General features: G+C 71.9%; 71 protein-coding genes, 1 tRNA gene and 1 rRNA gene. 24 read left to right on the top strand and 49 right to left on the bottom strand.

The window, feature by feature from the left end; genetic code table 11:
* Window positions 1–102 precede the first annotated feature (102 nt).
* From ACF07N_RS20205 to ACF07N_RS20215, 3 genes are all read right to left on the bottom strand, one after another.
* The gene (locus ACF07N_RS20205; RefSeq protein ID WP_184589838.1) at window positions 103–861 is read right to left on the bottom strand and encodes an NUDIX domain-containing protein; all 759 of its coding nucleotides are present in this window, start codon (window positions 859–861) and stop codon (window positions 103–105) included.
* A 129-nt stretch (window positions 862–990) separates the two neighbouring features.
* Window positions 991–2949, bottom strand: coding sequence for a glycogen debranching N-terminal domain-containing protein (locus ACF07N_RS20210; protein ID WP_392114674.1), 1959 nt, complete (start codon window positions 2947–2949; stop codon window positions 991–993).
* A gap of 626 nt (window positions 2950–3575) precedes the next feature.
* Entirely contained in the window at window positions 3576–5270 is a 1695-nt protein-coding gene (locus tag ACF07N_RS20215; RefSeq protein WP_392114677.1) for a DUF4192 family protein, read from the bottom strand.
* A gap of 529 nt (window positions 5271–5799) precedes the next feature.
* Here ACF07N_RS20215 and ACF07N_RS20220 point away from each other — a divergent pair.
* Window positions 5800–7965 carry a RecQ family ATP-dependent DNA helicase gene (locus ACF07N_RS20220; RefSeq protein WP_392114680.1) on the top strand — a complete coding sequence of 722 codons (2166 nt, stop codon included), beginning with the start codon at window positions 5800–5802 and terminating at the stop codon, window positions 7963–7965.
* A 348-nt stretch (window positions 7966–8313) separates the two neighbouring features.
* Complete coding sequence (locus ACF07N_RS20225; protein ID WP_311688392.1) at window positions 8314–8928, top strand: hypothetical protein; 615 nt, start codon at window positions 8314–8316, stop codon at window positions 8926–8928.
* Window positions 8929–9417: 489 nt separating this feature from the next.
* Here the strand turns inward: ACF07N_RS20225 and ACF07N_RS20230 are convergent, their stop codons facing one another.
* The 3 genes from ACF07N_RS20230 to ACF07N_RS20240 form a co-directional block, all read right to left on the bottom strand.
* On the bottom strand, window positions 9418–10047 hold the full coding sequence (locus ACF07N_RS20230; RefSeq protein WP_392114683.1) for a hypothetical protein: 630 nt from the start codon (window positions 10045–10047) through the stop codon (window positions 9418–9420).
* A gap of 68 nt (window positions 10048–10115) precedes the next feature.
* On the bottom strand, window positions 10116–10817 hold the full coding sequence (locus ACF07N_RS20235) for a ribonuclease HII (RefSeq protein WP_392114686.1): 702 nt from the start codon (window positions 10815–10817) through the stop codon (window positions 10116–10118).
* 81 nt (window positions 10818–10898) lie between these two features.
* The gene (locus ACF07N_RS20240; protein ID WP_392114689.1) at window positions 10899–11516 is read right to left on the bottom strand and encodes a TetR/AcrR family transcriptional regulator; all 618 of its coding nucleotides are present in this window, start codon (window positions 11514–11516) and stop codon (window positions 10899–10901) included.
* A gap of 190 nt (window positions 11517–11706) precedes the next feature.
* On the opposite strand from ACF07N_RS20240, the gene ACF07N_RS20245 reads away from it, so the two are divergent.
* Window positions 11707–13257: an MFS transporter gene (locus ACF07N_RS20245; protein ID WP_392114692.1), complete on the top strand. Its 1551-nt coding sequence runs from the start codon at window positions 11707–11709 to the stop codon at window positions 13255–13257.
* A gap of 362 nt (window positions 13258–13619) precedes the next feature.
* Here the strand turns inward: ACF07N_RS20245 and ACF07N_RS20250 are convergent, their stop codons facing one another.
* The 3 genes from ACF07N_RS20250 to ACF07N_RS20260 form a co-directional block, all read right to left on the bottom strand.
* Window positions 13620–14525 (bottom strand): ADP-ribosylglycohydrolase family protein, encoded by a 906-nt coding sequence (locus ACF07N_RS20250; protein ID WP_392114695.1) that lies wholly within the window; start codon window positions 14523–14525, stop codon window positions 13620–13622.
* A gap of 12 nt (window positions 14526–14537) precedes the next feature.
* Window positions 14538–15197, bottom strand: coding sequence for a histidine phosphatase family protein (locus tag ACF07N_RS20255; RefSeq protein ID WP_392114698.1), 660 nt, complete (start codon window positions 15195–15197; stop codon window positions 14538–14540).
* Window positions 15198–15369: 172 nt separating this feature from the next.
* Window positions 15370–15975, bottom strand: a complete 606-nt coding sequence (locus ACF07N_RS20260; protein ID WP_383330774.1) for a YdbC family protein — start codon at window positions 15973–15975, stop codon at window positions 15370–15372.
* Between the two features lie 154 nt (window positions 15976–16129).
* Here ACF07N_RS20260 and ACF07N_RS20265 point away from each other — a divergent pair, with 154 nt between their 5' ends.
* On the top strand, window positions 16130–16663 hold the full coding sequence (locus ACF07N_RS20265; RefSeq protein WP_392114701.1) for a TerD family protein: 534 nt from the start codon (window positions 16130–16132) through the stop codon (window positions 16661–16663).
* Window positions 16664–16795: 132 nt separating this feature from the next.
* On the opposite strand, the gene ACF07N_RS20270 is transcribed toward ACF07N_RS20265, so the two are convergent.
* Window positions 16796–19687, bottom strand: a complete 2892-nt coding sequence (locus tag ACF07N_RS20270; protein WP_383330780.1) for a vitamin B12-dependent ribonucleotide reductase — start codon at window positions 19685–19687, stop codon at window positions 16796–16798.
* Window positions 19688–19851: 164 nt separating this feature from the next.
* The gene (nrdR, locus tag ACF07N_RS20275) at window positions 19852–20412 is read right to left on the bottom strand and encodes a transcriptional regulator NrdR (protein ID WP_383330783.1); all 561 of its coding nucleotides are present in this window, start codon (window positions 20410–20412) and stop codon (window positions 19852–19854) included.
* 633 nt (window positions 20413–21045) lie between these two features.
* Between nrdR and lexA the strand changes: the two genes are divergently transcribed.
* A complete protein-coding gene (lexA, locus tag ACF07N_RS20280; protein ID WP_383330786.1) occupies window positions 21046–21825 on the top strand; it encodes a transcriptional repressor LexA in 780 nt (259 codons plus the stop codon).
* A 318-nt stretch (window positions 21826–22143) separates the two neighbouring features.
* Here the strand turns inward: lexA and ACF07N_RS20285 are convergent, their stop codons facing one another.
* From ACF07N_RS20285 to ACF07N_RS20300, 4 genes are all read right to left on the bottom strand, one after another.
* Window positions 22144–24126 carry an ATP-dependent DNA helicase gene (locus tag ACF07N_RS20285; RefSeq protein ID WP_392114706.1) on the bottom strand — a complete coding sequence of 661 codons (1983 nt, stop codon included), beginning with the start codon at window positions 24124–24126 and terminating at the stop codon, window positions 22144–22146.
* A gap of 253 nt (window positions 24127–24379) precedes the next feature.
* Window positions 24380–25336 carry a GNAT family N-acetyltransferase gene (locus ACF07N_RS20290; protein WP_392114709.1) on the bottom strand — a complete coding sequence of 319 codons (957 nt, stop codon included), beginning with the start codon at window positions 25334–25336 and terminating at the stop codon, window positions 24380–24382.
* 233 nt (window positions 25337–25569) lie between these two features.
* On the bottom strand, window positions 25570–27591 hold the full coding sequence (locus ACF07N_RS20295; protein WP_392114712.1) for an IucA/IucC family protein: 2022 nt from the start codon (window positions 27589–27591) through the stop codon (window positions 25570–25572).
* Window positions 27592–27662: 71 nt separating this feature from the next.
* Entirely contained in the window at window positions 27663–29072 is a 1410-nt protein-coding gene (locus tag ACF07N_RS20300; protein ID WP_392114843.1) for an aminotransferase class III-fold pyridoxal phosphate-dependent enzyme, read from the bottom strand.
* Between the two features lie 528 nt (window positions 29073–29600).
* On the opposite strand from ACF07N_RS20300, the gene ACF07N_RS20305 reads away from it, so the two are divergent.
* Together ACF07N_RS20305 and ACF07N_RS20310 are read left to right on the top strand one after the other, a co-directional pair.
* A complete protein-coding gene (locus tag ACF07N_RS20305) occupies window positions 29601–30824 on the top strand; it encodes a trypsin-like serine peptidase (protein WP_392114715.1) in 1224 nt (407 codons plus the stop codon).
* Between the two features lie 205 nt (window positions 30825–31029).
* Window positions 31030–32229: a trypsin-like serine peptidase gene (locus tag ACF07N_RS20310; protein ID WP_392114718.1), complete on the top strand. Its 1200-nt coding sequence runs from the start codon at window positions 31030–31032 to the stop codon at window positions 32227–32229.
* Between the two features lie 120 nt (window positions 32230–32349).
* Here the strand turns inward: ACF07N_RS20310 and hflX are convergent, their stop codons facing one another.
* From hflX to miaA, 6 genes are all read right to left on the bottom strand, one after another.
* On the bottom strand, window positions 32350–33843 hold the full coding sequence (gene hflX / locus ACF07N_RS20315; RefSeq protein ID WP_383330803.1) for a GTPase HflX: 1494 nt from the start codon (window positions 33841–33843) through the stop codon (window positions 32350–32352).
* A 161-nt stretch (window positions 33844–34004) separates the two neighbouring features.
* Window positions 34005–35558, bottom strand: coding sequence for a M1 family metallopeptidase (locus ACF07N_RS20320; RefSeq protein ID WP_392114721.1), 1554 nt, complete (start codon window positions 35556–35558; stop codon window positions 34005–34007).
* A gap of 131 nt (window positions 35559–35689) precedes the next feature.
* Window positions 35690–38050, bottom strand: coding sequence for a RelA/SpoT family protein (locus ACF07N_RS20325; protein WP_392114724.1), 2361 nt, complete (start codon window positions 38048–38050; stop codon window positions 35690–35692).
* Window positions 38051–38335: 285 nt separating this feature from the next.
* On the bottom strand, window positions 38336–39208 hold the full coding sequence (gene dapF, locus ACF07N_RS20330; protein WP_392114727.1) for a diaminopimelate epimerase: 873 nt from the start codon (window positions 39206–39208) through the stop codon (window positions 38336–38338).
* Window positions 39209–39583: 375 nt separating this feature from the next.
* Window positions 39584–40114: a hypothetical protein gene (locus ACF07N_RS20335; RefSeq protein ID WP_392114846.1), complete on the bottom strand. Its 531-nt coding sequence runs from the start codon at window positions 40112–40114 to the stop codon at window positions 39584–39586.
* A gap of 108 nt (window positions 40115–40222) precedes the next feature.
* The gene (miaA, locus tag ACF07N_RS20340) at window positions 40223–41161 is read right to left on the bottom strand and encodes a tRNA (adenosine(37)-N6)-dimethylallyltransferase MiaA (protein ID WP_383330815.1); all 939 of its coding nucleotides are present in this window, start codon (window positions 41159–41161) and stop codon (window positions 40223–40225) included.
* 182 nt (window positions 41162–41343) lie between these two features.
* Between miaA and ACF07N_RS20345 the strand changes: the two genes are divergently transcribed.
* Entirely contained in the window at window positions 41344–41613 is a 270-nt protein-coding gene (locus tag ACF07N_RS20345; RefSeq protein ID WP_383588103.1) for a hypothetical protein, read from the top strand.
* Window positions 41614–41639: 26 nt separating this feature from the next.
* The gene (locus ACF07N_RS20350) at window positions 41640–42128 is read left to right on the top strand and encodes an antitoxin (RefSeq protein ID WP_392114731.1); all 489 of its coding nucleotides are present in this window, start codon (window positions 41640–41642) and stop codon (window positions 42126–42128) included.
* Window positions 42129–42243: 115 nt separating this feature from the next.
* Here ACF07N_RS20350 and ACF07N_RS20355 read toward each other — a convergent pair whose 3' ends face one another.
* The 4 genes from ACF07N_RS20355 to ACF07N_RS20370 all read right to left on the bottom strand — a co-directional run bounded on the left by ACF07N_RS20355 (window position 42244) and on the right by ACF07N_RS20370 (window position 46422).
* Entirely contained in the window at window positions 42244–42969 is a 726-nt protein-coding gene (locus ACF07N_RS20355) for a class III extradiol dioxygenase subunit B-like domain-containing protein (RefSeq protein ID WP_392114734.1), read from the bottom strand.
* A 142-nt stretch (window positions 42970–43111) separates the two neighbouring features.
* Window positions 43112–44638: a tRNA (N6-isopentenyl adenosine(37)-C2)-methylthiotransferase MiaB gene (gene miaB / locus ACF07N_RS20360; protein WP_392114737.1), complete on the bottom strand. Its 1527-nt coding sequence runs from the start codon at window positions 44636–44638 to the stop codon at window positions 43112–43114.
* A gap of 75 nt (window positions 44639–44713) precedes the next feature.
* Entirely contained in the window at window positions 44714–45367 is a 654-nt protein-coding gene (locus ACF07N_RS20365) for a response regulator (RefSeq protein ID WP_392114740.1), read from the bottom strand.
* On the bottom strand, window positions 45364–46422 hold the full coding sequence (locus ACF07N_RS20370) for a sensor histidine kinase (protein WP_392114743.1): 1059 nt from the start codon (window positions 46420–46422) through the stop codon (window positions 45364–45366). Before ACF07N_RS20370 ends, ACF07N_RS20365 begins: the two co-directional genes overlap by 4 nt.
* A gap of 123 nt (window positions 46423–46545) precedes the next feature.
* Here ACF07N_RS20370 and ACF07N_RS20375 point away from each other — a divergent pair, with 123 nt between their 5' ends.
* Entirely contained in the window at window positions 46546–47031 is a 486-nt protein-coding gene (locus ACF07N_RS20375; protein ID WP_383330836.1) for a cation:proton antiporter regulatory subunit, read from the top strand.
* A 4-nt stretch (window positions 47032–47035) separates the two neighbouring features.
* Window positions 47036–48277 (top strand): cation:proton antiporter, encoded by a 1242-nt coding sequence (locus tag ACF07N_RS20380; RefSeq protein ID WP_392114746.1) that lies wholly within the window; start codon window positions 47036–47038, stop codon window positions 48275–48277.
* Between the two features lie 174 nt (window positions 48278–48451).
* Here ACF07N_RS20380 and ACF07N_RS20385 read toward each other — a convergent pair whose 3' ends face one another.
* Window positions 48452–48859: a MazG nucleotide pyrophosphohydrolase domain-containing protein gene (locus ACF07N_RS20385; protein ID WP_392114749.1), complete on the bottom strand. Its 408-nt coding sequence runs from the start codon at window positions 48857–48859 to the stop codon at window positions 48452–48454.
* A gap of 96 nt (window positions 48860–48955) precedes the next feature.
* Here ACF07N_RS20385 and ACF07N_RS20390 point away from each other — a divergent pair, with 96 nt between their 5' ends.
* Complete coding sequence (locus ACF07N_RS20390) at window positions 48956–49957, top strand: TAXI family TRAP transporter solute-binding subunit (RefSeq protein WP_392114752.1); 1002 nt, start codon at window positions 48956–48958, stop codon at window positions 49955–49957.
* Here ACF07N_RS20390 and ACF07N_RS20395 read toward each other — a convergent pair.
* Window positions 49947–51353, bottom strand: coding sequence for an ATP-binding protein (locus tag ACF07N_RS20395; protein WP_383330848.1), 1407 nt, complete (start codon window positions 51351–51353; stop codon window positions 49947–49949). The two genes, ACF07N_RS20390 and ACF07N_RS20395, sit on opposite strands and share 11 nt — an antisense overlap.
* Window positions 51354–51362: 9 nt before the next feature.
* Window positions 51363–52049 carry a response regulator transcription factor gene (locus ACF07N_RS20400; RefSeq protein ID WP_094053833.1) on the bottom strand — a complete coding sequence of 229 codons (687 nt, stop codon included), beginning with the start codon at window positions 52047–52049 and terminating at the stop codon, window positions 51363–51365.
* Window positions 52050–52339: 290 nt separating this feature from the next.
* On the opposite strand from ACF07N_RS20400, the gene ACF07N_RS20405 reads away from it, so the two are divergent.
* From ACF07N_RS20405 to ACF07N_RS20440, 8 genes are all read left to right on the top strand, one after another.
* Window positions 52340–53116, top strand: a complete 777-nt coding sequence (locus tag ACF07N_RS20405) for an amino acid ABC transporter ATP-binding protein (RefSeq protein WP_094053832.1) — start codon at window positions 52340–52342, stop codon at window positions 53114–53116.
* An 82-nt stretch (window positions 53117–53198) separates the two neighbouring features.
* Window positions 53199–54035, top strand: coding sequence for a glutamate ABC transporter substrate-binding protein (locus ACF07N_RS20410; protein ID WP_392114757.1), 837 nt, complete (start codon window positions 53199–53201; stop codon window positions 54033–54035).
* Between the two features lie 87 nt (window positions 54036–54122).
* A complete protein-coding gene (locus ACF07N_RS20415; RefSeq protein WP_392114760.1) occupies window positions 54123–54788 on the top strand; it encodes an amino acid ABC transporter permease in 666 nt (221 codons plus the stop codon).
* A complete protein-coding gene (locus tag ACF07N_RS20420) occupies window positions 54785–55678 on the top strand; it encodes an amino acid ABC transporter permease (RefSeq protein WP_392114763.1) in 894 nt (297 codons plus the stop codon). The genes ACF07N_RS20415 and ACF07N_RS20420 overlap by 4 nt, the downstream gene beginning before the upstream one ends.
* Before the next feature lie 176 nt (window positions 55679–55854).
* A complete protein-coding gene (locus ACF07N_RS20425; protein WP_392114849.1) occupies window positions 55855–57498 on the top strand; it encodes an FAD-dependent monooxygenase in 1644 nt (547 codons plus the stop codon).
* 108 nt (window positions 57499–57606) lie between these two features.
* Window positions 57607–57678, top strand: coding sequence for a putative leader peptide (locus ACF07N_RS20430; protein ID WP_310851512.1), 72 nt, complete (start codon window positions 57607–57609; stop codon window positions 57676–57678).
* A gap of 94 nt (window positions 57679–57772) precedes the next feature.
* On the top strand, window positions 57773–58312 hold the full coding sequence (locus ACF07N_RS20435) for a cysteine dioxygenase (RefSeq protein ID WP_392114766.1): 540 nt from the start codon (window positions 57773–57775) through the stop codon (window positions 58310–58312).
* Between the two features lie 68 nt (window positions 58313–58380).
* Window positions 58381–58767 (top strand): rhodanese-like domain-containing protein, encoded by a 387-nt coding sequence (locus ACF07N_RS20440; RefSeq protein WP_383339215.1) that lies wholly within the window; start codon window positions 58381–58383, stop codon window positions 58765–58767.
* Between the two features lie 73 nt (window positions 58768–58840).
* On the opposite strand, the gene recX is transcribed toward ACF07N_RS20440, so the two are convergent.
* The 4 genes from recX to ACF07N_RS20460 all read right to left on the bottom strand — a co-directional run bounded on the left by recX (window position 58841) and on the right by ACF07N_RS20460 (window position 63213).
* A complete protein-coding gene (recX, locus tag ACF07N_RS20445) occupies window positions 58841–59704 on the bottom strand; it encodes a recombination regulator RecX (RefSeq protein ID WP_392114769.1) in 864 nt (287 codons plus the stop codon).
* A 3-nt stretch (window positions 59705–59707) separates the two neighbouring features.
* The gene (recA, locus tag ACF07N_RS20450; protein WP_383330868.1) at window positions 59708–60832 is read right to left on the bottom strand and encodes a recombinase RecA; all 1125 of its coding nucleotides are present in this window, start codon (window positions 60830–60832) and stop codon (window positions 59708–59710) included.
* A gap of 812 nt (window positions 60833–61644) precedes the next feature.
* Window positions 61645–62928, bottom strand: coding sequence for an AI-2E family transporter (locus tag ACF07N_RS20455; protein WP_392114772.1), 1284 nt, complete (start codon window positions 62926–62928; stop codon window positions 61645–61647).
* A gap of 90 nt (window positions 62929–63018) precedes the next feature.
* On the bottom strand, window positions 63019–63213 hold the full coding sequence (locus ACF07N_RS20460) for a DUF3046 domain-containing protein (RefSeq protein ID WP_383330877.1): 195 nt from the start codon (window positions 63211–63213) through the stop codon (window positions 63019–63021).
* Window positions 63214–63293: 80 nt separating this feature from the next.
* Between ACF07N_RS20460 and ACF07N_RS20465 the strand changes: the two genes are divergently transcribed.
* Window positions 63294–64244 (top strand): hypothetical protein, encoded by a 951-nt coding sequence (locus tag ACF07N_RS20465; protein ID WP_392114776.1) that lies wholly within the window; start codon window positions 63294–63296, stop codon window positions 64242–64244.
* Here ACF07N_RS20465 and ACF07N_RS20470 read toward each other — a convergent pair whose 3' ends face one another.
* From ACF07N_RS20470 to ACF07N_RS20485, 4 genes are read right to left on the bottom strand one after another with little or no spacing between them, the layout of a single operon-like run.
* A complete protein-coding gene (locus ACF07N_RS20470) occupies window positions 64245–64403 on the bottom strand; it encodes a hypothetical protein (protein ID WP_392114779.1) in 159 nt (52 codons plus the stop codon).
* A complete protein-coding gene (locus tag ACF07N_RS20475) occupies window positions 64400–64708 on the bottom strand; it encodes an AzlD domain-containing protein (RefSeq protein ID WP_383330882.1) in 309 nt (102 codons plus the stop codon). The genes ACF07N_RS20470 and ACF07N_RS20475 overlap by 4 nt, the downstream gene beginning before the upstream one ends.
* Window positions 64705–65427: an AzlC family ABC transporter permease gene (locus tag ACF07N_RS20480; RefSeq protein ID WP_392114782.1), complete on the bottom strand. Its 723-nt coding sequence runs from the start codon at window positions 65425–65427 to the stop codon at window positions 64705–64707. Before ACF07N_RS20480 ends, ACF07N_RS20475 begins: the two co-directional genes overlap by 4 nt.
* Window positions 65428–65437: 10 nt before the next feature.
* Window positions 65438–66289: an AraC family transcriptional regulator gene (locus ACF07N_RS20485; RefSeq protein WP_392114785.1), complete on the bottom strand. Its 852-nt coding sequence runs from the start codon at window positions 66287–66289 to the stop codon at window positions 65438–65440.
* Between the two features lie 85 nt (window positions 66290–66374).
* Between ACF07N_RS20485 and ACF07N_RS20490 the strand changes: the two genes are divergently transcribed.
* Both ACF07N_RS20490 and ACF07N_RS20495 read left to right on the top strand, forming a co-directional pair.
* Complete coding sequence (locus tag ACF07N_RS20490; protein ID WP_392114788.1) at window positions 66375–71414, top strand: ATP-dependent helicase; 5040 nt, start codon at window positions 66375–66377, stop codon at window positions 71412–71414.
* A 154-nt stretch (window positions 71415–71568) separates the two neighbouring features.
* Entirely contained in the window at window positions 71569–72399 is an 831-nt protein-coding gene (locus tag ACF07N_RS20495) for a DNA-formamidopyrimidine glycosylase family protein (protein WP_392114791.1), read from the top strand.
* Between the two features lie 154 nt (window positions 72400–72553).
* On the opposite strand, the gene ACF07N_RS20500 is transcribed toward ACF07N_RS20495, so the two are convergent.
* The 10 genes from ACF07N_RS20500 to ACF07N_RS20545 form a co-directional block, all read right to left on the bottom strand.
* The gene (locus ACF07N_RS20500; protein ID WP_392114794.1) at window positions 72554–72832 is read right to left on the bottom strand and encodes a hypothetical protein; all 279 of its coding nucleotides are present in this window, start codon (window positions 72830–72832) and stop codon (window positions 72554–72556) included.
* Window positions 72833–73088: 256 nt separating this feature from the next.
* On the bottom strand, window positions 73089–73559 hold the full coding sequence (locus ACF07N_RS20505; protein WP_383330956.1) for a Dps family protein: 471 nt from the start codon (window positions 73557–73559) through the stop codon (window positions 73089–73091).
* Window positions 73560–73782: 223 nt separating this feature from the next.
* Window positions 73783–74163, bottom strand: a complete 381-nt coding sequence (locus ACF07N_RS20510) for a helix-turn-helix domain-containing protein (RefSeq protein WP_003993396.1) — start codon at window positions 74161–74163, stop codon at window positions 73783–73785.
* Window positions 74164–74272: 109 nt separating this feature from the next.
* Window positions 74273–74818: a CinA family protein gene (locus ACF07N_RS20515; RefSeq protein WP_383330901.1), complete on the bottom strand. Its 546-nt coding sequence runs from the start codon at window positions 74816–74818 to the stop codon at window positions 74273–74275.
* Window positions 74815–75657 carry a CDP-diacylglycerol--glycerol-3-phosphate 3-phosphatidyltransferase gene (gene pgsA, locus ACF07N_RS20520; protein ID WP_392114798.1) on the bottom strand — a complete coding sequence of 281 codons (843 nt, stop codon included), beginning with the start codon at window positions 75655–75657 and terminating at the stop codon, window positions 74815–74817. The genes ACF07N_RS20515 and pgsA overlap by 4 nt, the downstream gene beginning before the upstream one ends.
* Window positions 75654–77135, bottom strand: coding sequence for a 30S ribosomal protein S12 methylthiotransferase RimO (rimO, locus tag ACF07N_RS20525; RefSeq protein WP_383337936.1), 1482 nt, complete (start codon window positions 77133–77135; stop codon window positions 75654–75656). The genes pgsA and rimO overlap by 4 nt, the downstream gene beginning before the upstream one ends.
* 93 nt (window positions 77136–77228) lie before the next feature.
* Window positions 77229–78077, bottom strand: coding sequence for a helix-turn-helix domain-containing protein (locus ACF07N_RS20530; protein ID WP_392114803.1), 849 nt, complete (start codon window positions 78075–78077; stop codon window positions 77229–77231).
* Between the two features lie 264 nt (window positions 78078–78341).
* Window positions 78342–81107, bottom strand: a complete 2766-nt coding sequence (locus ACF07N_RS20535) for a DNA translocase FtsK (RefSeq protein WP_392114806.1) — start codon at window positions 81105–81107, stop codon at window positions 78342–78344.
* Window positions 81108–81234: 127 nt separating this feature from the next.
* Window positions 81235–81915: a two-component system response regulator gene (locus tag ACF07N_RS20540; protein WP_383330917.1), complete on the bottom strand. Its 681-nt coding sequence runs from the start codon at window positions 81913–81915 to the stop codon at window positions 81235–81237.
* A 307-nt stretch (window positions 81916–82222) separates the two neighbouring features.
* The gene (locus ACF07N_RS20545; RefSeq protein ID WP_392114809.1) at window positions 82223–87694 is read right to left on the bottom strand and encodes a HAMP domain-containing protein; all 5472 of its coding nucleotides are present in this window, start codon (window positions 87692–87694) and stop codon (window positions 82223–82225) included.
* Window positions 87695–88087: 393 nt separating this feature from the next.
* On the opposite strand from ACF07N_RS20545, the gene ACF07N_RS20550 reads away from it, so the two are divergent.
* Window positions 88088–90844, top strand: a complete 2757-nt coding sequence (locus ACF07N_RS20550) for a SpoIIE family protein phosphatase (protein ID WP_392114812.1) — start codon at window positions 88088–88090, stop codon at window positions 90842–90844.
* A 44-nt stretch (window positions 90845–90888) separates the two neighbouring features.
* Here the strand turns inward: ACF07N_RS20550 and ACF07N_RS20555 are convergent.
* The 3 genes from ACF07N_RS20555 to rrf all read right to left on the bottom strand — a co-directional run.
* Window positions 90889–90964: transfer RNA gene (locus tag ACF07N_RS20555), tRNA-Thr, on the bottom strand.
* A 75-nt stretch (window positions 90965–91039) separates the two neighbouring features.
* Complete coding sequence (locus ACF07N_RS20560) at window positions 91040–91702, bottom strand: DegT/DnrJ/EryC1/StrS family aminotransferase (protein ID WP_392114854.1); 663 nt, start codon at window positions 91700–91702, stop codon at window positions 91040–91042.
* Window positions 91703–91816: 114 nt separating this feature from the next.
* Window positions 91817–91903 (bottom strand): 5S ribosomal RNA (gene rrf / locus ACF07N_RS20565); the annotation flags it as partial.

The raw sequence follows: 91903 nt of genomic DNA on the forward strand, positions 1-91903 counted from the left end.
GCACCTGGCGACCTTCGCACGGCCTGCACCGATCAGGAAGGGCAACTCGTACGGGCCATGGGCTGATGCTGTTCGGGTGCGCGGCACCGGCCGCGCCGCCGCTCACACCTCGGGGCGCAGCATCGGGGGGTTGAGCAGCGTGGCACCGCCCGCACGGAACAACTGCGCCGGACGGCCGCCCTGGCGGGTGGTCGTCCCGCCGGTGGGGACGAGGAAGCCCGGCGTGCCCGTCACCTTGCGGTGGAAGTTGCGCGGGTCCAGCGCCACGCCCCACACCGCCTCGTAGACGCGGCGCAGCTCTCCCACGGTGAACTCGGGCGGGCAGAACGCCGTGGCCAGGGACGAGTACTCGATCTTGGAGCGCGCGCGCTCGACCCCGTCCGCCAGGATCTGGGCATGGTCGAAGGCGAGCGGGGCGACCGGCTCGGCGTCCCGTCCGTATCCGCCCTGCTGCAGCAACTCCTCGACCGGAGCCCAGCGCGCGTTGCTGGCGTCGCCACCGGCCCTGGGTGCGGGCAGATCGGGTGCGAGGGCGAGGTGCGCGACACTGACGACCCGCATCCGGGGGTCCCTCTTGGGGTCGCCGTAGGTGGCGAGCTGCTCCAGGTGGGCACCGTTGTCCTGAGCGGGAACGGCCGGGTCGTGGACACGCAACCCTGTCTCCTCGGCCAGCTCACGCGCCGCCGCCTGCGCCAGGTCCTCGTCGGCCCGCACGAATCCGCCGGGGAGCGCCCACCGCCCCTGGAACGGCGGTTCGCCCCTGCGTACCGCCAGCGCGCACAGGGCATGGCGGCGCACGGTCAGCACGACCAGGTCCACGGTGACGGCGAAGGGCGGAAACGCTGACGGGTCGTAGGGCATGCCGCGATCATAGTCGTCTGCCTGACGATAAACACTCCCTTCGCCGGTCGCTTCGGCTACTGATCCACTTGGTCCGGAATGCGTTCCACTGTCTGTCGGCGATGTCCGAAGATGACAGGCAGGGGCAGGTCACACCCCCAGCTGCAGCCCGTCGGCCGCCTCCTCCACCATGGCGAGACCCAGCCTGCCGACCCGCACGGAGAACGGGGCCCCTGCCACCCGCAACCCGGTGAAGCCGATCTCTCCGAGAGGCGCGCAGCGCACGGGCCGCAGGGTGACCGTCCCGGCCGGGGCGTCGGGGCGGATGCCGGCGAGTGTGGTCAGCAGCAGGACGCCGGCGGCCGCCGGGATGGCCGCCGGGCGGCAGGCCGCCGGGTGCGGGAGCGGAGAGCGGCCCTCCGTGCGCTGCTCCCCCGCGTACATCTCGGGCAGCCGGTGGTCGAAGGCCTCGGCGGCCGTGAGGGCACCCCGCAGCAGCGACGACGCCTCCTTCTCGTACCCGGCCGCTGCCAGCCCCGCCACGGCGAGTGCCGTCTCCTGGACGCGTACGGCCCCGGCGCGGTGCCCGAACGGATTGAAGCCCGGTTCCTTCGCCCCCAGTCCGCGCAGACCCCAGCCCGAGTCCATGGCCGGGCCGCCGAGCAGCCGCGCGAGGTGCTCGGTCTGCGTCTTGTCGAGCAGCCCCGGTGCTATCGCTCCTCCGCCCAGGAGGCCGGTGTCGAGGAGGTGGACCGCGGCGGAGCTCAGATACGGCACGGGCCTGCCGTCCGGTGCACGGGCCACCGCGGGCCGGCCGCCCCTCAGGTCGTCGACCCAGAAGTCCTTCCGGAACGCGGTCCGTAAGGCCTGGGCCCACTGCCTGAGGTCATCCCCGCCTGTGCGTCCGCAGGCGTCCAGCAGATCGGCACCGAGCAGGGCGGCCCGGTGCGCGTGTGCCTGGGTCTCACAACGGCTGAGACCGCCGTGATGCGGGTCGCGCAGGTACGGGCCGTCGCCCGCGGTGGTCCGCAGCCAGGTCAGGCACCGCTCGGCGGCGGGCAGCAGAGCCTCGGTGTCCTGCTCGGACAGGCCCCAGCGGCGGGCCTCGGCGAGCAGCACGGGGAAGAGCAGCGTGGCCTCCGTCCCGGTGCACTGCGGTGGGAGGTGCGGGCCCGCGTCCCTTCTCTGACCGGGGATCATCCCGGACTGCGCTCCCGGACCGGTGAGTTGACTTCGAGCGAGGATCCGCAGCGTCCCCGCGGCCAGGCCGGTACCGAGGGGCAGGGCCATGCGGGCGGCGACGAGCGCGTCGGCCGGGGCCAGACCGCAGCGCCAGGGCGCCCCCGCGGCGAGGTACGTGTCCGTGGGGTGGTCGGAATCCCGCAGCAGCAGGGCCTGCAGGTCCTCGATGCTCGTCCGCAGCAGGGCGGGCGCGGTGGGATCGTCGCCTTCCGCACGTGCCGCCGCGAGCGGGCTGGTCGCCGCGCGGCCCACGGCTCGGAGGGGGCCGGCACCGTCCGGCCGCACCCGCAGTTCCACGCTTCTGCTGCCGCCCGGTGGCAGGTCGAACTCCCAGCGCAGCAGTCCTGCCGAGGCGAGGGCGTCCGCGGGGGGCGGTTCGGCTGTGACGGAGGCGTTGCCGGTGGCGCACGACCAGCGCAGGCCGGAGTCGTGGACGCTCGCGGGGAGCTCGGGCCCCGCCGTGCCGGAGGCGATGGCCCCCAGGTCGGCGAGGTCCGTGCCCAGGGCGATCTCGACCGGCACGCGCAGGGGGCGGGAAGCCGCGCTGTGCAGGGTGATCCGCTCGGTGCCGTCCGCGTAGCGGTTGCGTTCCACGACCACGTCCGGGTCCGGGCCTGCCTGCGGGGAGGTGCGGAGCGTGCCGACGAAGCGGGCGCGGTCGGCGGCGGTCATCCGGGCCTGCACCGCGAGAGGCTCCCGTCCGGCCACGCGGATCTCGCACCGCGAGAGCACGCGCCGGCCGGCTCGGTAGAAGCCCTCCAGTCCTCGTCCGGTGAGCTGCCCGTCCTCCGCCGAGATGGCCAGACCGGGAAGGGCGACACAGATCAGCACCGAGTGGGTCGGGGGCAGGTCCGCGGACCAGCGCATGCCGGGGACCGTGGCCCCGCGGGCAGGCGGCGGGGGTGCCTGTCCCGTGGGTCGGGCAGGTGGCGGTGCCTGCCCCGTCGGTGACGGGGCCCGGACCGGAGCCGAGGGTGGCGGGGGTGCGCCGAATGCCGCAGTGGAAGCAGGCCGGCGGTTCTGTCCCGCCCAAGGGGCAGACGAGCGGTCCGGACCCGAGGGTGAGGGCAACGGGGCCTCGGGCCCTTCTCCCGGGGGACGGAAAGCCTGGGAGGCGGCTTCGGGGAAGCGGGGTCCGGAATCGTCGGCCGGGGCCGCCGCGCGTGGAGAAGGGCCGACGTCACCAGGTGGTGTGCCCCCGAGCCTGGGCCCGGGCTCGGTTCCCGGCCCGGCTCCGGACTCGGAGGAGGGCGCGGGCGCTGCCGGGGAGTGAGGTTCGTCGGCGGCGGAGGGCGGAGTCGGCTGCTGCATGGGAAGGCTTCCTCTGCGCGCTGTGCGCCTCGATGGTGTTCGGCGCCGGGAGGATCCGACGAGGCAGGGGCGGTGCGGCGTCACGCCCCGTCCGGGCGTTCCGCCACTCAGGTGAACGGTGGGGACGTCGTAGGAGTCACGCCCGCTCCCCGGCCCCTCGCACACCGTGGCCACCCGGGCGCTCACTCCTCACCTACCGCGGCCGGACCGGAACGCGTGTCCTCACGTCCCCTGTCCTGACTGTCCTGACTGTCCTGACTGGGCACGACGGCCTTGTGCGACACACACGCCCCGCCCGTGCTGCCCGCGGGCGCGCCCTCGAACCGCGCGGTCCTGGGTGGTGCCGCCCGACCGGGGCGCGTGCCGGCTTCGGGGGCACCAGCGGGGTGCGTAGGCCCTGTCGGCGTACGCCGGTGGGACGGGCGCGGGTTGGGGGCACGGCCAGCCGCGCGGGTTCGGCCAGGCACCGCGTTGGAAGCCGCGCCGGATGCCGCGCCGGAGGAACGGGGGCGGCGACGACGGCGGGTGGTCGTCGTGGCGGTCGAGGGTTCGGGGTCGGTCCGTCCGGCTCCGCCGCCGATCGGTTGGGTTCGCGCACCGTCTTCCGGCGTTTCCGGCCGGGTTCGGGTGCTCTTCTGCGGCGCTTCCGCTTCTTCAGTTCGGACACCGGGCTCGGCACCTGTGGCACGCCCACGCCCCCTCCCCTCACGCTCGGATCGCAGGCAGCGGCGGATCGACTCGGGTTCGAGCCCCTCGTTGCAGGCCTGGTGCAGCAGCCGGGCGAAGAGGTAGTCGGGGTCGGCGCCCAGCGCCATCGCGAGGGCCTCCCGTGCCTCCAGCTCGTCGCCGGTGGACCATGCGACCCAGCCCGCGAGAGTGAGGGGCGCGGCGGCGTGTTCGCCGTAGGGCCCGACGCAGCGGCGGGCCAGAGATCGCCAGAGGCGCAGGGCGTGCGCGGCCTCGTCGCCTTCCATCCATTCGGCCGCGCGGTCACGCGTCGAGCGGTCCTGGAGACCGAGGATCAGCCGGGCCGCCTCGTCCTGCCCGATCAATTCGTCATCGCGCAGGTCTGCCAGGAGCACGCCGGAGACGGGCTGGGCCTGTGCCAGTCGGTCCAGCATCCGCTCGGCGAGGGCGAGCGTCTCGTCGGCCACCTCGGTTCGGCCGGCCTCGTCCAGAATGCGCGGGACGAGCGCCATGCTCGCGGTGTCCAAGGCGGCCTCCTGCTCGAGGGCGGCCGCGCTCTCCCAGGGCTGCAAGCGGGCCCGCAGCTCCCGCAGCGTGCCGCGGACCTGGATACCGGCGTAGGCGGCCGCCGCAGCGAGCACAGAGGTGCCGGGCAGGCCCATGGGCGCTCCCTCGGGCGAGCAGCAGACCGAGTTGTCGCAGCAGTACGACCAGTAGCGCCCTTCCGAGATGCACAGGGCCTCGACCACCACGACGTCGAGTGAGCCGCACTCCACACGCAACCTCTGCGCCAGTGGCCTCAGCCGCTCCATGACCTGGCGGCCGGTCTGGCCCGGCTCGGGCTCCTGGCACAGGAAGGCCACCATCGACTCGGGGCGGACTCCCCTGCGCTCGCTGCCCTTCACCAGACCGTGTGCCAGTTGCCGGGCGGCGGACGGCCAGTCGTCCTCGTGGGCGGGGATACCGAGCCGGGCCCGGCCCCCGAACCGGCCCCGGCCGTCCTTGTCGTGCAGGGCGACCAGGACGATGCTGTCCTCCGGGCGGTAACCGAGCAGGTACGGCAGGGCGTCGGCCAGCTCGGCCGGCGTGCGCAGGGTGACTTGATGCTCGCCGCCGTGGCTGCCGTATGCCGGGCTGGGAACGGGCGGTCCTGCCGCGTCACCCGCCCGCTTGTCCGGTCCGCTTTCCACTCCCCGTTCCTGCCCGCTGTCAGTTCCCTGTTCCTCCCCGCTATCCGTTCCCTGCCCCAGCCCGGTTCCCGTTGCCCGCTCCGTCCGGCTGCTCACGGCCCGTTCCTGTCCGCTTCCCTGTCCGCCCTGCTGCCCGCTCTCCGGCCCCCTTCCCTGTGCGCCGCCCGGCCTGCTCACCAGTCCGCCGCTCAGCCCGCTCTGAGGTCCGCTCTCTTGCTCGCTCTGAGGTCCGCTCCTCGGTCCGCTCTGCCGGCGGTTCTGCCGTCCGTACTGCCGTCCGCTCTGCGGATGCGCGCCCGCCGTAGGCGCGCCGTGTGCACCGGACCCACCGATGTCGCCGTTTTCAGGGGATCCAGTCGTTTCGCCGTGGTTCGTCATGCGAAGACGATCTCGCGGAAGCCAGAACTCCGCTTGCCCCTGTGGATAACCTCGATCAGGGACACGTCACACGGGGGACAGAGGAAATAGCGGGCGTCCGCTGTCCACAGGCGTCGTGCCGCTGTCACTGCCGTCCTGTTGTATGGGACGCATGGAGCACACGAGCAACGCGGATCTCCGGGCGGCGGCCGACTCGGTCCTTGCCCGTCTCGTCGGAGACGACTCGGGAGCGGCCCGGCTGCGCGAGGACCAGTGGCGGGCGATCGAGGCGCTGGTCGCCGACAGACGCCGTGCCCTGGTCGTCCAGCGCACGGGCTGGGGCAAGTCCGCGGTGTACTTCGTGGCGACCTCGCTGCTGCGGGCGCAGGGCAGCGGTCCCACGGTGATCGTGTCCCCGCTGCTCGCGCTCATGCGGAACCAGGTCGACGCGGCGGCCCGGGCCGGCATCCACGCCCGGACCATCAACTCCGCCAACACGGAGGAGTGGGAAGGCATCCAGAAGGAGATCGCGGCGGGCGAGGTCGACGTCCTGCTGGTCAGCCCGGAGCGGCTCAACAACCCCGACTTCCGCGACCAGGTCCTGCCCCGGCTCGCGGCTGCCACCGGACTGCTGGTCGTGGACGAGGCGCACTGCATCTCCGACTGGGGCCACGATTTCCGGCCGGACTACCGCCGACTGCGCACGATGCTCGCCGACCTCCCCCCGGGTGTGCCGGTGCTCGCGACCACCGCCACGGCGAACGCACGCGTGACAGCGGATGTCGCCGAGCAGCTCGGCACGGGCGGCGGCTCGGACGCCCTCGTGCTGCGGGGGCCGCTGGACCGGGACAGCCTCAGTCTGAGCGTGCTGCGGCTCCCCGACGCGGCGCACCGGATGGCCTGGCTCGCCGAGCATCTCGACGACCTTCCGGGCTCGGGGATCATCTACACGCTCACGGTGGCCGCCGCCGAGGAGGTCACCGCCTTCCTGCGGCAGCGCGGACACACGGTCGCCTCGTACACGGGCAAGACGGAGAACGCCGATCGCCAGCAGGCCGAGGAGGACCTGCTCGCCAACAAGGTGAAGGCCCTGGTCGCCACCTCCGCGCTCGGCATGGGCTTCGACAAGCCCGACCTCGGTTTCGTGGTGCACCTCGGCTCGCCCTCCTCCCCCATCGCGTACTACCAGCAGGTGGGGCGCGCGGGGCGTGGTGTCGAACACGCGGAGGTGCTCCTGCTTCCGGGCAAGGAGGACGAGGCGATCTGGAAGTACTTCGCTTCGCTCGCCTTCCCCTCCGAGGAACTGGTGCGCCGCACGCTCGACGTCCTCGCGAGCTCGGACAGGCCCCTGTCGCTGCCCGCCCTGGAGCCTTTGGTGGAGCTGCGCCGCTCCCGCCTGGAGACCATGCTCAAGGTCCTCGACGTGGACGGCGCGGTGAAGCGGGTCAAGGGGGGCTGGATCGCGACCGGGCAGCCTTGGACGTACGACGCCGAGCGGTATGCGTGGGTGGCGCGTCAGCGCGAGGCCGAGCAGCAGGCCATGCGCGATTACGCTTCGACGGCGGACTGCCGCATGGAGTTCCTCCAGCGTCAGCTCGACGACGAGGCCGCGAAGCCGTGCGGCCGCTGCGACAACTGCGCCGGACCGCGGTTCACCGCCGACACGTCCGTGGAAGCGCTCGACGCCGCGCGCGTGGACCTGGGACGGGCGGGTGTGGAGGTGGAGCCCCGCCGGATGTGGCCGACCGGGCTGCCGGCGATCGGAGTGGACCTCAAGGGACGCATCCCGGCCGGCGAACAGGCAGCGCCGGGACGGGCCTTGGGCCGTCTGTCGGACATCGGCTGGGGCAACCGGCTGCGCCCCCTGCTCACACCCCAGGCACCTGACGAGCCGGTACCGGACGACGTGGCGAAAGCCGTCGTGGACGTCCTGGCCGACTGGGCCAGGGGCCCCGGCGGCTGGGCCTCGGGAGCCTCGGACGCCCCGCCCCGCCCGATCGGCGTGGTGACCGTGGCGTCGCGCACCCGGCCCCGGCTGATCCACTCCCTGGGCACGCGCATCTCGGAGGTCGGCAGGCTGCCGCTGCTGGGCACTGTCGAGTACACCGGTGACACGCGTCCGGGCCCTCGCAGCAACAGCGCCCAGCGACTGAAGACGCTCGACGGCGCTCTGACCGTGCCGCCCGGTCTGGCTGCCGCCCTCGCCGAGGCCAGGGGCCCGGTCCTCCTGGTCGACGACTACACGGAGACCGGGTGGACCCTCGCGGTCGCGGCCCGCCTGCTCCGGCGGTCCGGCGCACAGGGGGTGTTGCCGCTGGTGCTGGCGGTGCAGGGTTGACGGCCGATGCCCCGGCCGAGTCGAAGGCGCCAGCCGTGTCGTAAGGCGCCGACCGCACACCTCCTCGGGCACGCCTCTGGACGCCGCACGCCCGCGTGGCGTACGAACGTGTCGTGCTCGAACGCCCCATGGGTGGCTGGTCGGCACACGGGGTGGGGATATTAGCCGCGCATCATCTGATAACGGTCGGCTGCCTCAATTGCTCGTTGCCGCATTCAAGTTCGACAGGAAGAATTGAGGTCCGCTCCCCGCACGGTTCGTCCGCCGCCCGGTAGGGCTTCCCTGCGGTGCGCGCTCCCAGGAATCCGACCCCGCCCGCAGTGTGGGCGCGTAGCCGAAGGGAGGACCGTGACCTTCGGATTCGCTCCGGCCTCGGCAGCGGCGTCGACATCCGCCGCTTCCGCCAACCGCCTGCTCGAACCCGCGGAATGGGCCGCCGCCGGGATCCCTCTGCTGCGCAGCCCCCGCGAGGTGGTCAGCGGACTGCACGCCCGGCATCATCCGCAGCCGGCGACCGCCGTCATCGCCGTGCTCGATCCGGACGAGCGGCTGCGGGCGAGCGCCTCGTTCGTCCGCCGCCCGGCCCCGGCCGACGGCTGGATGTTCCGCAACGTGCTGCTGGCGCAGTTGCGCCGGATCATCCCCCACGACCTGCGGCGCCGCACACCGGTGCGCACCGCCGTGTTGCTGTACTGCCGTGAGGGCGACGCGCGTTGGACGGAGGAGGACGGCGCCTGGATGTGGGGGCTGCGCGACGCCTGCACCCTGCACGGGCTGCGGTGCGGGGCGTACATCACGCTGACCCGTGACGGCTGGCAGGTCCTGGGCGAGGACCGCGGCGGCCGCCGCCCGCACTCCGCCTCGGCACCGGAGCCGTTCGCCACGTCGGAGGCACCGCCGCCACAGCCGCGCACCGGCGGTGCCGCATCCGAGATACTGCGCCGCGCGGCTGCGGCACGCTGACACAGCGGCCGGGCGGCCGCGATCCGCTGAGACCACAGCCGAGCGACTGCGCCCCACACCCGCAGCGGCGCTACACAGCCGTAGCCGTAGCCGCGACCACGCTCGGGCCGCAGCCGGAGCCGCGCTCGGCTGCCGCGGCAGCCCTCGCGAGCGCGGCAACCCACGAGAGCCGCAGCAGCGCTCAGGAGCCGCAGCACCGCTCGGCCCCGCGGCCACACCACTTCGGCGCGGAGCCCCACAGCTCACCGGAGCCCCACGACCCCCGCGTCCGTCAGCAAGGAGAGCACGCCGACCCTCACACCGACGACATCACCCGGGCGCAAGGAGCCTCCGGAACGGCCTCCCCGAAACCCCCTTCACCACACAGCTTCCGCGCCTCGGCGCCACGGCGTTCCGCCCTCGGGCAGGCCGAGCCGCCCACCGTGCTGGACCGCCAGAGCGCCGTGCGACGTCAGCTGCCGACACCTCGGCGGAGCCTGCGGCGCAGGCTCAGACGCCCGCGCCGAGCACCGCGTTGATCCGCTGCGGGTCTCCGCAGACGATCAACAGGGCGTCGGCCCGGGAGTGGGCCAGGGCCAGCGCGCTCGCTGCCGCGGCCTCGGAACCGCCGTTGACGGCGACGACGACCACCGGGCGGGACGCGGCGCGGGACGCGACGGTGGCGTCCGTGTAGAAGACGTCGTCGCGGGCGTCGTGCTGGGCCCAGTAGGAGGCTTCACCGAAGGACAGCTCGTGGGTGGCCCACGGATGCTGCTCCCCGGTCGTGATCACCAGGACGTCACCGGGGGCACGACCGGAGTCCAGAAGCAGGTCGACGGCCTCCTCGGCGGCGTCGAGCGCCCCTTCCACGGAAGCCGGGATCAGCTGGATCTGAGGGGTGGCCGGTGCGGCGGCACCGGCATTCGGGCCCGGCGAAGCGGGCTTGGCGGCCACCTCACGCGGGGTTCGCTGCACCGGCGGTGCGGGCCGGAGAGGCCCGGGACGACCGGGACGCGACGGAGCCGCGGGACGGGGGCCGGGTACGGGACGAGGGGTCGGCGCGGTGCGGCCGCTGGCCGGAGTGGCGCGGGGACCCTGGGCGCTCTCGTGAATCTGAGGCTCCTCGGGAATGAGAGGCATGAGTTGATATTTATCAAACGTTGGTACGACCCGCGTCGGCGGGTGGCGCATGTGTACGAACGAAACCGTCAGAAATCGAAGCCCAGCTGACCCTCGATCTCCGGAACACTTCCGTCCGTCCAGTTGCGGACCTTCTTGAGGTGCCGCCACTGGGGCAGCGCATCAAGATACGCCCACGACAACCGGTGGTAGGGGGTGGGGCCCCGCTCCGCCAGTGCGGCCTTGTGCACGGGTGATGGATACCCGGCGTTGTCCGCAAAACCGAAGTCTGCATGGTCGATACCCAGTTCGGCCATCATTTTGTCGCGCTGCACCTTGGCGATCACCGAGGCCGCGGCGACCGCCACGCACGACTGGTCGCCCTTGATCACCGTGCGGACACGCCAGGGCGCGCCGAGGTAGTCGTGCTTGCCGTCGAGGATGACGGCGTCGGGCCGGACCGGCAAGGCGTTGAGCGCACGCTCCGCCGCGAGCCGGAGAGCGGCGGTCATCCCGAGGTCGTCTATCTCCTCGGGGGAAGCGTGCCCCAGGGCGTACGAGGTCACCCACGTCCGCAGTGTCTCGGCGAGCTCCGTGCGCCGCTTGATGGTGAGCAGCTTCGAGTCGGTGAGGCCCTCGGGCGGTCGGCGCAGTCCGGTGATCGCAGCGCAGACGGTGACGGGGCCGGCCCACGCGCCGCGCCCCACCTCGTCGACACCTGCAACGATCTTCGCTCCGGTCGTGGCTCGAAGGGAGCGCTCGACGGTGTGAGTAGGCGGTTCGTACGGCATGGCGCCCCTAGGTTACGCCGCTCCGAATCGCCCGCGACACCCTGCCCCACCCCAGGCGGTGACCCCTTGAACCGACTCGCGTCAGGCGCCGTCCTTGCGCAGCAGCGGAACCATCAACTGGTCGATCATTTCCTCGACTTCATCGCCCTGCCATTCGCAGCCGCACATCTTGGAGCGGTACATCATCATGGCCGGGATGGCGTCGAAGACATAGCCGTTCGCGGCGTCGGGGCGCACCTCGCCTCGTGCGATGCCGCGCTCGATCACTTCGCGGAGCATCTTGAGGGTGGGCTGTACGACGCCTTCGAAGATCACCGCATGGAAGCGCTCGGCCTGAGTCGTGTCGCATTCGTGAATCACTGAGCGAAGCGCGAAGCCGGGACGGGAGAACATCGCGTCGCGAGCGCGCAGACACAGCGCGAGGAGGTCGGCGCGCACGCCCCCCTCGTCGGGCGCCTCGTCGAACTCCGGCAGTCCGGCACGCAGGGCGTCGGCGACGAGGTCCTCCTTGGAGGGCCAGCGCCGGTAGACCGCCGCCTTGCCGGTCTGGGCTCCTGCGGCGACACCTTCCATCGTCAGGCCGTTCCAGCCGACGGTGCTGAGTTGGTCCAGCGCGGCGTCGAGGATCGCGCGTTCGAGCACGGCGCCGCGGCGGCGGGCCGTCTGAGCGGGGGCATCCGCCCAGCTCGGGGTAGCCATCGGTCTCTCTCCAGCGAGCAGAGGAAGCGGGGATTTCGGGGATGGGGAACGCGCCGCACGGCACCACGGGGGGGGGACGCACCGAACGACGCCGCCCTAAGTGAACGCTTGCGTTCACTGTCGGGGACTCACTACCGTTGACGCGACAGTGAACGCGAGCGTTCACTAAGGCACTCGTGGGGGACCCATAGTGACAACCTCTCCATTGCTCAAGGACCAGAAGAAGCCAGGTGCGGCCCGCCGGGAGGGGCACCCCGGCATCGCGCTCACGGTCATCGCGGCCTGCCAACTCATGGTGGTACTCGACGCGACGATTGTGAACATCGCGCTCCCGCACATTCAAGACGCGCTCCAGTTCAGCACCACCGACCTCACCTGGGTCGTCAGCTCCTACACGCTCACCTTCGGCGGCCTGCTGCTCCTCGGCGGTCGCGCCGGTGACATCCTCGGCCGCCGCCGTGTCTTCATGGCCGGTATCCTGCTCTTCACGCTCGCCTCGCTGCTCGGCGGACTCGCCCAGGAACCCTGGCAGCTGCTTGCCGCACGTGTCCTGCAGGGCGTGGGAGGCGCGATCGCGTCGCCCACTTCCCTGGCGCTCATCACCACCACGTTCCCCGAGGGGCCGGAGCGCAACCGGGCCTTCGGTGTCTTCGCCGCCGTATCGGCCGGCGGCGGCGCGATCGGCCTGCTCGCGGGCGGCATGCTCACCGAGTGGCTCGACTGGCGCTGGGTGCTGTTCGTCAACGTGCCGATCGGCATCCTGATCGCCGTACTCACACCGCTCTACATCGGGGAGTCCGAGCGGCACTCCGGACGCTTCGACATCGCGGGAGCGGTTACCTCGACCGCCGGCATGGCGTTGCTCGTGTACGGCTTCATACGCGCGGCGGACGAGGGCTGGCGGGACAGCCTCACCATCGGATCCTTCGCCGCCGCGGTGGTGCTGCTGGTGGCCTTCGCGGTCGTCGAGTCGCGGGCCAAGGAGCCCATCACGCCGCTGCGGATGTTCGCCGACCGGAACCGCTCGGGCACGTACGTGATCATGCTCAGTCTCGCCGCGGCGATGTTCGGGATGTTCTTCTACATCGTGCTCTTCGTGCAGAACGTGCTCGGGTACACGCCGATCGAAGCCGGGCTCGCCTTCCTGCCCGTGACGGTCGTGATCGCGCTGGGCGCGGGTCTGTCGCAACGGTTCCTGCCGGTGCTCGGCCCCAAGCCGTTCATGGTCACCGGCTCGGCCCTGGCGATGATCGGGCTGGCCTGGCAGGCGCTCATCAGCTCGGACAGTTCGTACGTCGGCGGCGTCCTCGGTCCGATGCTGGTGTTCGGATTCGGCATGGGGCTGAACTTCGTCACGCTGACGCTCACCGCCGTCTCCGGGGTCGCCCAGCACGAGGCGGGTGCCGCGTCCGGGCTGCTCAACGCCACCCAGCAGGTCGGCGGAGCACTGGGCCTGTCCATCCTGACGACGGTCTTCGGCACGGCGACGAAGAACGAGGCGGAGAAGCAGCTCCCGCAGTTCATGGCCGAGGGCTCGGCCGAGCAGAAGGCGGAGTTCGCCAGCACCCATCAACTGCCGGCGCCCTGGGGTCACGAGGTGCTGGCGCACGGCATTTCCACGGCCTTCATCCCCGCCGCCGCCATGGCCGTCCTCGCCGTCGCCACGGCATGGCTGGTGATCCGGGTCCGCAAGAGCGACCTGGAGGCACTCGCCGGCTCGGCCGGGCCGGGCGTCGGCTGACCCGGAGCCGTCTCGGACCGGCCCGCGCGGCTCGCCGGCAGGACCGACCCGGGTCCGCCGGCAGCCGCCGGGCCGGTTCCCGGCCGGTTCCTTCCCTGGGCGGCGGGCGACAACGCCGAGCCAGTGGAGCAGCAGCACCCCGAGCAACGCCCTCATGATCACCCCCCAGCACCGTCAAGCTCCATCAAGCACCTTCAAGCACCCCCGGCCGGGGCTTCCCAGTCCGTTGGCTCCTGAGACCCCGCACGGCGGTTGCCACGACAACGAGCGGCCGGTCACGGAGAGTTCCCGAGGTGTACGGAGAGTTCCCGGGAAGGTGGGGGCAGGCGCCGCGACTCGTCACGCGCCCGTGGAGGCAGGGCTCAGGCAGCCGTCGGCACCCAGTCCGGAAGGGCCTCGGTCCGCTCCACCCACAGGGCGGGTGGAGCCCCGGCCTTGCCGGCGGCGATCACGCCACCGACGATGGCGCACGTCGTGTCGACGTCCCCGCCGACCTGGGCGGTCGTCCAGAACGCCTTCTCGTAGTCGCCGAGGCTCCTCGCTGCGGACCAGAGGGCGAAGGGCACCGTGTCGTGGGCCGTCGTACGTCGCCCGCATCCCAGCACCGCCCCGACCGTGGCGGCGTCGCCGTAGTCGAGCATGTCCCGGGCCCGGCGCAGCCCGGCACCCACCGCGCTCTTGGGCACCAGACCGATGACTCCGTCGAGGAGGGCCTCGGCGCCGGGCGGTCCACCCGGCGCCGCCGCGAAAGCCGCTGCCGCGGCGACCGCCATGGCGCCGACGACGGCCTCGCGATGCTGGTGGGTGGTGTAGGCGGAGATCTCCGCCTGGTGGGTGGCCTGCTCCGGGTCGTCCGCGTACCAGGCACCGAGCGGGGCGATCCGCATCGCCGCGCCGTTGCCCCAGGACCCCTGGCCGTTGAAGAGCGCGGCGGCGAGCTCGCGCCAGTCGCCGCCCTCCCGGACGAGCCGCAGGAGGCGGTTGACCGCGGGCCCGTAGCCCCGGTCGACGTCGTGGTGCTCGGCGAAGGACCCGGCCAGGGCGTCCTGGTCGATGCGATGGTGGGCGGCCAGCACGGCGACGACGGAACTCGCCATCTCCGTGTCGTCGGTCCACTGCCAGGGTCCGGGCGGCAGCTCGCGGCGCTTCAGCAGCGGGTAGTTCACCGGGACGAAGTACTGGGAGCCCAGGGCATCCCCGACGGACAGTCCGCGCAAGGCGGCCAGGGCACGGCCCAGGCGCGCGTCGGGGGAGAAGTCGGAGGTCATCGCCCTGCCACTCTATCCGGAGATCCCGTACGGCTCGGGATCCCGCCAGCGGTCGAACGGCCGGTCCAGTGTGTACTTGCCGTCCTCCCCGAGAACGAGCATCCGCACCTCGCCGTTCCCCGGGTTCGACAGCGACTCGAACTCCGCGACCGTCCAGTGGAACCACCGCATGCAGAACAGGCGCATGGCGAGTCCGTGGGTCACGATGAGGACGTTCGGCGGATGGTCGGGGTCCTCGAAGCTGCGGAACAGGCTCTCCAGGAAGCCACCGACCCGGTCGTAGACGTCGGCGCCGGACTCGCCCTGGGCGAAACGGTAGAAGAAGTGGCCGTACGCGTCCCGGTAGGCCTTCTGCAGACGGACGTCGTCCCGGTCCTGCCAGTTTCCCCAGTCCTGCTCGCGCAGCCGGGGCTCCTCGCGCACGCGTATGAGGGCGGGGTCGAGGTGGAAGGCGCGCAGCGTCTCGTGGGTGCGCCGGTACGGGGAGACGTAGACGCTGACGCGTTCGCGGCCGAACAGCTCGCGCAGCTGCCCGCCGGTCGCCTCCGCCTGCCGCCGACCGCGCTCGGTCAGGGCCAGGGCGTGGTCGGGTTCACGCTCGTACACGGAGTCATCAACATTGCCCGTTGACTCGCCGTGCCGGACAAGGACGATACGCCGTGGTCGTGCCATGCCAAAACCCTAGATCGGGTGAGGGCCCGCCGAGCACCCGGACCGTGCCCATACGGCGTAGGTCACACGGATTCCCCACTTCCGGGCGCCCGCATACCGAGGCGGCGAAGGCCGGTGGGGCCGGGCCGGGCCCGGCTCGCGCCGGGTGGTGAGGCGCTCGCGTCCGGCCCGGTCAGACGGTCCAGCTCGGCTCCATGTCCACGACGTCACCGGTCAACGCCGCCACGTCGGCCTCCGTCTGGGCGCGCAGGGCGAGCCGCTCCACCCGTTCGGTGCGGTACTTGCCGTGCTCGGCGGCCGAACGCCACATCGACAGCACCAGGTACTCGTGGCCCGGCGCCTCGCCGAACAGCCCGCGCACCATGCCGGGCGAACCGGCCATCGCCGGGTTCCAGACCTTCTCCTGCATGAGCACGAAGTGCTCGGATCGCTCCTCGTGGACACGGCAGAGCGCCACGCGCAGCAGGTCGGCGTCCGTGAAGCGCGGCTCGAAGCCGGTCTTCACGTCGAAGCGGTAGTCGAACAGCCTGACCTGGGCGTCCTTGAAGGTGCCCGACTGTGCGGAGGCGAGCCGGTCGTGGGATCGGGCCATGAACGAGTCGTAGAAGGCGCGGCTCTCCCAGAACGCGAAGATGTGCGCCACGTCCGGCCGCCTCCGGCTCCAGCCACCCCCCTGCCCGCGAAACCCCGGCTCCCCCAGAAGCCCCGCCCACTTCCGCTGCCCCCGCTCGAACCCGCGGCGGTCCACCACGGTGCAGCGAATCCACTTGACCAGCACCGCGCCATGGTAAGGCCAGGAGCGTGGCGCCGGTCACTCTCGGCCGGACCGCTCCGCCCCGCGGGCACCCGCGCGCGTGGCAGGATGGACAAACAGTCGTGAGCGCCCGCCAGTTGGGGTGGACGGTCGGGTCGGTACGGGGAAGGGGACACCGGTGGACGGGCTCAACAAGGGGCTGCGCAAGGTCGAGATCGCGGTGCGATGGGATCCGAGTCCGGCGGGGCAGCCCTCCACCGACCTGGATCTCGTCGCGGCGACGTATCCGGCGGACGATCCGCACGGCGACCCCGCCTATGTGGTGCACTTCGACAGCCGCTCCCCCGACGGCACCATCTATCTCAACCGGGACAGCAAGGACGGTCAGGGCTTCGGCTTCGACGAGGTCATGACCCTGGAACTGGAGCGGCTCGATCCCCGCTACGCGCGCGTGGTGGTCGGTGTCGTCATCCAGCAGCGCCCGGCGGAGCGCACCTTCGTCAGCGTGGTCAACCCCGGCCTGCGCATTCGTGAGGGGTACGACGTCCTCGCCGAGGACGACTTCGGCGGCGTCCTGGGAGCCACGGCGGCCACGGTCGCGGAGTTCGTCCGCGAGGGGACCGGCCCCTGGCGCTTCCGGCCCGGGCTGCGCGGCTTCGAGGGCGACCCGGTGGCGTTCACCAGGACGATGGGCGCGATGGGCCGGCCCTGACCGCGCCGGCCTGCGCGTTTCGGCCTGACGCGCGCGGAAAGCCGTGATGACGAGAGGGGCACCGCCCGAAGGCGGTGCCCCTCTGTCATCGGCTCAGGTGCCCGGCCCGGTCGACGGGCCGGGCACCGGGCGTCAGCTGCAGCCGCTGGTCGAGCCGCAGCCCTCGCAGATGTAGCAGGAACCGGCGCGCTGCATCTTCGTGCCGCAGGAGAAGCACAGCGGGGCGTCGGCCTGGATGCCCAGCTGCATCTCGACCAGTTCGGCACTGGTGTGGGCCTGCTGCGGCGCCGGCTTGGCCGCCTCTTCCGTCTTCGGCACGGAGACGGCCTTGAGCTCCTGGGCGCGCGGCGCCGACTGGGCCAGGCCCTCGACGTCGACCTCGTCCTCGGACGGCTCGTACGAACCGGTCTCCAGGTGGCGCTGGCGCTCCTCGGCGGAGTGGATGCCGAGCGCGGAACGCGTCTCGAAGGGCAGGAAGTCCAGCGCCAGGCGGCGGAAGATGTAGTCGACGATCGACTGCGCCATCCGCACGTCCGGGTCGTCCGTCATACCGGCCGGCTCGAAGCGCATGTTCGTGAACTTCGAGACGTACGTCTCCAGCGGCACCCCGTACTGGAGGCCGACCGAGACGGCGATGGAGAAGGCGTCCATCATGCCCGCGAGGGTCGAGCCCTGCTTGGACATCTTCAGGAAGACCTCGCCGAGACCGTCGTCCGGGTAGGAGTTGGCGGTCATGTAGCCCTCGGCGCCGCCGACGGTGAAGGACGTGGTGATGCCGGGGCGTCCCTTCGGCAGGCGCTTGCGGACCGGGCGGTACTCGACGACCTTCTCGACCGCGGTCCGGATGGTCTCCTCGGCCTTCTCGGTGATCTCCGCCTTCTCCTTCTCCTTGGTCTTGGCGGAGAGGGGCTGGCCGACCTTGCAGTTGTCGCGGTAGATCGCGAGGGCCTTGACGCCGAGCTTCCAGGCCTCGAAGTAGATCTCCTCGACCTCTTCGACGGTCGCCGTCTCCGGCATGTTGACCGTCTTGGAGATGGCGCCGGAGATCCACGGCTGGATCGCGGCCATCATGCGGACGTGGCCCATCGGGGAGATGGCCCGCTCGCCCATGGCGCAGTCGAACACCTCGTAGTGCTCGGGCTTGAGGCCCGGGGCGTCGATCACGTTGCCGTTCTCGGCGATGTGGGCGACGATCGCCTCGATCTGCTCCTCGAGGTAGCCGAGGCGGCGCAGGGCCTGCGGCACGGTGCCGTTGACGATCTGCATCGAACCGCCGCCGACCAGCTTCTTGAACTTGACCAGCGCGAGGTCGGGCTCGACACCGGTGGTGTCGCAGGACATCGCGAGGCCGATGGTGCCGGTCGGGGCCAGCACGGACGCCTGGGAGTTACGGAAACCGTTCTTCTCACCCAGGCGCAGCACCTCGCCCCAGGCCTCGCTGGCGGCGGCCCACACCGGGGTGTCCAGGTCGTCCATGCGGACGGCCTTGTCGTTGGCGTCCGAGTGCTGCTTCATGACGCGCTTGTGGGCGTCGGCGTTGCGGGCGTAGCCGTCGTACGGGCCGACGACCGCGGCGAGCTCGGCGGAGCGGCGGTAGGCCGTGCCGGTCATCAGGGAGGTGATGGCGCCGGCGAGGGCGCGGCCGCCGTCGGAGTCGTAGGCGTGGCCGGTGGCCATCAGCAGGGCGCCGAGGTTGGCGTAGCCGATGCCGAGCTGGCGGAACGCGCGCGTGTTCTCGCCGATCTTCTGGGTCGGGAAGTCCGCGAAGCAGATGGAGATGTCCATCGCGGTGATGACCAGTTCGACGACCTTCTGGAAGCGCTCGGCCTGGAAGGACTGGTTGCCCTTGCCGTCGTCCTTGAGGAACTTCATCAGGTTCAGCGAGGCCAGGTTGCAGGACGTGTTATCCAGGTGCATGTACTCGCTGCACGGGTTCGACGCGGTGATCCGGCCGGACTCGGGGCAGGTGTGCCAGTTGTTGATCGTGTCGTCGTACTGGATGCCGGGGTCGGCGCACGCCCAGGCGGCCTCCGCGATCTTGCGGAACAGCTGCTTGGCGTCGACCTCCTCGATGACCTCGCCGGTCATCCGGGCCCGCAGGCCGAACTGGCCGCCCTGCTCGACCGCCGTCATGAACTCGTCGTTCACGCGGACCGAGTTGTTGGCGTTCTGGTACTGGACGGACGTGATGTCGTCGCCGCCCAGGTCCATGTCGAAGCCGGCGTCGCGCAGGACGCGGATCTTCTCCTCTTCCTTGACCTTGGTCTCGATGAAGTCCTCGATGTCCGGGTGGTCGACGTCGAGGACGACCATCTTGGCGGCGCGGCGGGTGGCGCCACCGGACTTGATCGTTCCTGCGGAGGCGTCGGCGCCGCGCATGAAGGAGACCGGACCGGAGGCGTTGCCACCGGAGGACAGCAGCTCCTTGGAGGAGCGGATCCGGGAGAGGTTCAGGCCGGCGCCGGAGCCGCCCTTGAAGATCATGCCCTCTTCCTTGTACCAGTCGAGGATCGACTCCATGGAGTCGTCGACGGACAGGATGAAGCAGGCGGAGACCTGCTGGGGCTGCTTGGTGCCGACGTTGAACCAGACAGGGCTGTTGAAGCTGAAGATCTGGTGCAGGAGGGCGTACGCGAGCTCGTGCTCGAAGATCTCGGCGTCGGCGGGCGAGGCGAAGTACTTGTGGTCCTCACCGGCCTTCCGGTACGTCTTCACGATGCGGTCGATCAGCTGCTTGAGGCTGGTCTCGCGCTGCGGGGTGCCGACGGCACCGCGGAAGTACTTGCTGGTGACGATGTTGACCGCGTTCACCGACCAGAAGTCGGGAAACTCGACGCCGCGCTGCTCGAAGTTGACCGAGCCGTCGCGCCAGTTGGTCATGACGACGTCACGGCTCTCCCAGGCCACCTCGTCATAGGGGTGGACCCCAGGGGTGGTGTGGATGCGCTCGATACGCAGGCCCTTGCTCGCCTTGGGGCTCTTGGCGCGGGAACTCCGTGCCGGACCGCTCGCCGTCTCTGTCATGCCGCCTCCCTGTACGGGCGAAAACGCCCTGAAGTGCCCCGTTGTTCCCGGTGCACGGTGTTCTGTCTGATGCTGCGGGCACCCACTCACATCGCCCGCAACAGGTCTTCACATCGCCGCCGCCCGGCCGGTCCCGGAGCTGCCTTCCGGGTCCGGCCCGCCGGTCAGTCGGCGGCGCCTGCGGGCTCGGGGACGTGTGCCGTCCCTCCGGGCCCGCCGTCGTCTTCCTGGCTCCCCGCACCCGTGTCCCCGCGGTCGCCGTCGTCCGCGTCGGGGCGCCCCGTCCCTTCCCTGAGCTCCGCGATGGCCGCCTCGAAGTCCTCGAGCGAGTCGAAGGCCCGGTAGACGGAGGCGAAGCGCAGATAGGCGACGAGATCGAGTTCCTGCAACGGGCCGAGTATGGCCAGCCCCACGTCGTGGGTGGTCAGCTCGGCGCTTCCGGTGGCCCGCACCGCCTCCTCGACCCGCTGGCCCAGCTGGGCCAGCGCGTCCTCGGTGACGGGCCGCCCCTGGCACGCCTTGCGCACACCATTGATGATCTTCGTGCGACTGAAGGGTTCGGTGACGCCGGACCGCTTCACCACCATGAGCGAGCACGTCTCCACGGTCGTGAAACGACGGGAGCAGTCGGGACACTGGCGGCGTCTGCGGATCGACGTGCCGTCATCGGTCGTACGGCTGTCGACGACCCGGCTGTCGGGGTGCCTGCAGAAGGGGCAGTGCATGTTCTCCCAACCCTCCTCACAGCAGACTCAATAGCCTCGCCGGACGTCATGCGCCCCACGAAGCAGCCCCAAGCATAGGCGATGACCATGGCCGCGAAGACCGGGGGGACCACAACTTGTGGGCTGCTGCTGCAATCCAACCACTAGATGTGGGGATTGGCTCATACATCCACGCCGCACGCGCGTGTCGCACACGTAGCCGCAGGTGACACCCGCCCGGCGGAACCACTCCGCTCCCGCGTGTCGCTCCCGGACCGTCGCACTCGCCCGGAGCGCAGCCTTCCGCCCGCACGCGGACGCCCCGGTTCGTGCACGGCCGTATCGCTGCGGCACATGCGGAGATACGGTGGGCGCCGCGCAAAGGGGACGTGGGACTCCCGCACAGATGAGGGCCGGTCCCGGGGCAGGGGCATGCCGGATGGCAGACTGGGGCAACAGTCCACGAGGCGATCACCCCGGCGGTGAAGAGTACAGCAATGGACCCTTTTGCCCGCCAGGTGGCCTGGCCGCCAATACACCCGGACATGCGATCGCGTCCGGCAATTCGCATTTTTTCACTCGAACGTGTGTTTGGCGCAACCTTTCGAAAGCAACTACCGTTGTCCAGCAGGGAGACCATCGAGAGGGGCCGACGTGACCACCACCGCAGACAGTGTCACCATCACTGGACAGGACCGCTCCCAGGGCCGACTGGAGCCGGTGCATGCGATGAACGAAGCCACGAACCCTGAGGGGCACAAGCGCTCCCTGCCGGGCCGACCTCCCGGCATCCGGGCGGACAGCTCGGGCCTCACAGACCGCCAGCGCCGCGTGATCGAGGTGATCAGGGACTCCGTCCAGCGGCGCGGCTACCCGCCGTCGATGCGTGAGATCGGCCAGGCCGTCGGCCTCTCCAGCACGTCCTCGGTCGCGCACCAGCTGATGGCACTGGAGCGCAAGGGCTTCCTGCGCCGGGACCCGCACCGCCCCCGCGCCTACGAGGTGCGCGGCTCCGACCAGGCCGCGTCGGTGCAGCCCACCGACACCGCGGGCAAGCCGGCCGCGTCGTACGTGCCGCTGGTCGGCCGGATCGCCGCCGGTGGCCCGATCCTCGCCGAGGAGTCCGTCGAGGACGTCTTCCCGCTGCCCCGCCAGCTCGTCGGTGACGGCGAGCTGTTCGTTCTGAAGGTCGTCGGTGACTCGATGATCGAGGCCGCCATCTGCGACGGCGACTGGGTCACGGTCCGCCGCCAGCCGGTCGCCGAGAACGGCGACATCGTGGCCGCCATGCTGGACGGAGAAGCCACGGTCAAGCGGTTCAAGCGCGAGGACGGCCATGTCTGGCTCCTCCCGCACAACGCGGCCTACGAGCCGATCCCCGGCGACGACGCGACCATCCTCGGCAAGGTGGTGGCCGTGCTGCGCCGCGTCTGACAGCGCGCACCGCGTCGGGCGGGCCGCCCAGGCCCACCCTCTGACCGGGCCCCGGAACCCCTGCGCCGGTTCCGGGGTCCTGCGCTGTCCGGGGGGCGTACGGTCCCGGGCCCCCAGCCGAGGGCGGCGCCGTCCGGGCCTCCACTGTCCCAGGCCCCGCCGTGCGGACCCGTGAGCCCCAGGACTCGCGCAAGTCCTCCAGGCCGGTCCGACGTGCCGGCTCGGCGTCCCGCTCGGCCCGGGGTCCCGCTCGGCCCGGGGTCCCGCTCGGCCTGGGGTCGGCCTACGGCCCGTGCGCCGCAGGCCGCAGCCCGGGAGTCATCCGGCCGTTTCCTCCGTCTGCTTCGCCATCGCGTCGATGGCCGCCAGCGACTTGCGGACCTGGTTGCGGTCCGTCGTGTACCAGAAGTCGGGAAGCGACGCTTTCAGGTACCCGCCGTACCGGGCCGTGGCCAGCCGCTGGTCCAGCACGGCGACCACGCCCCGGTCGCCCGAAGCCCGGACAAGGCGGCCGGCTCCCTGTGCCATGAGAAGCGCGGCGTGCGTGGCGGCGACCGCCATGAAGCCGTTGCCTCCCGCCTCCTCCACGGCCTTCTGGCGGGCGCTCATCAGCGGGTCGTCGGGGCGCGGGAACGGGATCTTGTCCATGACGACCAGTTGACAGCTGGGTCCGGGGACGTCGACGCCCTGCCACAGCGACAGCGTGCCGAAGAGGCAGGTCCTGGGGTCCGCCGCGAAGTTCTTGATGAGCTCGCCGAGCGTCTCCTCGCCTTGGAGGAGGATCGGGAACTCCGGGATCCGCGACCGCAGCTCCTCGGCGGCCACCTGGGCACCCCTCATGGAGGAGAACAGGCCCAGGGTGCGTCCGCCGGCGGCCTGGATCAGCTCGGTGAGCTCGTCGAGCATGTCCGCGCGGTCGCCGTCCCGCGCGGGGCGTGCCAGGTGTTTGGCGACGTACAGAATGCCCTGCTTGCGGTAGTCGAAGGGGGAGCCGACGTCGATGCCCTTCCACTTCGGGACATCGTCGCCCTCGGTACCCTCCGGGGCGAGGCCCAGGGAGGCTCCCACTCCGTTGAAGTCGCCGCCCAGCTTCAGCGTCGCCGAGGTCAGCACCACGGAGCGGTCCGTGAAGAGCTTCTCCCGCAACAGCCCCGAGACGGACATCGGGGCGACGCGCAGTGAGGCACCGAACCGGTCGTGGCGCTCGTACCAGACCACGTCCCACTCGGAGCCGTTCGTGATCCGCTCCGCGACGTCGTGGACGTTCTCCACGGCGGCCAGGGCCTGCTTGCGCACCGCGTCCTCGTCCTGGACGGACTTGTCCCGGGTCGCGCCCATCGCGGAGATGACCGTGCGGCACGCGTCGCGGAGCGCCATCAGCGCGTACCCGAGATCCTCGGGAATCTCCTCCAGCCGGCCCGGCAGCGCCAGCTCCATGAGCCGCTCGAACCCCTCGGCGGCGGTCTGCAACTGATCCGCGGCCTTCTCGTTGACGAGCTTCGCGGCGCGGCGCACCGCGCGGTTGACCTGGCCGGGGGTGAGCTCGCCGGTGGCGACACCGGTGACTCGCGAGACCAGCTCGTGCGCCTCGTCGACAATCAGCACCTCGTGCTGCGGCAGGACCGGGGCGCCCTCGATGGCGTCGATGGCGAGCAGGGCGTGGTTGGTGACGACGACCTCGGCGAGCTTGGCCCGCTCCCGGGCCATCTCGGCGAAGCACTCCGCACCGTAGGCGCACTTGGACGCGCCCAGGCACTCCCTCGACGAGACGGACACCTGGCCCCAGGCACGGTCGGAGACACCGGGGGTGAGGTCGTCGCGGTCGCCGGTCTCCGTCTCGTCCGCCCAGTCCCGCACCCGCAGCAGGTCCTGCCCGAGCTTGCTGGTGGGGGCGGCCGCCTCGAACTGGTCGAAGAGGCCGTCCTCCTCGTCCTGCGGGACACCCTCGTGGAGGCGGTGCAGACAGAGGTAGTTCGACCGGCCCTTCAGCATCGCGAACTCCGGCCGGCGGCGCAGCAGCGGGTGCAGCGACTCGACCGTTCTCGGCAGGTCGCGCTCCACGAGCTGGCGCTGCAGGGCCAGGGTGGCCGTCGCGACGACCACTCGCTCCCCGTGCGCGAGCGCGGGCACCAGGTAACCGAGCGACTTGCCGGTGCCGGTGCCGGCCTGGACCAGCAGGTGGGAACCGTCGTCGATCGCTTCCGCCACGGCCTCGGCCATGGCCACCTGGCCGGGACGCTCCGTACCGCCGACGGCGGTGACGGCAGCATGCAGGAGTTCGGGGAGTGAGGGCTTCGTCATAGCGCGACCACCCTACGGCCCGGCACTGACAAACGGGTGATCAAGGCGGGGACGGGCGGCGGGATCAAGACCGTGGACTCCTCGACGGGGAGGGCGGTGGCGCGGCGCGCACGGGCCGTGAGCTGTGCGGTGAGACGAGCGACAGTGAGGCATGGTGCCGCGACGCGGCCGGTGATCGGAGAAATGGTCGGGATCGGCGGGAACCGCGTCTACGCCCGCCACGTTCAATGAGTGATTGCGTGGTGACACAGCGCTACAGAAGATGCCGGAGTGGCCGGTCCCGGACCATGAGGGCGGCCCGCTTGGCGGGCAGGTCGACCTCGGCGGAGAACCGGAAGCCGGCGGTCAGGAAAGCGGCGACGGAGGGGGTGTTGCGAATGTCGGGTTCCGCGATGACGCGCGCGCAGGAGGGACGCCGCGCGAGAACGAGATCGGCGACGGCCCTGAGCAGGAGACTCCCGAGACCTCGCCCGCGGTGGGTGACGCCACCGACCAGGAGGTGGAGTCCCGTGTCATGGGGCCGGGCGGGATAGTGACGGGCCAGCGGGTCAAGGTCCGCTCGGTAGATCTCCCAGTAGCTCATCGGCGCTCCGCCCAGCACGCCGACGCACGGCACGCTGCGGCCGTCACCGGCGAGTTGAGCCCGCAGGTGGTCCTCGGTCACGCCGGGCGGCCCTGACAGTTCCCAGAACTCCGCGGCGGCAGGGTCGTTCATCCATCGGCTGATGAGCGGCAGGTCCCGTTCGAGGCGCACGGGGACGAGGTGGAACACGCCCGCAGGGGTATCGGTCGGACCCCAGTCGGCCACGTGGTCCAAGAGGTCGTCGTACGGCATGCGGGAGCCTGCACGGGGTCCGCCGAGGGAGGCGGGCACAGCTGTGCGATGCCGGCCGTACTCCCGTTCCGCCCCCGCGGCGTCGGGGGTCTCCGCCGCGACCAGGGCGAGGAACTCGTCCGTCAGCTGGAGGTCCATGGTGTCCTCGTTGGATCCCCCGTCGTCGGAACCCCCGCTTGTGGCCCTGCCGGGATCCTGCTCGACGCCGAAGCCAGGAGCGCGACAGGGCTGGTCCCGGAACCCGGGCTCATCGCCGGGGCGGGCCTCGGTCTCGGCGGCGACGCCTCCGGCACGGGCCTCGGTCTCGGCGGTGGCGACGCCTCCGGCACGGGCGACCGCGCCGGGAAGGGCAACCGCGCCCGGTGGCACAGCCACAGCAGCCGGATCGGCCGCATCCGGAGGGATGGCGTTGCCGGCGGGGACAGCGTGGCCAGCAGGGACCGCGTTGCCGGGGAGGGCAGCGTTGCCCGACTGGACAGCATGGCCGGCGGGGTCGGCGCCGCCGGCAGGGGAGGACGGATCGGCGGAGGGCACCACACGCTCCTCTCAGAAAGGTGGATGGGGCATGTCCTCTAGGAATGAAGGAGGTCGGTCATGGTCAGCGGAGGTCAGGCGGATCCGCAGTGCAGGGGGTTGGCGATGGTGACGTAGACGGACTGGGTGTCGACCGGGCCCACGAGTTCGTCGAGACCATGCAGCCGGGTGAGCAAGTTGGCCTTGCAGCGCAACACAGGCGAGTCCAGCAGCAGGGCGGGGAGGGAGGTGCGCAGCCGGGTCGGCCCAGCGGCGAGGCTTCCGAGGAAGCGTCGGAAGGCGGCGAGCAGCAGCCGCTCGTCCGCCAGCCCTTGTGAACCGAAGGCGCCGACGAGGCCGAATACGTTGTTGACGCCCAGGTAGTAGGCGAGGCGCTCGTCGGCGATCTCGTCCCGGACGAAGGTGTCGCTCCGCTGCCCGATGCCGGGCAGTCGGCCGTCGAGCTCCGCGCGTCCGGATTCGCGGAAGTAGTAGCCCTGGTTGTCGCGGTAGCGGCCCCCCGTGGGCCAGCCCTCGCCGTCCAGCAGGACGAGGGTGTTCTGTTGATGCGCCTCCAGGGCGATGCCTGCCTCGCCGTCCAGCCAGAGGACGGGACGGACGACGTGCTCCAGATAGCGCAGGAACCACTCGGCGGAGACCGCTCCGCGAGGCCGGCCGGTGCGACGGGCGATGCCGGTGACGACCTCGGCGAGCCGGGACCTGAAGACCAGGGCGTGATCCTGGTGCGCGCGCCGCTCCGAAGCCGTATCCGGCCGGGCGTGCCAAGAGGGGCGCTGCGAGACGAGTCCAGCTACGCAGGAGACATCGTCCGAGGCGCTGAACGGGTTGTGGCGGATCACCACGTCCAGTCCGGGCACCGGAACGCCGTCGGGCCCGTCCACGGCGATCCAGGACGGGTCGCGCACGATGTCGAAGCCCGGGTGCGCGGCCCGCCACTGCTGTCCGAGGCCGCCGCGAAGCAGGCGGTGGACTTCGACGCCGCGGTGGAGCTCTTTGCGCAAGTGCTCTCGACGGGAGTTGGTGATGCGGAGCCCCAGGGACAGCTTCAACATCGCGGGGGCGCCGGACCGGTACACGGTGCGTACGGAGGAGGTGGGGTGCCAGGGTGCCCCGTGGGGGCCCAGGTCGCGGAGTTGCCCGTCGTCCAGCAGGGCGGCGGCTTCGGGACGGTGGCGGATCTCGCGGGCCTGCCAGGGGTGCAGGGGCAGCAGCGCGTGGCCGTCGGGCAGCGGCAGTCCGGGCCCGGCCAGGCGGGCGGTGAGACGGGAGGCCGAGACCGGACAGCCGCGTTCGGTCCAGCAGGAGTCGGTGGCGAGGGCGGAGGGGGCGACAGCCATCCAGTGCAGGGGGAAGGAACCGCGCAGTTCGGGTGAGTACCGCCGGGCTTCGGACTCGGCGAGGCCTTCGCGGCTCTTGGGTGTGGGGTGCAGAGGGTGCCCGAGGAGAAGTGCCTGTTCGGCGGCGAGGAAGAGGTCGGGGATGTCGGCAGGGTGTTCCCGGCGGTCGCTGACGAAGGTGGTGACGCGGCGCAGGGAGTCGGCGACTCCCGCGACGAGAGCGGCACCGTTGTCGCCGTCCGGCGCGACGCTGCCGGCCATGGCGCCGGGGGTGCCGGGGGTGCCGGGGGTGCCGGGGGTGCCCGCGAGGGCAGAGCCGACGGTCGGGCTCTCCCTGGCGAGCAGCGCTGCGACCAGGACGGCGTCGGCCGGCGGGGCGTCGTCGGGAGCGTCGGCCAGGCGCGGGAGTCCGAAGCGATGCCAGCCTGCCGGGGACCAGTGGACAACCGGGGCGAGGAGGGACGTGCCGCTGGCGGGGAGGGGGATGCGGAGGATGTTGTCGAGGGGGGCGGCCTGGCCGGTCTCCCGGACCCAGCAGCGCAGCAGCGTTTCGACGGCTGCCGACTGCGCGACGAGATGGGGAGAGGGGTGACACAGGAGGTCAGTGGCAGGGTCGCCTGCCCTCCCCGGTCCGAGTCCTACTGCTCCGGGCCTCTGACGAGGCACCGTGGGTGCCGCCGACGCCTCGGGCTGTCGAGTGTCGTCGGAGGTGCCTGCCCACGTCGGGGCGTGGCCGTCGGGCTCGGGGGTGGCGTTCAAGGCGGATACCTCGGGCTGTGGTGCGGATCGTCTGGACGGGGGCGGGCGGAGCGGGAACGAAGGCGGCGAGATCAGGGTTCGTGGCGTGCGGCAGGACCCTGCTGTCCTCGCTGCGTTCGCTGTTCCCGCCGCCCCCGCCGCGTCCGCTGCACTGGGGTGCTCACCTCGCTCCGAGACGCCGCCCGGGACGCCGCCCGGATCGCGTCGGTGAGGCGGTCCAGTACGGCGTCCGCCTGTTCGTCGGTCACCGTCAGGGGCGGGAGCAGGCGTACGACGTTGGCGTGGCGGCCGGCGAGTCCGACGATGAGTCCGCGCCGTAAGCACTCCCGCTGGACCACCGCGGCCAGTTCATCCGCATCCGAATCGTCGGTCGGCGGCTCGGGCGTCTGCGGCTCAGGGGTTCTCGGCTCAGGGGCCTGGAGCTCATCGGTCGAGCGTTCGTTGACCGCCGAGGCCGGGTTCTTCAACTCGACTCCCAGCATCAGTCCTCTTCCCCGCACGTCGGCCACGCCGTCGAACTCGTCGCTCAGGAGGCGCAGTTGCCGCAGCATCCGTGCGCCGAGGGCCGCCGCACGTTCGGCGAGTCGGTGCTCGCGGACGTGGGCGAGGGTCGCCGTGCCTGCGGCCATGGCGAGTTGGTTGCCGCGGAAGGCGCCGGTGGGGGCGGCGAGTTCGCCGGGGTCGAGGTCGTCGCGGTACACCACGACGGCCAAGGGCAGGCTGCCACCGACGGCCTCGGAGAGGATCATGACGTCCGGTGTCACGCCGCTGTGCTGCACCGCCCAGAAAGTGCCGGTGCGCCCGACGCCGGTCTGCGTCTCGTCGGCGATGAGTGGTACGGATCGGTCGGCCGTGAGCTGCCGGACACGCCGCAACCAGGCGTCCGGCGCGGGAATGACCCCGTCCTCGCCCTGGACGGGTTCGACGATCACCCCGGAGGGGAGTCGAGCAGCACAAGCCCCCGTCCGGGCCGCGGCTTCAGCCCTGATCCCCGTCCCGGGGACAGCCTCGAACAGGTCGGAGCAGTCCTGCGGATAGGCCAGGCGGGTCGTCATCGCGTCACCGCCGACGAGGCCGGTCGGACCGGTTGCCGCGCTGACCAGTTCGCGGGCCGTCCGCAGCGCGTCGGTGGCGCTAGGGCCGCAGAAGCGCACACGTGCCCGGTCGGCGAGTCCGGGGGGCAGGGTGCGGAACAGTTCGGTGACGAAGGCGTCCTTGACGGGTGTCGCCAGGTCGAGGGCGTTGAGGGGCGCACCGGAGTCGAGGACCTTGCGGATGGCTTCCAGGACGACGGGGTGGTTGTGCCCGAGGGCGAGGGCACCGGCCCCGGAGAGGCAGTCCAGATAGCGGCGGCCGTCCGCGCCCTCGATCGTCATGCCCCGGGCCCGCACCGGCACGATGGGCAGGGCCCGGGGGTAGGTCCGGGCCGCGGGCTCCCGAGCGGGTTGGCGACGCGGGGAGCTCCCCTGGCCGGTGCGCATCTTCGAGGTGCAGTCCGCCGCTCCCGCAGCGCGACCCTCGGCACCCGGCTTGCCGCCGTCGGCTCCGGGCTGGCCACCCTCGGCCCCCGACTTGCCACCGTCGACTCCCGGCTCGCCCGCGCGCGTCGTGTCGTCGGCGCCCCGTGCGATGTCGTCGACGGGGGCGCCGGAACCGGAGAGGGCCTTCACCTCCGCATGCCCCACAGCGGCCTCCTCCGACGCACGGCCCCCAAGGGCGGATTCCGCCACGACTTCCCTGACCTCCACTGGGCACGGGCACAGGGGGCCGCGGACAGCAGACTCCCCACCGCTACCAACCCCGGACCGCTCACCGGGTTACGGGTTGCCTCAAGATCCTTTCCGTGACGGAACTGTTGCTGTTCCGTCGGGCCTCCCCCACAGCCACCGCATAGTGTGTGGTGCCGTTCCCGGACGCGGTGAGCCGCCCCGAAGTCCCCGTGCTGCAGCGGAGAACGAGGGCCGAAGCTCCGGTTCGTCCACGTTCGTCATCACAGGGGGAGTCAGATCATGCGATCCATCCGGCCGTCGTCCACCGCACGCCGAGGGGGGAGGGCGCGCCGCAGGAACTCCCCCGTGCTGGCCGCCGTCGCCCTCGCCTCGGCGCTCGCGCTGACCGCCACCGCCTGCGAGTCGGGTGACGCCGCGGCGGGCGGGGAGGCCTCCGCGTCCGCCACCGCCTCAGACGACGGCAAGCTGCGGATCCCGGACGACATCAGGGACCGGCTCCGCGAGCACGGGATCGACATCGACAAGTGGAAGAACGGGGCCTGGCGGAACTGGGACCGGGACGACTGGCTGCGCGAGGCGCACGAGTACGTCAACCCGATCATCGAGGGACTCTGGAACCCGGACCGGATGCGGGAGGCGGAGGAGCCCGACCAGGGCGTCGACGAGGGCGACCTCTCCGGCGACCAGGGCGTCACCGACCCCACGCCGCGGCCGGTGCGGGCCCAGGCCGTGCCGCCGTCGTACCACGCCGCCGCGCCCACGGCCGGCAAGGTGTTCTTCGACTCCCCGAAGGGCTCGGCCGTCTGCTCGGCGACCGTGGTGAAGGACCCGGCGCACCCGGGCAAGTCCAACCTGGTGTGGACGGCGGGCCACTGTGTGCACGCCGGCAAGAAGGGCGGCTGGTACCGCAACATCGCGTTCGTGCCGTCGTACAACGACGCCGGCCAGTCGGTCCAGGAGCTGGAGGACGCCACGCGCCAGGACGTCGCTCCCTACGGTGTCTGGTGGGGCGACTGGGCGCAGACCTCGGACCAGTGGATCGAGCAGGGCGGTTCGACGGGCGGGGACGGCGCACCGTACGACTTCGCCGTCATCCATGTGACGCCGGAGAAGGGCAGTGGCGGCAAGTCGCTGGAGGAGATGGTCGGTTCGGCGCTTCCGGTCGACTTCAAGGCGCCCGCCGTGCCGCAGGTCGAGAGCATCACGGCGACCGGTTACCCGGCGGCGCCGCCGTACGACGGGCAGAAGCTGTACCGGTGCCAGGACCGGCCGGGGCGGCTGTCGCTCACGGCGTCGGACCCGACGATGTACCGGATCGGCTGCACCATGACCGGCGGTGCCTCGGGCGGCGGTTGGGTGGCGACCGGCTCGGACGGCCGGCCGGCCCTGGTGTCCAACACCTCGATCGGCCCGGTGACGTCGGGCTGGCTGGCCGGGCCGCGCCTGGGCGAGGTGGCCAAGGGCGTGTTCGACTCGGTCAGCGAGAAGTTCGCGGGCCAGTAGGCCGGGGCGACCGGGTGCCGGGCCGTGTCCGGCGGCCGCCCTGCACGGAACTGCACCACCCTGCACGGCGATCACCGCACCACGCTCACCGCACCACGATCACCGCGCCGAACCACTCCCCACCGCACCGCACTGCGGCGCATCACACATGAACCGCACCACACGCAGCACCACATACACACGCACCAACGGGGGTCATCGCACCATGCGTTCCACACGTACGCCCGCATCGAGGCGCGGGCGGCGCACCGTCCTCGCCGCCACCGGGCTCGTCGCCGCCCTGGCACTCACCGCCACCGCTTGCGGCGGTTCGGCGGACTCGGCGAGCGACAAGCCCGACGCCACCGCCTCCCGGGCGGCCGACGCCGGCGGCAAGGTCGAGATCCCGGCCGATCTGGCTGGCAAGCTCAAGGAACACGGGATCGACGTCGACAAGTGGAAGGACGGCGGCTGGAAGGACTGGGACCGGGACCAGTGGCTCAGTGAGGCCAAGGACTTCGTCAACCCGGTGATCGAGGGCCTCTGGAAGCCGGAGCGCATGCAGTCCGCGCAGGAGGCGAACAAGACGGTCACCACCAAGGACGCCACGGCCGGCCAGGGCGTCAGCGACCCGGAGCCGGCGCCCGTCGGCGCGCAGGCCGAGAAGACGCCGTACCACCGCAACGCGGCACCGGTCGGCAAGGTCTTCTTCGACTCCCCGGACGGCCCGGCGGTCTGCTCCGGCACGGTGATCAAGGACGTCAACCACCCGGGCAAGTCCAATTTGGTGTGGACGGCGGGCCACTGCGTGCACACCGGCGGGAACGGCGGCTGGTACCGCAACATCGTGTTCGTCCCGGCCTACAACGACCTCGGCAAGTCCGACGCCGAGCTGACCAACGCGAACCCGACCGAGATCGCCCCGTACGGCAACTGGTGGGCGGGCTGGGCCTCGACCTCGAACCAGTGGATCCGGGGCGGCTCGGCATCGGGCGGCGACGGGGCCGCGTACGACTACGCCGTGCTGCACGTGAAGCCCGAGCAGGGGGCGAGGTCCCTGGAGGAGACGGTCGGGGCCGCGCTCGACGTGGACTTCTCCGCCCCCTCGGCGGCCGAGGCGGCCAAGATGGGCGCCTGGGGCTACCCGGCCGCGCCGCCCTACAACGGCCTGAAGATGTTCAAGTGCGTCGACGTGCCCGGCCGGTTCTCGCTCAGCCCGAGTCTGCCGACGATGTACCGCATCGGCTGCACCATGACCGGTGGTTCGTCGGGCGGCGGCTGGTTCCGGGTGCTGAACGGCAAGTCCGTGCTGGTCTCCAACACCTCGATCGGCCCGGCGGACAACACCTGGCTGGCGGGTCCGCAGCTGGGCCGGGACGCCGAGGCGCTCTACCAGAGCATGAGCAAGGCCTACGGCGGGCGCTGACCCGTACGGCACGAAGAAGGCCCCTCCCCGAGCAGTTCGGGGAGGGGCCTCTTCGACGGCCGGGACCGGTCGGCAACCGGGAGTGGTCGGCGCCCGGTGCCGGGAGGTGCGGCGGACCGGTCAGGCGAGCGGTGCCGGGACGTACGGCGCGAGCTCCGCCGCCAGTTCCTCGTGCACCCGCACCTTGAGCAGCGTGCCCTCCGGGGTGTGCTCCTCGGAGATGACATCGCCCTCGTCGTGGGCGCGGGCGACCAGCTTGCCGTGCGTGTAGGGCACGAGCGCCTCGACCTCGACCGAGGGACGCGGCAGCTCGTTGTCGATGAGCGCCAGCAGTTCCTCGATGCCCTGGCCGGTGCGGGCCGAGACGGCCATGGACCGCTTCTCGACACGCAGCAGCCGCTGCAGCGTCAACGGGTCGGCCGCGTCCGCCTTGTTGATCACGACGATCTCGGGCACGCCGGTGGCGCCGACGTCCCTGATCACCTCGCGCACGGCGGCCAGCTGCTCCTCCGGGTTCGGGTGCGAGCCGTCCACCACGTGCAGGATCAGGTCGGACTCGCCGACCTCCTCCATCGTGGAGCGGAACGCCTCGACCAGGTGGTGCGGCAGGTGGCGCACGAAGCCGACGGTGTCGGCCAGCGTGTACAGCCGCCCGCTCGGGGTCTCGGCCCGGCGCACGGTCGGGTCGAGGGTCGCGAACAGGGCGTTCTCGACCAGGACGCCCGCGCCCGTGAGGCGGTTGAGCAGCGAGGACTTTCCGGCGTTGGTGTAGCCCGCGATGGCCACGGACGGCACCTTGTGGCGCTTGCGCTCCTGGCGCTTGATCTCGCGGCCGGTCTTCATCTCCGCGATCTCACGGCGCATCTTCGCCATCTTCTCGCGGATCCGCCGCCGGTCCGTTTCGATCTTGGTCTCACCGGGACCACGGGTGGCGAGGCCGCCGCCCTTGCCGCCGCCCATCTGCCGGGACAGCGACTGACCCCAGCCTCGCAGCCTCGGCAGCATGTACTGCATCTGCGCGAGCGCGACCTGCGCCTTGCCCTCTCGGGACTTGGCGTGCTGGGCGAAGATGTCCAGGATCAGGGCCGTACGGTCGATGACCTTGACCTTGACGACGTCTTCGAGGTGGATGAGCTGGCCCGGGCTGAGCTCACCGTCGCAGATGACGGTGTCCGCACCGGACTCGAGGACGATGTCCCGCAGCTCCTCGGCCTTGCCGGAGCCGATGTACGTGGCCGCGTCGGGCTTGTCGCGGCGCTGGATCACGCCGTCGAGCACCAGCGCGCCCGCGGTCTCGGCGAGGGCGGCGAGCTCCGCGAGGGAGTTCTCCGCGTCCTGCGCGGTTCCCGAGGTCCAGACGCCGACGAGCACGACCCGCTCCAGGCGGAGCTGACGGTACTCGACCTCGGTGACGTCCTCGAGCTCTGTGGAGAGCCCCGCCACGCGGCGCAGGGCCGCGCGCTCGGAGCGGTCGAACTGGTCGCCGTCCCGCTCTCCGTCGATCTCGAGGCTCCAGGCGACGTCCTCTTCCATCAGGGCATCGGCCCGAAGACCCTCGGGGTGGCTGTGCGCGAATCGCTTCGTGTCCTGGGAAGGGGAAGAAGAGGAGGTCATTGGATCCTTACGTAGGTGGGAAACCGTTGTCGGCGACGGAGAGCCGGGGCTGGTCCGTCACTGTGCACAACGCGTGGGCACTCCGGGAGATTCCCGGCGTCCCGCGCCGTGCCGCACCGACCTGAAGATGGTCGCACGGCACGGGGCGTCTCGTCACCGTGTTATCGCGCGCCCGCCGCCGCGGGCGAAGCCGCTACCACCGGAGCGCCCGCCGTCACCGACGCGGCCGGGTCCGAGGGTGCGGCGGCGGGTTTCGCGGCCGTCTCCGGCTTCCAGTCCGGGTGCCCCGGCATCGGCGGGGTCTTCTCGCCGTACAGCCAGCCCTGGAAGAACGTGTCCAGGTCGCGTCCGGCGATCTCGGCGGCGAGCCGGACGAAGTCCCGGGTGCTCGCCGTGCCGTCCTGGTGGCGGGTGACCCATGCGCGCTGCAGGCGTTCGAAGGCCGGGCGGCCGATCTCCTGACGCAGGGCGTACAGGACGAGCGCGGCGCCGTCGTAGACGTTGGGCCGGAAGATGTCGGTCTTGTCGCCGGGCCGTGGTGCCTTGGGGGCGGCGGGCGGTCCGCCGGACGCGCGCCAGCGGTCGGAGGCGCCGTAGGCGAGTCGCATCCGGTCCCGCATCGGCTTGCCGGCCTGTTCCTCGGCGTAGAGCGCCTCGTACCAGGTGGCGTGTCCCTCGTTGAGCCACAGGTCGGACCAGGTGCGGGGGGTGACGCTGTCGCCGAACCACTGGTGCGCCAGTTCGTGGACCATGATCGATTCGACGTACCAGGCGGGGTACCCGGGCTCGGTGAACAGCTCACGCTCGAAGAGGGAGAGCGTCTGGGTCTCCAGTTCGAAGCCGGTGGAGGCGTCGGCCGCGAGCACGCCGTACGTCTCGAAGGGGTAGCGGCCGACCTTGTCCTCCATCCAGGCGATCTGGGCGGGGGTCTTCTCCAGCCAGGGCTCCAGTGCCTCGCGGTAGCGGGTGGGGACGACGTCCCGTACGGGCAGGCCGTGGGGGCCGGTGCGGTGCAGCACCGTGGAGCGGCCGATGGAGACCTGGGTGAGTTCGGTGGCCATGGGGTGCCGCGTGCGGTACGTCCAGGTGGTCGTCCCGCCGGACCGGTCCACCCCTGCGGGGAGACCGTTGGCCACGGCTGTGTGGCCGTCGGGCGCGGTGACCCGGATGGTGAACATGGCCTTGTCGGAGGGGTGGTCGTTGCAGGGGAACACGAGGTGCGCGGCGTCGGCCTGGTTGGCCATGGCGAGGCCGTCGCCGGTGCGCACCCAGCCGCCCTCGCGCCCCTCGGCGGGGACGGGGTCGCTGGTGTGGCGGACGGTGATCCGCATCCAGTTGCCGTCCGACACGGAGTCCTCGGGCGTGATCACCAGGTCTTCGCCTGCGGCGCGGAACCGGGCGGGTTCCCCGTCCACCTCCACGGAGTCGACCTTGCCGTGGGCGAAGTCCAGGTTGATCCGGTCCAGGTCGGCGGTGGTCCAGGCGTCGATGGTGGTGACGGCCCGCAGCGGCTCGCTGTTCGTGCCGGGATAGGTGAAGGACAGGTCGTAGGCGGCGACGTCGTAGCCGGGGTTGCCCAGGTACGGGAAGAGGCGGTCGCCGACGCCGAGCGGGACGGCGGGGGCGCTCGCGGCGACGAGGCACACCGAGACGGCCGAGGCGAGCAGGGCGGCGGTCGTCCGCCGGCGGGTGGGGGAAGCGGGCGTGAGGGGCATGCCTCACGGCTATCAGCGGGCGCCCGCGGGGCACGGGCGACGCGCGTCCGGCCCACCCGAACCGGGGACCGGCGCCTGCGCCGCCTGCCGCCCCGGACGTCTGGCACGGCCCGAGGTGCCCTGCGGCGGTCTCAGGCGCCCTGCGGCTGCGGCTGTGCCCGGCTCACGTCGTACACGCCTGCCACGTTGCGCATGGCGCGCATCAGGGCGGGCAGGTGGGCCGCGTCCGGGAGCTGCACGGTGTAGGTGTGCCGGACCTGCTGCTGGGTCGGGGGCTCGACGGTCGCGGAGACGATCTCGGCCCCTTCGAGGGCCATGGCCTCCGTGAGGTCGGCGAGCAGATGGGGCCGGACGAACGATTCGGCGACCAGCGTGACGCGGCACTCGGTGGTGTCACCCCAGCGCACGCCGATCTCCTCACGCCCCCCGTCCGTCATCCGCGCCACCACGGGACACTCGACGCGATGGACCGTGACCACTCCCCCGCGCACGGCGAAGCCGGTGATCTCGTCGGGGGGTACGGGCGTGCAGCACCGGGCGAGCCGTACGGTCGCGCCCGGCAGGTCCGTGAGGACGTCGCCGCCGGCGGGGCGGGAGGCGGGCCGCTCGCCGGCGGACACCGCCGACGCGCCCGTGCCGGGCGGGCCGCCGACGGGCCGGAGCGCGGTCGCTCGGTCGGCGGCCGCCCGGTCGGCGGCCGCGCGGTCGGCGCTCGGACGGTCGGCGGTCGAGGGCTCGTGGCCCGGACGGTCCCCGGCCGGACGGTCGTGAGCCGCACGGTCCACGGTCGGGCGGTCCACGGTCGGGCGGCCGCCGCTCCGGCGGTGCGCGGAGGGCCCCTCGGCCTCCGCGGTCCGGGCCTCGCTCGCCTGGGCCTCGGCCTGGACCGGATGGGCGGCCAGCCATCGCTGGATGGCGATGCGGGCCGTGGGCGTGTGGGCGTGCTCCAGCCACTCCCGGGAGGGCTCGGAGGCGGGGTCCTGTCCCATGAGCAGTTCGACGGTGTCGCCGTCCCTCAGCACGGTGGACAGCGTCGCCAGCCGGCCGTTGACCCGGGCGCCGATGCAGGCGTGCGCGTCCTCGCCGTACTGCGCGTACGCGGCGTCCACGCAGGTGGCGCCCTCGGGCAGGCCCAGTGTGCCGCCGTCGGGCCGGAAGACGGTGATCTCGCGGTCCTGGGCGAGGTCCTCGCGCAGGGTCGACCAGAACTGGTCGGGGTCGGGTGCCGCCTCCTGCCAGTCGAGAAGCCGGGAGAGCCAGCCGGGGCGGGTGGGGTCGACGCGCTCGCCGTCGGCCGGGTCGTCGGGGGCGGGGGCGTAGGGGTTGCCGAGGGCGACGACGCCGGCCTCGGCGACCTTGTGCATCTGGTGGGTGCGGATGAGGACTTCGACGACCTGGCCGTCCTCGCGGGCGACGGCCGTGTGCAGCGACTGGTAGAGGTTGAACTTCGGTACGGCGATGAAATCCTTGAACTCCGAGACCACCGGCGTCATACAGGTGTGGAGTTCGCCGAGGACGCCGTAGCAGTCGGCGTCCTCGTTCACCAGGACCAGCACGCGGCCGAAGTCGGAGCCGCGGAGCCGGCCGCGTTTGCGCGAGACGCGGTGCACGGAGACGAAGTGGCGGGGCCGGATGAGGACTTCGGCCGGGATGCCCGCCTCGCGCAGCACGGCGCGCACCTCGTCGGCGACCTCGGCGAGCGGGTCGTCGGCGCGGTCGGCGTTGCGGACGATCAGTTCCCTGGTGTGCGCGTACTCCTCGGGGTGCAGGATCGCGAAGACCAGGTCCTCCAGTTCCGTCTTGAGCGCCTGGACGCCGAGCCGTTCGGCGAGCGGGATGAGGACGTCACGTGTCACCTTCGCGATGCGCTCCTGCTTCTCGGGGCGCATGACGCCGAGGGTGCGCATGTTGTGCAGCCGGTCGGCGAGTTTGATCGACATGACGCGGACGTCGTTGCCGGTGGCGACGAGCATCTTGCGGAACGTCTCGGGCTCGGCGGCGGCGCCGTAGTCGACCTTCTCCAGCTTGGTGACGCCGTCGACGAGGTAGCGCACCTCCTCGCCGAACTGCTCCCCCACCTGATCGAGCGTCACCTCCGTGTCCTCGACGGTGTCGTGGAGCAGGGAGGCGGTCAACGTCGTCGTCTCGGCGCCGAGTTCGGCGAGGATCAGGGTCACGGCGAGCGGGTGCGTGATGTACGGCTCGCCGCTCTTGCGCATCTGGCCGCGGTGCGAGGACTCGGCCAGGACGTAGGCGCGCCGCAGGGGTTCGAGGTCCGCGTCGGGGTGGTGCGCGCGGTGGGCCTCGACGACGTGGCTGATCGCGTCGGGCAGCCGGTCGCGGGCGGCGGGGCCGAGCAGCGCGGCTCTGCCCAGGCGGCGCAGGTCGAGCCGGGGGCGGGCCTTTCTGCGCGGCGCTGCCGGCGTCACCGGCACCGAGGCCGCGCCCGGCATCGGGCCTGGGGTCACGGGATTCGTGGCCTCCGCACTCATGGGCACCTCCGGCTGCGTCAACCGGCGGACGGGGTGCCCCAGGGCGGACACGGCTCAGGGGGCGGCTTCGGTCCCCCGTCCGGGCCGGTGCTTGATGCTATCGAGCCCACCACGCGTGGCTGACCGCCTCTCGCCGAGCGTGAAACTGATCACCCATTCGAGGGACGAATGCGAGGTTTGCACCCCGTGTCGAGTGACCCCGGTGGTGATGTTCCCGCCAAGTGGCTGATTCCGCGCGGCGGTTTCGGGTCGGCCCGGCTCCCGCGCGGCGGCCGGCGCGGAGGCTCACCCCCGCGGGACGGCCGTCAGCCAGTCCGCGTCGATCTCGCCCTCGGCCACGATCACGGCCGGGCCGGTCATCTCGATCTCACCGTCGGGCCGCTCGGTGATCACGAGGGTGCCGCCGGGGACGTCCACGGTGTAGGTGACCGGCGTGCCGGTGACCGTGGGGTCGGCGCCGTCGCGGCGCGCGGCGGCCACGGCGACGGCGCACGCGCCCGTGCCGCAGGAGCGGGTCTCCCCGGAGCCGCGTTCGTGCACGCGCATCCCGACGTGCCGCGGGCCGCGGTCGACGACGAACTCGACGTTCACCCCGTCCGGATAGACGGAGGCCGGGCTGAAGGGCGGCGGGGCGTTCAGGTCGCCGGCGTGCGCCAGGTCGTCGACGAAGGCGACCGCGTGCGGGTTGCCCATGTTGACGTTCCGCGCGGGCCAGCTGCGCTCGCCGACGCTCACGGTGACCTCGTCCTCGGGGAGGAGCGCCCTGCCCATGCCGACGGTGACGTCACCGTCCTTGGCGAGGTGCACGGTCTTCACACCACCGCGGGTGGCGACCGCGAGGTCCCCTTCGGTCACGTGCCCGGCGCGCTGGAGGTAGCGCGCGAAGACCCGTACGCCGTTGCCGCACATCTCAGCGATCGAGCCGTCGCCGTTGCGGTAGTCCATGAACCACTCCGCCTCGGACGCCATGCTCGCGGCCTCGGGGTGCGCGGCGGAGCGCACCACGTGCAGCAGTCCGTCACCGCCGATGCCCGCGCGGCGGTCGCACAGGGCGGCGACCGCGGCCGGGGGCAGGTCGATGGCGTTCTCGGGGTCCGGCACGATCACGAAGTCGTTCTCGGTGCCGTGGCCCTTGAGGAAGGGGATCCGCGTGCTCATGCCCTCGATCGTACGGCGCGCTCCGCGGGGAGGGCGGAGCGGATCCGTCGGGGGTGTGCGGGTGCTCCGGGCGCCGGCACGGCCTCGCCGCCGACGGGGTGCGGAGCCCCGGGGGACGGGGGCCTACCGGGGGTGCGAGGGCCTCCCAGGGGGACGGGGTCTCCCGGGGGTGCGAGGGCCTAACGGGGGTGCGAGGGCCTCCCGGGGTGCTTGTGCCTTGCGGGGTGCTGGCGTTTCGCGGGGTGCCGACGCTTGTCAGGGTGCTGGTGCTTCCCGGGTGCTGGTGCTTCCCGGGGTGCTGCGTGGCCTGCCGCGCGGATTTCCGCGCCTGTTCAGGTGCGCCAGGGTGCGCCCGGGCGGACCCCGCACACGGCCTCAGCGGAGCCGGGCCACCCGCCACACGGCCAGGACGACCACCGCCGCCACCATCACCGCGTAGGCGAGGACGACCCGCCAGTCCGGCCTGCGGCCGGAGCCCTTGGCGGGCAGACCCGGCCAGGTGTAGCCGACGCGGCGGGCCGCCATCATGCCCCAGCCGGCCGCGCACGAGCAGATCAGCAGGCCGAGCATGGCGATCACGGCCCCGCTGTCGCCGAAGTCGAAGGCGAGCGGGAAGGCGAACATCAGGGAGCCGAGGGCCGCGAGGGCGACGATGGGCGCGAGCTGCCAGATGCGCAGCCGGCGCTGTGGGCGCAGCTCGACCTCGACCTCGTCCGCGAACATCTCGCCGGGCTCGGGACCGTCGTCCGTCACACCCGGCGTCTCGTCGGGCCCGTCGGAGCTGAGACGGTCCTGCTCGCGCTCCGGCCCGTCCTCGTGCTCCGGTCCGTCGCCGTGCTCCGGCACATCCCGCTCGGCGGTGATGTGATCGGCGCTTCGTGCGGTGTCGCGAGGGCCGGCCTCCATCGCCACGCGCCCTCCCAACTAGGACTCAACTCGGTCGATCGAAGCTCGATGATGGCACGCCGCCGAAGGACCGGATGACGGCCTGGGCGTCCCGATGCCATGACGTGATCAGGCTGTAACCGGTCGTTCGACCAAGGACAGTGCGAGCCGCGGAAGTTCCGTGCGGTCGGCCACAGCCCCACTCAACCAGTGCACCCGCGGATCGCGCCTGAACCATGAATCCTGACGGCGCGCGAAGCGCTTGGTGGCACGGACGGTCTCGGCCCGCGCTTCCTCCAGGGTGCACTCCCCGGCGAGCGCGGCGAGGACCTGCTGGTAGCCCAGCGCGCGCGAGGCCGTACGCCCTTCGCGCAACCCCTGCGCCTCCAGTGCCCGTACCTCGTCCACGAGTCCGGCGTCCCACATGCGGTCGACCCGGCGCGCGATGCGCTCGTCCAGCTCGGGCCGCGCGACGTCGACGCCGATCTGCAGCGTGTCGTAGACCGAGTCGTGGCCGGGGAGGTTGGCGGTGAAGGGCTTGCCGGTGATCTCGATGACCTCCAGGGCCCGTACGACCCGGCGCCCGTTGCTCGGCAGGATGGCGCGGGCCGCCTCGGGGTCGGCGGCGGCCAGGCGGGCGTGCAGTGCGCCCGAGCCGCGGAGGGTGAGTTCCTCCTCCAGACGGGCGCGGACCTCGGGGTCGGTGCCGGGGAACTCCAGGTTGTCGACGGCGCCGCGGACATACAGTCCGGAGCCGCCCACCAGGATCGGCCAGCGGCCCTCGGCGAGCAGCGCGTCGATCCGCGCCCGCGCCAGGCGCTGGTACTCGGCGACGGACGCCGTGACGGTCACGTCCCAGATGTCCAGGAGGTGGTGCGGAACTCCGCCGCGTTCCTCGGGCGTCAGCTTGGCGGTGCCGATGTCCATCCCTCGGTAGAGCTGCATGGAGTCGGCGTTGACGACCTCGCCGCCGAGCCGCTGGGCCAGGAAGACGCCCAGATCGGACTTTCCGGCCGCGGTGGGACCGACGACGGCGATGACGCGGGGGGCGGGGGGTGCGCTGCTCACCGCCCCAGTCTCGCAAACCTCCGACCCCGCTCTCGAACGAGTTACGTGACGCCACGGCTCCGGGGTCGTTGCCCGTTGCGAGGTTCCTGCCGCCGGATCACGGAGGCGGTGGCCCGGGCCGCGCAAACGGACGCACCGGGCGACGCGGGATTTCGCCCGCACGAGTAACGTATGGAGTGGATATGGGCGTTTTTGCACGACTTCTCCGGCGGTCCAAGGCCACAACGGAGGCGCCGGCCGCCGAGACCGGGAGCGACACGGCGAAGTCCGGGTCCGAGACCGAGGAGACGGCGGGCACCGCCGAGGCGAAGACGGCCGAGGGAGCGCCGGAGGCCGCCGAGCCGGCAGCGAAGGGCACCGAGGTCACCGACGGCGAAGGCGTCGACATCCCCAAGCAGCAGTCCACCGACAAGGCGGCCGACAACGAGGCCGGTGAGGGCGCCCGTACGTGACCGCCCCGCGCGAGGGAAGGTGAACCATGGGTCTCCTGGACAACGTGAAGGCCAAGCTGGGCCCGGCGAAGGGCAAGGTCTCGCACCTCGCGCAGCGGCACGAGGACAAGATCCAGCACGGTCTCGACAAGGCCGCACAGGTCGTCGACAAGAGGACCAAGGGCAAGTACAGCGACAGGATCCAGTCGGGCACGGGCAAGGCCAAGGGCGCCATGGGCCGACTCGCGCACCGGGACGAGGGCGCACCGCACGCGGGCGGCACGACCCCGCCATCGCACGGCACGACCCCGCCGGGGCCGGCCACCCCGCCACCGGGCGCGGCCACCCCGCCGCCGGGTGGAGGGACTCCCCCACCGGGCGCGACGGCACCGGGAACCGGGACGCCACCACCGTCGGCCGGGGCCGCTCCGCCACCCGCCGGGGCCACTCCGTCACCGGACGCGGGCCGTACGGCGCCACCGCGTGACGCGGGCGGCACCGCGCCGCCGGAGGACCCGCCACCGCCCGTTTCCTGACCCCTCGCCATTCACCGAAGGGCACATCGCCGGACGGCCGTGGAGCATCAGCTCCCGGCCGTCCGGCGTTTCGGTGCCCGCCGGGCGGCCTCGCGACCCGCTCCACGACCCGCTGCTACGACCAGGTGGCGACGGCGTACCCCACGCCGTACGGGGCGTCCTCGAACAGCAGCGATCCGCCGAGGCCCGCTCCCTCGGCCGCGCCTGCCAGGACCTGCCAGGGGGCCCGTCCGGACACCTTCAGCTCGCGGGCGAGCCGGGCGTCCAGGGCCATGAGGGCGGCCAGGTCCGCCGCGCCGAGCGCGCGCCCCACCTCCGCGTCGAAGGGAGCCGCCCGCTCGTCGAGATAGCCCGGGGCCTTGAGCGTCCGGCACGCACTCGCGTCACCCATCACCAGCAGCACGACCCGCTCGGCCCGGGCGGCGAGGTCCCGGCCGATCCGGGCGCAGTGCCCGGGCGCGAGCCGCTCCCCCACGCCCAGGCCATCGACCGGGGCATCGGACCATCCGGTCCGTTCCAGCAGCCAGGCGGCCACCGCCAGCGCGTACGGCAGCCGCCGTTCCGCGCCGGCGCCTCCTTCTCCGTCCCCGGCTCGTCCCAGCCGTACGCCGAGGTCGACGCCGAAGCCCTTGAAGGATCCCCGGGTGCCTTCCGGGTACGTCTCGGGCTCCGGGGCGTCCACCGGCCCGACCACCGTCAGCCGGTGCGGCCGGGCGGCGGCGAGCACCCCCAGCGCGTCCGTGCAGGCGGCTCGCGCGGCGTCCAGTTCCGGAGCGGCACCCGCGGCGACCTCGGGAACCAGCAGGGGCGGGCAGGGACAGACGGCGGCGGCGACAAGCATGATCGGCAGGGTAACCCCGGAAGGGACCGGTTCCGCACGCGGCGGCCCCGGCCCGGCGCCACCCGGCGGGAGCGCACCCCAGCCGTGGCGGGACCAGGTCACGGCCCTGCATGGGTCACGGCCGGACCAGGTGCAGGCCGGCTCAGTCGCAGCCGCAGCCGCCCGCCGCCACCGGCAGCGGCTCCGGAACGCCGACCCGGGGCAGACCGAGCAGGACGCCCGCCGGCTGTGAGGGCTTCGACGCCTTCTCGGCGTTGCGCTTCTCCCAGGCGTCGCCCGCGCGCGTGCGGCGCACGTCGAGGACGGGGCCCTCGGCGAGCAGGTGGTGCGGGGCGGCATAGGTGATCTCGACCGTGACCACGTCACCGGGGCGGACCTCCTGGTCCGGCTTGGTGAAGTGGACGAGGCGGTTGTCGGGGGCGCGGCCGGACAGACGGTGCGTGGTGTCGTCCTTGCGGCCCTCGCCCTCGGCGACCATCAGCTCCAGCGTGCGGCCGACCTGCTTCTTGTTCTCCTCCCAGGAGATCTCCTCCTGGAGGGCGACCAGGCGCTCGTAGCGCTCCTGGACGACCTTCTTGGGGATCTGGCCGTCCATCTCGGCGGCCGGGGTGCCGGGCCGCTTGGAGTACTGGAAGGTGAACGCCTGGGCGAAGCGGGCCTCGCGGACCACGTGCAGCGTCTGCTCGAAGTCCTCCTCGGTCTCGCCGGGGAAGCCCACGATGATGTCGGTGCTGATCGCGGCGTGCGGGATGGCGGCGCGGACCTTCTCGATGATCCCGAGGAAGCGCTCCTGGCGGTAGGAGCGGCGCATCGCCTTCAGGACCGGGTCGGAGCCGGACTGCAGCGGCATGTGCAGCTGTGGCATCACGTTCGGCGTCTCGGCCATGGCAGCGATGACGTCGTCGGTGAAGTCGCGCGGGTGCGGCGAGGTGAAGCGGACGCGCTCCAGGCCGTCGATCTTCCCGCAGGCCCGCAGCAGCTTGCTGAAGGCCTCGCGGTCGCCGATGTCCGAGCCGTAGGCGTTGACGTTCTGCCCGAGGAGCGTGATCTCGGAGACGCCCTCGGCGACCAGGGCCTCGATCTCGGCGAGGATGTCGCCGGGGCGGCGGTCCTTCTCCTTGCCGCGCAGAGCCGGGACGATGCAGAAGGTGCAGGTGTTGTTGCAGCCGACGGAGATGGAGACCCAGGCCGCGTAGGCGCTCTCGCGGCGGGTCGGGAGCGTGGAGGGGAACGCCTCCAGGGACTCGGCGATCTCGACCTGCGCCTCCTCCTGCACGCGGGCGCGCTCCAGCAGGACGGGCAGCTTGCCGATGTTGTGCGTGCCGAAGACGACGTCCACCCAGGGCGCCTTCTTCACGATGGTGTCGCGGTCCTTCTGGGCCAGGCAGCCGCCGACCGCGATCTGCATGCCGGGGCGGGCGGCCTTCTTCGGCGCCAGGTGGCCGAGGTTGCCGTACAGCTTGTTGTCGGCGTTCTCGCGCACGGCGCACGTGTTGAAGACGACGACGTCCGCCTCGCCGTCGGAGCCCTCGGGGGCGCGGACGTATCCCGCGTCCTCCAGCAGGCCGGCCAATCGCTCGGAGTCGTGGACGTTCATCTGGCACCCGTAGGTGCGTACCTCGTACGTGCGCGTGCCGCCCACTGACTGGCTCCGGTCGATGCTGCTCATGGGGACAAGGGTAGGCGGTCGGCGCGGGTGGGTCGGCCGCCTGTGGACAACCCCTCCCCGGGACCCCGCCGGTCCTCAGGGCTCGATGAGGCCGGCCCTGATGGCGTACCGGGTCAGTTCCAGGCGGTCGCGCATGCCGAGCTTCTGGAGCAGGTTGGCGCGGTGGCGTTCGACGGTCTTGGCGCTGATGAAGAGGAGTTCGCCGATCTCCTTGGAGGTGTGGCCCTCGGCGACCAGCTTGAGGATCTCCTCCTCGCGTTCGGTGATGGCCCGCTCCGGCAGGCCGTCGCCGCGGTGGAGGCGTTCCAGGTAGGAGCGGACCAGGGCCCGTTCGGCGCCCGGGTAGATGAACGGCTCGTCCCGGACGGCCGCCCGGCACGCCTCCACCAGGTCGCGGTCGGCGACCGACTTGAGGACGTAACCGCTGGCCCCGGCCCTGAGCGCCTCGAAGAAGTACTCCTCGTTGTCGTACATGGTCAGGATGAGGATGTGCAGGCCGGGCAGCCGGCGGGAGAGTTCCCGGGCGGCCTGGAGGCCGGTCATCCGTGGCATGGCGACGTCGAGGACGGCCAGGTCGACGGGGGTCTCGCGGGCCCTGGCCACGGCCTCGGCCCCGTCGCCCGCCTCGGCGACGACCGTCAGGTCGGGTTCGCCGTCGAGGATGAGGCGCACGCCCCGGCGCACCAGGGTGTGGTCGTCGGCGAGCAGGACACGGATCGGGGTGGTCATCGGCGGGCTCCTTCCGGCACCGGCAGACACACCGGCAGACGCAGCCGTACGTCGGTGCCCCCGCCGGGCGCCGGTCCGACGGTGAGGGAGGCGCCGACCAGCAGGGCGCGTTCGCGCATGCCCGTGATGCCGGCGCCCTCGGCAGCGGCGCCGGTGCCCCTGCCGTTGTCGCGGACGAGCAGTTCGGCGCCGCCCGGGACGGGCCACAGGCGCAGCTCGGCGCGGTCGGCGGCGGCGTGCCGGGCGGTGTTGGTCAGGCCCTCCTGGGCCACCCGGTAGACGACGAGTTCCGCTTCCGGGGTCAGGGCGGGCAGATCGCCGGTGACGTGGTGGCGCACGGTCAGTCCGTGGGTGGTGAACTCGGCGGCGAGCGACCGCAGGGCGCTGGCCAGCCCCAGTTCCTCCAGGACTCCCGGGCGCAGCCGCCGGGCGATGCGGCGGATCTCGTCCAGGCCGGCCCGGGTCGCCTCCTGCGCCTGGCCGACCTCGTCGCGCAGCTCCTCAGGGGCCCGGTCGGCCACGCGCTTGAGCTGGAGCAGGACGGCGGTCAGGGTCTGCCCGACCTCGTCGTGCAGCTCGCGGGCGATCCGGTGCCGCTCGCCCTCCTGCGCGGACAGCGCACGGGCGGCGCCCGCGGCCCGCTCGGCCTCCAGCCGGTCGAGCATCGTGTTGTACGTGGTGATCAGCCCGGCCGTCTCGGCGGGGCCGCTCACCACCGGGCGGGAGCCGGGGCGCAGCAGGTCGGCGGTGGCCATCGCGCGGTCCAGCCGCTGCAGGGGGGACAGGCCGAAGCGCAGCACGAGCGCGTTGCCGGCCAGCAGCAGCGCCAGGCCGCCGAGCAGGACGAGCGCCTCCCCGGCCAGGACGGGGGTGGAGACGGTGACGGGGCCGAGCAGCAGCGCGGTGGCCACGACCAGACCGGCGGCGTTGAGCGAGAAGATGCGCCAGAACAGCGACACGTTCCTGGTTCCGCTCCTCCCGGCGTCCGCGTCCGACACCTCCCCCCGCACTGTCTCCCGCGAGCGGCCGCTGCGTATATCCGTCACAACACCCATGTCGCCACCGTACGGCCGGATGACAGCATGCGGACGTGGCCCGTCCGTCGGCCGGCACCGTTCACGGCACCGCTCGGCACACGGGCACGGGCACAGCACACCGGACGAACAAGGGGAACAGACGTGTCAGCTCCGCGCCTGAGGGCGACGCCGCTGCCGGGCATCGGGGTCCAGTACGACCTGGAGACCCGCGAGCACCGCCACCTGTCGGTGATCGCGCACCGCGACGGGACGCGCACGGTGAACGTGTACCGGGCCGACGACCCCGACTCCTGCGCGCAGTCCCTGCGGCTGACCGGGTCCGAGGCGGGATCGCTGATCGACGCGCTCAAGCCGTCCCACCACAGCCCGAGCCTGCTCTACACCACCGACCTGGGGCTGGTCGCCGAGCGCGTCGAGGTGGCCGCGACCTCGCGCTGGAACGGGCGGGTACTGGGCGACACCCGGATGCGGACGGACACGGGCGCTTCGGTGGTGGCGGTGCTGCGCCGGGCCGAGGCCATCCCGTCGCCCGCACCGGACTTCCGGCTGGCCGGCGGGGACACGCTGATCGTCGTCGGCACGCGCGAGGGCGTCGACGCGGCCGCGACGATACTCGGGCGGGAGTGAACCGGTGCACTCCGCGGTCCTGCTGATCGAGTTCGGTTCCATCATCCTTAGCCTCGGCCTGCTCGGCCGGTTCGCCGCCCGCTTCCGGCTCTCACCGATACCGCTGTACCTCCTGGCCGGCCTGGCCTTCGGCGAGGGCGGGCTGCTGCCGCTGGGCGCGAGCGAGGAGTTCATCGCCACGGGCGCGGAGATCGGCGTCATCCTGCTGCTGCTGATGCTGGGCCTGGAGTACACGGCGAGCGATCTGGTCTCCAACCTCAAGACGCACTACCCCGCCGGACTCGTCGACTGCGCGCTCAACGCCCTGCCCGGGGCGGCCGTGGCGCTGCTGCTCGGCTGGGGGCCGGTGGCCGCGGTCGTCCTGGCCGGTGTCACCTGGATCTCGTCCTCCGGGGTGATCGCGAAGGTCCTCGGCGACCTCGGCCGGATCGGCAACCGGGAGACACCGGTGATCCTCAGCGTGCTGGTGCTGGAGGACCTGGCGATGGCGGTGTACCTGCCGATCGTCACGGCCCTGGTGGCGGGCGCCGGGCTGCTGGCCGGCAGCATGACTCTGGCGATCGCGCTCGGTGCGGCGGGGCTCGTGCTGTTCCTCGCGCTGCGCTACGGCAGGGTCATCTCGCGGTTCGTCTCCAGCGACGATCCGGAGAAGCTGCTGCTGGTCGTGCTGGGTCTGACGATCCTCGTCGCGGGCGTGGCGCAGCAGCTCCAGGTGTCGGCGGCGGTGGGGGCCTTCCTGGTGGGCATCGCGCTGTCCGGGGAGGTGGCGGAGGGCGCGCACACCCTGCTGAGTCCGCTGCGCGACCTGTTCGCGGCGGTCTTCTTCGTCTTCTTCGGGCTGCACACCGACCCGTCGAGCATCCCGCCGGTGCTCCTGCCTGCCTTGGGCCTGGCCGCCGTCACCGCGCTCACGAAGATCGCCACCGGCTACTGGGCGGCCCGGCGCGCCGGGATCTCGGTCAGGGGCCGCTGGCGGGCGGGCGGCGCGCTGGTCGCCCGCGGCGAGTTCTCGATCGTCATCGCGGGCCTCGCGGTCGCCGCCGGCGTCGAGCCGTCCCTCGGCCCGCTGGCCACGGCGTACGTCCTGATCCTGGTGGTCCTGGGGCCGCTCACCGCGCGGTACACGGAGCCCGTGGCGACCTGGTGGGGCCGACGCCGCGAGCGGGACCGGCCGGAGTCGGGGCCGGAGGCGGAGCCGGGGCCGACGGCCCGGGCCACGGAGACGGAGGCGCCGGTCGCCGACTGAGGTGCGGGGCGGGCCGGACCGGGCGGGGCCGGGCCCGTGCCGCCCGGCCGGTCCAGGCGGCAGCGGGGTCGGGCCCGGGGCCGGCCACCGGGTCAGCGCGCCGAGGTGCCACGCCCGGGTCAGGGCACCGAAGTCACGGCGCTGAGGACGGACGCCGAGGACAGGGCACCGGAGTCAGACGCCCGCACCAGGCTCCCACCCCTGTCTGCGCAGCACCCCGAGCACGTCCGGTGCCTCGTAGTGCTCCCCCTTGAGGACCTTGCCGTCCGCGCGGCGGGACACGGAGCCGTCCGGGCCGAGCTTGGTCATGTTGGAGCGGTGGACCTCGGCGATCACCGCGTCGAGGTCGATGCCGTGGACCAGGGCCGTGCCGTACGCGACGTAGACCACGTCCGCCAGCTCGTGCGCGAGCCGGTCGAGCGGGCCGGTCACCGACACCTCGGCGACCTCAGCGGCCTCCTCGGCGAGCAGTTCGCCGCGGTGGGCGGCGAGCTCCGGCGGGATCTCCGTCGGGGTGCTGCGGGCGTCCAGGCCGAAGGCGCGGTGGAACGCACGGACCAGGTCGGCGGGCGAGGAGCTCATGACGGCGACTGTAGTGGCCGCCTCTGACATCCCCGGCCCGCCCCCTGTGACCCCTGCCCTGGTCACGGGGGCGCCCCGGCTGGCAGGATCGCCCGCATGTCCAGGACGTTCCCGCGTATCGGCCGGCACCGGGCCCTGCAGGGCGGTGCCGCCGCCCTCGTGGTCCTCGGGCTGCTGCTGTGGTGGCTGCGCCCCTGGGCCGAGCAGCCGCCGGGCGGGGAGATCGACTTCAGCACCGGCACGCGCGCCGGGGTCTACCACGAGTACGGGGAACTGCTGCGCGCCGAGATCGACGAGGACATGCCCGATCTGACGGTGCGGCTGCTGACCAGCGCCGGGTCGCAGGAGAACGTCGCGGACGTGGCGACCGGCCAGGCCGACTTCGCGATCGCCGCGGCCGACGCGGTCGCCACGTACAAGCTCGACAACAGCACGGGCGCAGACCGGCTGCGCGGCGTCGCACGCCTGTACGACGACTACGTCCAGCTGGTCGTGCCGCCGGACTCGGACATCCGGTCCGTCGCGGACCTGCGCGGCAAGCGTGTGGCGATAGGGCTGCCCGACTCCGGTGTGCGGCTGATCGCCAACGGCGTGCTCAAGGCGGCCGGCATCGACCCGGAGAAGGACATCGAGCCCTCGTCGGACGGCATCGACACCGGGCCCAAGCGGCTGGGCCACGGGCTCGACGCGTTCTTCTGGTCGGGCGGCCTGCCCACGGACGGACTCAGCCGGCTGGCGAAGAAGTCGGCCTCCGCCTTCCGGTTCGTACCGATCGACGCCGACCTGGTGGCCAAGCTGCACGACCAGGGCGGTGCCACGCGCTACTACCGCGCCACCAAGATGCCCGAGTCGGCCTACCCCACGATCCAGCGCGGCGACCCGGTGCCGACCCTGGCGGTGTCCAACCTCCTGGTGACCCGCAGCGACGTGGACGCGCGGCTCACCGAGTGGCTGACCCGGACGGTGATCGACAGCCGCGACGGCATCGGCTCCACCGTCCACTCCGCCCAGCTGGTCGACGTCCGCACGGCCATCTACACCGACCCCCTGCAGCTGCACGTCGGTGCCCAGCGCTACTACCGGTCCGTCAAGCCGTAGGAGCCGACCTGGGCACCCGCACGGTCACCCGCAGGCCGTGCGGCTCGTGATGGTCGTAGGCGATCGAGCCGCCACCCGCCGCGAGCAGCGCCCGCGAGATGGACAGGCCGAGGCCCGAGCCCTTGATGTTCTGGTGCCGGCCGCTGCGCCAGAAGCGGTCGCCGATGCGGGCCAGTTCCTCGTCGGTGAGGCCGGGGCCGCGGTCGGTGACGACGACGGTGGAGGTGTCGCCGTCGGGGGCGACGGACACCTCGACGGTCTCGCCGCCGGGCGTGAACTTCACGGCGTTGTCGATGACCGCGTCCAGGGCGCTCGACAGGGCCACCGGGTCGGCCCAGGCGGTGGTCGGCGGGCAGTCGCCGACCAGGCGCACGCCCTTGGCGTCGGCGGTCGGGGACCAGGCCGCGACGCGCTCGGCGGCCAGCTCGCCGATGTCCGTGATCCTCAGGTCCGCCTCGGTGTGCTCGGCCAGCGCCAGGTCCAGCAGGTCGTCCAGGACCTGCGCGAGACGCTTGCCCTCCGCCTGGACGGAGGCGATCTCCTTGTTGCCCTCGGGCAGCTCGAAGGAGAGCAGCTCGATGCGCAGGAGCAGCGCGGCGAGAGGATTGCGCAACTGGTGGGAGGCGTCCGCGACGAAGGCGCGCTGCTGCTCCAGGACGTCCTCGACATTGTCGGCCATCTCGTTGAACGACCGGGCCAGACGCTGCAGTTCCGGGGGCCCGCCCGCGGCCGCGACCCGGGACTTGAGCCGCCCGGTGGCGATGTCGTGCGTGGTGGCGTCCAGGATCCGCACCGGCTTGAGCACCCAGCCGGTCAGCCGCAGCGCGGCCCCGACGGCCAGCAGCATCGCGGCGGACTCCCCGGCGCCGATGACGAGCCAGCCGCGCAGCGTCCGCGAGCGCAGCTGGTCGGTCGGCGAGTCGGTGAGGACGACCGCGACGACGTCGCCGTCCCGGATGACCGGCGAGGCGACCACCAGGTTGCGGCGCTGCCAGGGCCACACCTGCTTCGGGTCGTGGCTGCGGCGGCTGAGCAGCGCCTCGTCGAAGGCGGCGCGCACCTCGCCCTCCTGAGGCAGCGCCCACCTGGCGGGGGCCTGGGCCATGGCACGGCCGCTGCGGTAGAAGACACCGGCGCGGATGCCGTAGACCTCGTGGTAGCTGCGGAGCTCACTGCTGAGCGTGGCGAGACGCTCGTTCTCGAACGCGCCGGTGGTCCCGTCGGGCGAGTCGGTCACGAACTGCGCGAGGGCGGCGAAGCGCGCGGTGTCGTCGATGCGGTCGACGACGACCTTCTGCTGCTGGGCGCCCGCCAGGCTGACGGCGAGCGGCACACCGAGCGCGAGCAGCACGGCCGCCATCAGGACGATGAGCAGCGGGAGCAGACGAGTGCGCACCCGGCCCCGCTATCCGGCGGGCGCGACGAGCCGGTAGCCGACCCCGCGTACGGTCTCGATGAGGGCGGGCATGCGCAGCTTGGCGCGCAGCGACGCGACGTGCACCTCCAGCGTGCGCCCGGTCCCCTCCCAGCTGGTCCGCCACACCTCGCTGATGATCTGCTCCCGGCGGAAGACCACCCCGGGCCGCTGCGCGAGCAGGGCCAGCAGGTCGAACTCCTTGCGGGTCAGCTGGATCACCGCCCCGTCCACACTGACCCGGCGGGTGGGCAGCTCGATGTGCACGGGGCCGAGCCGCAGCTCGGTCTCGATGCCGCTGGAGGTGTCCTCGTGGGAGGTGCGCCGGCTGACCGCGTGGATCCGGGCGAGCAGCTCGCCGGTGTCGTAGGGCTTCACGACGTAGTCGTCGGCGCCGAGGTTGAGGCCGTGGATGCGCGAGCGCACGTCGGAGCGGGCCGTCACCATGATCACGGGGGTGCTGGTGCGCTTGCGGATCTTGCCGCAGACCTCGTAACCGTCCTGGTCGGGCAGGCCCAGGTCGAGCAGGACGACACCGAAGCCGTCGCCTTCGGGGACCAGGGCCTGGAGAGCCTCCTCGCCGCTGCGCGCGTGCGTGACGTCGAAGCCGTGCCGTGCCAGGACCGCCGACAGGGCGGCGGCGACGTGGTTGTCGTCCTCGACGAGCAGGAGTCTCACCCGGGCCCCCTTCGGTTCACTGGCCGTACGATCTGAATGTGTACAAAAACGCGTGCACGCGCGCGCGTGCACCCTGTGCAGTCACGCCGATGGATGAGGACGGCGTCAAGAGGGTTCCGGTTGCTGAGGGCTTCCGTTACCCGGCTGGTATGAGCGCTGCTCACAAGTGCTACGACATGTGTCCGATTGCTATCGGATCGTGATGCTCAGATTCCCCTCAGATGTAATGACGCAGGTCGTAGAGGGTTACTACTGTCCTCCGAAACCGAGGAGGACGGAGCCTGAGAGCGATGACCGAAGTATCGGTGGCCAAGGAAGATGTGGCCGCGACCGGAGAACTGGTCGTCCTGAAGAGCGTCAACAAGCACTTCGGCGCGTTGCACGTACTCCAGGACATCGACCTGACGATCGCACGCGGTGAAGTCGTCGTGGTCATCGGGCCCTCCGGGTCCGGCAAGTCCACCCTGTGCCGCACCATCAACCGCCTGGAGACGATCGACTCCGGCTCGATCACGATCGACGGCAAGCCGCTGCCCGCGGAGGGCAAGGCCTTGGCGAAGCTGCGCGCCGACGTCGGCATGGTCTTCCAGTCCTTCAACCTCTTCGCGCACAAGACCGTGCTCGAGAACGTGATGCTCGGCCAGATCAAGGTCCGCAAGAAGGACAAGCAGGCGGCCGAGGAGCGGGCCCGTGCCCTGCTCGACCGGGTCGGCGTGGGCGCGCAGGCCGAGAAGTACCCGGCACAGCTCTCCGGCGGCCAGCAGCAGCGCGTCGCCATCGCGCGGGCCCTGGCCATGGAGCCGAAGGTGATGCTCTTCGACGAGCCCACCTCCGCGCTCGACCCCGAGATGATCAACGAGGTGCTGGAGGTCATGCAGCAGCTCGCCCGCGACGGTATGACCATGATCGTCGTCACCCATGAGATGGGTTTCGCACGATCGGCGGCAAACCGCGTGGTGTTCATGGCGGACGGCCGAATCGTCGAGGAGGCTGCGCCCGACCAGTTCTTCAGCAATCCGCGCAGCGACCGCGCCAAGGACTTCCTGTCGAAGATCCTGCACCACTGACGGCACGCGTCGCGCCGGACGCGCACCGCGTCGCCCGCCCTTTGAGGGTCCGCATCTCTTCACCAGCCAAAGGATGTTCACGATGAAGCTCCGCAAGGTCACCGCCGCCTCGGCCACCGTCTTCGCCCTCGCTCTCACCGCCACCGCGTGCGGTGGTGACAACGGCGGCGACAGCGGTTCGGACGGCGGCGACAAGACGATCACGGTCGGCATCAAGTTCGACCAGCCCGGCCTCGGCCAGAAGACGCCGCAGGGCTACGCCGGCTTCGACGTCGACGTCGCCACGTACGTCGCGAAGAAGCTCGGTTACAACGAGGACCAGATCGAGTGGAAGGAAGCGAAGAGCGCCGACCGCGAGACCATGCTGCAGCGTGGTGACGTCGACTTCATCGCCGCGACCTACTCGATCACGCCGGAGCGCCAGGAGAAGGTCGACTTCGCCGGCCCGTACCTGCTGGCCCACCAGGACGTACTGGTCCGCGCGGACGACAACTCGATCAAGGCGCCTTCGGACCTCAACGCCAAGAAGCTTTGTTCGGTGACCGGCTCGACCTCGGCGCAGAACGTCAAGGAGAAGCTGGCGCCCAAGGCCGACCTGCAGCAGTACCCGACGTACTCGGCCTGCCTGACCGGCCTGCAGAACAAGGCGATCGACGCGCTGACCACCGACGACTCGATCCTCGCCGGTTACGCGGCCCAGGAGCAGTTCAAGGGCAAGTTCAAGCTCGGCGGCTTCAAGATGACCAACGAGAACTACGGCATCGGAGTCAAGAAGGGCAGCGAACTCAAGGCCGACATCAACAAGGCCCTCGAGGACATGGTCGCCGACGGCTCCTGGCAGAAGGCCGTGGACGAGAACCTCGGCCCGGCCAACTACAAGAACGAGCCCGCGCCGAAGATCGGTGACATCAAGAGCTGACGCAGCAGCTGAGGCAACGCCTGACAGGTGCGCCGCCCTTCGGGGCGGCGCACCGGGGCATCCCTATACGCGGAAGCGCGGGAGATCGTGTTCGACTTTCTGAGTGACTACGACATCCTGGGAGCCTTCTGGACGACGGTGCAGCTCGCCCTGCTCTCGGCCGTCGGCTCCCTGATCTGGGGCACAATGCTGGCGGCGATGCGCGTCGGCCCGGTGCCGCTGATGCGCGGTTTCGGGACCGCCTACGTGAACATCGTGCGGAACATCCCGCTGACCGTGATCATCCTGTTCACGTCGCTGGGTCTGTACCAGACGCTGAACATCACCCTCGGCGCCGACAGGTCGGAGACGGCCAACTTCCGGCTCGCCGTGCTGGGCCTGATCGTCTACACCTCAGCTTTCGTGTGTGAGGCGCTGCGTTCCGGCATCAACACGGTGCCCGTCGGACAGGCGGAGGCGGCCCGCGCGATCGGCCTGAGCTTCTCGCAGGTGCTGCGGCTGGTCGTCCTGCCGCAGGCGTTCCGCTCGGCGGTCGGTCCGCTGACGAACGTCCTGATCGCTCTGACGAAGAACACCACGGTGGCCGCGGCGATCGGTGTGGCGGAAGCGGCGCTGCTGATGAAGGAGATGATCGAGAACGAGGCGCAGCTGCTCCTCATCTCGGCGATCTTCGCCTTCGGCTTCGTGGTGCTGACGCTGCCGACCGGCCTGATCCTCGGCTGGGTGGGCAAGAAGGTGGCGGTAAAGCGATGAGTTCCCTGCTCTACGACGCCCAGGGCCCGCGAGCCAAGCGGCGCAACATCCTGTTCACGGTCCTCTTCCTGGTGGCCCTCGCGGCCGTGCTGTGGTGGCTGTTCAGCACGCTCGAGGAGAAGGGCCAGCTGGAGTGGGTCCTGTGGGAGCCGTTCCTCACCAGCTCCGAGCCCTGGACGACGTACATCTGGCCGGGCTTGCAGAACACGCTCAAGGCCGCGGCGCTCTCCGTGGTCATCGCGCTTCCGCTCGGTGCGATCTTCGGCATCGCCCGGCTGTCGGATCACGCCTGGATCCGGATTCCGGCCGGAGCTGTGGTCGAGTTCTTCCGCGCCATCCCCGTGCTGATCCTGATGATCTTCGGGCTCGCTCTGTTCGCCGAGTACACCAACGTCTCGTCCGACGACCGTCCCCTGTACGCGGTCGTCACGGGTCTGGTGCTCTACAACGCCTCGGTCCTCGCCGAGATCGTCCGGGCGGGCATCCTGTCCCTGCCCAAGGGCCAGTCCGAGGCGGCCATGGCGATCGGCCTGCGTAAGAACCAGGAGATGCGGCTCATCCTGCTGCCGCAGGCGGTCACCGCTATGCTCCCGGCCATCGTCAGCCAGCTCGTCGTCATCGTGAAGGACACCGCCCTCGGTGGTGCCGTCCTGACCTACTCGGAGCTGCTCGCCTCCGCGAACACGATGAGCGGCTACTACGGCGCCAACACGATCGCCAGCTTCACGGTCGTGGCCGTCATCTTCATCGCGCTCAACTTCGCCCTCACGTCGTTCGCGAGCTGGTTGGAGCGGCGGCTGCGGCGGGCCAAGAAGTCGACGGGTGCGGTGGTAGGCGTGGACGATCTGGCGACCGGAGGCACAGCGGGCGGGGGCGGCGCGGCCGCCTGACGCTCTCTCACCTCGCGTGACACACAAAGGGGCAGTGGCATGATCGCCACTGCCCCTGGTCACTTGACGCAAGCACCCGCAATAGGTTGCATACGTTCTGTGATCGTGCACCCTGCTCCACCTTCGTGTTCACCTACGTCTCTCAGGACAACACCACGGGCAGGGGGCGCCGCGCCGTGGACCCGGTGATCATCGTCGGAGCGGGGCCCGTCGGGCTCACGCTCGCCCTGGCGCTGGCGCGTCAGGAGGTGCCGTGCGTCGTCCTCGACGAGGGCCCGGGCAAGGACGAACCCCGCGCCGCACGGACCGTCGTCCTGCGTGAGGACACCGCCGCCCTGATCGAACGGCTGACCGACGTACCCCTGGACCAGGTCGGCGTCCAGTGGGCCGGATGGCGGTCGGTGCGGCGCAAGCAGGTGATGCGCGAGGTCTTTTTCGACGGCTCCGAGCCGATCCCGCTGCACATCGCCCAGCACGACCTGACCGGCATCCTGCGCGCCGCCCTCGCGGAGGAACGGCTCGTGAAGATCGCCGTGGACAGCCGCCTCGACGACATCGAACAGGAGCCCTCGGGCGTCACGGCCCACACCCGCGGCCCGAAGGGCACCTACTGGCGCGGCAGTTACCTGGTCGGGTGCGACGGCCCTCGCTCGACGGTGCGCAAGCTCCAGGACATCCGCTTCCCGGGCCGTACGGCGGTGGAACGTCACGCCGTAGCGGCCCTGCGCACGGAACTGCCCTGGCACAACGAAGCGTTGCTGCACCGCATGCCGCCGTGGCGCACGTCGGGCCCGTCGGCCGGCGAGATCAACGCACGGCCTCTGCCGGACGGCGTCTGGCGCCTGGACTGGCTCCTGCCGCCCGGTAAGGACCTGGTCACCCCCGAACTGCTGCTGACCCGCATCCGGGAGACCCTGGCCGGCTGGGCGGGCGGCACGACCCCGCCGTACGAACTCCTCGACACCGGCGTCCACACGGTTCACCACCGGCTGGCCCGCCGCTGGCGCGCCGACCGCGTCTTCCTCGCCGGTGACGCGGCCCACCTGCTCGGCGCCCTCGGCACGCACGGTCTGGACGAGGGCCTGCGCGACGCCGACAACCTCGCCTGGAAACTGGCCCTGGTCTGGCACCACGGTCCGCACGAGGCGCTCCTCGACAGCTACCAGGCCGAACGCCGCGCCGTCGTCGCCGCCCGCCTCCGCGCCGCCGACCAGGCACTGCCACTCCTGCGCGGCGGCGGAGGCCTGCGCTCCTACGTCCCCGGCTCGTCCCGGGGACACGACACACTCCTCACGGACGGTCACCTGGGGCAGGGCCAGCTCGGCGCGCCGGGGGCGTACGCCGATTCACCGCTCGCACCCGGGCCCCTCGAAGGGGAGGTGCCCGTCGACACACCGCCCGGAGCCGCGGTCACCGACGTCCGGGTCACCGCCGAGGACGGCACCTTCGTGCGGCTGCGCGACCGGCTCGGCCGGGGCGCGCTGCTCGTGGTGCTGATCGCGCCGGGTACGGGCGTGTGGGAGCGCAAGCACTGGGCCCGGGCGGGCATCATGCCCCGGCTGGCGGCTGCCGTGGCGGCCCTGCCGCGTCGCGCCGAGCTGCTGGTCGCCGAGAGCTATCCGGGCGCCGCCGCCCACACCGTGCTCCTCGTACGCCCCGACGGCCACCTCGTCACCGCACTGGGCGGGGTGCGCCCGGAGGACCTGCACGCGGCGGCCGAGGCCGCGGTCGGCGGACCCGCCGAGGAGCAGGCACAGGCGCAGGCAGGAACACAGGCGCAGGCGCAGGCCGGGGCGGGTGCTTCGGCCGGTTCGCCCTGATGCCGGCACGGGAGTGACGACCTCACTGTCACGGTGCGTCCGCATGGTGACAGTGAGTTGACCGGTCCGGGCGGCCATGGTGTACTCCGGTGCGTGACCGACACCTGTGTGCGCCTGTGGCGGAGGGTCCATATGGATCTCCTCCGCTATGCGGGCTGCGTGTGTCGCCCGTCCTGCTGACTTCGCTTTCCTCTTCCCGCGCGCGCCGCCCCCTCTCCGCGTCGGCTGCCGCGCCCTTTCGCGAACCCTCATCAGGATCTCCAGGACGGCACCCGTGTCTGTACCCCCTTCCGCGACCTCCTCTGCCCCGTCCGTCCGTCCGGCTCCCACGCAGGCGGACCTCTACGACTTCGTCCGGCGCACGGCCGCCGACAGCGCGCTGATCGCCTCCCTGCCGCTCGACCCGGAGGGCCGCACCTGGGTGCGGCTGGACGGCCCCGGCGGCAGCGAGGCCTGGCTGATCGGCTGGCCGCCCGGCACAGGCACCGGCTGGCACGACCACGCCGACTCCGTCGGCGCCTTCCTGACCGCGTCGGGCGAGCTGAAGGAGAACTCGCTCGCCGCGCGGCTGCCCACCGACGGCTGGAAGACCCTGGAGCTCACCGAGGGCGTGGACCGGCAACGCCGGCTGCCGGCCGGTCAGGGGCGCGCCTTCGGACGCCACCACGTCCACGAGGTGCTCAACGAGTCCCGCGACCGGCACGCCGTCTCCGTCCACGCCTACTACCCGCCGCTGCCGCAGATCCGCCGCTACAGCCGCAGTGGGCCGATCCTGCGCCTGGAGCAGGTGGAGCGGCCGGAGGACTGGCAGTGAGCGTCCCCGGATCCGCGCCCGGCGCGAACACCCCCGGCGCGGACACCCCTGGCTCCGCGCACGACGAGGTGCGACCTCCCGTCGGGATCGACGAGTTGCTGGAGCGCGTGCGCGCGGGTTACCAGCGGGTCGAGCCAGCGGAGGCGTACGAGGCCGCCCGGGCCGGTGAGGCGCTGCTGGTGGACATCCGCTACGCCGCCCTGCGCGAACGCGACGGGCTCATCCCGGGTGCCGTCGTCGTCGAGCGCAACGAACTGGAGTGGCGCCTCGACCCGCAGGGGAGTCACCGTCTGCCCGAGGCCACGAGTCACGCCCTGCGCGTGATCGTGATCTGCAACGAGGGCTACGCGTCCAGTCTGGCCGTGCAGTCCCTGCACCAGCTAGGACTGCACCGGGCCACCGATCTGGTCGGCGGGTTCCAGGCCTGGCGCAGGGCGGAACTTCCGGTGGAGTGAACCGGAGGTCAGTAGGAGTGAGGGGGGAGTACGAGGGCGCGTACGAGCGGGGGACGAGTCGGCCGGCGCCGGCTCAGAACTCCTCGCTCACCGGGAAGTCCGGGTCCTCGCCCTCCTCCTCCAGCGCCCGCCGGACCACGCGCAGTGCCATGCCCTCCGGGTAGCCCTTGCGGGCGAGCATGCCCGCGAGTCTGCGCAGCCGCTTGTCGCGGTCGAGCCCACGGGTGGAGCGCAGCTTCCGGTCGACGAGCTCCCGTGCGGTCGCCTCTTCCTGCTCGGAGTCGAGCTGGGAGACGGCCGCGTCGATCAGCGTGGAGTCGACGCCCTTCGTGCGCAGCTCCTGGGCGAGCGCCCGCCGGGCCAGTCCCCGGCCGTGGTGACGGGACTCGACCCAGGCGTCGGCGAAGGCACTGTCGTTGATCAGGCCGACCTCTTCGAACCGTGACAGCACCTCCTCCGCGGCCTCGTCCGGGATCTGCCGCTTGCGCAGGGCATCGGCCAGCTGCTTGCGCGTCCGCGGGGTCCCGGTCAGCAGGCGCAGGCAGATCGCCCGGGCCTGCTCGACCGGGTCCCCCGGAGGCGCCTCCTGCTCGGCCCTCGACGAGGAAAGGGCACCTCCGTCCTCGGCACCGGCCGCCTCACCGACGTCACGCCGGCGCCGCCCACGCCCCCGGCGCGTCCCGCCGCCACGCGAGTCGCCCCTGGGAGTGCCTCCCCCGTACGGTCTTTCCTCTCCGTACGGTCTTTCGTCCCCGCGCGGTGTCTCGTCCCCGTGCCGACCGCTGCCCCCGTGCAGCCGGTCGCCCCCGTACGACCCGTAGTCCTCGTGCGTGTCCTCCCCGGCCATGGCCGAGCCCGTCTCTCCTCCGGTGCCCCTCCCCCGTGGGGCACCGGAAGCGGCGTACTCGTACTCCGCCCAGTCGGTTCGTCGTGTCACGGGTCAGCTCTTGGCTGCGGCGGCCTTGGACTTGGTGGCCTTGGCCGCCGCCGGGGCGGGAACGGCCGGGGCCGCGTCGGCCGGGGCGGGGGCCGCGGCGTCGGTGCCCGGCTCGGCGGCCGGCGCCTCGGGACGCACGCCGACGCCCAGCTTCTCCTTGATCTTCTTCTCGATCTCGTTGGCCAGGTCGGGGTTGTCCTTCAGGAAGTTGCGCGCGTTCTCCTTGCCCTGGCCGAGCTGGTCGCCCTCGTACGTGTACCAGGCGCCGGCCTTGCGGACGAAGCCGTGCTCCACGCCCATGTCGATCAGGCCGCCCTCGCGGCTGATGCCCTGGCCGTAGAGGATGTCGAACTCGGCCTGCTTGAAGGGCGGCGCGACCTTGTTCTTGACGACCTTGCAGCGGGTGCGGTTGCCGACCGCCTCCGTGCCGTCCTTCAGGGTCTCGATGCGGCGGATGTCGATGCGCACCGAGGCGTAGAACTTCAGGGCCCGGCCACCGGTCGTGGTCTCCGGGGAGCCGAACATCACGCCGATCTTCTCGCGGAGCTGGTTGATGAAGATCGCGGTGGTCTTGGACTGGTTGAGCGCGCTGGTGATCTTCCGCAGGGCCTGGCTCATCAGGCGGGCCTGCAGACCCACGTGGCTGTCGCCCATCTCGCCCTCGATCTCCGCGCGCGGCACGAGCGCGGCGACGGAGTCGATGACGATGAGGTCGAGGGCGCCGGAGCGGACCAGCATGTCCACGATCTCCAGGGCCTGCTCGCCGTTGTCCGGCTGGGAGAGGATGAGGTTGTCGATGTCGACGCCGAGCTTCTTCGCGTACTCGGGGTCGAGCGCGTGCTCCGCGTCGACGAAGGCGACCTGGCCGCCGGCCTTCTGCGCGTTCGCCACCGCGTGGAGGGTCAGGGTGGTCTTACCGGAGGACTCCGGTCCGTAGATCTCCACGACGCGGCCGCGGGGCAGGCCGCCCACGCCGAGGGCCACGTCCAGGGCGGTGGATCCGGTCGAGATGACCTCGATGGGCTCCTGGGTCCGGTCGCCCATGCGCATGACCGCGCCCTTGCCGAATTGCCGTTCAATCTGTGCGAGCGCGGCATCCAGGGCCTTCTCGCGGTCGGTTCCTGCCATGGGTTCCACCCGATTTGCTTGAGTCGATCGCTTCACGTCAAAGACGCTAACGCCTGCCACTGACAATGCGCCTCGACGCACGTCCGGCCTGTGGATAACTCGGGCACTTCTCCACCCAAACTACGTCGAATCGCCCGTCGTTGAGCCTGGCCGGTGCCCCCATAAGAATAGATGTTCGATTTTCGTGTCAAGCGCACCACGCGGCACCCGCGGCTCAGGTCCACGGCTCCTGCCGGCCGAGCGGGAGTACCGTGCCCCCTACAGGCGCGGCCCATGCGCGGGAGCAGCCGGATGTGCCGGATCGACGCAGCGGGAGCGCAGCCACCGAGGCCGAGAGAGTGCTCTGCACCGTCCTCATGGACGGTGTCTTCCGCATGGGCCCGGCCATGTCGGCGGCCCTGCCGTACCTGATCCGCCTCACCGCCGATCCCGAGGTACCCGTGCGGTCCGCACTGCTGGAACTGCTGCTCGTGGTCGCGGAACTCTCGCACCCCGTGGACGAGGGCGACGAGCGCGCCGTCCGGCTCCTCGGCAGCGACCGCGACCACCCCGAACGCGCGCGGTGCCGCGCGGTTTTCGCCGACCACGCCGACCTGCTGCGCGCCCTGCTGGACGACGGGACGCCGCTCGCCGAACCGCTCCGTCCCGACGAGCGGGAGAGCCTGCTCCGGGCCGCGACCCGAGAGGAGGCACGGCTCGGTATCCCACAGGCACCGATGGCCGCCCCCAGGCACGGACGACATCCCCCAGGCACGGACGACATCCCGCAGGCGCGTGACGGCCTCCCCCAGGCGCCGACGCCATCCGGCGGCTCAGGAGCCGTCCGGTCCGGCTTCCTCGTCCGTGGGCCGCGGCTCTCCCTGCCGCCCCTCCCCCTGCCGCCGCGCCGCCCACAGCCCCCGCGCTCGGGTGAGCAGGCCCGGTCCCTCGCCCCGCCGGTGGCCGTGGACCCGGGGGTCGTCCGTGACGTCGTACCGCTTCACGTACGCGCCCAGGAAGGCCTGGAGGGTGGCGATGGCGGGGATGGCGATCAGCGCGCCGACGGCGCCGAGGAGCGCGGTGCCCGCGATGACCGAGCCGAACGCGACGGCGGGGTGGATGTCGACGGTCTTCGAGGTCAGCTTGGGTTGCAGCACGTAGTTCTCGAACTGCTGGTAGATGACGACGAAGATCAGCACCCACAGCGCGTACCAGGGGTCCACGGTGAACGCGATCAGCATGGGCAGCGCGCCCGCGAGATACGTGCCGATGGTGGGGATGAACTGCGACACCAGACCCACCCACACCGCGAGCACGGGCGCGTAGGGCACGTCGAGGAACTGCAGCAGCACGAAGTGGGCTATGCCGGAGATCAGGGCCATCAGGCCGCGTGAGTACAGGTAACCGCCGGTCTTGTTCACGGCGATCTCCCACGCGCGCAGCACCTCGGCCTGCCGGGCGGGCGGCAGGACGGAGCAGATGGTGCGGCGCAGCCGCGGTCCGTCGGCGGCGAAGTAGAACGAGAACAGCGCGATCGTCAGCAGCTGGAAAAGGCCCCCGATGACCTGGGCGGACACGTCGAGGACGCCCGTGGCGCTGTTCTGCACGTAGTTGCGCAGCCAGTCGGAGCGGAGCAGTCCCTCCTGGATGTCGACGCGCTTGAGGTCGGTCTTGAAGTGCGCGTTGACCCAGTTGATGACGGAGTCGAGGTAGTCCGGGAACCCTTCGACCATCTTGATGATCTGGCCGGCGAGCATGGACCCGAGGAGCGTGACGAATCCCGCAGCCACGATCACCACGCCGATGAACACGACGAACGCGGCGAACCCCCGGCGCATGCCGCGCGAGGCCATCCAGCTCACCGCGGGCTCGATGGCGAGAGCCAGGAAGAACGCGATGAGGACGTTGATCAGCAGGCCGGTGAGCTGGTGGAACGCCCAGCTGCCGAGCTGGAAGACGGCGACGAGCGCGAGCGCGAGCACCATGGCGCGCGGCAGCCAGCGCGGCATGCGGCCGTTCGGCCCGGCGGCCCCGCCGGCGGGGGGCCGGGTGGGCGGCGTCGTGCCGAACGGGGATGACTGCGGGGCTGTCTGCCCGGTCTCGTCAGTGGGTGCCACGGACCAAGTCTCGCCCACGCCACCGACAGCCGTCCGCCCGCCTGCGATCTTCGTGTCGGACCGGCGACCGGCGCGGCCCGGCGGCAGGGGTCAGCGCTTCTCCCGGGGCACGTCCATCACCGAGCAGACCACCTGCCATACATCCTTGGCCGCCCAGCCGGACTCCAGCGCCTCGTTCACCGTGCGCCCGCCCAGCTCGGACATCACGTGGTCGCGCGCGAAGGTGTCGGCGTAGCCCGGACCGAAGTGCTCCGCCATCCGCTGCCAGAAGACCGTCAACCGCATGACTCCAGTATCCCGCCCCTGGGGGTGGGCCTGAGCCGGGACCGCCTGCGCGCACCCGCACGCGTCCTACGGTCGGTCCCATGGCCGCAACAGAAGCATCCGCACTCCCCCCGACGCCCCCGCAGCGCACCCCCGTGGGACGCGCCGAACGGTTCGTCTGGCTCACCGCGCGCGTGCTGGAGCAACACCTTTTCACCCACCACTTCCGCGGCGGTCCCGCCGACCCGGTGGAGACCGCCCTGGACGCCTACCGCAACGGGGACGGTGGGTACGGCCACGCCCTCGAACCCGACCTGCGCGGCCCGGTCAGCCAGCCGCTGCACACCGCCCGTGCCCTGCGCGTCCTGGACGCCGTCGGACGCTGCGCGGGCCAGCGGGTGGAACGCGTGTGCCGCTACCTGACGTCCGTCTCCACCGCGGACGGCGCGCTCCCCGCGGTCCACCCCGGTCAGCGCGGCTATCCCGCGGCACCGTTCGTGCCGGTCGTGGCCGACCCGCCCAGCGAGCTCCTGGCCACCGGGCCCGTCGTGGGACTGCTGCACCGCAACGACGTGTGGCACGCGTGGCTCTTCAGAGCCACGGACTTCTGCTGGCAGGCGGTCGAGTCCCTGGACGAGGCGCACCCGTGCGAGATCGAGGCCGCCCTGGCCTTCCTGGACGCCGCCCCGGACCGCTCGCGCGCGGAGGCCGCCGCCGACCGGCTGGGCCGCCTGGTGCGCGCGCAGGGCCTCGTGACACTGGACCCCGACGACGATCCGGACACGCAGCCGGTGTCCCCCGAAGACGCCCCGGTGGAGCGCCGCTTGCCGTACGACTACGCGCCGACCCCGCACTCCCTCGCGCGCGCGTGGTTCACGGACGAGGAGATGACCCGCTCCCTTGATCACCTCGCGGCCCAGCAGGGCGAGGACGGCGGCTGGCCGGTCCGCCGCCGGCACCGGTGGGCCCCGGCCCCGGCGCTGGAGGCGCGTGCGATCGTGACGATCGAGGCGCTGCGCACCCTCGGCGCACATGGCCGGGCCCTCGCCTGATCACACCCCCAGGGCCCGCACCGCCCGCCGCAGATCCCCTGATTGACGCCCCCGGGCCAGCAGGCCGACCAGGGCATCCGTGGCCAGGTCGCGGCTGTCCAGGACCAGCACCTGGTGCCGGCCCACACGGCCCGCACCCCAGCGGATCGCCCGATTCACGCTCCCAGGAACCGCACCCCCGCGGTCACGGCCACGGCCGCCGCGACGACGATCAGGAAGGGCGCGCGCAGCAGCAGCGCGACGGCTGCGGCACCGAGCCCGGCGGCCCGCGCGTCCAGCACCAGCGTCTGCCCGTCGGCGAAGGTCTGCTGGGCCGTGAGGGCCGCGAGCAGCGCGACGGGCAGCAGGGCGGCCAGGCGCTTGACGAGGGGCCGCTCCAGGGCGCCGGCGGGCACCAGCAGCCCGGCGAGTTTGACGGCGTAGCAGCCGAGGACGGTCACCGCGATCGCGATCCAGATGTTCACCGCCCGGCCTCCCGTCCCCGGCGCCGGCCGTCCGCCCACAGCACGGCGGGCGCCGCCAGCGCGGCCAGCAACACCGGCACTCCGGCGGGCAGGACGGGCAGCAGCCCGAGCCCCAGCAGCACGGCGAGCCCGGCGGCGGCCCGCTCCGTGCCGGTCTTCAGCATGGGCGCGAGCAACGCCAGGAACACGGCGGGCCCCGCGGCGTCCAGGCCCCAGGCGTCGGTGTCCCCGATGGCCTCGGCGCCCAGGGCGCCGAGCAGCGTGGTGAGGTTCCACAGCACGTACAGGCTCAGTCCGGTCACCCAGAACCCGATCCGTGCGGTGCGCCGCGTGGGCTGGGCCAGTGCCACTGCGGCCGTCTCGTCGATCACCCATTGGGCGGCAAACGGGCGTACCGCGCGCGGGAGGGCCAGCACCTGCGACAGCCGCAGGCCGTAGAAGGCGTTGCGCACACCCAGGAAGAACGCCCCGGCGGCGGCCGTGAACGGACTGCCCCCGCCCGCCAGCGCCCCCACGAGGGCGAACTGGGACGCACCGGTGAAGACCAGGAGACTGAGCGCGCAGGTCTGCCACAAGCTGAGTCCGCTGCCGGCCGACGTCACCCCGAAGGCGAACCCGGAGAGCCCGACGGCCACCCCGACGCCCAGAGCGTCCCGTACGACGGCCCGGTCCGGTTTCCCGCCGGCTTCCGCATCCTGCAAAGCTGTCGTTTCTGCCACGCACGGAAAACTACGGCCGGCCGCTCGGCCGGTCTTGTACGTTCTTGCGCTCCCGCTGGTACGCGCCCGGAGGTACTCCGACGATCCGGCTGAAGTGCCGGTTGAGGTGCGGCTGATCCGTGAACCCCACGGCCACCGCGACCTCCGCAGGCGCCGTCCCCGCGTCGAGCAGCCGCCGTGCCCTGCGGACCCGCGCGTCGGTGAGCCACGCATGCGGCGGCATCCCGTAGGTGTCCCGGAACGCCCGCAGCAGGGCGAAGGGGCTGGTCCCGAGATCACTCGCCAGCTGCTCCAGACTCGGCGGCCGCGCCATCCGCTCCTCCAGCACACCACGCGCGCGTGCCGCCGTCGCGGCCCCGGCCGTCCGCACCGCGCGTTCCGGCATGGGCCCGCCGTTCGACCGGAGCAGCCTGGTCACGGCGACCCGCAGCAGCGTGTCGGCGGCCAGCGCGTTGCCCTCGTCGGCGGCCCGCAGCACTTGGTGCACCAGCCCGACGGCGTAGGGATCCTGCACCACCGGGCTGACGAACCCCGGCGTCCCCCGCAGGGCCGTCGTCTCGGTCGCGATCTCCGTCACCACGTCCACGGACGGATACACGGCCCCGTAGCGCCATCCCTCGGGCACCCCGGCGCGCCCGGTGTGCGGCGTGTCCGGGTTGACCAGCGCGAGGGCCCCCGCGCCCGCGTACTGGTCGGCCCCGCCGTGGTGGAAGACCTCCACGCCGTCGGCGATGGCGGCGATCACGAAGCTCTCGTGGGTGTGGCGCACGAAGGTCTTGCGCACGTACCGGGCGCGCAGCAGATCCACCCCGGGCAGTTCGTCGTACTGCCAGTGCCGTGCGCGCTCGCTCATGCCTTCCATTGTCCGGACGCCCGCCCGGCCCCGGAACCGGGGCCGGGCGGGCGTCCGGCGCCCCGTTGTCAGTGCCGGGGTGCACGATGGACGCATGGTCAGCACAACGCCCGGCCCCCTCGACGGCTTCTCCCCCGCGACCCGCGCCTGGTTCACGGGAGCCTTCCCCGCGCCCACCACCGCCCAGGCCGGGGCGTGGCAGGCCATCCACGAGGGTTCGGACGTGCTGGTCGTGGCCCCCACCGGCTCCGGCAAGACCCTGGCCGCCTTCCTGGCCGCGCTGGACCAGCTGGCCTCCACCCCGCCCCCGGCCGATCCGAGGAAGCGCTGCCGCGTCCTGTACATCTCACCGCTCAAGGCGCTGGCCGTGGACGTCGAGCGCAACCTCCGCAGCCCGCTGACCGGCATCCGCCAGGAGTCGGTGCGGATGGGTCTGCCCGAGCCCGAGATCAAGGTGGGCATCCGCTCCGGGGACACCCCGGCGGCGGAGCGCCGTGCCCTGTCGACCCGCCCGCCGGACATCCTGATCACGACCCCGGAGTCGCTGTTCCTGATGCTGACGTCGGCCACGCGCGAGGCGCTGACCGGCGTGGAGACGATCATCCTGGACGAGGTGCACGCGGTCGCCGGCACCAAGCGCGGCGCGCACCTCGCGCTCTCCCTGGAGCGGCTGGACGACCTCCTCCCCAAGCCCGCCCGCCGCATCGGCCTGTCCGCGACGGTCCGCCCGGTGGACGAGGTCGCCCGCTTCCTCTCCCCCCGCCGCAAGGTGGAGATCGTCCAGCCGGAGTCGGGCAAGGAGTTCGACCTGTCCGTGGTCGTCCCCGTCGAGGACCTGGGCGAGCTGGGCGGCTCTCCGGTGTCGGAGGGCTCGGAGGGCGCCGAGCGCCCGTCGATCTGGCCGCATGTGGAGGAGCGGATCACCGACCTCGTCCTGTCCCACCGCTCCACGATCGTCTTCGCGAACTCCCGCCGCCTCGCCGAGCGCCTGTGCAACCGCCTGAACGAGATCGCGTACGAGCGGGCCACGGGCGAACCCCTGGACGAGCACCACTCCCCGGCCGAGCTGATGGGCGGCTCCGGAGCCGCCCAGGGCGCACCCCAGGTCATCGCCCGGGCCCACCACGGCTCGGTGTCCAAGGAGCAGCGCGCCCTGGTCGAGGAGGACCTCAAGGCGGGCCGTCTCCCGGCGGTCGTGGCCACGTCGAGTCTCGAGCTCGGCATCGACATGGGGGCCGTCGACCTCGTCGTCCAGGTGGAGTCGCCCCCGTCGGTGGCGTCCGGACTCCAGCGCGTGGGCCGCGCGGGGCACCAGGTGGGCGCTGTCTCCACCGGCGTGGTCTTCCCGAAGTACCGGGGCGACCTGGTCCAGGCGGCGGTGGTCACCGAGCGGATGCGCACGGGCGCCATCGAGTCGCTCAAGGTCCCCGCCAACCCCCTGGACGTCCTGGCCCAGCAGCTCGTCGCGATGACGGCGATGGACACCTGGCAGTTCGACGACCTCCTCGCCGCCGTCCGCCGGGCCGCCCCCTTCGCCTCCCTCCCGGAATCCGCCTTCACGGCGGTCCTGGACATGCTGGCCGGCCGCTACCCGTCGGACGCCTTCGCCGAGCTGCGCCCGCGCGTGGTGTGGGACCGCGTCACCGGAGAGATCACCGGCCGCCCCGGGGCCCAGCGCCTCGCCGTCACGTCCGGCGGCACGATCCCCGACCGCGGTCTGTTCGGGGTCTTCCTGGCCGGGTCGGACCCGAAGAAGGGCGGCGGCCGGGTCGGCGAGCTCGACGAGGAGATGGTCTACGAGTCCCGTGTCGGCGACGTCTTCACACTGGGCACGAGCTCGTGGCGCATCGAGGACATCACCCGCGACCGCGTCCTGGTCTCCCCCGCCCCGGGCGTGCCGGGCCGGCTGCCCTTCTGGAAGGGCGACCAGCTGGGCCGTCCGCTCGAACTGGGCCGGGCGGTGGGCGCGTTCCTGCGCGAGGTCGGCTCGCTGTCCAAGGAGGACGCCCGCCTGCGCCTGGTCGCCGCCGGGCTGGACGCCTGGGCGGCGGACAACGTGCTGTCGTACCTGGACGAGCAGCGCGAGGCCTGCGGTCACATCCCGGACGACCGGACGATCGTCGTGGAGCGCTTCCGCGACGAGCTGGGCGACTGGCGCGTGGTCGTGCACTCGCCCTTCGGCGCGCAGGTGCACGCCCCCTGGGCGCTCGCGCTCGGGGCGAAGCTCTCCGAGCGGTACGGCATGGACGCGCAGGTCATGCACGCCGACGACGGCATCGTGCTGCGCCTTCCGGACGCCGACCTGATGGGCCTGGACCTGCTGGACCAGGAGCCGGTGAAGGCGGGCCGGGAGTACGACGCGGAGCAGGCCCCGGTGGGCGCCGCCGACGTCGTCTTCGACAAGGGCGAGGTCGACCAGGTCGTCACCGACCAGGTGGGCGGCTCGGCCCTGTTCGCCTCCCGTTTCCGCGAGTGCGCCGCCCGGGCGCTGCTGCTGCCCCGCCGCAACCCGGGCCGCCGCACCCCGCTGTGGCAGCAGCGGCAGCGTGCCTCCCAGCTGCTGCAGGTGGCGAGCGAGTTCGGCTCGTTCCCCATCGTCCTGGAGGCGATCCGGGAGTGCCTGCAGGACGTCTTCGACGTCCCCGGGCTGGTCGAGCTGATGGGCGACCTGGAGTCCCGCAAGGTCCGCCTCGTGGAGGTCACCACCCCCGAGCCGTCCCCGTTCGCACGCTCCCTCCTGTTCGGCTACGTCGCCCAGTTCCTCTACGAGGGCGACTCCCCCCTCGCCGAGCGCCGGGCGGCCGCCCTGTCGCTGGACTCCCGGCTGCTGGCGGAGCTGCTCGGCCAGGCGGAGCTGCGCGAGCTGCTGGACGCGGAGGTGCTGACCGAGCTGGAGCGGGAGCTGCAGTGGCTCACCGAGGACCGCCGCGTCAAGGACGCCGAGGGGGTCGCGGACCTGCTGCGCATGCTCGGGCCGCTGACGGAGGCGGAGCTCGCCGAACGGGGTGCCGATCCGCGGTGGGCCGAGGAGCTGGCCGGTGCCCGCCGCGCCATCCGGGTCCGCGTCGCCGGCGGCGACCACTGGGCGGCCATCGAGGACGCCGGCCGCCTGCGCGACGCGCTGGGCACGGCCCTGCCGGTCGGTGTCCCCGAGGCCTTCACCGAGCCCGTCAAGGACCCGCTGGGCGACCTCCTCGCCCGCTACGCCCGCACCCATGGCCCGTTCACGTCGGCCACGGCCGCGGCCCGCTTCGGTCTGGGCGTCGCCGTCACCGAGGGCGCACTTCAGCGGCTCGCCGCGGCGGGACGGGTCGTGCAGGGTGAGTTCCATCCGGCCGGGATCGGCCAGGAGTGGTGTGACGCGGCCGTACTGCGCCGGCTGCGCCGCCGATCCCTCGCCGCTCTGCGGCACGAGCTGGAGCCGGTGCCCCCGGCCGCGCTCGCCCAGTTCCTGCCCCAGTGGCAGCACATCGGCAAGGGGCACTCCCTGCGCGGCGTCGACGGTCTGGTGCGTGCCGTCGAGCAGTTGCAGGGCGCGTCCGTGCCGGCGTCGGCCCTGGAGAAGCTGGTGCTGCCGTCGCGGGTCGCGAACTACACGCCGGCGATGCTGGACGAGCTCACCGCCGCGGGCGAGGTGATCTGGGCCGGGGCGGGCTCCCTCCCCGGCAAGGACGGCTGGGTCTCCCTCTACCTGGCGGACGCCGCCCCGCTGCTCCTGCCGCCCCCGCACCCCCTGGAGCTGACCGCGCTCCACCAGTCCGTCCTGGACGCGCTCTCCGGCGGCTACGGCCTGTTCTTCCGCCAGATCGCCGACCAGGTCCGTGCCACCACCCACCCCGAGACGACGGATCCCCAGCTGGCCGACGCCCTGTGGGACCTGGCCTGGTCGGGCCGTCTGACCAACGACACGCTCACCCCCCTGCGCTCCCTGCTCGGCTCGGGCCGCACCGCCGGTTCCACGGCCCACCGCGCCAAGCGCGCGGTGCCGCGCGGCCGCTACGGCTCGCTGACGGCCGCCGCCCGGACGGCGTCACGCTCGGGCCCGCCGACCGTCGCGGGGCGCTGGTCGCTGCTGCCCTCGCACGAGGCCGATCCCACCGTGCGGGCCCACGCCCTGGCGCGCACCCTCCTGGACCGGCACGGCGTGGTCACCAGGGGCGCGGTCGCGGCGGAGGGAGTCGAGGGCGGTTTCTCGGCGACCTACCGCGTCCTGTCCGTCTTCGAGGAGAGCGGCCAGGCCCGCCGGGGCTATGTGGTGGAGGGGCTCGGTGCGGCGCAGTTCGCCATGGACGGCGCCGTGGACCGGCTGCGGGCGGTGTCCAACGCGCGCGACCGCGGCGAGACCTTCCCGGGCTCACCGCCGAGCTCCACCCCGCCCCCGGGCTCAGCCCCGTACCCGGGCTCCGGCCCCTATCCGGGCTCCGGCCCGTACCCAGCCTCAGGTTCGGGCCCGTACGCAGGCCCGGGCCCTGATGCCGCCCCCTTCCCGGGCGGCCCCGACCGCGACCCCTTCCCGGCTCACGACTTCGCCGGGCCTGACGACTCGGCGCCTTCCACCGACCACACCGACGACCCGGGCCACGACGGCTTCCCCGGCGCGGGCTCCCCCTACGAGCCCCCCGAGCCGGGCCCGGGCGACTGGATCTCACCCCGCGGCTACGCGCCGCAGGGCGCCCCGCCATGGCAGCAGGGAGGCCGGACCGCCGACTCCGGGTTCTCCGGCCGCCGCGCCCGCACGGAGGCGTCCCGGGCCGTCGTCCTCGCCGCCGCCGATCCGGCGAACGCGTACGGCGCGGCCCTGCCCTGGCCCGAACCTCCGTCCGGCGCCGGGCACAAGCCGGGCCGCAAGGCGGGCTCCCTGGTGGTGCTCGTCGACGGTGAGCTGACGCTCTACATGGAGCGCGGCGGGAAGACCCTCCTCGCCTGGGCCACCGACCCTGACGGCGACCCCGGCGACGATCCCCGCCTGCACACGGCGGCGGAGGCCCTGGCCGCGGCCGCCCGCGCGGGCTCTCTCGGCACGGTGACCGTGGAGCGCGTCAACGGCGCCCAGGCACTCACGTCCCCCATCGGCACACTCCTGGAGCGAGCGGGCTTCATCGCCACACCCCGAGGCCTTCGCCTGCGCGCCTGACAGCCACGCCCACGCCCACCGCCCACGCCCACCGCCCACGCCCACGCCCACAGCCATGCCCCACGCCCACGCCTTCGGCCACGCCCCGGAAGGAGATCCCTCGCCCCGCAGGCCCCACCGGCCATGTGCACGGCCGACGTGCCACCCTTGACCCATGCCCGAAGGAGACACGGTCTGGCAGGCGGCGAAGCGGTTGCACGACGCCCTCGCGGGTCACGTGCTGATCCGCAGTGACCTCAGGGTCCCCCGCTTCGCCACCGCCGACCTCACGGGCCGTACGGTCCTGGACGTCACCCCGCGCGGCAAACACCTCCTGACCCGCATCGAAGGCGGCCTGACGCTCCACTCGCACCTGCGGATGGACGGCTCCTGGAAGGTGTACGCGAACGGCCAGCGCTGGAGCGGCGGCCCCGGCCACCAGATCCGCGCGATCCTCGGCACCACCGACCGCACGGCCGTCGGCTATCGCCTGCCCGTCCTGGAACTGCTGCGCACCACCGACGAACACCGCGCGGTCGGCCACCTCGGGCCCGACCTCCTCGGCCCGGACTGGGACCCCGACCAGGCCCTCGCCAACGTCCTTCGCGACCCGGCCCGCGAGCTCGGCGAGGCCCTGCTCGACCAGCGCAACCTCGCCGGCATCGGCAATGTCTACAAGAGCGAGCTCTGCTTCCTGCTCGGCGTGACCCCGTGGCTGCCCGCGGGGGAACTGCCCGCCGACCGCGCGGCGAAGCTTCCGGCACTCGCCAAGAAGCTGCTGGACGCGAACCGCGAACGCCCGATCCGCAACACGACGGGCCTCCGCGGCCAGGACCTCTTCGTGTACGGCCGCGCCCGCCGCCCCTGCCGGCGCTGCCGGACGCCGATCCGCGTCGCCGAACAGGGCGACGGCTCCCGGGAACGCCCCACGTACTGGTGCCCGACATGCCAGCCGGGCCCGGCACCGGTCCCCGCCCGCAGCATCCGCCGCGACGCGACCGGCTGACGACCCGGCAGACAGCGGCGGCGCCGGGCGTCCTGGCCGCGATCCCCTGGATGGTGCGATCGTTCACCCGAACGGGGATGTGGCGACCCTCTGGTGACACGCCCCCGGCACGCCTGCCCCACTCCACCCCATCCCACCCCACCCCTACGGACGTTCACCCCCGCCTGAGCACCCCCCGCGCCCCCACCCCCAAAGCCCTCCGCAACCGCCCCGCACCGACCACCACCCCACTGGCCCTCCCCTTGGGCACACAGTGGACCGGCAGCACGCTCAGCCCCCACCCCCCGGCGGCGACCGTCGCCTCCAGCACGCCGGCCCCGGGCGCCACGACCAGCCGCACCACGGCCCACCACCACAGCGCTCCCAGTCCGAACGCGAGCACCATCCCGCGAGCCCTCCAGCCCCGCACCCCCCGGCGCCCTATCCCCGCCATGGCCGCCACCTCCGGCCCGACGCTATTCGGGTGTCCAGCAACCCGCACAGGGCGCACCACCGGCACACAGACGCACCGCACACAGCCGGACCGCGCACAGCCGGACCGCACACAGCCGGACCGCGCACGCCACCCCACCCGGGCGCACTGCATCCCACCCCGCCCCGAGGCACACCGCACCCCCCGCCGCCCCGAGCAGCGACACCCACGGCAGTACCGGCGCCCGCAGCGGACCCCGCCGCGGCGCCCGCGCCGGTCACCCGTTCTCGGCCTGGAACATCCAGTGATGCTTCTCCAGGGCCGCCGTGATCTGGATGAAGATGTCCTGGCTCACCGGGTCCGGCTCCCCCGTCGCCTCGACCCGCTCCCGCATCCGCGCGATCACCGCGCCCAGCGCCTCGACGAGCGTCCGCACGGCGGCCGTGTCGTCCACCCAGCCCTCCGGAGTCACCCCGATCCCGCTGCCGACGGCCACCGTCGCGGCACGGCCGTCCGGCGGCACGCCCAGCGCAGCGGCACGCTCGGCCACGGTGTCGGAGAACGTCCGCGCGGTGTCGACGACCTCGTCGAGCTGGAGATGCACGGACCGGAAGCGCGGCCCCACCACGTTCCAGTGGATCTGCTTGGCCACCAGGGCGAGGTCCACCAGATCGACCAGGGCGCCCTGCAGCGCTTCGGACACGGTCTTCAGGCTCGCGTCCGACAACGGGCTCTTCACGACGTACATCCGCACCTCCGTGGACTGTTCCCCGGTCATCCCCTCAACGATGACGGCCGTACGCCACACGGGCAAACGCACATAAAACGGACCAGGTGACCGGACCTCCGCGCGGACAAGCGAAAACCCCGGCCGACACTCCTCCGGATCTCCCGGAGAACCCCGGCCGGGGCCTCACCACATCCCGGCGCCCGAGGGGCGCCGCTCGTTCATGCCACGTACGCGCGGGGCGTCACGCGGCGACGACGTCCACCGCCTCGGCGGGCGCCTTGATCGTGACCCGTTCCGGTGGCACACCGGTCACCGAGACGGAGCCCAGCATCGGCCGAACCGGCGTGGGCACAGGCTCGCTGGGGGTGGCCGCAGCAGACTGGGCCAGCTCGGCGAGGGCGAGCTCGTCGCTCACTTCCCGCATGAGCTCGGACATCCGTACGTCCAGCGCGTCGCAGATGGCGGAGAGCAGCTCGGAGGAAGCCTCCTTCTGCCCCCGCTCCACCTCGGAGAGATAGCCGAGTGAGACTCGGGCGGACGAGGAGACTTCGCGCAGAGTACGGCCCTGGCGCTGGCGCTGCCGACGCAGCACGTCACCCAGCAGGCGACGGAGCAGAATCATCGGTGGCTCCCTCCTCGGACCGCGTAGCCGCATCCATTACGCCCCACCGTACCGCCTTGCGCCGCGGCCGTGCGGGGAGCGATGTCGTGTTCACTCAGGGCTGCAAACATCAAAACCCCCCGTTCCGTTCCGTATCCTGTGCCCGCTCATTCCCGGTCTGTTCGCCCGCAAGCTCCTTCAGGAGCAGTGCGAGTACGCTCCGTACACTCTCTCTACGAATTTCCGCGCGGTCGCCGTTCAACCGCAGACCCTCCACTTTTCCGCCGCCGGCAGAACCGGGATCCGGGGCGAACGCCCCGTCCACGGCGACGAACACCGTCCCGACGGCCTGGCCGTCCTGCGGCTCGGGTCCGGCGACGCCGGTGGTCGCGATGCCCCAGTCGGCGCCGAGCGCCCTGCGGACGCCGGCCGCCATCTGGGCCGCGACCTGCGCGTCCACCGCTCCACGCGCCGCCAGCAGGGTGGCGTCGACACCGAGCAGCTGCTGCTTCAGCTCGGTGGCGTAGGCGGTCACCGAGCCCCGGAAGACCTTGGACGCCCCGGGCACCGATGTGATGTCCGCCGCGACGAGACCACCGGTCAGCGACTCCGCGACGGCCAGCGTCTCACCCTTCACGGTCAGTAGTCGCACCACGTCGGCGGCCGTGGAACTCACGCTTCCTTCTCCTCCAACGCGGCCTTGCGCGCCGCGATTCCCCGCCGGCGCAGCACAATGGCCTGTTTCACATAGTCCAGCCCGGTCACCACGGTGAGCACGACCGCCGCGGCCATCACCCACCACCGCAGCGTGGCCAGCCATCCCGTCAGCGCCAGCACGTACATGCCCACGGCGATGCCCTGCGTGAGCGTCTTGAGCTTGCCCCCGCGGCTGGCGGGGATGACGCCGTACCGGATGACGAGGAAACGCAGCAGGGTGACTCCCAGTTCCCGGCCGAGGATCACTCCGGTCACCCACCAGGGCAGATCGCCCAGGGCGGACAGGCAGATCAGCGCCGCTCCCATGATCGCCTTGTCGGCGATGGGGTCGGCGATCTTCCCGAAGTCCGTGACCAGGTTGTAGGTGCGCGCCAGGTGACCGTCGAAGAGGTCGGTGATCATGGCGATGGCGAAGGCGGCCCAGGCGAGGGACCGCCACGCCGGGTCGTAGCCGCCGTCCGCGAGCATCAGCGCGACGAACGCCGGCACGAGGATGAGCCGGAGCATGGTCAGCAGGTTGGCGATGTTCCAGACGCTGGCCTGGTTGACGGCCGCGGCCGTCAGTTTGGCGCGCGCGGGCTTGTCGTCGCCCGGGGCGTCCGCACCGCCGCTCACCGCGTCCTCGCGGACGAGCGCCTCGCGATCACCCGCTCCCGGCGCCGCGCTCTCGGCCGGCGGTACGGCCGCGTGCCCCGTCACCGCCCCGGGAGCCTCCTGCGCGGGCGCGGACGCCGCACCGGCGGCGGTCCTCCTCGCGCCGGAGGAGCCTCCCGCCGCGGATGCCGGGACACCGGTCATCTGCCCGCCTCCTCGCTCGACGAAGGCGACGCGAACGAGCCGGGGAGCGGCTCGGCCACCAGGTCGACACCTTCCGTGCCGACCACCTTCGCCTCGACCATACGGCCGACCGTCAGTCCCGCGCCGCTCGTGAGGAGCACCTGGCCGTCCGTCTCGGGGGCCTGGTGGGCCGCACGGCCGTACACGCCGTCCTCCTCGTCGACGGACTCGACGAGGACGTGGACGGTCTCGCCGACGCGCTCCTCGGCGCGCTGCGAGACGAGTTCCTCGGCGAGCCGCGAGACCCGGGCCAGACGCTCGGCGACGACGTCCTCGTCGAGCTTGTTGTCGTAGCCGGCCGCCTCGGTGCCCTCCTCGTCGGAGTAGCCGAAGACGCCGATGGCGTCCAGGCGCGCGCCGTTCAGGAACCGCTCCAGCTCGGCGAGGTCGGACTCGCTCTCGCCGGGGAAGCCGACGATGAAGTTGGAGCGCACACCGGCCTGGGGGGCCTTGGCACGGATGGTGTCGAGCAGTTCCAGGAAGCGGTCGGTGTCGCCGAAGCGGCGCATCGCGCGGAGCACGCCGGGCGCGGAGTGCTGGAAGGACAGGTCGAAGTAGGGCGCGACCTTCGGGGTCGACGTCAGCACGTCGATGAGGCCGGGCCGCATCTCGGCCGGCTGGAGGTAGCTGACGCGCACGCGCTCGATGCCGTCGACCTCGGCCAGCTCGGGCAGCAGGGACTCCAGCAGGCGGATGTCGCCCAGGTCCTTGCCGTAGGAGGTGTTGTTCTCGGAGACCAGCATCACCTCCTTCACGCCCTGCTCGGCGAGCCACCGCGTCTCGTTCAGGACGTCGGAGGGCCGGCGGGAGATGAAGGAGCCGCGGAAGGACGGAATGGCGCAGAAGGTGCAGCGCCGGTCGCAGCCGGAGGCCAGCTTCACGGAGGCGACCGGGGAGCCGTCCAGGCGGCGGCGCAGCGGCGCCCGGGGGCCGGAGGCCGGGGCGAGGCCCTCCGGGAGGTCGGCCGGGGCGTGCCCGGGCAGCGCGACCTCGGTGGCGGACTCCTGCCGCTGGGCCGGGCTGATCGGCAGCAGCTTGCGCCGGTCGCGCGGGGTGTGCGAGGCGTGGATGCCGCCGTTGAGGATGGTCTGGAGGCGGTCGGAGATGTTCGCGTAGTCGTCGAAGCCGAGCACGCCGTCGGCTTCGGGCAGGGCCTCGGCGAGCTCCTTGCCGTACCGCTCGGCCATGCAGCCCACCGCCACGACGGCCTGGGTTCTGCCATGACCCTTGAGGTCGTTGGCCTCCAGGAGGGCGTCGACGGAGTCCTTCTTGGCGGCCTCGACGAAGCCGCAGGTGTTCACGACGGCGACGTCGGCTTCCTCGGCGTCCTCCACGAGCTGCCAGCCGTCCGCCTCCAAACGGCCTGCGAGCTCCTCCGAGTCCACCTCGTTACGGGCGCAGCCAAGGGTGACGAGTGCGACGGTACGGCGTTCAGGCATGGGCTCAAGACTACTTCGTCCCGCCGACACCCCACGTCGACGGGGTTGGCCGATCATGGCCAACCCCGTCCTCGCTGCACCCTTTCGGGTCCGTCACCCGGCTTCCGGGTCACCCTTCGTGTAGGTCAGGCGCTCGACGGAGCCCGGCCGGAAGTCGTCCTCGATCTTCTTGCCGTTGACGAAGAGGTCGATCGCCCCGGCGTCCCCGAGGACGAGGTGGATCTTGGAGCTGTCCTGGAAGGTCTTGGAGTCGCCCTGCTTGAGGACTCCGTCGAAGACCATCCGGTTGTTGTGGTCCCGGGCGGCGATCCAGCTGCGGCCGTCGGCGGCGACCACCCGGACCGTCACCTTGTCCTGCGGCGCGGCGGCGATGGCGCTGTCGGACGGTTCGGGCCGGGTCTCGGCGGGCTTCTTGGTCTTGGTGGTCGGGGAGGCGGAGTCGCTGGGCGTGGAGCCCTCGGCCACGTTCGCCTCGCTGCCGCCGTCTTCGCCGCCCTGGAACAGGGTGAACCCGACGAAGCCGATCACGGCGACGATGGCGGCGACCATGGCCGCGGTCCAGTTGGGGCCCCGCCGCTCGGGACGGATGCGCTCCGCCTCGAAGAGCGGAGCCGCCGGGGTCGGCGCCGGACGTCCGCCGTGCTCCTCGCCGTACTGGGCGAGCAGCGGCTCGGGGTCGAGGTGGACGGCCTTGGCCAGGGTCCTGATGTGCCCACGGGCGTAGACGTCACCGCCGCACGGGGTGAAGTCGTCCGCCTCGATGGCGTGCACGATGTTCATGCGGACCCGGGTGGCGCTGCTGACGTCGTCGACGGTCAGCCCGGCGGCGATACGAGCCTGCTGCAGGGCACGGCCGATGGAGGGGCGGGCTTCCTCGCGGTCTGCTTCGACGCGCTCGTCTTCGAACGGACGCTCGTCTTCAGGGGAGTTGCCGATGGACACGGGGGCGCCTTTCGAGCGTATAGCCGCCTGTGCTGGAGGTTCAGTCTAGGGGGGGTGCAAAAGGGTGGGGCAACCGGGCGGTGTCACTTTGTACGCCATCGGAATGGCCCGACATTCCGATGGTGGGCTCACTGCTTGTCGCTTCGCTCAACTTGACGTACGCCGAAGGGAAACGGTTGCTCAATGATCCCTTACGGGTGAGTCACGATCCGGACACCCGATTGCCGTACACGCCCCGCGCGCCGACCACCGTGCCCCGTTTCCCTACCCTTCAGACTCCCCCCGGATCAGGGCGAGCACGCCATCCAGCTCGTCAGGCTTCACAAGAACGTCACGAGCCTTCGAACCCTCGCTCGGCCCGACGATGTTCCGGGACTCCATGAGGTCCATCAGCCGCCCGGCCTTGGCGAAGCCGACGCGCAGCTTGCGCTGGAGCATGGACGTCGACCCGAACTGCGTGGAGACGACCAGTTCGGCCGCCTGGCACAGCAGGTCGAGGTCGTCGCCGATGTCCTCGTCGATCTCCTTCTTCTGCTTGGTGCCGACGACGACGTCGTCCCGGAAGACGGGCGCCATCTGGTCCTTGCAGTGCTGGACGACGGCCGCGACCTCTGCCTCGGTCACGAAGGCGCCCTGCATACGGGTGGGCTTGTTGGCGCCCATCGGCAGGAACAGCCCGTCGCCCTTGCCGATCAGCTTCTCGGCGCCCGGCTGGTCGAGGATGACCCGCGAGTCGGCCAGCGAGGAGGTGGCGAAGGCGAGCCGGGACGGCACGTTCGCCTTGATCAGGCCGGTGACGACGTCGACCGACGGCCGCTGCGTGGCGAGCACCAGGTGGATGCCGGCGGCGCGGGCGAGCTGCGTGATGCGCACGATGGCGTCCTCGACGTCCCGTGGCGCCACCATCATCAGGTCGGCCAGCTCGTCCACGATCACCAGCAGGTAGGGATACGGCTGGAGCTCGCGCTCGCTGCCCTCGGGCGGCTTGACCTTGCCCTCGCGCACGGCCTTGTTGAAGTCGTCGATGTGCCGGTAGCCGTAGGCGGCCAGGTCGTCGTAGCGCAGGTCCATCTCGCGCACGACCCACTGGAGCGCCTCGGCGGCCCGCTTGGGGTTGGTGATGATCGGCGTGATCAGGTGCGGGATGCCCTCGTAGGCGGTCAGCTCGACCCGCTTGGGGTCGACCAGGATCATCCGCACGTCCTCGGGTGTGGCCCGCATCATGATCGAGGTGATCAGGCAGTTGATGCAGGAGGACTTGCCGGAGCCGGTGGCGCCGGCGACCAGCATGTGGGGCATCTTCGCCAGCGAGTGCATGACGTAGCCGCCCTCGACGTCCTTGCCGAACGCGACCAGCATCGGGTCGTCGTCCTCGGCGGACTCGGCCAGGCGCAGCACGTCACCGAGGTTGACCATCTCGCGGTCGGTGTTGGGGATCTCGATGCCGACCGCGGACTTGCCGGGGATGGGGCTGATGATCCGCACGTCCGGGCTGGCCACGGCGTAGGCGATGTTCTTGGCCAGGGCGGTGATGCGCTCGACCTTCACGGCGGGGCCGAGCTCGACCTCGTAGCGCGTGACCGTCGGCCCGCGGGTGAAGCCGGTGACCCGGGCGTCGACCTTGAACTCGGTGAAGACGGTGGTCAGCGCGGCGACTATGGCGTCGTTGGCGGCGCTGCGGGCCTTGCCCGGGCCGCCGCGCTCCAGCAGGTCGAGTGAGGGCAGCGCGTAGGTGATGTCGCCGGAGAGCTGGAGCTGCTCGGCGCGCGCGGGCAGGTCGCGGGGCTCGGCGGGCGGGGCCTTGGTGAGGTCCCGGACCCCCGCCCGGGGCTTCTGCGGCGCGGGCTCGTCCTGCTCCGGCTGGTCGGGCCGGGGCCTGTCCCGCTGCGGCCGGGCGGCCGGGACGGGCGTCGGTGTGGTCGGCTCCTGGTCCCCCACCCGTACGCCCTGGGTGAGGTCGGCGACGACCGGGGAGGGCGGCATGCCGTGCAGCACGGCACCGTCGAGCGAGGCGGCCGCCGCCGCGGCGACGTCCACGGCGTCCCGGCGCCGGTCCAGTTCTGGCTGCGGCACGGCCGAGCGCCGGGGCCGGCCACGGCGCCGCTGGAGGGCCTCCTGCTCCGCCTCCTCGGGGTCGTACGCCGCGGGCGCCGGCGCGCGCCTGCCGCGCGGGCGCGCGGGCAGCCCCTCGCGCCACTGCTCCTCGTAGCGCTCGTCGTCGTCCTCCGCGTAGCCGTAGCCGTAGGCGTCCTCGGCCGGGTCGCGCACGATGCCCAGCCGCACGCCGAGCAGCCGCAGGCGCTGCGGGATGGCGGCGACCGGGGTGGCCGTGACGACCAGCAGCCCGAAGATCGTCAGCAGCACCAGCAGCGGCACCGCCAGCACATCGCCCATGGCGTACGACAGCGGGGTCGCCATGGCCCAGCCGATCAGGCCGCCCGCGTCCCTTATGGCCTGCATGCCCTCGCCGCGCGCAGGGGAGCCGCAGGCGATGTGCACCTGGCCGAGCACGCCGATGACGAGCGCGGACAGGCCGATGACGATGCGCCCGTTGGCCTCGGGCTTCTCCGGGTGGCGGATGAAGCGCACGGCGATGACGGCGAGCAGTATCGGCACGAGCAGGTCGAGCCGCCCGAAGGCGCCGGTCACCAGGATCTCGACCAGGTCGCCCACGGGGCCCTCCAGGTCGGCCCAGGTGCCGGCGGCGACGATCAGCGCGATGGCGAGCAGCAGCAGGGCGACGCCGTCCTTGCGGTGGGCCGGGTCGAGGTTCTTCGCGCCCTGCCCTATGCCGCGGAAGACGGCACCGACGGCGTGCGCCACGCCGAGCCACACGGCACGCACGAGCCGGTAGATGCCGCCGGTGGGGCTGGGTGCCGGTCTGGGCGCGACCTTCTTGGCCGCGGCCTTCCGGGCGGGCGCCTTCTTAGCGGGAGCCTTTTTGGCAGCGGCCTTCTTCGCCGGGGCCTTCGCGGAAGCGGCCGCCTTCTTCGCCGGCGGCTTCTTGGCTGCGGAGGGACGTGAGGCCATGGGTGTGAGGTTACCGGGGGAGACGACGGACGACACGTGTGCCTGCCGCTTCACCCGTTCGTGTCGCTCCGGGAGAGGCGCGGAACTGACGCGCGGTCATCGGCGGGCAACGCCGCCTGCGCGTGCGTCAGTTCTGCGAGGAGACCGAGGACGTGCTTCCGGTGCCCGGCTCCAGCGCGTCCAGCGCCCGCCGCAACCCCGTGAGCTTGCGCTCCAGATGAGCCGCCGTGGCCACCGCCGCGGCGTCCGTCGAGTCGTCGTTGAGCTGCTTGGTCAGCGCTTCGGCCTGCTCCTCGACGGCCGCGAGCCGCGCGGAGAGCTCCGCGAGCAGCCCGGCCGACTCCTTGGCCTCGCCGTCCGTGTCCTTGCCGCCGCCCTCCAACTGGAGCCGCAGCAGCGAGGCCTGCTCACGCAGCTGGCAGTTCTTCATGTACAGCTCGACGAAGACGGAGACCTTCGCGCGCAGTACCCACGGGTCGAACGGCTTGGAGATGTAGTCGACCGCGCCCGCCGCGTATCCCCGGAAGGTGTGGTGCGGGCCGTGGTTGATCGCCGTGAGGAAGATGATCGGGATGTCCCGCGTCCGCTCGCGCCGCTTGATGTGCGCGGCCGTCTCGAAGCCGTCCATGCCCGGCATCTGGACGTCCAGCAGGATCACCGCGAAGTCGTCCGTGAGCAGCGCTTTGAGCGCTTCCTCCCCGGACGATGCCCGCACCAGCGTCTGATCGAGCGCAGAGAGGATCGCCTCCAGCGCAAGCAGATTCTCCGGCCGGTCATCGACCAGGAGGATCTTGGCCTTCTGCACCATGGCCCGCCCTCCTCGCCCCGGCGTGGGGCCTCCCCTTTTCGCAGGACCTGGGGCCGCACCGGTGGGTGCCGCCCCGGGGGACGACTCCCTTGCGCCGCCCGTCCTTGTGCCGGTCATCGTAGCCGCACCCCGCCCGTCGCCACACCCTGTCACCGTGATGTCACTGTGCACGTAGCAGAAACGCGGCGGGAGACCAGAAGGTTCCCCGGAACTCGTACTTCTACACGACTATGCGCACACCGAGTCCGCAACTGCGCGTGAACACCGAACCTTCCCGCCAACGTCGCGCAACGAACCAACGTTCCCCTCATTCCCCTCGCATCCACTGATTCATCACCGTCAGCAGGTGATCGGGGTCCACCGGCTTCGTGACGTAGTCGGAGGCGCCCGACTCGATCGCCTTCTCGCGGTCGCCCTTCATCGCCTTGGCGGTCAGCGCGATGATCGGCAGCCCGGCGAACTGCGGCATCCGGCGGATCGCCGTGGTCGTCGCGTACCCGTCCATCTCGGGCATCATGATGTCCATCAGCACGACCGCCACGTCCTCGTGCTGCTCCAGCACCTCGATGCCCTCGCGGCCGTTCTCGGCGTACAGCACGGACAGGCCGTGCTGCTCCAGCACGCTCGTCAGCGCGAAGACGTTGCGGATGTCGTCGTCGACGATCAGGACCTTCTCGCCGCCGAACCGGATGCCGCGCTGCGGCCTCGGCACCGCCTCCTGCTCGGCGGGCACCCACTGCTCCGGCTGCGCCGGGCGCGCCTCCAGTTCGGGCGTCCGGCGCCGCCGCCGGAACAGCGCGGCCGGCCCGTTCTGCGTCTCGCGGTACGACTTCACCTCGGCCGGCGTCTCGACCTCCGCCTCGGACAGCTCGGCGTACTCGGCCTTCGACGCGACCAGGTCCCCGGCCTCCAGGGCGGGCAGCTGCTGCTGGTAGCCCTGCGGCGGCAGCTCGCTCGGGTGCAGCGGCAGGTACAGCGTGAACGTCGAGCCGCGGCCGGGCTCGCTCTGGGCGTGGATCTCACCGCCCAGCAGCTGCGCGATCTCCCGCGAGATCGACAGCCCCAGGCCCGTGCCGCCGTACTTGCGGCTGGTGGTGCCGTCGGCCTGCTTGAACGCCTCGAAGATCACCCGCATCTTGCTGGACGCGATGCCGATCCCGGTGTCGGTCACGGAGAACGCGATCAGCCCCGCGTCCGGTTCGGTCAGCGACCCCGTCTCCAGCAGCTGCTCCCGGATCTTCTGCGGCACGTCGTCCCGGGCCGGCCTGATGACCAGTTCCACCGAACCCGAATCGGTGAACTTCACCGCGTTGGACAGCAGGTTGCGCAGCACCTGCAGCAGCCGCTGCTCGTCCGTGTGCAGCGTGGCGGGCAGCTCCGGGGAGACCCGCACGGACAGGTCCAGGCCCTTCTCGGCGGTCAGCGGCCGGAAGGTGGCCTCCACGTAGTCCACGAGCTGGACCAGCGCGATCCGCGTCGGGGAGACGTCCATCTTGCCCGCCTCGACCTTCGACAGGTCGAGGATGTCGTTGATCAGCTGGAGCAGGTCGGAGCCGGCCCCGTGGATCGTCTCGGCGAACTCGACCTGCTTCGGGGAGAGGTTCCCCTCGGCGTTGTCGGCGAGCAGCTTGGCCAGGATCAGCAGCGAGTTCAGCGGCGTGCGCAGCTCGTGCGACATGTTCGCGAGGAACTCGCTCTTGTAGCGCATCGACACCGCGAGCTGCTCGGCGCGCTCCTCCAGGACCTGCCGCGCCTCCTCGATCTCGGTGTTCTTCACCTCGATGTCGCGGTTCTGCTGGGCCAGCAGTTCGGCCTTCTCCTCCAGTTCGGCATTGGACGCCTGGAGGGCCTTCTGCCGCTGCTCCAACTCCGCCGAACGCTCCCGCAGTTGCTCGGTCAGCTCCTGCGACTGCGCCAGCAGCAGCTCCGTCTTGGTGTTGACGGAGATGGTGTTGACGCTGGTGGCGATCATCTCCGCGATCTGGTTCAGGAAGTCCTTCTGGATCTGCGTGAACGGCGTGAACGACGCCAGCTCGATGACGCCGAGGACCTTCCCCTCGAACAGCACCGGCAGCACGATCACCTGCGCGGGCGGCGCCTCGCCGAGCCCCGAGGAGATCTTCAGGTAGCCGCTGGGCGCGTTCTCCACCAGGATCGTGCGCTTCTCCGTCGCGGCCGTCCCGATCAGCGCCTCACCGGGCCGGAACGACGTCGGCATGGACCCCATCGAGTAGCCGTAACTGCCGAGCATGCGCAGCTCGTACTGGTCCTCGTCCGCCGCGTTCACGTCCTCGCCGTCGACGAGCGGCATGGCCAGGAAGAACGCGCCGTGCTGCGCCGAGACCACCGGCGTCAGCTCGCTCATGATCAGCGAGGCCACGTCCTCCAGGTCACGGCGGCCCTGCATGAGCGCGGAGATGCGGGCGAGGTTGCCCTTGAGCCAGTCCTGCTCCTTGTTCGCGATCGTGGTGTCGCGCAGGTTGGCGATCATCTTGTTGATGTAGTCCTGGAGTTCCTGGATCTCCCCGGACGCGTCCACGTCGATCTTCAGGTTCAGATCGCCCCGGGTCACCGCCGTCGCCACGCGCGCGATGGCCCGCACCTGCCGGGTCAGGTTCCCGGCCATCTCGTTCACGGACTCCGTCAGGTCCCGCCAGGTGCCGTCGACGTCCCGCACCCGCGCCTGGCCGCCCAGCTGGCCCTCCGTGCCCACCTCGCGGGCCACCCGGGTGACCTCCTCGGCGAACGAGGACAGCTGGTCGACCATCGTGTTGATGGTCGTCTTCAGCTCCAGGATCTCGCCGCGCGCGTCGATGTCGATCTTCTTCGTCAGGTCACCCTTGGCGATGGCCGTGGTCACCATGGCGATGTTGCGCACCTGGCCGGTCAGGTTGGACGCCATCTGGTTCACCGACTCGGTGAGGTCCTTCCACGTGCCGGCCACACCCGGCACGTGCGCCTGCCCGCCGAGGATGCCGTCCGTGCCCACCTCGCGGGCCACCTTGGTGACCTGCTCGGCGAACGAACTCAGCGTCTTCACCATCGTGTTGATGGTGTCGGCGAGCTGCGCGACCTCACCGCGGGCCTCGATGGTGACCTGCCGTGTCAGGTCACCGTTGGCGACCGCCGCCGAGACCTGGGAGATGTTCCGCACCTGAGTGGTGAGGTTCTTGGCCATCAGGTTGACGTTGTCGCTCAGGTCCTTCCAGATGCCCGTGACACCCGGCACGTGCGCCTGGCCGCCCAGGATGCCCTCGGTGCCCACCTCGCGGGCCACCCGGGTCACCTGCTCGGCGAAGGAGGACAGCTGGTCGACCATCGTGTTGACGGTCGTGACCAGTTCGAGGATCTCGCCCTTGGCGTCGACGGTGATCTTCTTCGACAGATCGCCCCGGGCCACCGCGGTCGTGACCTCGGCGATGTTGCGCACCTGGATGGTCAGGTTGTTCGCCATGCCGTTCACGGACTGGGTGAGGTCCTTCCAGGTGCCGGAGACGCCCTGCACCTCGGCCTGGCCGCCCAGGATGCCCTCCGTACCCACCTCACGGGCCACACGCGTGACCTCCTGGGCGAACGACGACAGCTGGTCCACCATCGTGTTCAGGGTGTTCTTCAGCTCCAGGATCTCCCCGCGCGCGTCCACGGTGATCTTCTGCGACAGGTCACCCCGGGCCACCGCGGTCGCCACCTGCGCGATGTTGCGCACCTGCGCGGTGAGGTTCCCGGCCATGCCGTTCACCGAGTCGGTCAGGTCGCGCCACACACCGGCCACGCCGGGCACCTGCGCCTGACCGCCCAGCCGGCCGTCCGTACCCACCTCACGGGCCACCCGGGTCACCTGGTCGGCGAAGGCGGACAGCTGGTCGACCATCGTGTTGATGGTGTTCTTCAGCTCCAGGATCTCGCCGCGCGCGTCCACGTCGATCTTCTGCGACAGGTCGCCCCGGGCCACGGCCGTCGTCACCTGGGCGATGTTGCGCACCTGGGAGGTGAGGTTGCCGGCCATCGAGTTGACGGAGTCGGTGAGCTCCTTCCAGGTGCCCGACACGCCGTCGACCCGGGCCTGACCGCCCAGCCGGCCCTCCGTGCCCACGTCCCGGGCCATCCGGGTCACCTGGTCGGCGAAGCTCGACAGCTGGTCCACCATCGTGTTCACGGTGTTCTTCAGCTTGAGCATCTCGCCGGAGACGTCGACCGTGACCTTCTGCGACAGGTCACCGTTGGCCACCGCCGTCGTCACCTGCGCGATGTTGCGCACCTGGCCGGTGAGGTTGCGGAACGCCGTGTTGACGGAGTCCGTCAGGTCCTTCCACGTGCCCGCCGCGCCCGGCACCTGCGCCTGGCCGCCCAGCTCGCCCTCGACGCCGATCTCCCGCGCCACCCGTGTGACCTCGGCACCGAAGGCGGACAGCTGGTCCACCATCGTGTTGACCGTGTTCTTCAGCTCCAGCATCTCGCCGGCCACGTCCACGGTGACCTTCTGCGACAGGTCCCCGTTGGCCACCGCCGTCGTCACGGCGGCGATGTCCCGCACCTGCGTGGTCAGGTTCCGGAAGACCGTGTTCACCGAATCGGTGAGGTCCTTCCACGTCCCCGCCGCGCCCGGCACGTTCGCCTGACCGCCCAGCCGCCCCTCGGCACCGACCTCGTTGGCCACCCGCGTGACCTCGTCGGCGAAGATCCGCAGCGTCTCGGTCATCTGGTTGATCGTGTCGGCGAGCTGCGCGACCTCGCCGCGCGCCGGGACGGTGACCTTCCTCGACAGGTCACCGTTGGCGACCGCGGTCGTCACCTCGGCGATCCCGCGCACCTGGGCCGTGAGGTTCCCGGCCATGGTGTTCACCGAATCGGTCAGTTCCTTCCACACACCGTCGACGCCGGGCACCTGCGCCTGGCCGCCCAGCGCGCCCTCGGTGCCCACCTCGCGGGCCACCCGGGTCACCTCGGAGGAGAACGCCGACAGCTGGTCCACCATCGTGTTGACGGTGTTCTTCAGCTCCAGCATCTCGCCGGCCACCTGCACGGTGACCTTCCGGGACAGGTCACCCTTGGCGACCGCCGTCGTCACCAGCGCGATGTCCCTCACCTGGGCCGTCAGCCGGTACGCCATCGTGTTGACGGAGTCCGTGAGGTCCCGCCACGAACCCGACATACCACGCACCCGGGCCTGACCGCCCAGCTTGCCCTCGGTGCCCACCTCACTGGCCACCCGAGTGACCTCGTCGGTGAACGTCGACAACTGGTCGACCAGGTTGTTGACGGTCCGCCCGACCTTCAGGAACTCGCCCCGCAGCGGCTGGCTGTTCCCGTCCGCCACCTGCGTGCGCAGCTCCATGCGCGGCGACAGATCACCCTCCGCCACCGCCGACAGCACCCGGCCGACCTCGGAGACCGGCCGCACCAGGTCGTCCACCAGGGCGTTGCAGTTGTCGATCGCCGTCGCCCAGGAGCCCTCACAGGCACCCGTCTCCAGCCGCTCGGTCAGCTTGCCCTCACGACCGACCATCCGCCGGACCCGCGACACCTCACCCGTCAGATGCAGGTTGCGGTCGGCCACCTCGTTGAAGACCGCCGCGATCTCCGCCATCACGCCGTCGCCGGACACCGTGAGCCGCTTGCGGAAGTTCCCGTCCCGCATCGACACCAGGGCCGCCATCAGCCGGTTCAGGGCCGCGGTGTCCACCTCGGTCGTACCGTTGCGTCCCTTGCCCTGGATGCTCGGGGACTGTCCGCCCTTCGCGCGCGTCCTCGTGCCACGCGTCGCTGCGCCAGACTCCACTGTGTCCCTCCCGCAGGGGTCGACCGTCACTCTGTGCTCGCGGTACCGCTCGGCGTACCAGTCACTCGGCGTACCAGTTACTACTGCGTATTCTCTGCCCTGCACACCGGGCCGGTTTCCACGGGGCTGCTGCCCGCCGTACGCCTCGTGCACTCAGCCTGCCCGGACCTTCACAAGAAGCTTGCCCAGTGTTTCACCTCGGCCGAACCAGGCCATAACAGTTCGGCAGCTTCGCACATCGTCCGCACACGCCCGGGACGGAAACACTGCAGACCGGCATCCGCACGGACCGCGAAGGTAAGTAACCTTGCATCCGGCTGTCCAGCCGCGCCGGTCCGTCCGGCCTGGGCGGTGGCACGAAGACGAGCGGGCATCGGAGGGGCGGCCGCACACATGACCACCGGACTGATCCCGGGGGGACAGCCCCCGGACCCCCGGCCGACGGGCGGCCTGCCGCATCAGCGGCGCGAGCCGGTCGGCCCCGCAGCAGCCCAGCACGTCGAGAACCGGTCGAGGAGTTCTGTGATCACCGCGCGCGCGGCCGCCAGTTTCGAGCCCGTAGGGCGCTCGGTCGCGAGCGCCCGCTCCTTCGTCCGCGACACCCTCCAGGGCTGGGGCTTCGCCGACATCGTCGACGACGCCGTGGTTCTCACCAGCGAACTGGTGACCAACGCCGTGGTCCACGCCGGCACCTCGGCGGACGTGCTGTGCCTGCGAAGCGACGAGGGCGTGCGCATCGAGGTGGCCGACCGCTACCCCGAGCGCGAGGTCCCGCTCCAGGGCGCGGCCGTCACCATGGGCAGCCCCGACCGCGAGGGCGGCCGAGGCCTCCAGCTCTGCGCCGCCCTGGCCGGCCGCTGGGGCGTCGAGTACACCTCCACCCACAAGACCGTCTGGTTCCAGCTCGACCTCCCCGCCCGCACGGTCGGCACCCGCGCCGCCGGCCCGGCCCTCCCGGCCGACCTCCTCCCCCTCGCCGACAGCCGGGTCCGCGTGGCCGTCGTCCAGGTCGACCGCACCGGCCACATCAGCGCCTGGAACGAGGACGCCGAGGAACTCTTCGGCTACCCGGCCGAGCAGGTCACCGGCAAGCCCCTGACCGACCTCGCCGCCTGGCCGCACACCCCCGGCACCAGCACGGGCATCGCCGAGGCCCTCCAGCTCTCCCGCTGGGAGGGCAGCTACGGCATCCGCGACGCGAGCGGCCGCGTCGCCCCGGTCTACGCCTCCCACCTGCGCGTGCGCGACACCGGCGGCGAGCCGTCAACCGTGTGCCTCCTGGTGAGGGACCACGAACGGGCCGTTCTGCAGACGCCGCTGCGCGTCCCCGCCTCCGACTCCTCCACGGGCTCCGAGGGCCAGAGCACCGACCCCTTCGAGGTCTTCATCGGCTCCCCCGCCCCTGACGACCTCGACGGGCTCCTCCAGCGCACGGTGGAACGGGCCCGAGACATGCTCGACGGCGACTCGGCCTTCCTGCTGCTGGCCACGGACGACGAGACGGAGCTGGAGGTCCGCGCCTCGACCGGCCTCCCCTCGGCCCGCCAGCGCTTCGCCCGCGTCCCCGTCGAGGCGGGCACCGGCCGCTACGGCTCCGCCCGCATGCCCGCCGTCCACGACGACCTGACGGCGGTCTCCGGCGCGGTGCCCCTGCTCAACGGCACGGGCATGCGCTCCGTCGTCACGGTCCCGCTGAAGGTCGAGGGCCGCCTCACCGGCTCCCTCGGCGTCGCCGCCGAGGCCCCCGGCAGATACTCCAACGAGGAGGCCCTGCGCCTGCAGTTCGCCGCGGACCGCATCGCCCTGGCCGTCGAGTCGGCCCGCCTGGGCGAACTGGAACGCCTGCGCCGCGGCTCCCTGAGCTTCCTCGTCGAGGCCTCCGACCTCCTGGCCGGCACCCTGGACCGCGACCAGACCCTGGCCCTGATGGCGCAGATGACGGTCCCGACCCTCGCCACCTGGTGCGCCGTCTACACGATCGCCGACCAGGCCTCCGAGCCGTACCTCTCCTACGTCCTGCACGAGGACGAGGAACTCATCGACGGCATCAAGTCCCTGCTGTCGAAGGTCCCTGCGCCCGACCCGGTCCCCACCCCCGGCGCCCGCGTCTGGACGGCCCCCGCCGAAGTCGCCCACCAGGCCGCCCTGCGCAGCTCGATGCGCAGCCTCGGCCTCAGCGGCGGCCCCGGCAACCAGGTCACACCCGGCATCGGCCCGACCCTCGCCACGGCCTCCGCCGTCGGCGGTGAAACGGTCGTCCTGCCCCTGGTGGCCCGCAACCGCGTCATCGGCATGCTCACCCTCGGCAAGCCCGCCGACGAGCACTTCCGCCAGGAGATCCTGGAACTCGCCGAGGACCTCTCCCGCCGGGCCGCCCTGGCCCTGGACAACGCCCGCCTCTACTCGGAGCGCACGGCGATCAGCCAGTCCCTCCAGCGCAGCCTCCTCCCCCCGGAGCTGCCCACGATCGAGGGCGTCGAGGTCGAGGTCATCTACCGCGCCGCCGGCGAGGGCAACGAGGTCGGCGGCGACTTCTACGACGTCTTCCCCATCCGCGACGGCGCCTACGGCTTCGCCATCGGAGACGTCTGCGGCACGGGCCCGAACGCCGCGGCGGTGACCGGCCTGGCCCGCCACGCCCTGCGTCTCCTCGCCCGCGAGGGCCTCAGCGGCCCCACCGTCCTGGAACGCCTCAACTCCGCCATCCTCGACGAAGGAGCCCGCAGCCGCTTCCTCACCCTCCTCTACGGCGAGATGCGGCCCCAGGAGGACGGCAGCGCCGAGCTGAAGGTCGTCTGTGCCGGCCACCCGCTCCCGCTGCGCCTGCGCCAGGACGGCACGGTCGAACCGGCGGCCGAACCCCAGCCGCTCCTCGGTGTCATCGAGGACCTGGAGCTCTACGAGCAGACCGTCACCCTCGACCCGGGCGATGTGCTGCTGTGCGTCACGGACGGCGTCACCGAACGCCGCGAGGGCACCCGCATGCTGGGCGACGACGGCCTCGCCGACGTCCTCACGACCTGCACGGGCCTCACGGCCGGCGCGGTCGCGGCCCGCATCATGCGCGCGGTGGAACGCTTCGCGTCGGACGCCCCGTCCGACGACATGGCCATCCTGGCGATGCGCGTCCCCGGTCCCCACAAGGACTAGGACAACGAAAAAGGCCCCACCCGTCAGGGTGGGGCCTTTTCGACTGGAGCCCCCAAACGGAATCGAACCGTTGACCTTCTCCTTACCATGGAGACGCTCTGCCGACTGAGCTATAGGGGCCTGTTGCTTGTGCGGGCTTTCCCCCGCGGCAACGGAATAGATCATACCCCGAACAGACGCGTGCTCCCAACCACGTCAGAAAGCGGGCTGCAGCAGCCCTCCGAGGGCATTGCACGCGGACACGATCCGCTGCATGTCGCGCTTGGTCAGTGCGGCGTGCACCGGCAGAGCGAGCGTCTCGTCGGCGGCTCGCTCCGTCTCCGGCAGGGACACGCAGCGCCGGAACTCGGGCAACCGGTGCACGGGCGTCTTCACCGGCACCCGGGCCTCGACTCCCCTGGCCCGCACGGCCCGGGCGAAGGCGTCCCGGTCGGGCCGCCCGTTGCCCGGCACCCGCACGACGTACTGCTGATAGGTGTGCCCGTCACCGTCGTCCGGTGTCCGCAGGCCCCGCAGTTTCGCGTCGAGATACGCGGCGCGCTCCCGACGCCGGGCTATCTCGTCGTACGGGGCCTCGGACTCCCCTTGTTCCAGTACGAGCAGTCCGTGCCGCTGCCCGACGGCGTGCAGTCGCGCGATGTCGGCGAGCCGGCCGAAGCGGTGCACGACGACCACGGCCGCGGTCCGAGGAGTCACCGCCGCCTCCACGGCAGAGGCGTCCAGGCAGTAGGTCAGGGGATCTATGTCGGCGAACACCGGCAGTGCCCCGGCCATGGCCACGGCCTGGGCGACCTCGACGTTCCCGAAGGCCGGCACGACGACCTCGTCACCGAGTCCGACACCGGCGGCCCTGAGCATTGCAGCAGTACCCATGCTGTGCATGCTCGTTGCGCAACGTGAACTTCAAGTGACACACAACAAAAAAGGGTTGGACCCGAAACCGAAGTTCCGGGTCCAACCCTTTCAATGATTGTTCGGCGGCGTCCTACTCTCCCACAGGGTCCCCCCTGCAGTACCATCGGCGCTGTAAGGCTTAGCTTCCGGGTTCGGAATGTAACC

The organism is Streptomyces sp. NPDC015242, assembly GCF_043079125.1.
Lineage (GTDB): Bacteria > Actinomycetota > Actinomycetes > Streptomycetales > Streptomycetaceae > Streptomyces.

Coding starts and splice junctions, on each gene's coding strand:
- ACF07N_RS20205 (WP_184589838.1), bottom strand. CDS start 861: ATGCCCTACGACCCGTCAGCGTTTCCGCCCTTCGCCGTCACCGTGGAC.
- ACF07N_RS20210 (WP_392114674.1), bottom strand. CDS start 2,949: ATGCGCTGGTCCGCGGACCTGCCCCCGACCCACTCGGTGCTGATCTGT.
- ACF07N_RS20220 (WP_392114680.1), top strand. CDS start 5,800: ATGGAGCACACGAGCAACGCGGATCTCCGGGCGGCGGCCGACTCGGTC.
- ACF07N_RS20230 (WP_392114683.1), bottom strand. CDS start 10,047: ATGCCTCTCATTCCCGAGGAGCCTCAGATTCACGAGAGCGCCCAGGGT.
- ACF07N_RS20235 (WP_392114686.1), bottom strand. CDS start 10,817: ATGCCGTACGAACCGCCTACTCACACCGTCGAGCGCTCCCTTCGAGCC.
- ACF07N_RS20240 (WP_392114689.1), bottom strand. CDS start 11,516: ATGGCTACCCCGAGCTGGGCGGATGCCCCCGCTCAGACGGCCCGCCGC.
- ACF07N_RS20250 (WP_392114695.1), bottom strand. CDS start 14,525: ATGACCTCCGACTTCTCCCCCGACGCGCGCCTGGGCCGTGCCCTGGCC.
- ACF07N_RS20255 (WP_392114698.1), bottom strand. CDS start 15,197: ATGGCACGACCACGGCGTATCGTCCTTGTCCGGCACGGCGAGTCAACG.
- ACF07N_RS20270 (WP_383330780.1), bottom strand. CDS start 19,687: ATGACAGAGACGGCGAGCGGTCCGGCACGGAGTTCCCGCGCCAAGAGC.
- nrdR (WP_383330783.1), bottom strand. CDS start 20,412: ATGCACTGCCCCTTCTGCAGGCACCCCGACAGCCGGGTCGTCGACAGC.
- ACF07N_RS20285 (WP_392114706.1), bottom strand. CDS start 24,126: ATGACGAAGCCCTCACTCCCCGAACTCCTGCATGCTGCCGTCACCGCC.
- ACF07N_RS20300 (WP_392114843.1), bottom strand. CDS start 29,072: ATGCGCACCGGCCAGGGGAGCTCCCCGCGTCGCCAACCCGCTCGGGAG.
- ACF07N_RS20305 (WP_392114715.1), top strand. CDS start 29,601: ATGCGATCCATCCGGCCGTCGTCCACCGCACGCCGAGGGGGGAGGGCG.
- ACF07N_RS20310 (WP_392114718.1), top strand. CDS start 31,030: ATGCGTTCCACACGTACGCCCGCATCGAGGCGCGGGCGGCGCACCGTC.
- hflX (WP_383330803.1), bottom strand. CDS start 33,843: ATGACCTCCTCTTCTTCCCCTTCCCAGGACACGAAGCGATTCGCGCAC.
- ACF07N_RS20320 (WP_392114721.1), bottom strand. CDS start 35,558: ATGCCCCTCACGCCCGCTTCCCCCACCCGCCGGCGGACGACCGCCGCC.
- ACF07N_RS20325 (WP_392114724.1), bottom strand. CDS start 38,050: ATGAGTGCGGAGGCCACGAATCCCGTGACCCCAGGCCCGATGCCGGGC.
- dapF (WP_392114727.1), bottom strand. CDS start 39,208: ATGAGCACGCGGATCCCCTTCCTCAAGGGCCACGGCACCGAGAACGAC.
- ACF07N_RS20335 (WP_392114846.1), bottom strand. CDS start 40,114: ATGGAGGCCGGCCCTCGCGACACCGCACGAAGCGCCGATCACATCACC.
- ACF07N_RS20345 (WP_383588103.1), top strand. CDS start 41,344: ATGGGCGTTTTTGCACGACTTCTCCGGCGGTCCAAGGCCACAACGGAG.
- ACF07N_RS20350 (WP_392114731.1), top strand. CDS start 41,640: ATGGGTCTCCTGGACAACGTGAAGGCCAAGCTGGGCCCGGCGAAGGGC.
- ACF07N_RS20355 (WP_392114734.1), bottom strand. CDS start 42,969: ATGCTTGTCGCCGCCGCCGTCTGTCCCTGCCCGCCCCTGCTGGTTCCC.
- miaB (WP_392114737.1), bottom strand. CDS start 44,638: ATGAGCAGCATCGACCGGAGCCAGTCAGTGGGCGGCACGCGCACGTAC.
- ACF07N_RS20365 (WP_392114740.1), bottom strand. CDS start 45,367: ATGACCACCCCGATCCGTGTCCTGCTCGCCGACGACCACACCCTGGTG.
- ACF07N_RS20370 (WP_392114743.1), bottom strand. CDS start 46,422: ATGGGTGTTGTGACGGATATACGCAGCGGCCGCTCGCGGGAGACAGTG.
- ACF07N_RS20385 (WP_392114749.1), bottom strand. CDS start 48,859: ATGAGCTCCTCGCCCGCCGACCTGGTCCGTGCGTTCCACCGCGCCTTC.
- ACF07N_RS20390 (WP_392114752.1), top strand. CDS start 48,956: ATGTCCAGGACGTTCCCGCGTATCGGCCGGCACCGGGCCCTGCAGGGC.
- ACF07N_RS20405 (WP_094053832.1), top strand. CDS start 52,340: ATGACCGAAGTATCGGTGGCCAAGGAAGATGTGGCCGCGACCGGAGAA.
- ACF07N_RS20410 (WP_392114757.1), top strand. CDS start 53,199: ATGAAGCTCCGCAAGGTCACCGCCGCCTCGGCCACCGTCTTCGCCCTC.
- ACF07N_RS20420 (WP_392114763.1), top strand. CDS start 54,785: ATGAGTTCCCTGCTCTACGACGCCCAGGGCCCGCGAGCCAAGCGGCGC.
- recA (WP_383330868.1), bottom strand. CDS start 60,832: ATGGCAGGAACCGACCGCGAGAAGGCCCTGGATGCCGCGCTCGCACAG.
- ACF07N_RS20460 (WP_383330877.1), bottom strand. CDS start 63,213: ATGCGGTTGACGGTCTTCTGGCAGCGGATGGCGGAGCACTTCGGTCCG.
- ACF07N_RS20465 (WP_392114776.1), top strand. CDS start 63,294: ATGGCCGCAACAGAAGCATCCGCACTCCCCCCGACGCCCCCGCAGCGC.
- ACF07N_RS20485 (WP_392114785.1), bottom strand. CDS start 66,289: ATGGAAGGCATGAGCGAGCGCGCACGGCACTGGCAGTACGACGAACTG.
- ACF07N_RS20490 (WP_392114788.1), top strand. CDS start 66,375: ATGGTCAGCACAACGCCCGGCCCCCTCGACGGCTTCTCCCCCGCGACC.
- ACF07N_RS20495 (WP_392114791.1), top strand. CDS start 71,569: ATGCCCGAAGGAGACACGGTCTGGCAGGCGGCGAAGCGGTTGCACGAC.
- ACF07N_RS20500 (WP_392114794.1), bottom strand. CDS start 72,832: ATGGCGGGGATAGGGCGCCGGGGGGTGCGGGGCTGGAGGGCTCGCGGG.
- ACF07N_RS20505 (WP_383330956.1), bottom strand. CDS start 73,559: ATGTACGTCGTGAAGAGCCCGTTGTCGGACGCGAGCCTGAAGACCGTG.
- ACF07N_RS20510 (WP_003993396.1), bottom strand. CDS start 74,163: ATGATTCTGCTCCGTCGCCTGCTGGGTGACGTGCTGCGTCGGCAGCGC.
- pgsA (WP_392114798.1), bottom strand. CDS start 75,657: ATGACCGGTGTCCCGGCATCCGCGGCGGGAGGCTCCTCCGGCGCGAGG.
- rimO (WP_383337936.1), bottom strand. CDS start 77,135: ATGCCTGAACGCCGTACCGTCGCACTCGTCACCCTTGGCTGCGCCCGT.
- ACF07N_RS20535 (WP_392114806.1), bottom strand. CDS start 81,107: ATGGCCTCACGTCCCTCCGCAGCCAAGAAGCCGCCGGCGAAGAAGGCG.
- ACF07N_RS20540 (WP_383330917.1), bottom strand. CDS start 81,915: ATGGTGCAGAAGGCCAAGATCCTCCTGGTCGATGACCGGCCGGAGAAT.
- ACF07N_RS20550 (WP_392114812.1), top strand. CDS start 88,088: ATGACCACCGGACTGATCCCGGGGGGACAGCCCCCGGACCCCCGGCCG.
- ACF07N_RS20560 (WP_392114854.1), bottom strand. CDS start 91,702: ATGCTCAGGGCCGCCGGTGTCGGACTCGGTGACGAGGTCGTCGTGCCG.